A 112,123-nucleotide genomic window follows, 5' to 3' on the forward strand; every position below is an offset into this window, starting at 1 on the left:
GTTTGTGTAGATTGGCGTTTTCGTACAGAGGATGCAAGAGTTAAGCTTTCAAAGATTTATCCAACCCATCAAAATTAATGGGACAGACCACTAGGTTTCACTTTCTTAATTTTGAATTTTGAATTTTGAATTTTGAATTGGTATGAGGTAGCATTGTTCGGTCATAGTTACTCTCCTGAAGTTATTTATACTGATTCAATCAACTGGCAGTTGGTGGAAACCATCGACCGAGCCATTCTGTCAGTGCTGGTAAAGCATTCTGATTGCCAGCAAAGCCGAGATACGAGTCGGGTCTAACGAGGAAAAGGCTCTGAATACTGCCAAAGGCGCTGTCAAATTGCATCTTTGCTTCCCTACTGGTTGTACAGCTAAGGCTTCTTCAGTTAGTCCTTTGGCGGATCTATCTCCTGAAATCGCACAGGAAGATAACGCTATTCCGGTTGTGGTTGCTCCGATTCCTTTGATAAAGTCTCGTCGAGTCCAGTTATTATCACCCATTTTTATCGCTCCATTGGTGATTAATTACTCATTCCCCAGTCGCAGAGTTAATGAGTTATGGTGTCTTGGCAAGAAAAAGTTTAATCAGTTAGAAGCTGTAGGACGGCGAGTTACTAATTCTTGGATTTTGCCTACAGCGTAATCAAGAATTAATCCAGTTAAGCCAATTATGAACACAGCTAAAAATACTGAACTTAAGTTTAAGCGACTCCATTCATCCCAGACAAAAAAGCCGATACCAATACCGCCTGTGAGCATTTCCACGGCAACGATAACCAGCCAAGCTATCCCTAAACTAATTCGTAAGCCCGTAAAAATATACGGTAAACTTGCAGGCAAAATTATTTTTGTAATCCGTCGCCAACGCGGCATTTCCAAAACTCGTGCCACATCTAAATAATCTTGGGGAACGCTAGAAACTCCTAAGGCTGTATTAATAATTGTCGGCTATAAGGAAGTTATGAATATAACAAAAATGGCGGAAGGATCTGCTAAGTTGAAAATTGCTAAGGCAATGGGTAGCCAAGCTAGAGGCGATACTGGTTTAAAAATTTGAATGATCGGATTAAACGCTAGCATTGCCCGTCTGGACATACCAATTAGAAACCCTAGAGGAATCGCTACTACCGCACCTAACAAAAAACCCAATAATACCCGACGCAGACTTGCTATCAACAACCAACCTATTCCTAAGTTACCTGGGCCTCGCTGGTAGAAGGGATTTAAGATGTAGTCTAGATTCGCGATTAGCGCTTCTGGTGGAGTGGGCATCAATTCATGATTGGCAAGTGCAATAATCCACCACAGTATAATTATTCCCAAGAAGCCCAATGCAGGTAGAATAAAGACATCTTTGAAGATGACAGGTTTTGCTTTTTTCCAAGTTGCTTGTCCAGCGATCACTGCGATCGCTGCTAAATTTAGTTGAAATATCATCTACGACCTCAACAGACTTAAGTGCAGGTACAAAAAAATCGAGCAGTACCAGCCTTGGACACCGATGAGATCGGAACATTATAAAAATGCCATCTCTTCAGTCTCCTCTCAATGCCTACGAAGTTAGCTGACGGGCTAGGGCTGAGAGATGCCCTTCTAAAAAAAGTTATAAGTTATGAGTTGAATATTTACTAAAGTAACTTCTAACTCCTGACTTTCTCTAAGATACGCCCCACAATTTGGTTCCTCCGCTCCAACATCACGCACTCTGATCTGTTAGATTAGGCTGACTTACTCTAAGTAAATACTAAGTTATGTACATTTTAACATTGAAATACATAACATAGATGATACCTCAGTGAAAGTATCTGTCTGCTGATAGTTGTTGTTTATTTTGTTATTTCGGTCGTCTAGCTAACCTCACTTTTCGCTAATCCAGAAAATTGATCATTTTAATTATCTTGTGAATCAAATTCTTGCACAGTGAGCTAAATAATTTTATTAAGTCAAGTTACAAGGCTGTTAACTGCTAGACTAAGATTGAGAAGACTAAGATATATATTATACTTTTTGATTTTTATGTATGAGTATTAATGCTCATCAACAACCGAATCCTGTAAAATCTATTTCTTTTGGTAGGTTAAAAAGATTACTAATTGTGGTAATGCAGCACTCTAGTCGCTAAACTATTTGGATATGGAAGTTTACTCATCTATCTTTTAGGTGAATTTAACATAATGGATTTTAGTCAAGTACTGGCTGAAAAAACGGATACTATCCTTGATAAATGGATTTTAGCGGTTCGTAGGGATAGACGGATTGAAAGTGCTGATGACCTATCTTATACAGCGGTAAAAGATCACATTCCTGATGTTTTGAAAGCTATGGTGACGGTGCTTTCAAAATCTCAAGAGAATGATATTCAATCAATGGTTACTGCCAGTTTTCAGCATGGAACGATTCGGGCCGAACAAGGTTTTGATCCAGCAGAAATTGCTAGAGAATATCATCTGCTGCGAACAGTAATATTTGATGCTTTACAACCAGATTTATTAAAGGGAAACCCGTCAGAGATAATTCGTTCCATGCGTTTGATTGACGCTATTATAGACGAAGCGATCGCTCAATGTTTCAAGAGTTATGTTGAGGAACGCTTACGGGAATTACAGAAGTTGCAAGCATCACTAACGCTCCATAATGATGAACTCACACGGCTAATTAGCGCTAATCAAGAGCATCTTTCCCAACTAGCCCATGAATTGAAACATCCCCTAACTTCCATTATTGGTTATTCGGATCTATTTTTACGCCAACAACGACGAAAGACCGATATCAAAGACAGCTTTAGCAATTTAGAACATATTGAGCGGGTATTACGTAATGGTAAGCAATTACTTCATCTAATTAATGATGTACTAGAACTTTCGCGCTATGACGCCGGACAGATAAAACTCCAATCAGCACCTACCGATGTGCGTGAATTAATCGATAATGTGTGTGAAATGTTGCAACCTTTAGCTACGGGAAAAAATTTACAAATCGTAGTCGATTGCGATCACATTCCCAAAAAATTAATTACAGATTCTTTTCAATTGCAACAGATTGTTACAAATCTTATTAGTAATGCGATTCGTTATACAGAGTTGGGGACTATTATTATCATGTGTCAGGTGTTGGAGAACCAGAAATGGGCGATCGCAATTTCTGACACTGGAGTTGGCATTGCACCCGAAAACCAAGCCCAGATATTTGAACCCTACTTTCGCGTAAGTTATAGCGATCGTCCCTATCTACCTGATAGTACCGGATTGGGGTTAGCGATCGTCTCGCGTTTAGTAAAACTATTGCAAGGTCAAATTAACCTAGCCTCGCAGGTAGGCGTTGGTTCTACTTTTACCGTAATTTTTCCTTTAGAAGTGGGATTTTAAAAGCGACTAGAAGTCGCGGCTTAGGGATAATGTCTACCATCCCCATTTTCTATCTTTCGATTTCATCTACAGCTTTGGGAACCCCAGCAGTTAAAACCTCATGTCCCCCAGGTGTAACTAACACATCGTCTTCAATACGAATACCAATCCCAACCCATCGAGGATCAGTCTCTGGCTGGTCTTCTGCTAGTTTGGTATCTGGCACAATATATAGTCCTGGCTCTACTGTCAAAATTTGACCTGGTTGTAAAATTTGAGGCTTGTCTTCACCATGCTGATAAACACCGACATCATGGACATCTAAACCTAACCAATGACTGGTGCGGTGCATATAATATGGTTTATATTTTTCTTCTTCAATTAACTTATCAATTTCACCTTTGAGAATGCCAAGTTCGACTAAACCTTCTGTGAGAACGCGCACTGCTGTATCATGAACTAATTTGAAGGGATTACCTGGTTGGACTTGAGCGATCGCTTGTTTTTGCGCCTCCAAAACGATTTCATACAGCGTCTTTTGTTCTGGCGTAAACTTACCCCCCACAGGAAATGTCCGGGTAATATCGGAGTTGTAATAACCGTAAGCACAACCAGCATCGATTAGCAGTAATTCTCCATCCTGCATTTGACGATTATTTTCAATGTAGTGCAGTACACAAGCATTTACACCAGAAGCCACAATCGAAGGATAAGCAGGCCCTAAGCCACCCCGGACTCGAAAGATCCGTTCCATCTCCGCCTGGATTTCGTACTCATAACGTCCCGGTGCGGCAATTTCTTGAGCATAATTGTGTGCTTCCGTGGCGATCGCTGCTGCTTGACGCATCAGTTCCAACTCAGCTTCGCTTTTAATCAATCTCATGCTGTTGAGGACAGGACCAGTATCTTCAATAGCGATCGGTCCTGTACCGCGCTTCGGATAAGTCCGCAATAAACTTTGATAATGTCTGAGAATTTGGTTGTTAAAATTGCGATCGCGTCCTAAGTGATAGTAAATCCGGCTAGCTTTTTCCAAATATTGTGGCAACTTTTCATCTAACTCGTTAATGGGGTAGGCTTCATCAGCACCATAAATTTCTTTTGCTGCATCTACCCCACAAAGATAACCAGTCCATACTTCCTTTTCGCGATCCTTTGGTTGGACAAACAGCACAAACCGATGTTCTGAATGATGCGGCGCTAATACTGCTACTGCTTGTGGTTCATTAAATCCAGTTAAGTAAAAAAAATCACTATCTTGACGATAAACATACTCGACATCATTGTGCATTACTGCCATTGGCGCACTGCGAAAAATGGCTGTACCATCACCAATTTTTGCCATTAACTGCTCGCGACGCTGCTGATATTCTGCTTGCATAGTTGATGTACTTATATAAATACTGTATTATTTGACACTTTTAGCAAATAGCAGATGCACAGATTATGCCTCTTAATAATTGCTAATCTAAGTTATTCTAACCAATATTTGTTTCCACTCAACTTATAAATCTTTAGAGAAAAATTAATTATCTCGAAATACTTAGATTTTCTAGTTTTTAAATAACTGGAAAATCTTATTTTATCAAATGATTTGGGATATTCATGAAATAATTTATAACTCCAGTAAAAAATATGTTTACTCAACCTATAACAAAAAAGGCGATCGCTTACGTAATCAACAAAGATAAATTAATGGTGTTTACACATACTGAGTTTCCTGAAGCTGGCGTGCAAGTACCTGTTGGTACAGTAAAAAAAAGTGAGGAGCCATCTAAAACTGTACTGCAAGAAATTTATAAATAATCAGGTGTGAAAGGAGTTCGTATTATTGAGTTATTGGGTATTTATCAATACAATATGACTCCTTATCGGAATGAAATTCAAGAACGTTATGTTTATCATCTCGAATTGACTCAGCCTACACCATCTACTTAGCGGCATTGGGAAATACATTCAAGTACGAGCAAAAACTCTATATCTTTTGATTTTTATTGGGTTAGATTTGATGGCTCAGATTTAGTTATAACTGGTGGTCAATGTTATTTTTTATCTAAGCTTATTCACAAAATAAAAATAGTGAGGATTCAGACAATACTTGAGATTAAGCGCCTAACGTACCGTCAAATAATATGGTGCGTTAGGCTAAAGCTGTAATACAAGCTATTAGCATGGCAAGGCTAAATTGTTGCAAAATTTTAGGAGTTCCTCTCAAATCATTTCTCCGCGCTCTCTGCACCCTTTGTGGTTATTTTTACGTTACCTGTGCGTAAGTACTACATTTAAATGTCAAAGAAAATAAATAAAATAATCAAACTTTATCTATAAAGCATCATATATAATAAAATACAAAATAATATTTTGTATTTGCTTGTATAGAACTTAAATAGCTGAGAATAATAATTTAAAATCAACAAATATTTATCTTCAAAAAATGACATTAATAAAGAAAACATAGTTATAAAGAAAAATTGAAACCCTAACAAATGTTATTTCGTTACAGAAAGAGATTACAAAAAAAAGTTAAAAGAATATAACAGCCAATAATAAAAATACACCATGCCTGCAAATTCAAATTCCTCACCCTTAGCTTTGAATACATCTCGATTGTTATCAGATTCTTTTGCAAAATCAGAAATCTTGACAACTTCTCTTAAAAGTTTAAATTATGATTTGGGGTTTGGAAGTATTGGAAGTAAGAGTTCTTCACTAGCACTAGAAAGTGAATCGGTGACTGCGCCTGTTAAAACATCAGCAAATCCCAATCCTAATCCTTACTTAACTAGTGCGGCGATTACTCCTGACTTTAACGGTGATGGCAAAACGGACAAAGTTTGGGCTGATTCTCAAACCGGTGAGATTATCATTCGGTTGATGGATGGCACAAAAGTTTTGGAACAGGGTTCTCTAGGTAAATTCGACCTATCCGCCTATGATTACAAAATTGCTGACTTCAATGGTGATGGCAAAACCGACTTCTTATTACGTAATAAGACAACCGGTGAAAATAGCGTTGTCCTGATGGATGGAACCAAAGTTGCTAATTCGGCTTCTCTAACTAGCGTTGATCCAGCCTGGACTCCTCAGATTGGCGATTTCAATGGCGATCGCAAAACAGATATCTTCTGGCATAACAATACAACCGGTGAGAACGCTATTTGGGAGATGGATGGTACAAACGTTCTGAATGCAACTGTTTTAGACACTACAGACGCAGCACTAACTCCTACCATTGTTGATTTCGACGGGAATGGCAAGAGTGATATTTTCTGGCGCAATCCAACAACCGGCGATAACACAGCTTGGTTTATGGATGGTACGCAAAAGACTGAATTGGCACTGCAATCACAAGATCCTGCCTGGACTCCTACCCTTGGTGATTTCAACGGTGACTATAAGACTGATATTCTGTGGAGAAACCCTCAAACCGGTGAGAACAAGGTTTGGACAATGAGTGGCATCTTAGTCACAGAAGGTGCTTTAAAGACACTTGACCCAGCCTGGACTTCCAAAATTGGTGACTTTAATGGCGATGGCAAGACTGATATCTTCTGGCACAATGGAACCACAGGTGAGAACACCGCTTGGTTGATGGATGGCACAACAGTTGCGACTGAAGCTTTCTTACCAGCTAATAACGCAGCCTTGACACCATCACTTGGCGATTTCAACGGCGATGGTAAAACCGACATCTACTGGCGCGATCAGACAGCCGGTACAGACACTATTTGGACTATAGATGGAACGACGGCCGTTGATAACCCCATCAGCGATGCCGATAAACTTGGCCCAGAGTGGTATACATTCTAAAATCAGAATTCAGAATTCTGAATTGAGGAAGTAGGAGGCAGGAGTCATTATTCTCCCCCTGCTTCCCCTGCTTCTTTCCCAGTCCCTAGTCCTCAGTCTCCAATCCCCTTTATTCAAAATTTGTAACTTAAAACCTGAATCATAGTATTTTCCGGCAAATCCTTAGGGTTAATGGAAATAGTATCTCCATTGCTACGTCGCACTGTCATCCCTTGCATCAAGGTCAGAAAATTATCCAGTGGCGAAAGATCGCACTTAGCAGCATCAGCCGCTTGTGTGCGGTAATGAGTCGGAATCACCAACTTGGGATTTAACACTTGAACAGCCTGCTTTGCTTCCTCAGCATTGTAGGCTTTTGTACTGCCTCCCACTGGAATAAACGCTACATCAGGACGCCCCATCAAGATTTTTTGCTCAATGGAAATAGGTGCAGCAGCTCCGCCTAAGTGTAGGATATTAATTCCGCCTTGCTTCCAACTCCAAGCAGTATTTGACCCAAACTGCTTACCGCCTTTGCGATCGTGGTCTATGGCAATTCCTTGGAATTTAATGCCTTTAAACTCATAAACTCCTGGTTCGTAGATGAGTTTTGCATTTCCCGATAGTACATCCACAGCACCTTCATCTAGCAGTTGGCTGCTAATCAGTACCAAATCTGCTGCAACTTTTGGGGGACGATACCCAGCTGTACAGCCGATTGACCGAAATGGATTGACGAGAACTTTCGCACCACCACCAGTAAAAAGAAAGCAAGTATGACCCAACCACTGAACTGATAAACCGCTAGATTGTGCGTCAGCTTGAGATTCAGAACCCAAGGTAGTAACTAAAGCTGTTACCAACCCCGCCCCAGCATAGCCCATCAACTGTCGTCGTTTCATTAATTATGCTCTTGACTATAACTGTTCCAAAAAATTTCGCAATAACTGTTTTCCTGAAGATGTCAGGACACTCTCTGGGTGAAACTGGACGCCCTGAATGTGAGGATAGTTCCGGTGTCGTACTCCCATAATCGTGTTATCTTCAACCCAAGCGGTGATTTCTAACACATCTGGGCAAGTCTCACGTTCGATTACCAAACTGTGATACCTGGTGGCGGTTAAAGGATTTTCTAATCCCCGGAAAACCCCCACTCCAGTGTGAGACACTTGAGAGGTTTTGCCATGCATCAACTCTGGAGCAGAAATTATTTTACCACCGAACACTTGACCAATGCTTTGATGTCCCAAACAGACACCCAAAATTGGTAACTCTTGTCCTAGCTGTTCAATCAATTCTAAAGAAATACCGGCATCTTCCGGGCGACCAGGCCCAGGAGAAATAACTACGGCTTCCGGCTTTAATGCCTGAATCTCATCTATAGATATTTTGTCGTTACGAAAAACTTTAATATCATTTGCCACTGGGAACTCTAAAGCCAATTCTCCCAGGTACTGCACCAAGTTATATGTAAAACTATCGTAATTATCGATAACTATAATCAAAGTTTATAACTCCTAACTTCTATCACTTATCAGTTGCAACAGCATAGACAAACATCTCATACTAAGTGAGTGGGCGTGAATAATTAAAGGTTTGTAGTAAGTGACTTTAGCCCTTAAAATAGAATTAGAGTCGGTTACTATGAACTAATTTAATTAATTTCACATTGCATAATATAGTTTGATTTATTTTTGCCTACTTATTTATTTGTTCGCTAGATGTAAAAATAACGCTAAAGTAGACACGTAAATATGAAGCGGCTACTCTATGATAAGCCACTTGTTCAATTCTAAATTGCTTATAATGTGTTCTCCAGGGGATCGGACATGTGATCCTCTTATTGGCTCACTTGGCGATGCCTGCGGTGGTCACTGAGCTTTGTCGTACCACTTGCCTACGGCACGCTACGCGAACGTAAAAGCAAGCTAGCAAGAGCGTCTGGTAGAGAAGTGCGGGCTACGTTGGAGCAAATCACCTCTACAAAGTCGATATAATTAACCTTACCAGGGGAGGGAGCAATAGCGTACCCGCTACTAACATTGCTACGAAAGCCGAGACAAGTACTGCACCAGCCGCACAATCTTTAGCAATTTTTGCCAAATCATGGTATGTCTGCTTAACGGTTAAGTCCACAACAGACTCAAGCGCTGTATTTAGTAACTCTAATGCCAAAACTAAACCACTAGTTACACCAATTACCGCAATTTCTACCGCTTGCAGATGCAAAAAAACGCTCAAAGCGATCGCTAAAGCACAAACACTTACGTGGATGCGAAAATTACGTTGAGTTTGAAAACTATAGCTGATTCCAGCCCAGGCATATTTAAAACTAATAAATAAATTAGAGGCTACTTTCCAGGAGAATTCCCGTTCGTTAGACACTAGTGTTTGTAACGAGGTAGGCGTTGGTGAGGGAGAAATTTTTTGGGACATACACTTAAAAACACAAGAACAGAGTTGCTACAGTGGGAATATTCGCCGATCTTAATGGCAGAATTAACTTTGAGGCAATCTTTAGGCAATTTTCCACAGAAGTATTATAAAAGTATTACCTAAAATTGACATTAAGAGATACATCAGCTACTGCTATTCCATGTCAATAGCAATACCTATTGCATTCAGCAATCTCACTTGCTGTCTTAACATTCCTTCTAAACTTTTTTCATCAGGATGATCCCAGCCCAGCAGGTGCAATAAACCGTGAGCAGCTAACCAGGCTAGCTCGGTTGGTAAGCTATGTTCCTGTTGTTGAGCTTGGCGTTGTGCTGTATCTACAGACACAATAATATCACCTAAATATAATGGTACAAAGGCAAGCATTTCTTTGCTTTGAGGAAAATCTACCTCCAAGGCAGCAAAAGCTAAAACGTCTGTCGGCTTATTTTGCTGACGATATTGAGCATTCAGTTCTTGAATTTGCAAGTCATCTGTCAAACGCAACCCGATTTCATAACTTGGCGCTGGTGGAATCTGAGGCTGAAGTATTTCCAACCAGTGATTAAACCAGTTTTCCCAAGTTTCAGGAGTAATTTGGGCATTAGTCTCGTCAATCTTTACAGATGAGGACAACTCATAAAAAGACTCCTCCACATATAGTTCAACTCTCAGGGGCACATAGTCTCCTTGTCTGAGGTTTACGATTTGTCGCTAGTGAGTGAGGTAAGCAAGACCAACAAGCAGAGCTAAAAGCCCTACAGCAGTCAACGCAAAATGCTTTAGGGAAGTTCCACCCTTCCGCACCATGTTTCGCATGGCGAGTTTGACGTAGCTAGGTTGAGGTTCTGTTGAAGGAGAGTTGCTCATAGTTATATTGTCTATAGACTCTTTTATAACTGTAACAGTTGGTCTAGGATAGAATTGCGATCGCCCATATATTGCTAAGGCGTTTCACTGAGAAACGCCTTAGCAACTGGGATGTTATGTCACAACTGCCTCTATACCGGAGTGTTTTCTACTAGTTTATTTTCTTGGCGCAGATAAGCTTGGATGAATGTATCAAGTTCGCCATTCATCACATCAATAATCGCTGTTGTTTCCGTGTTTGTACGCAAATCTTTTACCATTTGATAAGGGTGAAATACATAGTTACGGATTTGGTTTCCCCAAGAGGCTTCCACCATATCACCACGAATTTCGGCAATTTCTTGGGCACGTTGCTCTCTAGCTATAACCAAGAGTTTTGCTTTGAGGCGATTTAGGGCTTTTTCTTTATTTTGCAGCTGCGATCGCTCTTCTGTACAGCGCACGGCAAGACCTGTAGGAAGGTGAACAATCCGTACCGCAGTTTCTACTTTGTTAACATTTTGCCCACCTTTACCACCAGAGCGAGTTGTGGTGATTTCCAAATCTTTGTCTGGAATATCCAACTGCACAGAGTTATCTATCTGTGGCATTACTTCCACCCCGGCAAAACTGGTTTGTCGCTTACCGTTAGCATTAAAAGGTGAAATTCGCACTAAACGATGTGTACCCATTTCTGAACGCAAGTAACCATAAGCATAGCGACCAGTAATTTCTAGAGTTACCGATTTAATTCCGGCTTCATCACCTTTTGACTCCTCAGCTAAAGTTACCTTATAGCCGTGAGCTTCGCCCCAACGAATGTACATCCGCATCAGCAAAAATGCCCAGTCTTGAGCATCTGTGCCACCAGCACCAGCAGTAATTGTCAGTACAGCACCTTCAGCATCATAGGGACCAGAAAGTAACTGTAGTAACTCCCACTGGTCAAGGTCACGATTGAGTTTGGTGATGGTAGATTCGGCTTCTTGGAGTAGCGCCTCATCGGTTTCTAACTCCAATAATTCCACAACTGCCTTAGTATCTTCTAGATTGGCGTGCCAGCGATCGTATTGCTGGAGGTGCGCTTTGAGATCGTTGAGTTCTTGTAGCGTTTGTTGGGCTTGAGTTTGCTCATTCCAAAATTCTGGTTGAGCGGATATTTTTTCGAGGTCTTGAATTTTGGCTGTCAGTGCAGGTACGTCAAAGATAGTCCTGGGTTTTACCCAGGCGGCTAGACAACGTTTCGATTTCGCGTTTGAGTTCTAGGACATCCATAATGCTTGCTGAATGATAGATAGAGCGCTTTTGATCGGAAAATTGCTCTTTTTATGTTTCTTGATTTTAGCTGTAGTTGAGCAGATTCTTTATGCACAACTTGTATAGGTTACAAAAGTTACTTGAAATTATCAAGCACTTCTTTACCTACTGAAGTAGTGTGATTTAGCTGTTGCAGATAGGCTTTGATAAACAAATCAATTTTACCGTCTAATATAGCGGTTCTCATTTGAATCATATACATGTTCAAAAAATAAATGTAGAGACGCGAAATTTCGCGTCTCTACACCGCGTATTGCACGCAACCGAGAAGCGCTATATTTCTGTCGCAGCAGGTGTTTCTACATTGGTACGTAAATCTTTCACCTTAGTGTAAGGATGCAAGATATATTCACGGATGAGCTTGTTGGATAGAGATTTGATCTGCCGGGGTTGAATTTGGTCAATTTGCTCGACACTTTGGGCTAGTGCGTAGGCGTAGCCCGTCGTAGACATTGCCAACAGTTTACTCTTAAGAATAGCTAAAGCTTTCTCTTTGTTTTGCATCTGATTGCGCTGTTGGTTACAAAATACACTAATCCCGCTAGGAATGTGAACCACCTTTACCCATGTTTCGGAGTAATTAATATTCCTGCTATTGCACTGCCACCTAGTTATTTGCAAATCCTTCTCTAGAATCTCCCACTCAACGGACTCATCCAATATTGGAATAACTTCCACACTAGCTAAACTCGTCCGCAAGCTGTTAATAACATCGAAGGGGGATATCTGCTGTAATTGATGTATGCCTGTTTCTGATTTGAGGTAGCCGTATGCATAACTTGCTGTAATTTCTAAGGTTGCATATTTAACTTTGCTCTCACTTCCCTCAGAAATCTCTACTACATCCAATTGATAATTGTGTCTTTTTCCCCAACGCCAGTACATTTGCAGCAACATATATGCCCAGTACTGACTGTCTGCATTATCAACCTCAGCAGTAATAGTGAGTAATGCACCTTTTTTGTCGTGGGGGTCAGACAATAATTGTCGTATTTCTGCTGTTTCGAGTTCTTGTTGGAGTTGGGTAAGGTTGGTTTGCACCTCTTGCCACAATTGCTCATCGGCTGATAATTCCAACAATTCCAATGCAGCCTTGATATCTTCTAGAATCGAACACCAGCGCTGATATTGCTGATGCTTGTAGAATATGGAATATTCAATTTCTTGAAGTGTCTCATAAGCAAGGGTTGGATTATTCCAAAAATCAGGTTGAGCAATTACTTGATCTAAATATTGAATTCTTGCAGTCAAATATTGGAGGTCAAAGACAGTCTTCGGTCTTGCTCAAGATATTAGACAACCTTTCTACTTCGATTTTGATATTTAAGAATTCAAGCATAGTTTTGCTCACTTGAGGCTGAACTTATCTACATATTCTACTGTTAAACAAATGAAAAAACCGTGGTCGCTAAAAATTTAACCACGGTTTTTATTTTATAAAACTTGACTTTTATTAGCGCCTACAGACAATTAATCGCGGCCATTTATGGCAATTAGCAACCGCAAGATAAAGACGAACAAGTTGATGTAAGTTAAGTACATCGACAAAGCAGCAGGCAGATATTGGTCATCGCTGTAAGTGCGGGGCAAGATGTAGAAATCGACAACAGAAACCCCAACAAACAGAAACACCCCCAAACCGGAGATGGCAATTTCTAACCAATTTGGCGTGTAAACATCAAACATGGCAAACCCAAATTGGGCTAGACACACAACCACCAAGGCAATGACACCGAGATTGATGGTTTTCGTCAAAGCCATGCCGTCTTGTTCAGAGAGATTTGAACCTATTTGACGGGCAACAATAAAGGTAACGCCACAACCAAGGGCTGCCAACCCAATCCCTTGAATACCAACACCTTGGGATCTCAAAGCGACAAAAACTAAGCCGCTGAGAGTATATCCAGACAAGAGGCTGTAGGTTGCTAACAGAGGTAGTGCAAGTCCCCTATTACCTTTTTGGGCAACATTTTGGGCAACAAAGAACAAAATTAACTCCAAAATCACCGCACCAATAAAGGTGGGAAAGAATATTTCGGGGTTAGCACGGATAATTCCCAAACCGCCGTAGGTTCCTAATGCCGTTAGCACTAATCCACCACCGACGTAGGGGAGGGCGTTGGCAATCACGTTTGGGCCAACGAGGGCGTGAGATTTAGCCTCACGGAAAGCTTCACGAAAATTACTGGTATTGCTCATATTGAAAAACTGTTTTTTAGGAAAACGTTCTGCTTATTCCTATTCTTACCAATCTTTGGGGTTAACAGCCAAGGATTTAATAGATTGCAAAATCTGAAGGGCGGCTCTGTTATTAAAAATCAACGTGAGTTCGACGAACCTAAAAAGCCGCAAGCTGAAACTTTTTCAGATACTGTCTAGTTTTTCCAGTGGCTAGTCCACGCGGCGATCGCTGATTGTTTAGCTTGATTGCTTGTTTTCTGTTTCCTCTAGAGTGATATTGATTAACCACCATGCCTACATTTAGAATGAAACAGCCCCAGTTTATTCACCTTTATTAAATATGCTGGAGTCTCTAGAATTTATCTTCCCAACTCCTTCACTTGTTAAAATACATCGTATTGGAATCTACGAAAAACCCGTCATCAGTTAAATTCATGTAATTTTGTCACAATTTTGACATGACTTTTTCATAGTTGTGTCAAGACAAAATGCAATATTCAATCAATACCTTCACCAATTTGCGAGGATTGAAATAGAAAAAATCTAGATAAACGCATGATTTTATTGGCTCAGCTTTTTGTCATCCGAAAAAAAAAAGCGTGTAAAATCTCAGGTTTGTTCTATATCAAGGCTCGTAAATTGTCGAAGGTATTGATTTTTGTAAAAGTAATTTATACTGTCCTGCCACATTAAATGGGGTTTGGCTTTTGCCTAAAAATATAGTTAAGCTTGTTTTTAACTATTTTATCAAAAGTTAAACGAACCCTTATTTTTGGCAAAGATATTGAATTGTATAAATGCATTTTTAACTAACCTTATAGTTTGGAGTTTTAGCTTCGTGAATCCTAAAGTCTCAGTCATTATCCCTGCTTACAATACTGAAGCTTATATTGCGAAAGCAATAGAGTCAGCTTTAGAGCAAACGCTCGATGATATTGAAGTTATCATCATAGATGATGGTTCAAGTGATAAAACTCTAGAAATCGCTAAAAGTTTTACTGATCAACGTCTCAAAGTAATGGTTAATCAACAAAACTTTGGGGTTTCTGCTGCACGTAATAGTGCTATCAGAGCAGCCCAAGGAGAATGGATTGCTGTACTTGATTCAGATGATTGGTATGTTCCCGAAAGATTGAACAATCTTGTTTCTCTAGCAGATGAAGTAAATGCAGACATGATTGCTGATGATCTTTATCTCATCAGAGATGGTTCAACATATCCTTGGAGTACATTGATTCAAGAAAGTGGAGAAAGTATAGATAAAATTATCCCAATTGACATTGTTTATTTTGTAGAAACTGATGTCTATGGAAAACCAGGGTTACATCTTGGTTTAAGCAAACCTCTATTCAAACGAGAATTTATGGTTAAGCACGGCATTTTGTACGATGAAACCCTCAGCATAGCTGAGGACTTTTGGCTTGATATGAAATTTTTGATTAATGGTGCTCGCTTTTTTCTTGTACCAAAACCCTATTATTTTTACCGTTCACGTCCTATTTCTCTTGTACGCCAAAATAAATTGTCATCTCTAAATCAACGCTTGAGCGCTACTAATTCTTTTATGGAACAAGAAGTTGTGAAAACAAATCCAGCTTTAATCCGTGCTCTGTCTTATAACCTTGCGATCTATAATAAAAATTTAGCTTATTATCAAGTAGTAATGCCTATAAAAGAAGGTAAGTTGCTAACAGTATTAATAGAATTAATAAACAATCCATACTTTGTTTTTGATTTTGTTTTTCGACTTAAAAATATTATTAAGCGTCGAATTCAATACTATGTAATGGGTAACAAATCAGCTTTTGATATTTGCTATAACCTACACATAAAAAGAAGATATATTAATTAGTACTATTAAGCTTCCATTAATTTTATAAGATAATAATCTAAAATTTATAAATAATAAAGTTTTTTTCTAAACATTGATTTCAGTGATTTTTGTTAGAAAATAAACCCTTAACTTTTTCTAAATAGGTGCAAGTGCACATCCTGAAGTTTTGGTTCTAGTTGTTTGCACACAATTATATCTCTGCAAAAAGTCTTCATTTTCATCTGAAAAAACTACAAAGGTTTCTGTTCTATCACACCGATAGTGCACTTTTCGCAAACGCTCCTCATTAATGAATACCCAGCAAACTTTGCGGACAATGTTTAGCAGTTTTCATTGTTATAAACTGTTTTTATATTTCCATTCAATATTGCTAAAGTTTTCACTCTAGCAATATTGAATGGAAATGTCCATAAATACCTAACTAAGTACAAATCTCCATAGTAATGAGTTGGAATTCTATTTTTTGTAGTTTAGGTTTTGTTCATCAACCCAACTTTCAATTTGGATTTTCGACCTTTATTAATGACGGTGCGTACTAAGAGACAAAATTACCTAGTCTCTTTTGCGATTAATTCAGTAGCGATTCACGTTGCTCTCAGTATGACAGATGGCTATTAGGTCAGTTATGCATTTTTCAGCATAAATAGCTAATTTTTGTTGCAAAAGCTAAAGATTATTTACTATTTAACAGTTATATAAAAAGCAAAAATCACCTGTAACAGAGAAGTTCACAAAGTTATGCGTACAAATACTGAATTGTGGAGTTCGACCCCTGATAAGTTCAGTAAAACGACGATGGCTTATTCTGCCTTGACTAACGAAAATAATGACAGCTTAGAAGAAAATATACGCAACTCCATTTTATTAGAAATAGGAGTTACAACAAAGGAATGTATATGGCAGCAAGTGAGTCCTCTTTACGAACTGATGGTATAGAATTATTACACTTGTACCACCAGAATCCTTCTATTAAACTTCGTAATAAACTTGTACAGTTACATACTGGCTTAGTGCGGAAGATGGCTCATAAATTTAGCCATCAATGTAATGAACCTTATGAAGATTTAGAGCAAATTGGGTATTTTGGTTTGATTAGGGCTATTGAGCGTTTCGATCCTAGCCAAGGATATGCTTTTAGTTCCTTTGCAGTGCCATATATTCGCGGTGAGATGCTGCACTTTTTGCGCGATCGCAGTACTTTATTAAAAATTCCTCGTCGTTGGCAAGAATTATATAATGAAGGACAAAAGATTCGCAAGGACTTATCAATATCTTTAGGTCGCCCGCCCAAGGATGCTGAAATTGCCAGCCACCTTCGGGTATCTGTACAAGAGTGGCAAGAAACCAAATTAGCTGCTCAAAACCGGATGCCTTTGAGTTTAGATGCAACCGCAGTTAACTATGTTGATTGCCAAATAACCTTGGGTGAGGCACTTCCTTGTCCTCGTTCTCATGTGTTTCTGCAACAAGAAGAAGAACGCCAACAACTGCAAGGCGCAATAAATATGTTAGAAGAAAAGCCCCGTATGGCAGTTGAAATGGTATTCTTGAAGGAACTTTCTCGCAAGGATGCTGCTAAAAATATTGGTACTAGTCCAATGACAGTAACGCGCTATCTGCAAAAGGGAATTCAAGATTTGATTTGTTATTTACAACCACAGGTAATGCCCACTGGATCGTAGTTGTGCTGAGTCAAAAATCCAATGACCAATGACTAATTATCTAGATTTTAAATCAGCGATCGCACCTTTGGTCATGGCAGCAATAGCTTGGTCTGTTGCTTTCGGCAAATGATAATATTTACCGCCTGCTGTTTGCGATAATTCCTTAGCAAAACCAGTGGATACAAATTTACTTTCTGTATCAATTACTAATAGTTGCATACCCAAAGCCCGGATTCTCGCAGCAATTTCTAATAATTCTCCTTTGATATCTGGCTTTTCTCCTGGTTCTAGCTCTTCACCCAAAGAACGCGCTAAGGGAATATTACCTCGCCCATCGGTGATTGCTACAAGGACAACTTGCCCAATATCTCCACTCATCTGAGCATTTAAGCCGACGCGCACAGCTTGGGTTAAACCATGCGCTAAGGGCGAACCCCCACCACAAGGCAACCTTTCCAAACGGTTACGCGCCAAAGCAATAGAACGTGTTGGAGGTAATAATACCTCTGCCTGTTCTCCTCGGAAGGGAATTAATGCTATTTGGTCGCGGTTTTGATAAGCTTCTGTCAACAGTTGCATCACCGCACCTTTAGCCGATTGCATTCGATTCAAGGCCATTGAGCCAGAAGCATCTACCACAAATACTACCAACGCCCCTGCTTTGCGTACTAGGCGTTTCGAGCGAATATCAGGCTGTTTGACAATAACTTTTCTATCTGGGTGTCTTTCTCTTCGTGCTTTTTGATAAGGAGCCGCTGCTCTAAGGGTGGCATCTACTGCAATGCGTCGCACTTTCCCCTTGGGTAACATCGGCTTAATGTAGCGTCCCCTGTCATCAGAAAAGATGACACTGCGACTACCAGATTTACCTTGCCGCTTCGCCATTTGAGTAAAGTAAAGCACGCTGTCATCAAGAATTACCCCTTCCGGATCAAAGATAAACTCTTCCGGGATACTTGGGGGTTCTTGCTCTTGATTTTGTTCCTGTTCTTCTTGTTCTTCTTCCTCTTCTGATTCGTCTGGTGGTTCTTCTTGATTCTGTGGTGGAGGCGGAGGCGGAGGTGGTGCTTGTTGTTCTGGTGGTGGTGTCTGCACAATTGTGGCGCGTGGTACAATCACTAATTCCACAGCACGGCGCAAATCTTCGGCATTCACTGTTGTTCGTCCCTCCAAAGCCGCCGCCGCCTTGGCAACCCGCGTGGCGAATAACTCGGCGCGATGTCCCTGAACTCCGCCACGAATTGCCTCATCTACCAGATAAACAATTTGCTCATGGGTGATAGTTACTTCTTTCAACCATTCCCGCGCTAAGATGATTTGGGTTTTGAGAGCGTCTAAATCTTCGTTGTACTGCTCAAGAAAATCTTGGGGAGATTTAGAATAAGCGATCGCTTGATCAACTGCTGCTACTCTTTGATCTAAGCCGAGTACACCGTCAGCAGAAAGTGCGATCGCAATTCTATCTAGCAAATGCTCCCGTAATCCGCCTTCTTCTGGATTGTAGGTAGCAATAAATAGGGATTTACACGGATGCTGAAAACTAATTCCTTCCCGTTCAATCTGGTTGCGTCCCTCAGATAATACTGTTAAAAGCTGATTTGATATTTGGTCATCTAATAAATTAATTTCATCTACGTACAGTACACCCCGGTTTGCTGTAGCGAGTAAACCGGGTTGAAAAATAGTATCACCTTGTTTTACCGACTTTTCCACATCCACGGAACCGAGGAGTCGGTCTTCGGTGATACCTAGAGGAATTTGCAAAAAAGGCGCGGGAATGATTTCGACAGGCACATCTTGAATATCTTTGTGTGCGTACTCCGCCAAAAGTTGATCATCCCAATCATCTGGGTAGTTGGGGTCACAATTACTGATTGAACCTTTGACAACTTCAATCGGCGGTAGTAGAGCGTGGATAGCACGAGCCATTACAGATTTTGCCGTACCGCGACGACCTGCGATCGCTACTCCTCCCAAACCAGGATCGACTGCTGCTAACAACAAGGCTAATTTTATTGCTTCTTGACCGACTACGGCTGTCAAGGGAAAAGCACTGATGGTGGGATTGATAGTAGGCGCAGGCATTGTTTGCTTTCATAGCGAGTCTCGGCCTTTAGCATACCAATTTCTGACACATTTAGAATATAAGTGCGATCGCCTCTGGTGGGCGGTTATCACGATCATATTTCCCTTGGGAGGAAGATTTATGAATATTGCCCAGGCTAAACGCTTCACACTAGCTGAATACCACAGGCTTATTGAATTGGGCTTTTTCCATGAAGATGACCACATTGAATTAATCAGCGGGGAAATTATGGAAATGGCATCCAAAGGTACAGCCCATGAAACTTGTTTGCGGAACTTGTTGCGCGAACTTCCGAAAATTGTAGGTGATAGGGCAACCTTGCAATCTCAAGCTCCGATTGCTTTGCCACCGAATAGTGAACCTGAACCTGATTTTGCTATTCTTCAAAATCGAGATGATAATTATCTGCCTGGTCATCCTCAACCTGATGATGTGTTATTAGTGATGGAGGTTTCAGATTCTTCTCTAGATTATGACCAACTTGTGAAAATACCTCTTTATGCTCAAGCAGGTATTACTGATTATTGGATATTCAATTTATTTGATAATTATTTGGAAGCTTACAGTGAAGTCTATCAGAATATTCAAGGTAAATATGGTTATTTAAATAAGCGAATTATTTTATCGAATCAAGTAATAAATTTTCCTTGCTTTCCAGATTTATCTCTTGATTTAGTGAGGGTGTTTCCGCCCAAACTGAATTTTTAAGCTTTGCTATAGCAATGAGATAAGATTCAGTCATAAGACCAGGGAGTAAGTTTTATGGCTTATAGTGATTTCAAACTTATTGAGATTATTGATTATTTTGGGTTAGTTATCCACGAGTCATCTGGACTATTTGCGACTGTGCAGGAGCAAGAAAGCAGTGATTTATTATCTACTATACTTAAAGAAAATGTTGATTTAGCGGTAGCAATAAGTTCGGAGAAAGCTCGAAGTGAAATGATAATAAGTCCGATTTTATTAGAAATTAGACGTAAATTTAATTATGAAATAAGTTTGTTTTCTGGAATTGATTTTACTGTTGATAGCCAGCGAGGATTAAACGGATTTTGTGATTTTATTTTGAGTCTTTCTTCGGAACAGTTGCTTGTACGTAGTCCGGTAGTTGTCCTAGTAGAAAGTAAGAATGAGAACTTGAGGTCTGGTTTAGCGCAATGTATTGCTGAAATGGTAGCTGCTCAATTATTTAACGAGAGAGGTGGAAATCAAATCAAAGCTATATATGGTGCTGTTACTATCGGTACAATCTGGCAATTTCTCAAGCTTGAAGGTAATGTAGTTTCAATTGATTTGAGTGAATATTATATTAAGGATATTAAGAAAATTTTAGGTATTTTGTATAGTGCGATCGCCCAAAGTCAACTGTAAACTATTTATTAAGTAAAAAATGGTGATTTTGAAAAAATACCATAAATGATTCTTAAAGTTGATGGATAACAGGCGATGTCTTACGACAAGCCGCTATGCGTTTATGCTTTTACGAAATCTTCATAAGTAATCATATTGACAATGCGGCATCAGATATGAAATTATGTACTTAAGACAGCAAAATAACCGCACTCTAAAGCGCAGGTTTTTGGTGTTGTCTCAGCAGCAGAATTCCTAGTTTCCTGCCGAGCTTCGTGTTGTTCCTTCGGCTGAATATTGAGTCCAATGTCAGGTCAACTGATTGACTGGACTTTCAATGGGAAGACAAGATGTTTGGATGAATATTCAGGGGAAGGTATGACGCGAAACTTGCTAGGAAACTGGGAGTTCTACTGCTGAGACTTAAACCAAACGAAAGCGACGGTAGCAATTTTTTCATAGAGGAAGATTCATTTTTGATAATTTTCCTCAAGAGAAACTTGTTAATGTTAGATACGTGATATTCCAATGCTGTTGCATACGAAAGCAAAATGGAAAATCAAGCAAATGAATTCTAAACAGAAGCGCAAGAAGAAACAGCAACTTATTAATTTGTACGGTAATTCCTGTTGGTGGTGTCGTCAATATTTAGCACAAACAAATCTGACGTTTGATCACCTTTTACCTCAGAGTCGTGGTGGTTCTGATTCTTTTGAAAACTTACGGCTTTCTTGCTTTCCATGTAACAATTCTCGTGGAAACAGTCTGTATCCCCCCTGTAATCAAAAAGCTTAACTATTTCTAGTTATTGCTTCAATTGTACTAGGCTTTTATTTTGTAAGGTGGGCATCTTGCCTACCTTTTCCATTTAAATATCACAGAAAGTAGACATTAAAATGCACAAACTTATAATATTTCATGATGAAAAACTTCTACGCCGTGCGCTTACCCACCGTTCTTATGTCCATGAAAACCCCGGAGAAGGCGAACACAATGAACGCCTAGAGTTTCTTGGTGACGCTTTGCTAAATTTCTTAAGTGGCGAATATCTCTATGGTCGTCATCCAGAAATGGGAGAAGATGAATTAACCCGACGGCGTTCGGCGCTTGTAGATGAAAAGCAATTAGCAAAGTTTGCTGAAGAGGTAGGTTTAGACTTTAGGATGCGGCTAGGAAAAGGCGCAATTCGAGATGGAGGCTACCAAAATCCTAATTTGCTCAGTAGCACCTTTGAAGCAGTTCTTGGTGCTTACTATTTGGATAATCAGTCCAATATTGAAATAGTTCGCGCAATTATAGAACCACTATTTGATTCTGTAGATCCTAAGCATATAATTGTACCTCGTTCTAATGTAGATTCAAAAAATCGCTTTCAAGAATGGGTGCAACGCAATGTTACTCCAAATCCTCCCAAATATTTCACAGACCAAATAGGAGGCCCTTCTCATGCACCAGAATTCATAGCTAAAGTATTGGTGGATGAAAAAATTTATGGAGAAGGTAAGGGACGCAATAAAAAAGATGCAGAAAAAGCTGCTGCGGAAGATGCGCTAGCTAAGTTGAAAAAACAAGGTTGGTTGTAGAGTTTATGGGTTTATAAATTTTGAGAATTTTAAAATTAGAATCTTCCTAACACTAAAAAATTGCAAAAAAATGAGGATGCCGTATACCATCCTCATTTTACTTCTTGTTACTTCACTCTTTTCCTGATAGTATCCAGAAAAGAGTCAACTATTACAGTTGCGGTACGTACTGTTGCTTCTCAGGTACTTCAGCGTACTCAGCTACAATCTGGCGGAATTCTTCGCCGTCAATGGTTTCCTTTTCAATGAGCAAATCTACTAAGCGATCAGTGACAGTACGATGGTCACGGATGATCTTCTTAGCATTGTCGTAGCAGTGCTCAACAATTTCCCTAACTTGTCCATCAATGCGGGAAGCAATGGATTCGGAATACTCAGATCGGGTTGTCCAGTCACGACCCAAGAATACTTCTCCCTGCTGGCTTTCTAACGACAGTGGGCCTAAGTCAGACATCCCGAAACGAGTCACCATCTGCCGGGCCATTCCCGATAGTTGCTGTAAGTCGCCACCAGCGCCAGTTGTAACTTCCGCAGCCCCAAAAATCACCTCTTCAGCGGCGCGACCACCCAAAGCACCAGTAATCCTGGCTTTCAACTGAGAACGGGAAATTAACCCCTGTTCTTCGTCGGGTGTAAACCAAGTTAAACCCTGTGCTTGTCCCCGTGGAATTAAGGTAACTTTTTGCACTGCGTCATGGTCTTTTAACAAAGTCCCAACTAAAGCATGTCCGATTTCGTGGTAAGCAATTAGGCGCTTGCTCTTGCTATCTACCAAAGGAGTGCCTTCCATCCCAGCTACTACCCGATCCACCGCATCATCAATTTCACGAAGGGTGATCGCTTCTTTACGTCTTCTAGCAGTGAGAATTGCTGCTTCGTTGAGTAAGTTGGCTAAATCAGCACCAGTAAATCCAGGAGTGCGGCGAGCGATCGCATCCAAAGATACACTAGTGTCTAATTTCTTATTCCGCGCATGCACTTGCAAGATTTCCAAACGCCCTTTGATATCGGGTGCATCAACTGTTACTTGGCGGTCAAAGCGACCAGGACGCAATAAGGCTGAGTCTAGTACGTCGGGACGGTTGGTAGCAGCAATAATAATGATGCCTGTGTTACCTTCAAACCCGTCCATTTCGGTGAGCAATTGGTTGAGGGTTTGCTCTCTCTCGTCGTTACCGCCGCCGATACCAGCACCCCGTTGCCGTCCTACGGCGTCGATTTCATCGATGAAGATGATACAAGGGGCATTATCTTTAGCTTTCTTGAATAAGTCGCGGACGCGGGATGCACCCACACCAACGAACATTTCTACAAATTCCGAACCGGAAATACTGAAGAAAGGTACGCCTGCTTCGCCAGCGATCGCTTTTGCTAATAAAGTTTTACCAGTTCCAGGAGGCCCAACTAACAGCACTCCCTTGGGAATCCGTGCGCCCACAGCCGTAAATCTTTCTGGCTGCTTGAGGAAGGTGACGACTTCTTGTAGTTCTTCCTTAGCTTCTTCGATTCCGGCTACATCATCAAATTTGACGCCGGTTTTTGCCTCCATTTGGAAACGTGCTTTGGATTTGCCGAAGTTCATTGCTTGACCTGGGCCGCCGGGGAGGTTACTAGAACGTCGGAACAAAAAGAACAGCCCAGTAATCAATAAAACTGGAAAGATGAGATTGCCCAACAATCCCCAAATTGCGCCATCATTCCGCATGGGGTGAGCATCAAAACTAATGGCTTTCTCTTTGAGCTTGCTAATTAACTCAGGAGCGTTAACAGGCAAATCCACACGCCACCTTTGGACACGATTTTCCAGGTCTGGATCGCGGGCTTCTATAATTGCTGTCCTACCGCCTTCATATAGATCCACACTGCTGACGCGATCGCTGTTCAAGTATTCTAGAAAGCGACCGTAAGTCATGCGGGTATTGGCTGCATTCTTACTCATGTCGGCAGGCGCGCTTGCAAACGCCCCTTGCCAAAAGAAAAAGCCAATTACCAAAGCCGGCAACGTCCAGAGTGCTGCGACTTTCCAAGAGAATTTCATTTTAATTTGCCTCTAGATGCCTATACAACTTGTTAGCTTTAGTAACCTAAGTTCATCACTTCGTCACTTTAAGCCGTTAAACGGATGTTTATAAATCCATTTTGTTTAATTTGATCTCTTATATGCACTGCCATAAGGCAATTAGAGCATTATGGCGATGCCAACAAGAATCTTAATCAAAGTTAACTTAATTTTAATACAATATCGCACGAGAAAAGGGAACGCAACGAGATGCAAAGACACAGAGAATTTCTCCAAAATGCTCCTCGTATCGTTTAAGCCGCTCTCAATAATGATTGTGGAGACTGGGGACTGTGGACTTGAGACTAGGGAGACAAGGGAGCAGGGGAGCAGGGGAGCAGAGGAGCAAGGGAGACAAGGTGACAAGGTGACAAGAGGTGAGAACTTGCAACAAGTTTTTCCTCCGTCCCTTGCGCGTCTCCCTTAGGAGAAGTTCTGATGCCTACAGCAGGCTGCACCAACGCTGGAAGCCAGTGCTCAGACTTCTCAAGAGTCTCCAATTCTCAAGAGTCCCCTTGTCCTCTTCTCCATGCCCAATGCCCTACTTTACTTCTGTAATTTTTAGAGTGTAAGGAAGATACTTGCCTTTTTCGTAAGAACCAACCCAAATTTGGTAACTTCCAGGTAGCCATTCACCAACAATGCCAGCATTTTTGCCATCAAAATCGTCATTGCACCAAGTACCACCAGGCCCTTTGATAATCATAGTGGTGTCTTCGGGACTTTGCACTTGCAACTTCAGGTAGTCAAATTTACTTGTTAACGCTAATGTGTGGTCTGGTGTTTCATCCACAAATCCGGTACAAGGGCCAGTGGCTGTTTCGCTTCTCCCACCTACTTGACTTCCAGATATTGAGCCACCACTCATCCCGCGAACTGTCAGGGGGTCTGGTGAAAACTGAGGGCTAATGGTGAGATCTCCAAATATCGTTGGCGCTTCCTGAGCATCAACCGCAGCATTGACTGTCGATGTGATAAAGAGCGTAACTATCATGAACGATAATCTCATCCCTCTATTGAGCGCTTTTGTCGGCATTGTAATTATGTTCGCTTCTAAGTGTTTTTGAAGACATGAATTTTACACACCAAGTTCCCAACATGAGGAGAATTGACTAACTATTTTAGATATGAAATTGAGAATAATTCATTAGTAATTAGTCAATGATTTCTTGTTTCCATAATTGCTTTACCTTATGAATAGGGGCACACATTTGTGCGCCCCGAAAATCTAAAATATTTCTAAAATCTGGAAGTAATCGCTACTTAGCTTCCGTTATAGCTCGACTCAAGCGCGGCTTATCTAAACCAATCTGATTTAGTAGTAACCAAGATTGGATTAAGTCGGGGCCATGAACATCTCCAGTTAAAGCTGCTCTAAGCGATCGCATTACTAAGCCTTTTTTGACTTTTTGCTCTTTCACCACTTGTTTAATAATGTCCTGGGCGGCGGCTTCTGACAATTGCGGCTGATTTTCTAAAGCTGTGACAATCCCTTCAAGGACAGCAGTAGAACCTTCTTGCTTAAGTTGTGTACTGCCTTCATCGCTAAATTCAACTGTATCGCTAAAAAACAGTTGGCTTTGAGCGACTCCATCTACCAGGCGAGTTAAACTCTGGCTAATTAGAGTTACTAGTTGTTCTAACCAGGGGCGTTCTCTTCCCCCATCAAATTTATAGCCAGCCGCTTCCCAAAAGGGTATGAGTAAATCTGTGAGTTTGTCTACTGGCGTGTTGTGGATATACTGACTGTTCAACCAATCCAGTTTGTCCCAGTCAAACTTTGCCCCAGCTTTATTTACACGCTCAAAACCAAATTCTTTAGCTGCTGTTTCTAAAGTAAATATTTCTTGCGTCGAGTCTGGTGGCGACCAACCCAGCAATGTCATGTAATTTACCAAGCCTTCAGCAGTAAAGCCCATTTGCTTAAAGTCAGAAATGGAAGTTACGCCATCTCGCTTAGAAAGCTTGCGCCCTTCCATATTCAAAATCAATGGCGTATGGGCAAACTCTGGAATTTTTGCACCCATTGCTTCATACAGCAGAATTTGCTTGGCGGTGTTGGCGATGTGGTCTTCTCCACGAATGACATGGGTGATTTGCATATCGATGTCATCTACTACAACGACAAAGTTGTATAAAGGTTGACCGCTACCTTCTTCTGAGGCGCGGGCAATGACCATATCACCACCTAAATCGCTGCCTCGCCAAGACATCTTTCCCCTTACTAGATCATTCCAGACAATTTCTTGCCCATCTTCGATTTTGAAGCGAATCACAGAGGAGCGACCTTCTGCTTCAAAGGCGGCGCGTTGTTCTGGCGTGAGGTTGCGGTGACGGTTGTCATAGCGAGGTGCTTCGCCTCTAGCTTTTTGGGCTTCTCGGAGAGCTTCTAGTTCTTCGGAAGTGGTGTAGCACCGATAGGCTAATCCTTGATCTAGCAGTTTTTTTACTGCTTCTTTATAAAGATCCAGGCGTTGGGATTGAAAAAATGGCCCTTCATCCCAGTTAAGTCCTAGCCAACGCAATCCTTCAAGAATATTGTCGGTGTATTCGGGACGCGATCGCTCTAAATCTGTATCTTCTACTCGCAGTATAAACTTCCCGCCGTGGTGACGGGCAAATAACCAGTTGAATACAGCCGTTCTAGCTGTACCAATATGTAAATTTCCAGTTGGACTCGGCGCAATACGGACTCTAACAGTCACAGTTTATTCTCTCTTTCGCAAAGCATGATAAATGTAGCTTATATTTAGACTCTCAATTAGCCTCTTTGGCTAATTCAAAATTAAATATCATCTAAGTTCGGTGATATGCTACTTCTAAATTTAGAACGGGACTGACGGGGCTCGAACCCGCAACTTCCGCCGTGACAGGGCGGTGCTCTAACCAATTGAACTACAGTCCCTTGTTATGGCAACTTTTCTATTATCACAATTTTTCTTCTACTTGTCAAGTGTTTTGGAGTTAAGAATTAGGAATTGTTTTTGCTCTCTATCTCCCAGGTACGAATTATTTGTTAAAAAGACTGTGATAATACAACCTGTGGCTCTGATTCCAAATGTTGCAATATTCGAGATTGGATTTGTTTATACTGTTGTTTCAATAGTTGTTTGCTCAATTGGGGTTGAGAAGCGGGTGGTAGACTATGGCTCTGTTGCACCCAGGTTTTCAACATTTGCCGCTGAGTTGACTCAATGCGACTGCTAAGAACCTTGATGCAGGAATGTGGTGCTTCCAAAGTAAAGAAAATCAAAGGATATTGTTCATTTTCAGCCAGGAAACTTACCATCCTCAGATTTTGGGGGTTTTGCATATCTAAGTAGCACGGTAGCCACTTAGGAGCGAATTGTCGATTATAGAGTGCAGTTACCCACAACAACATTGGGTGAGGGGATGTCACAAAGACAAACTGGTTATAACGGGTAGAAACCGCATAGTTTTTGATTTCTTGTTTAGACAACATCAACCATAGCGCTGTTATAGATCCTTTTGGAGTGTCTAGAAGCTGGGGAAAAACAATTTCTTGAATTGGTTTATTTTGAGGCCACAAAAGCTGCCGATAGCTTTGTTCTACAGTGATTGGTAATGCAGAATTTAAGGGACTGCCAAGGATGGAGTTAGAGGTGAAATTTGTAGGAAAACTAGCACAATTAGACTGTTCTAAACTATTTAAAACTTGTAAAACTTCAGCAATATTTTGAGGGCGATCGCTGGCTTTTTTAGCCAGACAAGCCATAATTAAATTACTTAGCTTGTGAGGTATTTTAAGAGTAGGTTTAACATCTGTGATCGTTTTTGGTGTTTCAAAGTGATGTGCTTTATACCAAGCACCAAAGTAATCAGTTTCTGGTTGCCAAGGTTTTTTGTCTGTAAGCATCTCAAACATCATCACACCCAGGCTATAAATATCAGAGCGACTATCTAGTTTTTCCCCATCCAGCTGTTCTGGAGAACAGTAGGGTAAAGTGCCATTAAATCCGCTACTTGTACTAGCAGTTGATGCATAATTCAAAAATCTAGCAATACCAAAATCAAGAATTTTAACTAACTGGCCCAATATCGGATCGGGAATAACTAATATATTGGCAGGCTTGATATCTCGATGAACCAATGGACAAATTTTGCCATCAATGTTAATACCTTGATGGGCACACTGTAAGCCCAAACAAATTTGACGAGAGAGAGTCAAAAACATGGACAGAGGTAGCGGAATTAAATCCTTTAAATTCTTGCCACATAGATATTCCATAACGTAGTATGGTTTTCCTTTCTCATTCACACCATAATCATACGCCCGCACTATATGTACGCTTTTTTGACTTAAGGCTGCACTCATTAAAGCTTCACGAGCAAAGTCTTGTTGCATCTTGGTATTAACAACAGTTTGAGTCAAAAACTTGATAGCAACTGGTATACCTCCTAACAAAATATCATTTGCTAAAAAAACTTCACCCATGCCACCGCTGCCAATTAATTGCTTGAGTTGATAACGATTGGCAAGCAAGCCCGTACTACTTGGAGATGTAAATAAGCTCTGATTCACTTTGTTCACCTCTGATGCTGAGTCCATTTAAAGTTAGCAATAAATATATAAAAATATTATGAGGTAATGGTGACAAGTATTTTGATTTTGATAGCAGACTTTCAACGACGTAATAGCAGTTTTAAAAATATTTCCAAGAATTTAGTCATCCAAGTTTTTAAACCGTCTGTCTCAGATTTTGGATGTGTGGCTAAGTTTTGTAATATGTTTGACTTCAGCTTTTCGTACTCTGTTTTTAGAAGATCTTTGGCTTGACTAGGTAAAATTAATTCATTTGACTGTTGACTCATATCTAACCAATCTACAAGTTGTTGACGCTGTTTAGCCGTAATATTTAAAGTCGTTACATGAGAGCAATGAGTTGGATCTTCTAAGGGGAAAAATAGTAAATGATAATAGCCTACTTCTGCTAAACTACGCGCTATTTTTTTACCCTTATTATCTTTTAGATCCAGAAAATAAGGTAACCACTTAGTCGTAGAAGGTTGAACATCATATAGTACTGTTACCCACAGTAGCATTGGGTATACATTCATTTTACTAATAAATTCAGTACCATGTATTTTATCTAAAAATTTTGCAATCTCTTGTTTAGGCAACATTGCCCAAAAAGTTGGTATAGGTCTTTGAAGAGTTTGTAGTAAATGAGGAAATCCAATTGGCGCAATTGGTTTATTTTTAGGCCAACTTTTGTGCAAACACTCTTTTTCTGATAATAAAGTTGCGGGTACTAATTGAACTGGAAGTGAGACTTTAAGAATGTCATTGCTATTACTAGGAATAACATCATTAACTTGAGCGTTAACTTTGTCTAAATCTTCTAATATTTGGTTGATGTTCTGAGGGCGATCGCTTACTTCTTTAGCTAAACAACTCATCAATATTTTTTCTAATATTTCCGGTATTTTAACTTGCGGATTTACTTCTTCAACTGTAGGTGGCATTTGAAAGCGATGGGCTTGATACCAAGTACCAAAAGAGTTATTTTTTGTTTGAAATGGATGTTTCCCTGTCAGCATCTCAAACATTAGTACTCCCAAACTATAAATATCAGACCGGACGTCTAGCAGTTTACGCCCTTCCATGTGTTCTGGAGAACAGTAAGGCAAACTGCCAATAAAAGAATCTGTTAGGGTCATCCCACTTCGCTCTGTTAAAAACTTGGCAATACCAAAATCTAGTATTTTAACAATTTCACCTTTTTTACTATCTTCAGCAAGAAATATATTTTCTGGTTTAATATCTCTGTGAACAATAGGATAAATCTCTCCTTTAAGGCTGATACCTTGGTGGGCACATTGTAAGCCTAAACAAATTTGATTACAAATTTCTAAAAACTTCGATATTGTTAAAGGCTGAATTTTCAGAATTTGTTTGAGGTTTTTTCCTTGGAGGCATTCCATTACATAAAATGGAGTTTTATCCTCAGTAACTCCATAACTTAAAATGCGAACAATATGTTTACTTTTGCGACCCAATTGAGCGCCAATAAAAATCTCTCTGGCAAAACGTTGACACATTTGTTGATTTGACAAACTAAGTGACAAGATTTTGATTGCGATCTGCATACCGCCTTTAGCAGTATCTTCCGCTAGATAAACTTTACCCATCCCCCCTTTGCCAATCAAATCTCTGATTAAATAGCGATTGTTTAAAAATTGCCCGATATAATCATCTAATTCTGCTTTTTGCCCTACCATATTCTCAATTTTATTTTCTGACATAAAAATCATTTATAAAAATTTTTATTGGCAAAATACTTTAATTAAGTCTACTTAATTATTAAATTCAAATCTAAGAAATATCCGAATTTTGAGAAAATTAATTATATGCTGTAAATATGGTTAAGCTCTCTGCAAAAGCTACTAAACATTGTGTAACATATTTATTAATAAGTACGGTTGAGAAATTACACGTAAACTATAAATAAGCTAGATAAAGTTACTTAGTAGATTCCGTGAATACACAGGAATAATCAGAAATAACTAAACAGTAGTCAAGCCGCGATGTCTACAACGGGCTACGCCTATGCACCTTTATCTCTATACGGTTAAAGGTTAATATTCGGGAGTAAACGGCGTAATAATTTAATTAGTGGAGTTTCAATTTTAATTTGAAAGGCTAGTATCTGGGTGCGTTGCAGGGAGTTAAAATTATTATCACTGATGAGAATTAATGATTGTTGACCATTCGGCAGTTTTGGGCCAAAAGTTAAGCCTTCGATGTTGTCTAGCAGTATATCTAGTTTTCTCAAATCTAACAGCAGTTTTTTCTTAACTGGTTTAATATTTTTAAAGTCAACTGCTAAAAGACTATCAATATTATGAATATCATCGGCTCCTTCTAAAGAAACCTGAAACAGGGAAATAGCAAATCCTAAACCAGTAAAAGACCTTTCTAAACTTAAGAAGTGTCCTTGATTATCAAGAGCAAGTAAATCGGGTAATCCACTAGCGAATTTGCCAATTAGATTCAAAAATGGTGTAACTGGTTCAGTTTCGTAAAGAAATTCCTTTTCTGGTTGATTGTTGAGCAAGTTGTATTGCAAAATTCGGCAAGGACTACCTATATTAGGTTTAGCTGCGACACCGTCTTGAATTAGAGCATTTTCGGTGGCTGTGAATAAATGTTTGTTATCGGGTGTGATGGTGAGGCTTTCAAAAGCTAAATTGTTGCGGATACCTTTTTGATTAGTTTTATCTGGTAAAAATTTGTTTGGGAGGGGAAGTGTGAAAATTTCTTTGCCAGAAGATAGTGAGAACTCTTTAATAAAAGGATTAATTAATTTTGCAGCGTCGCCTTCAGAAGAAATAAATATAGTTAGTTTATTAGTTAATGCAATATCTTCTGTATCAGTTTCACCAGGGCGAAATATTTGACCATTTTTATTTAATAATGTGGTAACACTGACTGGAATAATTCCATCTTTTTTTAGTAAACCTTTGCTCAGGTCGATTTTCAAGGTGTAGAAACGAACGGCAGCTTTTTGACCACGATCGTCGGTAATAGCGTAATAAAGGTTATTTTTGGCATTATATGCAATTCCAGATAAACCTCCGACTTTAGTTTTTTGAAAGATTAAACCTTTCGGGAGGGTGGCTTCTCCAATAAATTTTATACTACTGATTTCAACACTGTTTGAAGGGAAGTTTGTGAATACAAGGTTAATAATTATAATTGGAATCAAAAAGTAAATGATTCGTGGAAATGCAAAATGTTTTTTAATTATATACATAAGTTTTTTTAATATTAAAGTTTATATAAATACCCATTTAGACGCTCCTAAAAATAATATTAATTAAATAAAAAATAATTTAACAGATACAAGCCTGAAAATCCCGCTCAATCATGCTTTTTTAACTTTATGGTAAGTCTGAACAGATGTTTCCCTTACTTAGACTTTCCCAAACGTATTTTTAATTTGAAAACCTTTAAAAAATAATAAATTACTTAAGCTAATCGTAAATCATATTCATCTTGGAAAAAGTTGACAAGCCAATCTTTTACTTTGCGAGTGGCGCGGCAGTCATCTTCGTTGTAGCGTTGGATAATTTCTAGTAAGGTGCGATCGCCTGTTTCTAACCATTGATCGTACCAGTAAATACATTTAGCACCACTGGCTTCTTGATCGCGCCACTCAAATCCTATCCAACGAGCGATCGCTTTCAAGGCATAGCTTTCTACGGGCAATGCTACACTTTGGGTTAATTGTTCATACACATCCACAAATCGATTCAGTACAGGACGCACTAAGGAATGTGGAGTGCCGTAAAGTTTTGCCAACCGTTTGACTGTATCAAACTCGTAGACACAAAAATGATAAATTGGCGCTTCGGGATATTGCCAAACCAAATCCAAAAATTGCTGCCAAACTAATTCTTCGTCTTCTGGTTTGTCTGCTAAAAAGGAATAAAATTGTTCTGTATTAGCTTGTCTATTAACAACCAAAACTCCTAAGAGATAATCTAAATCTAAGTCTGGCTGGGCTTCAATATCAAAATAAAGCTCTATGGGCGCTGTGAATGTAATATCTTCTGTTGGTAGCGGGTAGGGTAAAATAAACGGTCGTTTTTCTAGTGCAGATTGAGCTTGCACTACCAATTTTGGCGCTACTTGGCTGTCAAAACCAAGTAGGTTTTCTAAGCTGCTGGGACTGGTATTAGCAAGAGATTCCAGTGTGGTAATGTTTAAAGCTTGGAGTTGAGTGTAGCGAAGGGGTGTTACACCTGGTAGCAGTGAGAGATGTTTTTCAGATTGAGCGATCGCATAACATTCACTATACCAATGGCAAAAATTGCACTTTTGGCGAGAGATAAACACCTCTGGCGGATTCGGTAACTCTAAAACTTGAATAAACTCATCCAAAATCTGCTGCATTCGTGGTGTCCATTTGCACAGATCCACTGCATAATTCGTATTTTTGGTTCGCAATATCAGCAAAGCTGTTTCAGGTGCAACTCCCTGCACTGCTGTCAACACTTGGGCATGAAATGCAGCGACAACCTGATACTCTTGCTTAGGGCGCTTACCCAGTTCAATACTAGCCGGAACGTAGATCCAATCTCCAAAATTGGATTTTCCCGGTTGTTTGACGAGTAAATCTGGACGACTTAGCAGAGTGTCTGCTTCAGAATAATTTGCTAACAGTACTCCTTTGTAGATGTACTCAACCCCACGCTGCATCAATTCTAAAGTTGCTTTCTCTCCCTTTTCCCAGTTTCCATAAGGATAATCTGGTTGATGATAAGTCCATTGTGCTATAGCACTCAACTGATGAGCGATTTTGTCCTGTTGCAATTTCTGTAGCAACTCATTAGGAGCATCGCGCTGACTTTTGTCACCGTGGATATCTAGAAAAGGTCGGCGTTTACAGCGTTGGTATTGCAGTAGGAGTTCAGCATTGATTAGCATCCTTTTAAGTTAACAAGAATTAGCACAATCTGGGAGTAAATCTGACAATTAAAATCTGGAAGTGGCGATACCTTCGGTGGGCTACGCCAACGCGTTTACGTTTAATTTGTCGTTTATTTTATACTGTCAACAGCTAGCTATTGACGTAAACAGCACAAGCGTTTGCTTTTGCCCCAAATTACAACTAAAAGAGAGTGATAAAAAACCACAGTTTGTCCATTATTACAAGGTTAGATGACAAAACAACATGAGCCGTGTCTTATCTGTAAGTGTGTCACACTCTGGAGAAAGGGTTAGAATCCCTACTTGATCTACAAATTCCAGCATTCAATCTTTGTGATTGGGATCGTCTGAATATCAATAGCCTGCAAACAGCAGATATCTCTTGTGAATTATGACTAGTATTTCTGCATCACCAATCAAGCTGCATCACCATCGAGAGCAATTTCCCGCTTTGGGGAATAAGGCTTATTTTAACTATGGGGGACAAGGGCCGATGCCCCAAGGGGCAATGGATGCGATCGCCCAAACTCAAGCTTATGTTCAGCAAATAGGCCCCTTTGGTAATGAGGCGTATCGCTGGATAGCACCGCAGACTCAAGCCGCAAGAGAAGCGATCGCTTTGGAGTTAAATGCACCAAGCCAAACAATTACTCTTACGCAGAATGTCACTATTGGCTGTAATATTGCCATGTGGGGCATAGAGTGGCGTGCTGGCGACCATCTACTGCTCTCAGACTGCGAACATCCAGGCGTAATTGCTACAGCTGGGGAAATCTCGCGGAGATTTGCTGTGGAAGTTACCACTTGTCCCCTAAAAGCAACTTTAAATGAGGGCGACCCTGTAAACATCATTGCCCAGCATTTGCGCTCCAATACCCGCCTAGTAATATTGAGTCATGTTTTCTGGAATACTGGTCAAGTTTTACCTCTTGACAAAATTGCAGAAGTATGTAGAAATAATCATTCTGCACTATTAATAGATGCTGCCCAATCTGCTGGTTTATTACCTTTAAACTTAACTGAATTGGGAGTAGATTTTTATGCTTTCACTGGTCACAAATGGTTATGTGGCCCAACAGGTGCTGGTGGTTTGTATGTCCGACCAGAAGCACGAGAAAGCCTGAAACCTACGTTTATTGGTTTGAATGGCATTGTTGTGGATAGTCAATCTCAGCCTGTAAATTGGCTTCCAGATGGGCGACGATACGAAGTATCTACATTAGCTTATCCGTTGTATCTTGGGTTAAAAGAAGCGATCGCAATTCATCAGCAATGGGGAACGTCACAGGAACGTTACGAGCAAATTTGCCATAACAGTGAGTACCTTTGGCGACAATTGACGGCGTTATCCGATATTAAATGTTTGCGAACTTCCCCACCCGAAAGCGGTATAGTCTCCTTCCAGCTTGCAAATAATCAGCCTCAAGCTCATTTGAAGTTGGTACAATTTTTAGACTCACAAAGGATATTAACTCGGACAATTGCCGCTCCTAGCTGTATACGCACTAGCGTTCATTACTTTACTTTAGAATCGGAAATCGACCTATTGGTTGAGACGATTCAAAATTTTTGCAAAAATAGTTAAAAATTAGGAGTTATAAGTTATCAGTCTGGGAATTATGATTTTAAATCTTAACTCCTAACTCCTAACTTGAAAATGGAACGCCCAATCTTATATTTAGCCATCACAAACCACGGCTTTGGTCACGCTACCCGCACGGCATCTATAGCCGCAACTATTCAAAAATTATGTCCAGAAGTTCTGCTAATTCTGGTGAGTACTGCCCCACGCTGGCTGCTAGAGTGCTATATAGAAGGCGATTTTATTTATCGTCCCCGTGCATTTGATTTGGGTGTGGTGCAAACAGATAGTTTGACAATGGATAAAGCAGCGACTTTAGAAAAGTTGCTAGATATTAAGAAGCATCAAAATTCGCTGATTGCCTCAGAAGTGAATTTTATCCGCCAAAATCGCGTTAATCTTATCTTGGCAGATATTCCTTTCCTTGCTCCTGGGTTTGCCAAAGCTGCAAATATTCCCTGCTGGATGATAAGTAACTTTGGTTGGGACTTTATTTACCGAGATTGGGGAGGTGAATTTACCGCAGTTGCAGATTGGATTAGTGATTGGTATTCAAAGTGCGATCGCCTATTTCGTCTCCCTTTCCACGAAGCAATGCCAGCTTTTAACAATATCACAGATGTCGGCTTAACAGGCGGTTCTCCCCGTTACTGTGCTGATAATTTACGTTCTCTTTGGAGAATAACTGCACCAGTCGAAAAAACTATTTTGTTGACCTTTGGCGGGTTGGGTTTACAGCAAATTCCTTATGAGAACATACAGCGATTTCCAGATTGGCAATTTATCGTATTCGATCAATCTGCCCCTAATTTACCTAATTTAGTGAAAATTAATGACCACAAATACCGCCCTGTAGATTTTATGCCTATTTGTGGGCGAGTCATCTCTAAACCTGGTTACAGTACTTTTTCTGAAGCCACGATACTAGGAGTACCAATTGTCACCATACCACGTGAAGACTTTGCCGAAGCAACTATTATCCTAAAAGGTATAACCGATTATAATCAGCATCAAATTATTACCCCATCTGAATTTTTTCAAGGTACTTGGAATTTTCTTTATGAGTTACCCCAACTACCAAAGCAATCTCAATCAATTGCTAAGGATGGTAATGAAGCGATCGCTCAAGCTGTTATCAATTATTGCCAGACTAAAGATAGTAAATAATATTCCTCAGAATAGATGAGATTGGTGAATTACTAACAGGACTTACCCCCAGGGCAAACACATCTTATTTACTAATAAAAACTAAAAAAGATTTCAAAATAATATAGATAATCCTAAAAGTTGCTATAATCTGTATTTAGATGCGTTCGTCCTGGCTTTTACCTGAATCGCCTACTTCTCGATTCTTGACTTCAATTTCCAAAACTACTGCTATATCTATTTTCTACACTTTCACTCTTTTGTTAAGAAAGATGTGATTAATGCGTAGCCATTCGTCATTATTTAGATGCGTTTACCCTGAGCATTGAACAAATTTCACAAATTGCTGTGTTTGCAGATTTTGGACAAAACAATTATTTGTTAACGTTTCTGGTAAATATGAAACTTTGACAGGAAAAAGTTTTTGCCAAGTTTTTTATTTCCTTCTATACCAATTTGTTCAAATCCAGACTCTTCCATCAATTGTTTTGTTTGATTGCTATCAAGAATTAAATAATCAGCAATTGTATCACTAATTATTTCACCATTGTTTTCCCTGATCACTGTATACTGCCTCTTAATGCCTGTATCTGTTTTTGAAACTTTGACCTGATAGATTATGTCTCCTGGCAATTTGTTTACATTATCTGTATGCATACCTTGAGCACTCAGAACCAATAGACCATTCATTTTGAGATGTTCAGCAATACGCCTTAATGCTATTACATTATTCTCAATACTATTAATATGACTACATAGTAAGTATTCATTGTCAGTATCATTGTCAGTATTTGTATCTAGAAAATACCAAACACCGCTATTTGAATAAGCTAGATCAAAACTCTCTTCTAGTTGCATATCAAGAACATCAGATTCGACTAATTTAATTTTATTTCCTAGTCGCTTTTTTGCTAAATCTAACATTTGTTTAGAAATGTCAATTCCTGTAAAGTTACAATTCGGTTTTAGTTTTAAGACTCTTTCTGCTACTAGACCTGTGCCTACTCCTATCTCTAGTATGTTATTAGAATCTCTAATTATAGGAAACAGAGATTTAACGACCTCATCGTGGTAGTCAGTGCAAATATATTGAAATAATAAATCATAATAGTTTGCTCTGTCGGCATCGTATATATCCATAGAAACCTCGTCAAAGTCGGCACTTAAAGCGAATAAATATTATAAGTAGATATTAATTATACTGGACTTTAGACTAAAGTCAATCACATTCAGTACAGTGCTGTCATTAAAAGATAGTAGATAATATTCCTCAGAATAGATGAGATTGGTGAATTACTAACAGGACTTACCCCAGGGCAAACACATCTTATTTACTAATAAAAACTAAAAAAGATTTCAAAATAATATAGATAATCCTAAAAGTTGCTATAATCTATATTTAGATACGTTCGCCTTGGCTTTTACCCGAATCGCCAACTTCTCGATTCTTGACTTCAATTTCCAAAACTACTGCTATATCCACTTTCTACACTTCACTCTTTTGTTAAGAAAGATATGACTAATGTGTAGCAATTCGTCATTATTTAGATGCGTTTACCCTGAGCATTGAACAAATTTCACAAATTGCTGTATTTGCAGGTTTTGGACAAAACAATTATTTATTAACGTTTCTGGTAAATATGAAACTTTGACAGTAAAAAGTTTTTGATAAGTTTTTTATTCCCTTCTATGCCAATCTGTTTAAATCCAGACTCTTCCATCAATTGTTTTGTTTGATTGCTATCAAGAATTAACAAATCAACAGTTTTATCGCTGATTATTTCACCATTGCTTTCCCTAATCCACATATACTGCTTCTTAACGCCTGTATCTGTTTTTGAAACTTTGATTTGACGGATTATGTCTCCTGGCAATTTGTCTATCTTATCTATATGCATACCTTGAGCACTCAGAACCAATAAACCATTCATTTTGAGATGTTCAGCAACACGTCTTAATGCTATTATATTATTCTCAATGCTATTAATAGAACTACATAGTAAGTATTCATTGTCAGTATTTGTATCTAGAAAAAACCAAACGCCGCTATTTGAATAAGCTAGATCAAAACTCTCTTCCAGTTGCATATTAAGAACATCACATTCGACTAATTTAATTTTATTTTCTAGTCGTTTTTTTGCTGTATTTAACATTGGTTGAGAAATATCAATTCCTGTAAAGTTACAATTCGGTTTTAGTTTTAAAACTCTTTCTGCAACTAAACCTGTACCTATTCCTATCTCTAGTATGTTATTAAAGTCTTTAATTATAGGAAACAGAGATCTAACAACCTCATCGTGGTAGTCAGTGTAAATATATTGAAATAATAAATCATAATAGTCTGGTATGTCGGCGTGTATATTCATAAAAACCTCGTCAAAGTCGGCACTTGAAGCGATGAAATCTTATAGGTAGATATTAATTATACTGGACTTTAGACTAAAGTCAATCACATTCAGTACAGTGCTGTCATTAAAGGGTAGTAGGCAATTGACGCTGTTTTCGTAGTGGCAGAATGCAATGATGCCTATTTGTGGGCGAGTCGTTTCTAAGCCTGGTTACAGTACTTTTTTTGAAGCCACACTATTAGGAGTGCCGATTGTTACCATCCCATCCCGCGCCAGGAGTTTGCCGAAGCAACTTTTCTACTAGAAGGCATAACTAATTATAACCAGCATCAAATCATCACTCCATCTAAGTTTTTTCAAGGGACTTGGAATTTTCTAGGTGAGTTACCTCAACCACCAAAGCAATATGAACCAATTGCTGAGGATGGTAATGAAGCGATCGCTCAAGCTGTTATCAATTATTGCCAGACTAAAGATAGTAGATAATATTCCTCAAAATAGATGATGAGATGGGCGAATTACTAATAGGAGTTACCCCCACAAACGCAATCTTATTTACTAATAAAAACTAAAAAATATTTCAAGATAATCAAGATAATATAGATAATTCTAAAAGTTACTATAATCTATATTTAGATGCGTTCACCCTGGATTGCGCGAACGTGAGCTTAATTTCATAAATACTCAAAAATTAGTAATTTACTGCAATATTGAGAAGACTATAAATAACGTTATTTGCAAAAGTTTCCATAGTTTCCCTACTTATACATGGTTCAATATATGGAAAATTTAAAATCATTGTTCCTTGAAAAGTTGAAACTGCTACTAAACTAGTTACTAATTTAATTGTTGGAATAAAACTAATTTCTTCTAGTTCAAAATGTCCATAAATTTTAGGGATAGATACTTGACCAATATTAGTTACATTTACGCTTGTGCTGTTTGATATTTTTTTATTTTCTATTAAAAAATTATAATGTTTATCAAGTATAAAAAGTTTATTGAAAATATCATCTTTTTTTAAATCTATATCTAGTTTTTGCTTAATTTCTCTTGCTAATTCCCAAAAATTTGTATTTTTATTTATATTATGAAATGTCTTAATAGTAGAAGTAAATACACCTAGAACTTCATCTCTAATTACTGGTTGAATACGTTTACGTAAATCAATTGTTGATTGGCATTTTAGTTGTATATTCATTTCTGTAGAAATAACTAGTTTTCTGGCAGACGCAAGCAGCATTGCTGCACATATAGCATTATGTACTGTTGTATTATTGCTTTTACAAAGCTTTTTTAGCTGTGTAGTTTTCTCATTGTTAAGTCTTTTTTGAATCATTCCACAAGAACGTTCCTTTAAAGGAACGTATTTTTCCATCTCAAATACCTGTGGTTTATATTTAATTGATTCCAATTGATATTTAAATAAAAATATAAAAAGTTTTAACTTGCTTCTAAATCTCTGCATTCTTGCTGATAATAACTCGGTAAATGGTGGAAGTGGAGGGCGGATATTAATTTCATCAATGATTTCACCTGATGCAAGTCTTTGACAGTATTTAAATATTTGTGAATGCAAACTCATACATGATAATCCATCTGAAATAGCATGATGAGTAGTTGTGATTAGATAACTTAAATGTTTATCCTTACTAATTTTAACTAATACAGTTCTTATTAAGATTTGAGCGCTTTGCATTTTTTGGTTCAATTCTTGTGAAACAACTTCTTGGTATTGTTCAGCATATTCTTTCTCTTCAATCCGCAAAGGAATTTTGCTTGTTCCTGTTTCAAAGGAAAGATTGTCCAAATCGCCGACGATTCGAGAGTTTAGCCAAGGATGCTCGTGTTGAATAATATCAAGAACTTGTCTAAGAATTTCCGCAGTGAAAAGTCCTTTAATGCGACTAATTGTTACTATATTTGATGAGTCAGCACAGCGATTTAGAATCTCAAAAGCTTTTTCGTTAGATGAGAGTTTTCTGTCGTAAAGCATAGGTTTTTTGAGTGAGAGATTGGATGTGAGGATAAGTTAAGTTCCACTTAACGGACACTACATGAACGAAACTAATAAAAGCTTGTTGCTGTTTTTACGTCAGTCCTGAATAATTAAAATCCCAGTAGGTATTTACTATCCTCTTTACTAATTAGAGTTGTTCCTCTTTGTGAACTGTAGGCAACTTCTGAAATATAAAGATTTGGATCGTGGAGTTCGGCAATGATGTGACGTGCTAATTGTTCAGCATTAATATCAGGACTCAGACCAATTGCTCGACAAAATACATTTTCACATTCCAATTTCAAACTTTTAGTTAATCCAAATAAGCTACTACCGATGACATTGAAGTTACCTTGACCTGAAAGTCTAAAGGCTCCATCAAGACTAGCTACAGTACAGAAACAACTGAGTCCGTAATTTGCCACATCTTTGAAAGATTTTTTCAGATGTTTTGCTATTAGGAATATATGTTTAACAATTGCCTTTTCTTCTTTCAAGAAGGTCATTTGATCGTTATCACCTGATACAAGCATAGGATGGATATGAATAAAAGTGCCAACTGATATGCATTAGTCACATCTTTCTTAACAAAAGATTGAAAGTGTATGAACCAATTCGCAATTCGCAATTCGCAATTAAATTAAGCCATTAGAAATCTTAGCGGCACATACCAACAGCACAGTAGAATGGATAAAAGGCCAGGGCAAACGCATCTCAATGTAGTACATGTACACTAAAGCAGTAAAAAGATAGCGATCGCGGATGACATTATGTCAAGCTAATGCAATAATTATTGATAATTTATTGAGGATATAATAACCAATTAGATTTTCAGTAACTAGTAACTCTAATAATTACGGTTTACTTTGCTGAAAATCATTAATTTTGATCAGAACAATTAGTTTTTTACGAATTTAATAAATATATTTTTGTAACATTTTTAGTAAACATTCTCCAGGGACACGATATTTGGATCAGATCCTAATTTCGGTAATGGTTGAGTAGTGTGGCGATCGCAAGAACAATTTGTTTAATATGCTTATAATACCTCAATTTCATTATTCCACATGACTCACTACCAAAAGTTACTCAGAATTTCTACTACTGGCAAATCTTTTCAAAATATCACCGCAAAAATTGAAGCTATAGTTGCAGAATCGGGAGTAGAAACTGGCCTTTGTACTTTATTTTTGCGCCACACTTCAGCTAGTTTAGTCATCCAAGAAAATGCTGATCCTGATGTACTTGTAGATTTAGCTAACTTTATGGCAAAGCTTGTGCCAGAATCAGGCAAATACATTCATGATGCCGAAGGTTCCGATGATATGCCGGCACACATTTGTACTGCACTTACCCATACTTCTGAACATATACCTATTAATCGTGGTCATTTGGCGTTGGGAACTTGGCAGGGAATTTATATTTGGGAACATCGTCAACGCAGTCATTCTAGAGAACTAGTTGTCCACATTTCTGCATAGCAAATTTCTTAAATATAGAAACCGTAGTTAAATTTTATTAGCACTTACGCAAGTGTCCTATTTTTTTGTGCAGTTTGTTCAAAGTTAATAATCAATAGTCCCCTTAACTTTTGTGAGACTATACTAAGTATTTTTACACTCTTGGGATGGGAAAATTCCTTTATTGATAATTAACTAGACATATACTGAGCATCTCATGTCAGTTTGTAAACTTAAAAGTTAAGTTTATTTATATAAGTTTAATAGTTTATTTATTCTAATATAAAATAACACTTAATGTAACCTGCTTGGGCAATGTCAATTACTATGAAGCAAGACCTGAAACCAAATCACACTTTCCAATTTATTGACAAAATTCTTGCCCAGCAGTCTGTTAACCTGTTATCACTTAATCCTCAAAAGACTTTGATTACTAGCTTTGCAGAGTTAGGAAGTGTGATTGCCGAAAAAAATGACAACATTCAAATTATCGCAACTATTCAGGAAACATTAGAATCTATTGTTTATGCTCAGTTGCAAAACTTTCCAGAAAACATCTTCTGGGATTTTGATTTTATGGTAAGCAGTATGCTAAGACAGGCTTTAGTCGCAGAAGAAGGTACTATTACTTTTTTAAACCTTTTTGGCGCAAAGATGGTGTCTCTGACGGAAATGTTCGGAATTAAAACAGAAATTCGCTTCCGCTACGTTCACGATTTTATGTATGGGTTTGAGTGGGCAAGATGGGTACAAAAAGAGCCACATAATCGCGCACACATAGAGCCGTTCAGTCCAGTTTTTTTGGATTATTTACTTGCTAAAGGTAAGGAACTTTTACAACGTATTAATCACGGTCAGGTAGTATGTTATAAACTGTGTGATACAGGTTATCGCAATCCCTTCAGTTTTTCCCGTGAACCAGAAGATGAATACCGTCTGTTCACTTATTTGGCACAAGAACAACTTATACCAGTAGCAGTGTGGAATTGGAATGCCAGCCCTGTATGGAACAAACCTTTCCAGGAAATGCGCCAGCAATTAGCATTAAAATTAAATATTCAACCACAGAGACACTGAAAGCAAATTCAAAATTTAAAAATATACAACTTACTGCAAACAAAATAATTGCTGAAAAATATTGTTATGAAAATTATTGATTTAATCACTTGGTTTGAAAAATGGGCGAATCCCGCCTGGTGTGAAAGCTGGGATAATTGTGGCTGGCAAATTGAGCCAGGTATTTTGCAGGAAAAAACACGGGTTTTGGTGTGTTTGACACCGACTTTGGCGGTAATGCAAGAAGCGATCGCTCTAAATGCTAATCTGATATTTGCCCATCATCCATTGATTTTTAATCCTCTCAAATCTTTACGCACTGGTGAAGCGATCGCCGAAATGGTACGGTTAGCCTTTACCCACAATATTGGTATTTACACTGCTCACACGAATTTTGATCAAGTGCAAGATGGGACTGCTGACGTGTTAGCTCAGATTTTAGAACTCAAAGAAGTTACTCCTATAGAACTTACACAAGCAGGATTAGGATATGGTCGTGTTGGTTTGCTAGAGCCATTTCTGACATTACAGGAATTACTTGCAACTATTCAAACCCGACTTTCTCCTCCTAATTTGATTTTTTCTCCAAGTGCTGATTTACAGGAAACAATTTCACGAGTTGCTGTTTTGGGTGGTTCGGGGGCTAGTTACATTTCAGCCGTCGCCAAAACAGGTGCCCAAGCTTATCTGACTTCTGATTGTAAATTCCATCAGTTTCAAGAAAGCCGCGATGCCTACGGCGGGCTGGGCCTACGCAATCTCATTTTAATCGATGCTGGACATTATGCTACCGAACGTCCGGCTTGCGATCGCTTGGTGCAAAAATTCCAATCTTTAAACTTAGACTGGGTGCAATTAAGTCAAAAAGATGAAGATTTCCGCCAGTTTTTTGCTTGATTGCTGATGTTTCATTATATTTTGTCGATGCTTTTGGAAAAAATTATTGTATTTTAATTTTATTAAGGTATCAGCTTTTCAACATTGATGCATTGATGCTAAAAATTCCTGTGCCCTTTTATCTGTGTATATTAGAGTATCGAAAACTCATATTGTGATATAAATCACTGATTGAGCGTAATACTAATCACACAGTATTAATGTTTCATATCAATTAGCAAGAGAGGAAAATGTTCCACACTAGACCTAATAATTTGCTCACTCTGCCCTAATCAAGATGATTCGCACAATTATTGCATCTGCTTTCCAAACTGGATATCTTAGTGTTGAATCTGAAGGTTTACTCCAGCAGGTGCTAGCCACTAAATGCTATCAGTCAGAGGATTTGCCAGACCTTGCAGCCCTATACGATGCAGTTCGCGCTGGAAAAATTAAACGAGAAGCATCCTCATCGAACGTGCTTATAGAATTTCCTTTACCACATAAATCCTCCTGAGACTTATGGAGTAGAATTTTCTCATGGTCTTTTCCTTCTACCTCTTCCCTTATGTTGCCTTTTTTCAGGCAAAAACCTGAAAAACTCAAAACTTTTGGGTGTTGTTGTTGAAAAGTATCAAGGTCAGCAAGAGAATGAGTTAAGATCAGATACAAGTGGGTAAAAGTAAAGCCAAGTCCCCGGACTTCCCAGTAATGCCAATGATTAAAAGTAGGCAAGTTAAACAACCACAATCAACGATTGTTTTCGAGTATTCTTTATTACATAATGATAAGAATGACTCACCAACAAATATAAACCTGGTTAGGACAGGTACCGAATTGTTTGACTTCTATTGAAGCAGACATTCCCTAGAATAAGCCGGAGGGAGATTGAATTCATTGTTAGAGCATCTGATTTATGACCCAATATTATCCTGATATTTTGACAACTAAAAGCAAATTTTGGGATTGGGTAATGAAGCATACTTGTTCTGAAAGTGAAATTAACCTCTTAAAGGTGTAATGTAATGGGGTAGAACCCAGATTTTGACAGGTTTAACTACGTTGTTTAAAAAGGCAGAAACAATACATGCTACACCGCAAGATTTATCAACTGTGTTGCGATGGGCGCGAGGTATGTGTTTTCTTGCGGGACCAGCAACGCTGGATTGAACGCGCCCGCATCATAGACATAGAGGGAGATTTAGTGACCCTACGCTATGAAACAGAAGAAGAGGACGAAGTTTGCTCTTGGGAAGAAATGGTTCGCCTAGAGAGCATTGGTGCTGTAACGCAAAAATTGGCTTCAGTACCACGCGGTAATATAGAACCTCTGATGACTGAAGATTGTCCCGAAGCAGAGCGCATTCACAACCGTTACAATGACTCGAATCCAGAATAAATAATCAGTGCTGAGTGCTGAGTATCGAGTGCTGAGTCATAAATCCTAACTCAGGACTCAGAGCTCAGGACTCAGGACTAGATAAACCTTCAAAGGCAGGACAGTAACCTTCGAGAGTTACCTTAAAGTTATACAATGGGGAAGCTGGGTTCCAACACCGCTGCCCCCTTTGATGTCGGCAAGTACCACAACAGTCTACATCTGCCCATGTGTAGCGATCGCTGTTTTGGTTGAGCAGTTCTCGTTGAGACAATCCCCTTAATACTAATTCTTCCCCTTGCCAACGAGCTTCGATTAAACCAGTATCGGCAAATTGCCGCCAACGCTGATCGGCAGTAATCACATTCGGTAGGGTGATTGTGATTACTGTTCCTAACTCTGTCAGTTCGCCTTCATAGTTAGTCTCTGGTGCTGCCGGTTGTAAAAATGTGTCGCCAATAGGCAGTTCTACTAAGGTATTGGCCGCCGGAGAATGCACGTGGTAGCGGTTTTGCAACTCCTCTAAACTAGTCAGGTCTGCCAAGTAGGCAGGGGAACCGTGGACAAAAATCACGTGCTGCGGTCGCAAATTATGAATTAGCTGCGTAGTACCAGGGCCATCGCTATGTTGAGCTAAGAGATAAGTTTCAAGAGTGGTGGGCGCTAAATATTCTTTGTTAACTTTTATATCAATTTTTTCTGGTAGGAGAATTAGCCAAGGCCCGGTGTTTAATTGGCAGTGTTCGCCTAAATCAGATGTCGAGTCGGTGAGGACAATACAAGGTGACTTACCTACACTGGGACGATGTTCTGGTTGTAGACGACGCACGCGGGGACGTACCCGTTCATCCCAAAACAAAGGTTGATGGCGGGCGAAGTTCTGCACTGATGGGGGGAGATGGGGTAAGAGTTCAAGATATGCATCACATCCAGTGGCGACAGCACCATCTACCCAAATATCTAAATCTCGTCCAGTGAAGTGGTGATGCGATCGCAAGAGCATTAATAATTCTTGACCTAATCCTAAAGCTGGGGTAGGAAGAATTACAGAACAATTGTCAGTGATCGCTCGATTAATTCGCTCGGCTAATTGATTTTCTTGGTTACGGCGATGGGGATGACGGGATGTGCCATAACTACCTTCAATGATTAGCACATCCAAGTCTAAACCCCGCAGTTCCTCTAAACGCAAACCTTCTACTAGTCGGGAGTTTGATAAGAAAAAGTCCCCTGTATACAGTAGCTTGTAAGTCCGCTGCTGGGTGGTGTATGTTAGGAGAATTGCCACTGCTCCTGGTAAATGCCCAGCGGGAAATAATTCTGCCACCAAACCATCTTGGAATTCCACAGGCGATCGCAATGGCAAGGCATGACAAAATTGGGAAATTTCCTTCGGGTCTTCGTCTACCCAATTCAGTGGTAGTAACTTGCTAGTTACCTCACTACCATAAATAGGTAACTTTGGAAAAGCTTTATGCAGCGCCAGTAAGCCTTTAGCGTGATCTGGGTGGGCATGACTAATCAAAACTAAATCTGCTGGTAGGAGCGAACTACTTCCACGTACCGACTTATTAAGCCCCTTAGCCAGCGATGAGATATCCTCTAAACCACAGTCTAAGAGAACGCGGTGTGGCCCCATTTTCACCAATAAACACACGCCCTCATTGTCATGCTGGACACTATAGGGCAAACATTCTAATTCACTACCCGCTTCCGCAGCATCTACGCGAGAGGATGCCGATAGATTATCCCTCATGCTCTCCTCCCCTCAAACCTCATCATCATGGACATATCTCAAAAGCCAAAAGTTACACAAATTTTGCTTTTGTGACTTAGGGGTAAGTTTTATCGTGCGCCCCTACACCCTGAGAATACGGATTTTTGATTGGGGAGGACGCCTGCACCGAACCCGCACTGTTCGGAAAGGTGGGCTAACGAGAAGCTATCAAACTAGTAACTCAAGGAATTTGCCTCTGGTTTCTTTTTCCTTTACAAGTTTTGAGCGCTCTTAGCTAACTCACCCTCCGGGAAGTCGATCGAGCGTCTACAGATTTATCTCAATGTGCGGAGCCATTGCCATGATAGTTATCTGAATCATAGAATCCATTCTTCGTGCCAAAAAATAAGCACGAAAGCGTAAATATAACTGTTAATCCAGCTAGAATCAACTTTACATCCATTTGTTTGCTGCCCTTTACTCAAAGACTTTCCTATATTAATGTTAGTGCTTCCGCAATCAAACGGAATCACTAGAAAATCTTTACTATGCTTATATGGATTGGGCAATAGGTAAATTCACCACAATCAGTCAGATTGTAAAACCTTTCGGTCAAGCTGTCTATCCATCTAGATGTAAAGTAAAGCAATATGACAACGAGCAATCGTCTACAGCCGACGTTGTTGCATGAATAAGGAAAAAGACATTGCATTTTAGGTGTGTAATCTGTCTTAAGCTTCTTCAGCAAAACTACTGCTATTTTCGGTAAAATCAAGTTCTAAAGAATGTGGATTTGGGAGAAATTTGGGGTGCCTACACTTGGCGTTAACATTGACCACATCGCCACCATCCGGCAAGCGCGGCGGACGGTGGAACCAGATCCAGTAGCGGCAGCGGTACTGGCAGAATTAGCGGGTGCAGATGGAATTACGGTGCATCTGCGCGAAGATCGGCGGCATATTCAAGATCGGGATGTACTACTGTTGCGGCAAACAGTGCGATCGCATCTGAATTTAGAAATGGCAGCTACAGATGAAATGCTAGCGATCGCTCTCGATATCAAACCAGATTACGTTACCTTAGTCCCCGAAAAGCGCGAAGAAGTGACAACAGAAGGCGGACTAGATATTGTCGGGCAAATTGCTAGAATAGGCGAAATAGTCGATAAATTGCAAAGCGCTAGCATTCCAGTTAGTTTATTTATCGATGCCGAATCAGCACAAATTGAAGCATCTGTCAAGGTACAGGCGCAGTTTATTGAATTACACACCGGACAATATGCTGAGGCTAAAGATGAAACAAATCGCCAGCGAGAATTAGCCATATTAGCTAAAGGTTGTGAGCAAGCGATTCAAGCTGGATTGCGAGTCAATGCTGGTCACGGACTCACCTACTGGAACGTCTATCCGGTGGCTGCGCTTCCAGGTATGGAAGAACTGAACATTGGTCATACCATCATTAGCCGGGCAGCATTAGTAGGTATGGAAAGAGCAGTCAGGGAAATGAAACAAGCTATAAGGGGGAATGGGGGATAGGGAATGGGGCATTGGGCAGAGGGGAAAAACTTACTGCAACTTCTCCCCTGCTCCCCCAGTCCCCAACATTTAAAGGGGTTGTCACTGCGAAATCTAGAAATTGGGATCAAATCTTCAGCAAAAACTTCTATGAGCGCAACACAATCTAACAACCTGCCGCTTTGGGTACAGGATAGAGATAAGGTGATAGCAGAAAGCACTGATGTCGAGTGGCGCTATCAGACACCGCCTGATTATTCCCGTTCAAAAGAGAATCTTGCTAAAGAAAGTACCTACAATCATCTTGAAGGAACACTGGAAGCGATCGTACAAAACTTGGTGAGAACCTTCGAGATGGAGGTATCCTTCAAAGCTAACCCGCAAGAGTGGTTATCTATTGTTAATGAACAGTTTCGGGTTAGTACCAATGGTGGAGTAGAGTACACAGCAGCAGATGTATCAGCCCAAGGTACTTACAATCTATTTATGGCTGATTCAGAAGATTACAAGGCTTCAGAAGAAAGCTTTGAATCATCCGCAAAAGTCTTCCACACAACATTTCCTCAAGGATTTCCTTGGGAAGTGCTGGAAGTTTTCTCAGGACCACCGAATGTAACATTTAAATGGCGCCATTGGGGACATTTTAACGGAGAATACAAAGACCATACACCTACTGGAGAGACGCTAGAAATTATCGGCATGAGCATTGCAAAAGTTACCGATGACTTGAAGATTATTTCTTTAGAACACTACTTTGACAATAATCTGTTTTTGGAAAAGCTAACATCTGGTGGCAAACAGACAAAATCTGAAAACCAAAAAAGTGCTTGTCCGTTCAGTTCTTGGTTCAAGAAATCTCACAAAAGTTAGTTTATAAGGGTACAGAGTTACTATGCCCTGAAATTATTCACATAGCAACCAAAGGATGAAAATGCAAACATACTATTACGTTTTGGCAAGTCAACGCTTTCTTCTCCAAGAAGAACCGATACACGAAGTTCTCAAAGAACGCACCCGAAACTACCACGAACAAGAAAAACAAATAGATTTTTGGTTGGTTGAGCAACCAGCTTTCTTGGAAACACCGCAGTTTAAAGAGCTAAAGACAAAGTGTCCCCAACCAGCAGTAGCAATTATTTCTACAAATCCTCAATTTATTACTTGGTTAAAACTGCGTTTAGAGTACGTTATCACTGGAGAATTTCAGGCTCCTTCTGAGGCAATACCAGATGCTTTAGCATCGTTAGCTACCGTATCTTAGTCCATAGTAAATAAGCACAAGAGGCAGAGCAGAAGATACTACAACTTCTCCTCTGCTTCCCTGCTTTTTCCCCATTCCTGATTCGGTTGATCGATGTAGTTTTTTACTGACAGTACTAGGAATAAGAGACTTCTAGAAAATAAATTATCCAATTTACTTAGATAGATGATTTAAAAAAGCATATCTTACCATAATATCACCAAAAATACCAACAGCCACATCAATTTCTCAGTCACAGTTTCCCAAAATGGCGATTGTCAATCAATTACTACGTATAGACTAGTGCTATATTATTTTGGGGGAACAAAATATTTTTTTATAAAATCTTCTAAGACACCTTAATTTACATAATCTAACTTTTGTGCGTAGATTTCAGACTTTACCAAGTGTTTTAGGATTAGCGATGTCTGCGACGAGCTTCGCTTACGCAGGGTTGATTGGTGGCATGAGTTTTGTACTTGCTCAAAAAACCATTCCCTCTTGTCAACCACCAAATGCAGGTGAGTATCTTTTATTAGTAGTCAGTCCCACAGCAAATAATCAAAAGCAGTTACGTAGCGCCTTACCACCTGAACTTAAAACTATCACCTGTAAATATCTCAACGAAACCGTGACACGAGTCGGGGGCTTTAACAAAATTGACGATGCCAATCGTTGGGCAAGATATGTCAGCAATATTGTTGGCTTGTCTGCCATCATTACCACTCGACCAACAACAACGGCAGATGTACAGCCACAGTCACAGCCAAAACCACCCCAGCAGACAGTCAGCTATAATCCTCAAGCATTAGGAGAAGGTTATGCAGTACTGGTAGATTATTACAACCGTCCAGAACTAGTAAATAGTGTGCAGCAAGTAGTCGGAGGTAACGTCGGTTTTGTTTCGTATGGACAACGCCCTTACTTGCTAGCAGTTTATACCACTAACCAAAGTGAAGCTTATAACACATTGCAAAAACTAAACAATGGCGGTTTCGTTGCCAGCCTAGTAGATAGTCGTAAAGTGATTCTGCTGCGCTCGACTGTGCGGTTTTAGTGATATTGAGTTCACTGGCATCTTGATGCAACCTACCAGATTGGTAATTTGTCAATTGACAGAATTTTAGATTTTAAATTTTGGATTTTAAATTCAAAATTTAAAAAGGTTTTAAGCGAATATATTTATTTATATTCGCTCTGTGAGAAACAAGTTATTTGGAATAAATCCTTTCACCTTTAATCCCCTGAATTTATTCACGGGGTAAATCTAAAATCCAAAATTCAAATTTGATTGACAAATTACCAGTTACTAATTATCAATAGCTGCTCAAACAAAGATTTATTGCCCTAGTTCAATAAGCAGACCTAGCTAACCAATAAATGGTTATACCCAAAGCCGACCCAGCGATTACCTGAACAGGTGTATGTCCGAGTAACTCTTTGAGACGGTCTTGGCTAAAATCTGGTTTCTCATGAAATAATTCATCAATCATTTGATTGAGAATACGAGCTTGTTTACCAGCTGCTTGACGAACTCCGGCTGCATCATACATGACAATGATGGCAAAAACGATCGCAACGGCAAAATCAGGAGATGCCCAACCCAGTGTTTGCCCTACACCAGCGGCTAGAGCCGTAACCAGAGCCGAATGGGCACTGGGCATACCTCCGGTTGTCACCAAAACACGCACATTCAGTTTGCGATTTTTGACGATCTCAACCACGAGCTTTAATGCTTGAGCAATTAAACAAGCTACCAGAGCAACCAGCAGCACCCGGTTGTCTAAAATGTTGCCTATGTCCTGCATGGTATTTTGGTTAAGTTAATAAATATTAGCAGCAGTTGTTGGTTGAGGAAACATTTAGATTCAACCCAAAATTCCCAAATTAATCTATCACGTTGGAAAAAGACCAAGGATTCAAAATAATCTAAAAGCTTATTTGATCAGCTTTTATAATTTTGAATCAGTGAATTTTTAATTTTGCTGGGCAGTAGTAGTACAGTATGGTGTAAATAAGATACTACAGTACGGCGTAAATAAACCACCCCTTCGGGTTCGGCAGTTCCTCATGGGGGAAACCCCCTATAAAAGCGGACTGCCTCACCATTCCAAATCAACGAAACGCTTATGCTGTATTCATTTTGAATTTTGAATTTTGAATTTTGAATTCCGCCTTGCGATACTACCCATTCTCAATCAATGAAACGCTTATGGTATAGGAATTACGAATTATCCAAAGCGTTATTAGTTATTACGGCTAGTAATAAAATGAGCAAGCGCTTGGAGTGGTTTGGCTTTGTCTCCAAATGGTTCTAATTCCACACAAGCTGCTTTAACTAGCTCTTGAGCTTTTGAGCGCGATTCTTCAATTCCCCAAAGGCTAGGATAGGTGACTTTCTGGGCTTTTTGGTCTTTGCCAGCTGTTTTACCTAATTGCTCTTGGGTAGAAGTGATATCCAAAATATCATCAATGATTTGGAATGCTAGGCCAATATTTTGAGCATAACGGGTTAGGCGCTGCACATCTTCAGGTGATGCATTAGTTATCAGCCCGCCACAAACTACGCAAGCTTCCAAAAGGGCGGCTGTTTTGTGTTTATGAATGAAATTTAGGGTTTCTAAGGAAATATCAGATTTACCTTCCGACTCCAAATCTACAATTTGACCGCCGACCAAACCACTTGCCCCCAATGCTCGACCAAGACGAGCAATGACTTGCAAGACTATCTCTCTTTTTACGCTTTGGGGAGTTTGAATGGCAACAGATTCAAAAGCAAGAGCCAACAAGCCATCTCCAGCCAAAATCGCTACATCTTCGCCATAGACTTTATGATTCGTCAGCTTGCCACGACGATAATCGTCATTATCCATCGCTGGGAGGTCGTCATGAATCAACGACATTGTGTGGATCATCTCCACAGCACAAGCTGTTGGCATGGCCATCTCAATGGTTCCACCCATCATTTCACAGGTGGCAAGGCAAAGAATGGGACGTACACGCTTACCTCCAGCTAATAACGAGTAACGCATCGCCTCATAAATCTTTTCTGGATAAATGACCTGGATAGACCGATCTAAAGCATTATCACAAAGCTTTTGTCGCTCTTTTAAATAGGCTGCTAAGTTAAATGTGGCTTCCTCTGGTGGTGTCTTTTGCACGTTATCAGTTGCTACCATTCTTTAATTCCTGACATTTTGCGATTTTTGCCTTATACGTCACAATTTTAAGGTGCTGTGGCGCTCAAAAAAATGAAAAGTTAGGAGCACAGATGCGATTAATCACATCTTTAGAGGATTTAGGAGTTAAGAGTTATTAAGAATAACTTTTAACTGTTCACTTTCTTTCTTCTTTTGCCGCTCTGGAATAGCTAGCAAATGTATTTTCCAACAATATGGCAACAGTCATCGGGCCAACACCACCAGGAACTGGGGTGATAAATCCTGCTACATCAGCGGTTGATTCAAAATGGACATCGCCAATCAGGCGACTTTTGCCATTAGCATCGGTGACACGATTCATCCCCACATCTACCACAACAGCGCCCGGTTTCACCATATCAGCACAGATCAATCCGGGACGACCTACTGCTGCAATTAGAATATCAGCATTTTGGGTGATGGTTTTCAGGTCATGCGATCGCGAGTGAGCGATCGTGACTGTAGCATCAGCTTCTAATAGCATCAGCGCCATCGGTTTACCCACCAAAATACTGCGCCCCACTACTACTGCCTGTTTTCCCTGCAAAGGAATCTCATATTCTTGTAAAAGCCGCATCACACCAGCTGGGGTGCAGCTACGTAAACCGCTTTCTCCCCGTACTAGTCGCCCCAAGTTAACTGGGTGCAGTCCATCAGCATCTTTATTGGGATCAATTTGATGTAGCAGAGTTACAGCATCCAGGTGGTTAGGTAAGGGCAACTGTACAAGAATGCCATCCACTCTTTCATCGTGGTTGAGTGCAGCAATTACCTCTTCTAACTCCCCAAGGGTAGTTTGGGCAGGAAAATGCTTACCAAAAGAAGCGATCCCAACTTGAGCGCAGGCTTTTTCTTTATTGCGTACATAAGCGGCTGACGCTGGGTTATCACCAACCATCAACACTGCTAAACCAGGTGGTCGTCCAATTTTTGATTGTAATTGTCTAATAGCAACAGAAAGTTCTTGCTGAATTTTTGCAGCTAAAGCTTTCCCATCAAGGAGTTTGGCAGTTTTTGTTTCCATGAAAATTCCCAGCTATGTTCGCTTGTTGTCCAAAGTCCAAAATGAAAATATTGATTCTTGAATCTTGACTTTCGACTATTATTATGTTGCTGTTTGATGTCGTAGCGTTTCTCTCACAGTAAATCCATAATATTTATTTTCTCAGATTAACGGCATCATCTGAAGAATAAAGAATTGGGAGAATGGGAAGTAGGGGAAACGGAAAGACAAGGGGGACAAGGGGACAAGGGGGAATTATTGAACAAGTCTCTCCTTTATCTCCCCCCTCTTCCTTGTCTACCTTGTCTCTTCTCAATGCTCAGTGCCCCATGCCCAAAATAAATAAATCAGTGGCTTTTATGCAACAAATTAGAAATTTATCCCTTTTATTCTTCTACGGACACAGTATTGTTCCTTACCGTTTGGGGTTGACTTTTTTTCTGATAGCAGGACTTTGTAGTTGTGGTAACTTGACATTGCCTGGCTTGCGTGGGGCTGGCTTGAAAATTGGGACAAATGTCACTCCAATTGGACAAATTAAACCAAAACAAGACAATCAGGCTATAGTTTACATCCAAGGCCAGGTAGAAAAACAAGCTCCCCTGATCAAACAGTGGGCTTATAAAATTAAGGACTCAACGGGCAAAATTTGGGTTGTCACCAATCAAAAAAATCTGGGTGAAGGTTCAGAAGTTGTGATTAAGGGTAAAGTTCGCTACCGAAGTATTCCCTTAGCTGGCAAAGAATTGGGGGAAGTTTATTTAGAAGAAGAATAATCAGCAATTAAAAATGAAGATATGAACAATCAACAGGTGCACGTTGCGATCGCAATTCTTTACCAGAAAAACAAGTTTCTCATGCAACTGCGTGACAACATCCCTGGTATTCTCTACCCTGGTTACTGGGCGCTGTTCGGCGGTCACATCGAACCTGGTGAAACGCCAGATGTCGCGGTAAAACGAGAAATTTTAGAAGAAATCGGCTATAATTCACCACCCTTTGTTGAATTTGGCTGTTATTTCAACGAAAGAGTTGTCCGCCATGTCTTTCATGCACCACTCTTGGTGGAATTAAATCAACTGGTTCTGAATGAGGGCTGGGATATGGCGTTATTTACGCTAAAAGAGATTCGCCAAGGTAACTGTTATTCACAAAATGCTGGTGAAGTGCGACCTTTAGGGGCAATGCATCAGAAAATTATGTTGGATTTTATTAAGAAAAATCCAACATAATTTGGGCATTGAGCATAGTTATAATCTTGTCCTCCCTTATTCCCTATTCTTCACATCCCTAGAAAGCCAAAATAAAGTTAGAACGAACTCTTATGAGGTCATCACTAATGCAATCAGCAAACAAACTGCCGCGATGGTTAACTATAGGATTGGCCTTTCCCATTGCGATTCTCAACGGCTGGTTATTGCTCCAGGTTATACAGTATTTTCAACCCTTAGTTAACATTATTGCTGCCGCCATCCTGCTAGCTTTTGTTTTGAACTATCCAATCCAGTTTCTCCAAGAACAAGGGGTGAAACGCAACTTAGCGATCGGGGGAGTGTTACTTTTGACTGTGGTGATTTTAGTAGCTTTAGGCATCACCTTGGTTCCGTTGATTATTCAACAGCTCGTTGAACTGGCTAATATTTTGCCCAGTTGGATTGATTCTGGTACTCAGCAGCTGCAAGCTTTTCAGGATTGGGCGTTAAGTCAACAGCAACTTCCGATTAATTTAAGTGGTTTATTTACCCAAGTTCTGGAACAATTATCTAACCAACTTCAGTCCTTCACTGGTAGAATTCTTAGTTTTGCTGTCGATACGATTGGTAGTGTCCTCAATGTGTTGCTGGCAGTAGTGTTGACTATCTACCTAATATTGAATGGTGAACGTCTTTGGGACGGAATTTTTCAGTGGTTTCCCCCTAATATTGGGTCAAGAGTACGGGAATTACTGCAAGAGGATTTCCACAATTACTTCATCGGTCAAGCAACATTGGGAGCGGTGTTAGGGGTGACAATTACATTAGTGTTTTTAGCCCTGCAAGTTCCCCTAGCTTTACTTTTTGGCATCGGTATTGGCTTATTTTCACTCTTTCCCTTTGGTACGGGAGTCGGTATTGCCATAGTAAGTTTGTTAGTAGCGCTACAAAATTTTTGGTTAGGAGTGGAAGTCTTGGGTGTAGCTGTTGCGATCGACCAAGTTAATTCTAATATCATTGCACCTCGAATTCTTGGTAATTTGACTGGCTTAAATCCTGTGTGGGTAGTGATTTCTTTATTGCTGGGTGCAAAGTTGGGAGGAGTACTGGGTTTATTAATTGCGATTCCTATAGCTAGTTTCATCAAAGATATAACAGATAGCTGGCAGGCTGGAGAGTTTAATAAGATTGAGGATATAGAGTCAGAACCTGTGACAGTAAAAAGTGAGAGAGCAGGAACTTATAGCTAAAGTTTTATCATTGAGATTAACTGAAAGATTGGCACGATAGTCCATAAATAAACTGTAAAATCCTAATTTAAGATGCCAACAAACAAGAAGCTATTACTTTGTGGATCAATAATTTTTCAGAAAAAATAATGGTAAAAAGCTAAAGTGTAGGGTTAGTCTGCCGTAGACATCGCTATTTACATTTAAGCAAAAATCTGGTGAAACATTAATCAATGATAAACCCATACAAAAGTATCATAAAATTCCTTCTCGTCAAGGTAATAATGGAATACAATGCTTGCAAAAAATGACTGCGAAATTCTACGCCAGAAAACCTAAGCAGTCAGTATTTTGAAAAAATGAAAAGTTGTTTAAAACTTACCTTTAAGAATGGCCAAACAGCATTAGCTACTCAAGTTGAACAGCCAGAAGAATTGCCTTATGCTCTTGAGACAATAGGGCTGTGCGGTTCGCGTCCTGTTTTAGTAGTAGTGGGGGGTGCAAGTAACATTAGTGAAGCTGACTTTCTCCGTATTCAACGGTTGTTTGTGGAAGTTTTAGCCCCCATCGCCGAAACTTTGGGGGCTTATGTTGTGGATGGAGGTACGGATGCAGGAATTATGCGAATGATGGGTACAGCTCGTACCCAAATAGGTGCTAAGTTCGCTTTAGTTGGTGTGACACCTGAAGGCAAAGTGGCTTTACCTAATCATTCGGAAACTGCTACTGATTTAACACCGTTAGAGCCAAACCATACTCATTTTGTACTAGTTCCTGGGAAGAATTGGGGCGACGAGTCTCCTTGGATATCTTGTGTTGCCACTATGTTGGCTAATGATGCACCTTCGATGACAGTACTCTTGAACGGTGGTGAAATTACCTTTAAGGATGCCTTTTCTAGCGTTAATAGCAGCAGGGTAGTTCTTGTGATTGCTGGTAGTGGTAGAACTGCAGATATACTTGTAGATGCTTTGCGTGGAAAAGCTACTGATGAACGAGCCAAAAAGCTAGCTAAATCTGGTACATTACAATACATCGATTTAATCGACATAGAGAAAGGAGTTGAGAATTTAGGCAAAGTAATTAAGGGGTTACTTTCTCATTAGGAGTAAAAAATGCCAAAAAAAGATAGTTATCACGAATTTTTAAAAGAAGATTTTAACAAGTTATTTGCAGGTATTAACTTAGGTGATGTACAAAAACATTTTTTGCGATCGCGCTGGTTAGACCAAGTACTCTGGATGGAAGGTAAAGCAAATTTATCGCGAGATCGCCATTATTTTTTACGGATAACAACTATTATTGGTGGTGTAGTTCTCCCGGCATTGGTAAGTCTAAATATTAATACTAATTTCAAACCTAACAATAGAGATATCATTGTGTGGTCAACTTTTGGTTTGAGCCAAATAGTTGCTATTAGTGCTGCCATTGAAGAGTTTTTTCACTATGGAGAACGCTGGCGACACTATCGCCGAACAGTTGAATCTTTGAAAACCCAAGGGTGGCAATTCTCGCAGTTAACAGGCCCTTATCGTATTTATCCAAGTCATCAACAGGCATTTAATCTATTTGCAAGTCATGTAGAAGATATTATTCAGCGAGATGTAGAAATATATGCTACTCAAGTTGTACAAGAGAAGAAAGAAGAAAAACAAAATTATGAAGACCATACCCTTATGCAAAATACAAAGATAGCCAATTTAGAAGAGAAGAAAGACAAAAAATAAAATTGATTAAATAAAGTCTCTCCTGCTAGATAAAAACATAATAATTAGAAACAAGGTTCAGTAGAGTAATCGGGCTACTTAAGTTTTGATTATTTATGGACTTTATTTCAATAAATAAAAAAGCTGAGACTTAAATAAACGTGAGTTCGACAAACCTCACCCTCCCAACCTCCCTCTCTTAAAAGGCTATCCATTACCCGGATCTTTTTCAACATTTGTGAGAGTATTCACTCACGTTTTTTCTAACCCTTATGATTTCGTCGTTAATTCTCAATAAAAACGTAGTTTTATCGAGAAGAATAAGGGTACATTTGTCAAGTATGCCTAAGACATCAGTGCAACAAGAAAAGACCCAGCAGGGCTGAGTTGAGTAAAACAAGCTTTAAACATGCATGACACCTACTTTTCGCTAATTCCACGATTCTAGCAAAATCCCTTGTTTACAGAGTTTTTGAATTAACTCAACATAAATTTGTTTAAATTTTTCTGGAATATTAGTAAGATTATGAAAAAATGCAGCTTCTCTTACAAGGTTCTCTATTGATATAGGTGACTCAGCTTTGTTAACAAGAAATTGAATAGCTGGCGATAAATGACAAACATTCACCAACTGGATATCCAAAAGGATGAAAGCAAAGATACTAGGTTCAGTTTGTAGTTCGTTGATATTTATACCTTTATATAAAGCCGGAATATTATAATTAAACTCTTCAATAAAAACTGATGGGGACTTAGTAACAAGTAGAGAGTCTATGTTTCCAATAAGGTTAGCTGGATTGCTAGCTATTTGCATTTTTATTTCATCGGATTTTTGATATTGCAAAGCTAGCAGAGGAGCTTTACAAGCTATTAAGTCATACCTTACAACCTCTTTGAAGCATTTAAGAATGGGTTCTTCGGATTTATCAGAAAATTTATAAAGAAGATTAGCAAAATAGTCAAAAGTTTGTATATCACTTCTGCTTTTAAAATCATAACAATATTTGATGCTGGTTATTACCTCTTCTTTTAAAAAGTCAAAAAAAGTACTTACTGTTCTAAAGCCATCCCATAAACTATAAAACTTTTTGTTCAGTAAATAATCATTGAATTCTTTTAATTGAAGCTGATTTGACTCTTGAGCAACAGCTAACTGAGTTAAAGCACTGACTTCAATTTCGCTTAGTTCATAACCTTGCAAGCTTTTATTAAAGTTCATTCTTAAAGTTGTGCGGAATGATGGACTCGTATATATTTTTAAGAGTATACGTTGGAATTCAACTAATGACATTGCTTCACCATTTAAGCGTACTAATAAGTTATGTAGTATTTTACAAAAAATACAAACCTTAAGACAACTCGTGGTTGATTACTGGCTTACGAGCTCGTTCAACTTCCGTTATAATTTCGATTATGGGTGGAAAATTAAACTCTCTCTCTATAATTACATAGTCAGGAGTACAAACCGATATAGCGTAGTCATAAATCTCCCAGATTTCAGGTGTAATAGCACTTGAGTGAGTATCTGTAAAAAAGCCATTTTTTTCTAAGTAGCCAGCAACGTGAAGCTGCTTGATTGATGACTTAGGGAGTCTACTTATAAATGCTTTTGGGTCAGTGCCAAAGTTTTTTGAATCAATATAAATGTTGGTAACATCCAGCAAAATACCGCAATTCGTTTCATGACATACAGATGCTATAAAATCTTCTTGAGATATGGTGCTAAAAGGTATATTAAACGGATGAGCAATATTTTCTAGGATAAGGGGTAGTCCTAAAAAACGTTGAATACTTGTTACATTTGTAATGACAACATCTAATAATTCATCTGTGTACCAGAGCGGAGATAGAGTATCAATATTTTTTTCTGTTGTTTGTGTAAATGCAAAGTGTTCGCTATAGTATGTAGGCTGTGTGATCTCTAATAAACGAGCAATAGTATCAAAATATGACTGTGGCGGACGTTCTACAGAACCGATTGATAAGCTGAGTCCATGAGGAATTAGTGTAAATAAATTAGACAAGTTGCGAAGTTCTTTTAACTGAGGGTCAGAGAGAGCAGAATATGATTCTACTAAGAACTCAAGGCAGTCAAATGAATCTTGGAAATCAAGAATTTGAGACTTGTTGATATGACGCCGAAACGCTAAACCTGTCTTAGGCATAAAATCTCACTTACTTTGCAAAAATTTTCTGGAGAATCTTTCGGAGAAACTATCTATTCTTTCGCCCTGATTTTAATAAAAAGGTTATATCTTAGAGAACTTTACAAACTAAAACTTAAGCTAACTAGCAAGTTTCTTTTGGGGAAGTAAACTGCTATAGCAATCTTAAATAAAATCAAACTTAACAGTACCTTAGTACTATATTAAGATTCTTTATCAATCAACAAGAATTTGATTTTCCTAAGTTGCATCACTATGAAGCCTGTTCGGATCTCAAATAGGATTGCTATAGCTAGTAGAAAAATTACCAAAAAGATAAGCGAAAGTGCTTACCAGATCAATTAACAATGCTGTGGGACTTGTGTGAGATATCGAACCACTCTAAGTGATGAAAGGGCACACAAGTTTATCCATGACAATAGGATGGTCAGCTTTTGATAGGTGTATGATGAAGGGGTATTGAGTTGCCCACATCGATCGAACTGCCCTCTCCCTACATCGAATATCTTATGTACAAATCCCACAAGCAGCGGTGCAACTGCCGTCAACATCCATGATTACAGCATCCATGCTTACCATGCCTCCAATCACCAAAGTCATCTCTTCTTTAGTAAGCTCATTTAGCTCACTAAAAAAGCTTTTGAAGTTGGTAGAGGATTGATTGCCAGATGAATTCAGGTCAGAAGGAATTGTAAGTTGATTAATTGTAATTTTAGCCATTTTAAATGTTACCCAAGTGTAGTTTTTTGCGGCTGTGATTAGACTTTTAATTGCCTGTATCACTTTTACTAGTATTTATCTATTTATTTAAAAATACAATACCTTACTTGTTAAATAAAAAGTCAAAAATAATGCAAATATGTCCTTTAAATTTATAAACTATAGCAAGGGAAGCAAAGCTTAGGACAAAATAATCCTTAAGAAAAGGGACTTAAGCCCATTGCTAACGTCCTAACCTATAGTTCGACCGCTATATCTATAGACAAAAAGCTCATAATATCTATTAAACCCAAACTTCTGCTTAAGCAGTTAATAAGGAAAAATTAGCTCTACATCTACTTTTGAGGTTATCTAAATGACAGTTTTTACAAAGTTTCACGAACTTAATAGTTAGTAATAGTCAGCAAAAAATTCAGCCTTTGAGACTACTAAATTTGGTGACACAACTGGAACAATTATGTCCGTATATCTACTTTTATTAATCATTTTGGGAACGTTGTAGCGCGATCTAGTACAGGTCGGCGGAAATAAACTTTCATCTTCCGCCATTGGATGCTTGTTCTTACAGGCATCTCTTCATTTTTCCCACTGCCACTGCCCAATGATCGCTTGCTTTAGTCTAAAGTCCAAAATTTAGCGCAGCCTCACAAAGAAATGGTATTAGGTATTGACAGACACTATGGTATTTTGACTTGATTTGATACAAGAATTCTGTGACATAGATGATTTCTATACCATCTGAAAACTAATGTGTCAGAAAAAGCCCCAACTGTCGTTTTTTGAGTTCACCGAACTCATATTAAATTAACCCTCTACAATTTTGATTTCATCAAGTTGATTAATCACTATATCCGCACCTCGGACATGATCTGACTTACCTACCCAAGTGATACCAATACAACCTGCGGCTTTAGCATTACGCGCCATTTGCATATCACCAACTGAATCACCTACCATTAATGTAGCGTTCGGTTCAACTCCCAAAGCTTGGCAAGCTTGCAAAAATAGCACTGGATCTGGTTTACTTGGCCCTTCATCTACGCCCATTTCTAACTGGATATAATCACTTAACTGGTGATTGGCTACAAAATTTCGTACTTCTTCAGTTGTCGCAGCTGAGAGGATACCAAGTTTTAGACCACCCTCCCGCAGGTATTTCAAAATTTCTAAGCTACCTACAAACAGTGGTGAAGCAGTTTGTCCAATGTATTTTTCCGCTTCATCCAAAGATTGACGGGCTATTTTTAAGCACTCAAACCATCCTCTTCCTGTTTCGGCAATATATGCCGCAGTAGCAACTTCTGTTTCACGGCGGCTTGCTACTGATATTAAACCTGCGGGATCTAGAAGATTGCCATTGATGCCAAATGCCATTAATAGAGGTTCCCCAGTTCCAGGAATTTGAGCATCTATTAATCTTGCTGCCTTTTGTGCCAGCGATCGCAAATATGTTTCTGAATCTTCTAGAGTACCGTTTTTGTCAAATAAAATTGCCTGGATATTATCAAAAGTGATATTTCTACATTTAATGGTTGCCATAATATTTAAACTTCCAACTACTCCCAACTCCTGTACAGACAAGGGTTAATCGCGTCTCTCCAAACTATTCTCGATTCTCCACATAAAAAAAGAGGGTTTTTCCCTCTTTATAAAATGATTTAATACCCTTACTTAAAGATAAGTAAAACTATAAAAAATCTATTACTCTTCAATAGCTGCTGGAATTTCCTCTTCAATTTCCGGCGCTGCTGGAATCTCTGTTTCAATTGCCGCAACTACTGGAATATCTTCATCAAGTTCCGTTGCTGGTGGAATATCTTCGTCTGCAAGAACTTCCGCAGGTGAAGCCGCAGCAGTAGCACCTTGCTGCTTGGCTAATAGCTGTTCGCGGTACCTAGCAGCCATTTCTTCCGCCTTATCGTAAACCAAATCCCGGTTTTTAATCATGTCACCGGGTTCGGGTTCTAGCTGCTTGGTAGATAGTGAAATGCGACCCCTTTCTGCGTCCAAGTCAATGATCATAACTTTTACTTCATCATTGACATTGAACACGCTATGAGGTGTATCAATATGTTCGTGAGAAATCTCAGAAATATGCAGTAAACCGCTGACGCCGCCAATGTCAATGAAAGCACCGTAGGGTTTGATTCCACGAACAGTACCAATTACTACTTCGCCGACTTCTAGGCGGTTCATCTTGCGCTCAACCAGCGCCCGACGGTGAGATAGAACAAGGCGATTACGTTCTTCATCCACCTCTAGGAATTTCAACGGCAGATCCTCGCCGACCAATTCTTCTTTAGGTTTGCGGGTACTGATGTGAGAGCCTGGGATAAAGCCACGTAATCCCTCAATCCTTACCAATGCTCCACCGCGATTGGTTGCAAACACACCAGAACGTACAGTAGCATCTTCTGCTTGCAACTGTCGCACGCGTTCCCAAGCCCGCATATATTCAATACGGCGAATGGAAAGGGTTAATTGACCATCTTCGTTTTCATCGGTAAGGATGAAAAATTCGCGCGTTTCGTTTGACTGTAATACTTCTTCCGGGCTATCCACCCGGTTAATAGACATTTCTTGTATAGGTATATATGCTGCGGTTTTAGCACCAATGTCAATCAGAGCGCCGCGCGGCTCTATACTGAAAACTGTTCCTGGCACAACATCGCCAGGGCTAAAATGATAATCGTATTTGTCAAGTAGAGCAGCGAAATCTTCGTGAGTGAATCCAATTTCTGTAGCGGTTAAATTCTGATTGACCATGCTGATTTGTTCCTGGTTTTAGTCTCCGTAAAGGTGGTGTGACAAGCGCGATGTGCTATGTAGACAGTTCTATGGCAGCTTACACAAAACATCTTTTTTTATCCTAGCGCAGAAAAGCTAGCATTAACACATATTTACTCCCAAGATTGGGAATTATATCACAATATTTAGTTATTGGTCATTGGTCAATAGTGAGAAACAACATAAAAGACAAATGACATAAACGCGTCAGCGGCTTCCCGCAGGGTAGGACAAAGGACAAACATAATAATATCCGTTGCCACCATGCTTAGTAGCAACGGATATTAAAATTAAATCCGCTTAAAAGTCTGGGAATAGGATCTACTTATCTTTTGGTTTCTCAAAGCGAGGGGGTTCGCGAAATGCGATCGCAAAGAAGAGAGTACCTATACACAGAGTAAAAATCAAGATGTACGCAACGCTTTCCATATTACGATTTCCTCTTTATCCAGCCAGTAGCTAAAGTTTTTAATGCTGAGTCATCTGAGTACTGAGTCAGAGCCTTAACTCAGAACTCAGCACTTCTTTACTCAGCACTGAAATTAAAGGGCTTCTTTCCGGCGGGTTGACTTGTCACCCACTTTCTGGAACAGACCCCACTCAACTTGCTCTTCAAGATCCGCGTCAACACCAGCAAATACGTCTCGATAAATTGTTCGAGCGCCATGCCAGAGATGACCAAAGAAGAACAACAGAGCAAATACAGCGTGTCCAAAGGTAAACCAACCTCTGGGACTGGTGCGGAATACACCATCAGATTTCAAGGTTTCTCGGTCAAATTCAAAGATTTCACCGCCTTGAGCTTTACGGGCATACCTCTTCACATCAGCTGGCTCTGTAAAGGTCTGACCATTAAGATCGCCACCGTAGAAACTAACGGTAACACCAGATTGCTCGAAGCTATACTTAGATTCTGCCCGACGGAAGGGAATGTCAGCGCGGACAATTCCATCTGCATCAGTCAAAACCACTGGGAAAGTTTCAAAGAAGTTGGGGAGACGACGTACAGTCAATTCTCGTCCTTCAGAATCTTTGAATACGGCGTGACCTAGCCAAGACTGGGCAATGCCATCACCTTTCACCATCGGCCCTGTACGGAATAAACCGCCTTTAGCGGGGCTATTACCGACATAATCATAGAAAGCCAATTTTTCAGGAATCTGCGACCAAGCTTGCTCAAGGGTTGCACCTTGGGCAACGTTTGTTTGGACGCGGCGCTGAATTTCTTGACGGAAGTAGTTTTGATCCCATTGATAGCGGGTAGGACCAAACAATTCGATGGGAGTGGCGGCGTTACCGTACCACATAGTACCAGCAACCACGAAAGCAGCAAAGAAAACTGCTGCAATACTGCTAGAAAGTACTGTTTCAATGTTCCCCATCCGTAAGGCTTTGTAGAGCCGTTCCGGGGGTCTAACTGTCAGGTGGAATAAGCCTGCAATAATACCAACAACACCAGCGGCAATGTGGTGAGCCGCAATGCCACCAGGGTTATAGGGGTTAAAACCATCTGGGCCCCATTCTGGTGCTACTGCCTGGGCAGCACCAGTTACACCATAAGCGTCAGAAACCCATATCCCCGGCCCAAATAGTCCGGTGACGTGAAAAGCACCAAATCCAAAACAAAGTAGACCAGATAAGAACAAGTGAATGCCAAACATTTTTGGCAAGTCTAGAGCGGGTTCACCAGTGCGGGGATCTCTAAAAAGTTCCAAATCCCAGTAAACCCAGTGCCATACGGCGGCTAGAAATAGTAGACCGGAAAGAACAATATGAGCGGCAGCAACGCCTTCAAATGACCAGAAGCCAGGATCAGTTGCTGGTCCACCAGTAACGTTCCAACCACCCCAAGATTGAGTGACGCCCAAACGTGACATGAACGGCAAGACATACATTCCTTGACGCCACATCGGATTGAGAACTGGATCGCTAGGGTCAAAAATAGCCAGTTCGTAGAGTGCCATCGAACCAGCCCAGCCTGATACTAAGGCTGTGTGCATTAGGTGTACAGAAATCAGTCGTCCTGGATCATTCAGAACGACTGTATGTACTCGGTACCAGGGTAGTCCCATCGACTACGCTCCTCCTCGATGAGTTAGTTTACAAAGCAATTTTCTTACTGAGGTTCTAAGAGACGAAAATCGCCACTTAGAAAACTCTCTCTTGTTTTTTTTATTGCCAGAGCTAGAGTACTACCGCAGCTTAGTCTTAATAAATCAGACAGCGTGGGTGCTTTGGCAATGCTTACTCGCTTCAGGAGGTTTACCTATATAGGTTAGCCATCGTTAAGCAAAAATGAGAATGTTTTAAAAAGTGTAACTATTGATGGAATTGTTTGCAAGCGTGTAAATTGATGCGATCGCGTAGCATATCCAAGTTTTTTCGCTACCAATACGCGTCGAGGATTAAATTTGCTTATCTTTTCTTTACGAGGAGTGGGGAGAAGGGGAGCAGAGGGGACAAGGGGGACAATGAGGACAAGGTGAATAAAGTTAGAACTTGCAACAAGTCTTTCCCTTCCCCTTGTCCCCAAGTCTCTTCCCAATGCCCTGTTTGGCCAATCTTTACTGAACCACCAACTGGATATTTTGCAGTTGACACTTCGCCTCAGCTGTACTTAGGCGTTCAATTACCTGTTCAGCGCTCATCAGACGCTTGAGTACTACTTGACCGATAGTCTGGCTAGCAATTACTGATGTTGTTGGCTTAACTTCCACGGTTAAAACGGCTTCTTCTACTCGATAAAGCCAGAGCAATTCATTTTCTTCGACTAAACAAATATTCATTCGCTGAATATCTGGTTGGCGTCGCCATGCGGTTATTTGCCAGAGTCCATCAGATGCCCAGACTCTTGCAACTGCCCATCCCTCAGATAGAAAGAAATACTTCACGGTCTTAGTCTCACTATTAGACTTTCAATCTGCTGTTAACGATATCGCGATCGCCTTAGTAGCTGATGTTCAAACACTCTTCTTTTTGAGAAGAGAGCGGATTTTGACGATAAAACGCTTTATCGATGTCTGTTCCCAAGCAGCAAGAGCTAAAATCTCAACGTACACTACTTAGGCTAAGTGTCAAAGCTTAACAAGACCTATTTTCCTAGTAACTATGAATTTACGACCAATTTAACCAATGTTTGGTTGAAAATTTTAATTAAATAAAAACTTTTTAATACTTAACAAATCTTAAATATCAAATCCTGTATTTTATTAATGATTTTTTGTAACAAAATAGTGTTCGTGCGTAGCCCGTCGTAAGCATCATACAGTAACAATAAACTTATTATGAAGTTGAGTATCCGCCACAAATTTTTGATTTCAATGGCTAGGGAGTGTTCCATCGAAATAAGAACTACTATAAATTGTGAAGATTCAGCATAAGAGTCACAAATGTAGTAAAATTGCTGACCGCTGATATTAAATATATTATTGCTATGACCTGGTTTTCCTTGTTCGTGAAACGGTGGGGTCTGATTATACAGTTCCTATCTTTGTTCTATTTATGTTTATTTTTGGTTATTAGTTGTGCTCCTCGTCCGCAGTCAACTACGCCGCCATCTGGTTCTGTAAATACCCCTACAGGTGATGCTCGTATTACGATAGGTACAACAGCCAGGCCAAGAACCCTTGATCCGGCTGATGCCTATGAGTTAGCATCTTTAGGTTTGGTGTTTAATATGAGCGATCGCCTCTACAACTACGAACCAGGAAGCACCGAAATTAAGCCTCAACTAGCTACAGCATTACCCAAAGTCAGTCAAGACGGCTTAACTTATACCATCCCCTTACGTCAGGGAGTAGTTTTTCACGATGGGACTCCCTTCAACGCTCAAGCAATGGCCTTTACCATCCAGCGCTTTATTGAAAATAAAGGAAAACCCTCATTCTTACTAGCTGATTTAGTAGATTCGATAAAACCTACAAGCGAGTATGAGTTGACAATCAAGCTGAAAAAGTCCTTTGCAGCTTTTCCCTCACTGTTGGCATTTCCTGGAGTATGTGCCGTTTCACCAAAAGTTTACGAAGTCGGCGCTGGTAGATTCAAGCCGAATATTTTTGTGGGAACTGGCCCTTATAAATTAGGACAGTATGGTACTGATTCTATCAGATTTGATGTGTTTGATAAATACTGGGGAGAAAAACCAGCTAACAAAGGTGTTAATCTCCAAATTCAAACTAGTGCGGTTAATTTGTTTAATGCTTTCCGCACAGGTGCAATCGATGTAGCTTATCTGTCGTTACAGCCAGATCAAAATCGGAGCTTGGAAGAAGGTGGCAAAAAAGGAGATTGGCAAGCGATCGCTGCTGAGGGTAGTGTAGTAAGTTATCTAGTATTAAACCGAAATCAAAAGCCTTTAGATAAATTAGAGGTAAGACAAGCGATCGCCTCCATAATTGACCGTCCACTTTTAAACGAGCGAGTATTACTTGGTCAAGCAGATCCGCTTTATAGCATGATTCCCACAACGTTTAAAGTTTCTTTGCCATTATTCAAAGATAAATATGGTGATGCTAACTTCGATCAAGCTAAAAAATTATTAACTACTGCTGGTTTCTCCAAAGAAAATCCTGCAAAAGTGCAAGTTTGGTATCCTTCTAGTTCACCTACTCGTAGTTTGGCAGCACAGACACTCAAATCCCTTGTGGATGTCAAAATGGATGGAATACTGCAATTTGAAGTTGCCCAAGCGGAAGGGCCTGCCTTCTTTAAAGATATTGCCAAGGGTTTGTATCCGGCAGCTTTACTTGATTGGTATCCAGACTTTTTAGATCCAGATAATTACGTCCAACCATTTTTGTCTTGTGACAAAGGTTCAACTGCTAAAGGATGCGAAGATGGAGGTAGTCAAACTCAGGGTTCGTTCTACTATAACGAAGCCATAAATAAACTGATTGATGGGCAACGCAAAGAACTAAACCCCGAAGCGCGTCAGAAAATTTTTAACGAAATTCAAACGCAAGTTACTACTGATGTACCTTACGTTCCCTTATGGCAAAACAAAGACTATGTATTTGCCCGAAATGGTGTTAATGGCGTAGAACTTAATCCTACTCAAATTTTGGTTTACCAGACACTTAAAAATTAGCTATTGGGCATGGGGCATAATTCACAAATGACAAATGACAAATGACAAATAATTAAAATTATGTCTCGTTCTAAAGCTTTACAATATTACATTGTTTCTCGGTTACTTCTTGCGCCACTTCAGCTATTAACTATCATTACCATTGTATTTCTCTTACTAAGAGCAACACCAGGAGATCCAGCAGATGCAATTCTCGGTGGACGTGCGCCAGAAGCTGCTAAAGAAGAATTGCGAAAACAACTCGGTTTAAATCTTCCCCTGTGGCTACAGTACCTAAATTATTTGGGAAGCATACTGCGCTTTGACTTGGGAACCTCTTTAATGAGTCGCGGAGAGAATGTTTGGGACATAATTGGGCAATATTTCCCGGCGACGGTGGAGTTAGCAGTATGTAGTATGGCGGTTGCTCTCATCGTCGGAATTGCGGTTGGAACTCTTTCGGCTTCTCGTCCTGGAACATATTTTGATGTTGGTGGGCGCTTATTTGGTATCATCACTTACGCACTTCCGATGTTTTGGGCGGGAATGCTTTTACAGTTGATTTTCTCAGTCCAACTGGGTTGGTTTCCTAATTCCAACCGCTTTCCGTCTAATCTGCCGGCTCCCACTCCTGTGACTGGATTGTATACAATTGATAGCCTACTCGGTGGAAATTTCACCCAGTTTTTCGCATCTTTGCACCATCTTGCTCTACCAAGTCTCACATTAGGAATTTTGCTTAGTGGAATTTTTGAGCGAATCGTGCGAGTGAATTTAAAGCAAACCTTGCAAGCAGATTATGTAGAAGCAGCTAGAGCTAGAGGTATTGGTGAAAATAAAATTTTAGCTTCCCATGCTTTAAAAAATGCGCTAATTCCAGTGATTACAGTCTTAGGATTAACCTTTGCGTCTCTGTTGGGTGGGGCGATTTTGACAGAGGTAACATTTTCTTGGCCTGGGTTAGCTAATCGATTGTATCAAGCGATCGCCGATCGCGATTATCCCACAGTCCAGGGAGTACTCGTATTTTTTGGTGCGATCATTGTCAGCGCCAGCATTTTGATTGATATTTTAAACGCTTATGTAGATCCGCGAATTCGGTATTAAATTTCTTGAGAAATACCACTGGCTAAAATACCAAGAATTTTATTCACATCTTTAAGATAATATTCGCTTAAATCAATGGTCAATGTTTGTTGTTGTAATTTGAGGAATTGCCAAATACTGCCCGTTGTGACTGCTCCATAAATTGTTTTAATTTCAGTTGCAGCTTGCTGATTAAAAATTTGGGCTGCTACCATTTCGGCTGCACACTGACCCAAACCCGCATTAATATTTTCTTTTTTAGCTTCTACAACTGTAATTACTGGTGCAGTCAAAATTAGTATTTCTGGAGATTTAGTAATAATAAAATCGCAAGTGCCATTTAATCCTTTGGCATTATCAACAGTAAAATCTACCCCAGAAAATAAACTAACTTGCTCGTGTAATTGTCGGCGCAAGTCAACTAGAATGGGAGCAATGATAAATTCAGAGCGCGCTTTTTCACTATTACTAGCTAAAGCGATCGCCAGATTATAATTGAGTGTTTCTACAAGTAAATTACTCGCTGCTAATTCAGGAACAGCAACGAAAATATCGCGTTTTTCTAAGGTGGTTAAACTAAACTCTCGTTTTGCTTTAGCCAAACTAAACTCGCTGTAAGCCATAAAACTATTACTCACTTTCGCTTTTAAACAGAAGACTGAAATTACTCTCCAACATCCAAGTTAAAGTAGAAACTACCGTCAACAATTCTGTTGCTACCAACATACTTGATAATGGGTATGCTGACTTGGTGCTGTCCTGGTTCAAGCTTCCAAGTTTTTTGGAAGTTACCAATATTATGGCAAGCAGCATAAATCGGGAAGTTACTAGGAGTGAAAAGTCCATTTTTATAACTCTCAACTCCATGTTTAAATAAATATCCTTTGACTTCTACTTTATTGAGTAGAGTTTGAGATGGTATGCAATAATAGACGTTTGATAATCTTAGAGTATCTCCAGATTTGAGAAAGAGGCGATCGCGATTTTTCACTTGCTGAAGTTCGTTGCTATTAACCTGCACTGTAAGATTAGCGACACAGACTTTATCGACAATAACTTTGTCACATATTGCAGAGGTGGCGGTGACAAAAGGCTTTGGTTCTGAAAAAGATTTTTTATCCTGCTCAATTAATGCAGGCGCTACTGTAGCTAGTATGGCGCTGGTAGCAGCGATGAGAGCAAGTACAAGCTGTTGTCTAAAAGTTGTCATTTTTCAAACTCCTCAACTTTTTTTGGTATGACACCATCATCACTTGAGACATAAGCTCTATAGGTAGCCGCTAGTAAGGAGTTTGAGTGATTAAATTGTTGTAAGGTAAAGTAGGCAAATGTAGGTTTGTAAGGTAAAGTTATTACACTACTGACTGATTTTAACTTTGCTCTGCCAATTCCCTTACACCTAATGGACTCACAAAAAGCATTAATATTCATTAATAAGCTACTTGCAAACGATAAGCAAGTCTTAAATGACTTAGAACAAAAGCTCTTTTTAGGGATGTGGGAAGGGAAGAAGTATAAAGATATTGTTAATCATAGCTATAGTGCAGAATATGTCAGAGAGGTGGGTGCAAAGTTATGCACAAAGATTACAGAACTTTTAGGAATACAAGTTAAAAAAAGAATTTTTAAAAATTCAATAATAGCAGGATATCAAAAGTCTTTAGAACAAGCTTCACTTTCCCAAGAACCAATTGTAGAACCAACTAATCCACCACTAAGAGATGAATCACACTCAGCTAATCTATTGCTGCAAAATCATAATCCTTTTATTCTCCAACACGGCAGAATAGAAGACCCACAACAGTTTTTTGGCAGGAAACACGAAATATCACGGGTATTTGAAGTACTTAACAATAATAGTAGTGTCGCGCTCATAGGAGAAGAAGGAATCGGCAAGTCATCTTTGTTATGGGTGATTTGCCAACAGGCAGAAAATTATTTACAGTTACCACGTGAGCCAGTTTTTTTAGATTTAAATAATGGAGTTCATGATGAAGGTGAATTCTACTTTGCTTTGTGCGATAAAATTGGTATTCCTGAAAGCAAAGGCTATAGACTAACTCGCAATTTGCAAAAGAAAAAAGTGCTATTAGCTATAGATAATTTAGGAAGGTTAATCGAAAACGGCTTTACTCGCCAAGTTAGGGATCAATTGCGAGGTTTAGCTGAAGGGCGTGATGCTTCTTTGCGGTTGATTTTAGCTGCTAGCGAACCTCTGGACAGGCTATTTAACGACAGTCAGGATAATGGCAAAACATCTCCACTAGCAGGTATTTGCCAAGAAGAACACATTCATCCTTGGGATGAAGGTACTATGCGTGCTTTTATTACCAACCGTTTGGCTAACACTTCAGTGAGTTTTACTGAAGAAGAAATCATCCAACTCATCCAAGAAAGTGGCGGACATCCTCGCAAACTGATGCAACTGTGCTATAGAATTTATTCGCAGTATGTGGAGAGTGGGCGATGAGTGATACCTCTTTGACCTCTCCCTCAACCCCTTCCTTACAAGGGAAGCAAGATTACTCCTACTCTCGCTTACTTTATAGGAAGGTAGCTGGGAAGGTTAGGTTCTTCACGGTTAATGATGGAGGCTGAATTGACCCCTGTACCCCGCCTAGACTTAGCACCCAAGTTAAAGCGTCCTCTCTCTCTATGGAACCCGCTGGATTATCTGCGCCTTTTGTACTGGGTGTTTTTCTTCCCCCAGGCTTTGCGGTGGTATGTGGATATGTTCGGGGGTGGGTATATTCCTAGACAAGAAATGAATTGGCGAAAGGGATGGGAGTTATTACGTCAAAATGCTATCCAACGCCATTTACTTTTCCAAGGATTATTTTTAACAGTAGTTACACCTCTAGCTGTAGGTCTAATTTTTCAGGCAGTAAACATTCCCGTTAACTGGTTCGGCGTGGCGTTCGGCGTGGCGTTCGGCGTGGCGGTAGGCGTGACGGGAGGTGTAGCGGGAGATGTGGCGGGAGGTGTGGTAGGGAGCGTGACGGGAGGTGTGGCGGTATGCGTGGCGTTCGCTGTGGCGTTTGGCGTGGCGGTAGGCGTGGCGTTTGGCGTGGCGGTAGGCGTGGCGTTTGGCGTGGCGGTAGGCGTGGCGTTTGGCGTGGCGGTAGGCGTGGCGTTCGCCGTGGCGTTTGGCGTGGCGTTTGGCGTGGCGGTGGGTATGGCGTTTGGCGTGGCGTTCGCCGTGGCGATAGGCGTGGCGTTCGCCGTGGCGTTTGGTGTGGCGTTTGGCGTGGCGGTAGGTATGGCGTTTGGCGTGGTATGCGTGGCGTTCGGCGTGGCGTTCGCCGTGGCGTTCGGTGTGGCGGTACTGCGTCCAGTAACCTGGCTTATTGGCTCACCTTTAAACTTGCAAATCATCCAAAACGGTAGTTGGCTACTCCCTCGCATCACTCCGCTTCCCCTTCCTAATCTTGTTTGGCGCTTGCAAAATTGGTTGCAAAATGATTGGGAAACTGGTTTACATAATATTAATGAACTGCTGGCATATACCCTACAATTCATTCCTGTTGTCCAAGCAGTCAATAGAGTACTTGCCAAAATCCCCTTAGAGCAACTTATTTGGACTGTCTCTCGACTGGCGGCAAATCCTTTTGATTGGAATATAGTACGTTTTGCTTCAGCTTCTTTAGATGAAACCATAAAATCAACGTTTATCAAAGGTTTCTTCTCTTTCCCCTTGTTCTTTTTCTTGCCTCGTTCTTGGCGAGAAGGTTTACAGGCTCGTTTTAACACAGACACTCGCTTAGATACTCCTGCCCGTGCTGCTGCTGCTGGTTTCTGGCATCTGCATGAAAAAGAACCAGTCAGAGCAATAGAAGCTTTTGCTGTAGTGCGTTCTCTTCTCTATGGCGAGGAAATGTTTACCCTTGCCCAAACTCTAGCGCTGTTTCACAAAGCTAAAAAACCAGCCTCTATTGTTGCTATCCAAATTCCTCTTTTTCCACAGGAACCGCTTTTACGTCCAGTTTCTTGGAAAGTTCTTGCTAATTTACGTCAAGTTGTTGAGGATGTCCAGTTTATTGAACGCAGCGTCTCACGTTCAGCCAGGTCTTTAGCTCTGAATCGAGCATTAGGCAAACTGACAAAAATCCTAAATCAAGCCGACACATTACCACAAGCAGAGCAAGGGTTAATCATAGATATCGCTCAAACTTGGCAAAAAAGCCTTTTACAAATTGCTGGTGAAGTGGGAGAAATTTCCATTACCAAGCCTGTGGTTAATCCTTATGTTATAGGCGACCCCGTTCAAGGTCATCTCTTCGTTGGGCGAGAAGATGTCATCAGACAGTTAGAAGAACTCTGGGTGATGGGTAATCAACTCCAGTCTATAGTTCTCTACGGTCACAGGCGCATGGGCAAAACTTCTATTCTGGTTAATGCTGCTCAATGTCTAGGCTCACAAATACAGCTAGCTTATGTCAACTTGCTACGTTTGGGAGATAGCCCTCAAGGTGTGGGTGAGGTGCTAATGGCAATTTGTGATGAAATTTCTCAAACTGTAAAACTTTCACCCCCAACTGATGCTGATTTACTAAATCTCCCCTACCGGACTTTTGAACGCTATTTAAAACAGGTTGAAGCAAACCTAGACGGTGGGTTAATCATTGCCTTAGACGAATTTGAGAAAATTGAAGATTTAATTGAAGCAAAAAAAATCCCTATCGACTTTATGGGTTTTTTGCGCGGTTTAGTGCAAATGAGTTCTAAAATTGCCTTTGCATTTGCTGGTTTGCACACCTTGGAGGAGATGACAGCAGATTATTTTCAACCCTTCTTTGCCAGCGTCATTCCTATTCATGTAGGCTTTCAAGAACGTGCAGCTACCCGCCAAATTCTTGCTAACCCAGGTAATGAAGACTTCCCCCTCGACTACATCCCGGAAGCTTTAGATGAAATTTATGCTTTGACACACGGTCAACCATATTTAGTGCAACTGCTGGGTTTTCAGCTAGTACGCCGCTACAACGACTTTGTTTTTGAGCAAGGGCGATCGCGTGACCCAGTTTTCACAGTAGAAGACGTGGAAGCAGTTGTCAATAACCCTGAGTTTTTCAGGCGGGGACGCTACTACTTTGATGGGGTTTGGGGTCAGGCGGCGCGGGGTACTGAGGGTCAACAAGCAATTGTACAAGTGCTTGCACCTTACCTAGAGGGGCTAAGTCTGGATGCCTTAGCTCAATCTACAGGTATGAACGACACCAATTTACAGGAAGCGCTGAATACTCTGAAGCGTCATGATGTCGTTGAGGAAACTCAGGGAAGCTGGCGGATTATGGTAGAACTGTTTCGCCGTTGGGTTTTACAGCAGTAGAGTACGAGCGATGCCTATGGCTGGCTACGCCTACGCATTTGTTACTTCGGAGTTCGCATTTGTTAATTCGGAGTTCGCATTTGTTAATTCGGCGTACGCATTTGTTACTTCGGAGTTCGCATTTGTTACTTCGGCGTTCGCATTTGTTACTTCGGCGTTCGCATTTGTTACTTCGGCGTTCGCATTTGTTACTTCGGCGTTCGCATTTGTTACTTCGGCGTTCGCATTTGTTATTTCGGCGTTCGCAATTGTTATTTCGGAGTTCGCATTTGTTACTTCGGCGTTCGCATTTGTTAATTCGGAGTTCGCATTTGTTATTTCGGAGTTTGCATTTGTTATTTTGGCGACAGCATTTGCTATTTCAACGACAACATTTGCTATTCTGACACCTTATTTCTGTAAACTAAGCGGGTCGGTGCATCTCGCAAGCCATCACCGAGTAAGTTGAATCCTAGCATTGTGAGGATAATTAACACAGCGGACGGCCAAATTAACCTCAGTTTTTTATTTCACTGCTACCTTTACGCCTACCTTCGACACGAACCCGCTATAGCATATTCAGTATCAACTAACACTCCTTGTCGGCCATCAGATGCGGGTTTTAATTTCCAGTTACGTGCTTGTCTCAAAGTTTCTTCATCCAAGTTGCGGTTTCCACTAGAGCGAATAAGGCGGACATTGGTGACATTGCCTTGAGCATCAGTATCTACAGCTATTTCTACTCTGCCTTCTATGCCTCTTCTTGCTGACTCAGCAAGGTTATTAGACGGGACTGCACTACCAGTAACACCACTGCTCTGACGTGCTCTAGAATCTCTTATCCTTCTCAAACATTGTGTTAATTTTTGACTATCAGGTTCTATAGTCTGAAACTGTGGAGAATTAGTTTGAGATGGTTTCAGTTGTTTAACTGGCTCAAGCTTCTTTGTTGCTTTTATCAGTTCATATTTTTCAGAAGACAGTTGAAAAAAATTACTTACTGCTGGTAATACTACGGTAGTGTCTAACGCTCGCGAACCAATCAGACTGTAAGCCAGAAAAACACTGACAGCAATACTAGAAAAGCTCATAATCTATGCCACCAAACTATTTAGTGTAAGTTGCTAGTTAAGTCACATTCTACCTGTCCTGTTTTCATAAACCTATCTTCTTAAACTACGAGGATCAAGGGCATCTCTTAGCCCATCACCAAGTAAGTTGAATGCCAATACTGTGAGAATAATCAGCACAGCCGGCGGCCAGATTAACCAAGGTTGCAGTACCAAAATTGAAGCATTGCTAGCCAGAGATAACATATTGCCCCAAGAGGGGTCTGGTTGTTGAATTCCTAAACCGATGAGACTTAGTATCGCCTCTGCACCAATAAAGCTGGGAATTGCAAGGGTAGCTGAAATAACTACATAACTAGCCGTTTGTGGCAAAACGTGACGGATAATTATATAAATTGGGTTCCCGCCCATCGCACGCGCTGCTTGGACAAATTCTCGCTCTTTAATTGATAGTACCTGTCCTCGAATCACCCGTGCTAAACCAGCCCAGCTAATAACCGAAGTAATAACCACAATCAGCAAAAAGCGCTGGGTACTACTTAAACCCGCTGGTAAGACTGCACCCAATGTTACCAAAAGATAAATACTAGGGAAAGTCATTAGCACTTCTGCCAAGCGCATAATGATGCTATCAGTCACACCGCCGAAATAGCCGGAAATTCCACCAATAAGCAAACCGAGGGGATAGGTAATGATAATGCCAAAAATCCCAATAAACATACTGATACGACCGCCATGCAGCAAGCGACTAAATTGGTCGCGGCCTTGGTCATCAGTGCCGAAAATATTGACTTTTGCGCCACTTGTTGTGCCAAATAAATGCCAATTTAAGGGGATACCAGGAAAAATTGTGACTTCATCCCACGTAGGCGGTAGTGGCAAACTCATCTCCAACAATCTGTATTTTGCCCCTAAGACAAATAGACGCAAGGGTGAAGGCTTTTTCAAGTCTACAATGAGTTCGCGATCGCCTGTATCTAAATTGGTATCTCCCTGAGTCGTCGGATAAACGTAAGGCCCAGTAAATTGCCCTGATTGAGAAACCCAGTGTATCTTAGTTGGTGGCAGCAGAGAACCATTAGGCTGTGAAGCATAGGGGTCATAAGGAGCTACGAAATCAGCTGCAATTACTCCTATATAGAAAATTAACAGCAAAATTGTCCCAAAGCGTGCCAAAGGATTTTTCTTAAGTCGTCGCCACCAATCCATAGTAGTTAGGAGTTATCAGTTAGGAGTTATGAGTTATTAAGCTTTTATCTTAATTCATAACTCATGATTAATAATTTTCAACTCCCAACTCCTGTACAGACAAGGGTTAATCGCGTCTTTCCTAAGGGACTTCCAAATAAAAAAATAATCAATCGTTTTGGTAAGCAGGGGGAGCAGGGGAGGCAGGGGGAGAAATTGGATAGTGGCGTTGGATGGAGGAATTGAATAATTTAATTCTTGGATGTCCCTAACTCCCAACTGCTAATTTCTCTAAATACCGCTGCTGTTCTTCCTGTTGTTTTTGATGTTCCACAACAAATACGTTTGAGTAGAGATTAGCAAGAATTTGTTTTCCCTGTTGCGTCAATGATAGGTAATGCAGTCCTTCTTGGATATAAGGGTAGACGCCATTCCAGTAAAACTTAGCGTAGTTGTTACGCAAATCGGCAGGAGTTTTATAGCCCAAAACTTTATTTACACCAGTTTCTTCAAATTCGTAAAATAAAGAAGTAATTTTCTTCAGGTAACGCGGGTCGCTTAGTTGACCAATCAAATCAGCAGCACGCACTAATCCTGCAAAGCACTTCGTATCTTGATGATCTTCTGCCGCAGGCACGGGAAATCGAGTCAATTCAATATTGCTTTTAATTGCCTCAGCATCTATTAACTTGTGACCTCCAAAACGCTCATCAATAAACAGCTTGGCTCTATCAACATGATACGGTGTCAGACTGGCATCAGAAGCGCCAGCAGCCACAGAAATCATTTTGCCATTTTTACCTGTGGCATATAAGTTTGCTGTTTCTCGGTCTTGTCGGCAAACTCCCTTAACATAACCAATATCATGACTGACTAAAGAAATAATACAATGCAACCAGTCTTCACTAGAAACACCGCCTTCCCTGATGTGTTTGCCACGTAAAATTTCTTGTCCTACCAGGGTAACTAAAACAGTGTGTTCAACATTGTGGTAAAGGGCATCGCTATTGGCAATGTTTTCCAAAGCCATGTTACCTGCCCAGGCGATAATGTCCTGATAATCATTTTTAAAGCAGCCATAAGTGCGGCGATAGCCCTCTCGAATTTCATTTACGAAGGCATCAATTAAAATTTCAGTGGCATTGAACATATCTGCTTACTCTGGTAAATATCAATTTTTTATTGATTTGATTGATTTCAAAATTCCATAATCAAGGCTACCTTGCTGGAATTCCTTTGTAACTCACGTGTAGCTGTAGACGCTAGCTTTATCCATGTTTGGATACACGGCTTCCTGACAACACAAAGGCTTTTGATTGATTACGTATAAAAATAGTTTCCTGGTGTACCAAGGTACATAAATACTTTCGATTCTAATTAGATAAATCTAAATGAACTATATCAGTTTTTCATATTTAAGCATTGGTTGACAGTGATCTAAATACAAATGGTATGTGACATAGAGTATCTCTATAAGATGAGAGAATTTTTTTATCATAATCTACATAAAATTTATTATCATTTTTTTAGTAATTTCTCTGAGGGATAAAGTTATATTATATACTATTGCAGATAAAAGACATTTACTATGAAATGCGTCATAGTTGATATCGAAGTAAATAAACTTCAAGTTTTCTTAAGAAAATACCAAGATTTGGTATGCAAAGACAGAAAGTAGAGGTGAAACTGTGAGCGATGAAAGTCTTTCAGAAGTTGAGGTGGAAGAAGCTATAACCTCTGAAGATAGAAATTTTTTGAGCATATCAGATCAAAAACAAACTAGGGCATGGTTGAAGCCATTATTTTTGGGTACTGGTTTAGGAATTGCGATCGCTTTACTTGCAATGAGTGTATTAAATCGTTTTCCATCCCGTCAAAAAAGTCCGGTAGTGGATAAAAAAGTTAACCCAGCGATGACAGTCACTATCGCCACAGTAGAAACTGCTCGTGTTGTCCGTACACTCAAAACTACCGGGACTGTTGCTGCGAGTGATTTAATTCCGGTGCTACCGCAAACAAACGGTTTACAAATTAAAAGTATCCTGGCAAATGTGAAAGAAGGAGCTTTAGTCAAACAAGGTCAAGTGTTGGCAGTGTTAGATGGTTCCATACTGCAAAGCCAAATTAGCCAAGCAAAAGCAGATGTGGAATCGAAACAAGCAGATGTAGCATCCAAACAAGCCGATTTTGCATCCAAGCAGGCAGATTTGGCATCAAATAGAGCAATAGTCCAGCAAAAACAAGCTGATTTAGCTCAAGCTAAGGCGAGGTTAGAGGAAGCAGCCAAAAATTATCAACGCTATCAACAACTTGCTGACTCTGGGACGATTAGCAAACAAGAACTTGATACTCGTTCTTACAATGTGAAAACTGCCATTGAAGTTGTGAACCTGTCCCAAGAAAATATACGTAGCGCTCAGGCTAATATCCGCAGTGCCCAAGCCAATATTAATAATGCTCAAGCGATCGTCAACAAAGCCAAAGCCGATGTCAAGAGCAGTGCTGCTAAAGTACAACAACTACAAACTCAGCTGGGACAAACTGTGGTACGTGCGCCGGTTTCAGGAGTAATCGTCGAGAAGCTGGCTAGAGTCGGTGATGTCACTGGTGTACCGCCGCAAACTCAGGTGGGAACGGTGATTGGTGGCACACAAAAGCTATTTTCGATTATCCGAGATGAAAAGCTAGAACTTCAGGCGAAAGTGCCCGAAACTCAAATAACTCAGGTGAAAATTGGTGCATCGGTGCAAGTTACTTCTGATGCCGATCGGCGGGTGCGATCGCAGGGACGAGTCAGGGATATACAACCACAACTCAACGATCAAAGACGTGAGGCGACAGTGAAAATTGACTTGCCGCCAACAACTTTACTAAAACCAGGAATGTTTGCGAGTGCTGCAATTACAACTGACTCAGGGATGAAAATGGTAGTGCCACAAAAAGCAGTACAGTCCCAAGCTGACGCAAGTGTAATTGTATTCATCTTATCGGGTGAAAATACAGTCAGTAGCCAGAAAGTCGAGTTAGGAGATCCTGGTAATAACGACACAGTGGAAATCAAGAGTGGGTTACAGCTAGGCGATCGCGTTGTACTTGATGGTGCAGGCTATCTCAAAGATGGCGATCTGGTTCGAGTTGTAGATTGAAAGGAATGGGAATAAAGAATCGGGAATGGGGAAAAATAACCAATGACCAATGACCAATCCAAAATCTCAAATCTAAAATTTCCCGATGTCTTTTAATATCTCAGCCTGGTCGATTAAAAAACCTGTTCCGACGATAGTTTTATTTTTAATTTTGACAGTAATGGGTTGGTTCTCCTTCATATCCTTGGGGATTGATACTAACCCAAATATTGATGTGCCAACAGTTTCGATCAAAGTCACCCAACCAGGTGCAGGTCCAGCAGAACTAGAATCCCAAGTGACGAAAAAAATTGAAGATGCCGTTGCAGGGTTGGGCAATATCGATTACATGATTTCCACCGTCAGCGATGGGAGTTCTCAGACAACAATCAATTTTGTTTTGGGTACAGATAGCGATCGCGCCACTAATGATGTCCGCAATGCGATCGCTCAAATTCGCCAAGATTTACCCCAAGATATTAACGATCCAATTGTGGAACGCTTAGAATTTTCTGGCGGCCCAGTGATTACTTACGCAGTTAAATCAGATCGGCGTTCTGTAGAAGAATTAAGCAATCTCGTAGACCAAACTATTAGCCGTGCCTTGTTGGGAGTTCGTGGTGTAGCACAAATTCAGCGCGTGGGTGGTGTTGACCGAGAAATTCGCATTAATCTTAATCCAGACCGCTTACAAGCTTTAGCGATCACCGCCACTCAGGTAAACGACCAAATCCGCGCTTTGAACATTAACTTACCTGGCGGACGTGCCGAAGTTGGTGGTAGCGAACAAAGTATCCGTACTTTAGGAAGTGCCACCAGCATTGATATTTTGAAAACCTACGAAATCGTCTTACCACAAAGTGGTTCCGTACCATTATCTAGCTTGGGAACTATAGAAGATAAATTTGGTGACGTGCGCCAAGCTGCCCGCTTGAATAATCAACCTGTGGTAGCTTTTCAAGTCTTGCGTAGTACTGGCAGCGTTCTAGTGACTGTGGAAGAAGGAGTGAAAGCAGCAGTCAAACAACTGGAAAAAACCCTTCCTCCAGATGTGAAGCTGGATTTAATTTTTACTAGAGCCGATATTGTCCGCCAATCTTACCAAAGCACCATTGATGAATTGATTCAAGCTTCGGTGCTGGCGGTCATCGTTATTTTAGTGTTTTTGCGGGACTGGCGAGCAACATTAATTACCGCCATCACCTTACCACTATCAATAATTCCCACCTTCGCAGTGCAGCAAGCTCTTGGTTACACCCTCAACAACATGACTTTGTTGGCATTAGCCTTGGCGGTGGGCAATTTGGTCGATGATGCCGTTGTCGAAATTGAAAACATGGAACGCCATATCGCTATGGGCAAGTCAGCTTGGGAAGCTGCTTTTGACTCTTCCGACGAAGTAGGATTAGCGGTAATCGCAAGTTCAGCAACGATTATTGCAGTATTTCTGCCCGTTGCCTTTATGGGTGGGATTCCAGGGCAATTTTTTCAACCATTTGGCGTTACCGTTGCCGTTTCCACGATTTTCTCAACTCTTGTAGCGCGGATGGTTACGCCGATGATGGGGGCGTATCTTTTAAAGGAGGAGAGTAGAGGGGCAGGGGGGGCAGGGGGAGTAATAAAATTCTTTAACTTTAAATTTACACTTCCAGGTAGGAACTGGGGAAACAAAAAACTTAGAATTGAAAAGCGTCCTGGCTTTCAACCTTATAGATCGCTTTTACAGTGGGCGTTACGCCATAGATTGACAACAATGGCGATCGCTTTCGCTTTTTTTATTGCCAGTCTGATGCTAGTTCCTCTAATTCCCAAGGGTTTCGTTGATGATGGTGATTTCGGAATTTCTAACGTATCTATAGAATTACCTCCTGGTTCCACTTTGTCAGATGTTAACAAGGTAGTCACACAAACAACTGATATCATCCGGCAAAACCCAGTAGTTGAACGTGTACTAGCAACCGAAGAAATCAATTCTGCCAGTCTTGCGATTAATCTTAAACCCAGAAAGGAACGAAATATTTCTCAAAAACAGTTTGAGGAACAAGTGCGTCCTAACTTTGAACAAATACCAGGAGCGAGAATTAGTTTTCAAAGTCAGTCACCGGGTGATAGTCGTAAAGCTTTATCAATTGTCCTCAGAAGTGAAAATCCCGAAGCATTGAATCAAGCTGCTGATGCCTTAGAAAAGCAGATGCGATCCATAGCTGGATTGGTAGAAGTAGCTTCTACTGCAAGTTTGGTAAAACCAGAGATTTTGATAATCCCGAACCTGCAACGGGCAGCAGATTTAGGAGTGACAGTGCAAGCGATCGCTCGGACTGCTTCCCTTGCCACCATCGGCGATAATGAGGCGAACTTAGCGAAATTTAATTTAAGCGATCGCCAAATCCCGATTCGCGTCCAAATCGATCCGCAAGCGCGGGCTGATATCAACACAATCACAAATCTGCAAGTCCCCAGTCAAAATGGTAGATTAGTTTCCCTGGTAGCAGTGGCAGATATCCGCTTTGGTAGCGGCCCTGCTACTATCAACCGTTACGATCGCGCCCGTCAAGTAGCTGTAGAAGCCAACTTACAAGGGATTTCTTTAGGAGAGGCAGTCCAGACAATCAATAAACTACCTGTGATGCAAAACTTACCGCCAGGAGTAGTACAGCAACCATCAGGTAGTGCCAAAATTATGCAAGACATTTTCGGGCGCTTTGGCGGTGCGTTGGGGCTGGCATTAATGTGCATCTATGCAATTCTGGTGCTGCTATATAACAACTTCCTCCATCCACTATCGATTATGGCAGCATTACCCTTTTGTTTAGGCGGCGCATTAGTAGCGTTGATGGTTGCTCAAAAAGCCTTAGGAATATATGCCCTGATTGGTATCGTGTTGCTATTGGGGATTGTTACCAAAAACTCGATTCTGTTAGTTGACTATACAATCATCAACATCCAGTCAGGTAAAACTCAGCGTCAGGCACTCGTAGAATCGGGTGTGTCACGTCTGCGCCCAATTTTAATGACTTCTCTAGCAACGATCGCCGGGATTCTGCCCTTAGCATTAGGAATCGGCGCGGGTTCTGAAATTCGCCAACCAATGGGAATTGCCATTATGGGCGGTTTTACAACTTCCACTCTATTGACATTGGTAGTAGTGCCAGTGATATTTAGCTATATTGATAACTTCCAAACTTGGATTATGGATACATTGCGCTATGGCTTTGGCAAAAAACCATCGCGCCAATAATTGTAGAGACAGCGATTTATCGCGTCTCCTTAACCGAATCGTATTGCTTTTGCCCCTGTACCTATTGTGCGATCGCATTTACCTAACCAACAAAAATTACTACTCATTGAAATGGCGATCGCAAAACTTACTATTGTTATCAATTGTGGTGTTTCTGTCTATTAGTATTAGTATCACAGCCATAACTAGTTACAAAATTGTTAAGGGGTTGTTGCTTGATAGCCTTAAAGAGCAAGTACTGTTAAAAACACACCAAAGTCAGGATGATATTGATAACTGGTTAGCCATTCGGAAGACAGAAATTAAGACTTTAGCAAATTCTGTTATGGTGCGATCGCTATGTTAAATACGGGATGCGATCACTATTTTGAAATATAAAAATGAGTAAGTGCGATCATTACTATGAAACATTCCAACAAACCGCTATTTTGAAACATCACAACAACAAGTGTGATCGCCAGCATTTAACCAGTTTCTGTTACTTCTATATTTAATTAGAATTGCACTGTTTGTCTCAAAAAGTGCATACCTTAGTCAAATTGAAGAAGGCAGCTATGCTGTTCTTGCTGGAGGCAGAAGGTTTTTTTTCAGAAGGGGATTCAAACCCCTCACGCCAGATGCTCCATTTGGGGAAACCCCAAGACCGCACTGGCTCCTGAAAAGGAGCCACCAAATTGAAAATTTGGTGCGGTGTTTCACCTTGTTCTGACGGTACGAGCAGGAGTTAGGAGTCAGTTTTCCTCCAGCAAGAACTGCCTCCTAACTCCTGCCTTCATTGATAAAAGTGCAGGAAAAACATTACTTTGAATGAATTGGAAAGCCTACACTGTACCATCAGGTCAGTATAGGTGATTCAGATCATGTCAGGTTAATTAAAACAAGTCCAAATCTGTCACAGCACCAATACTGCTAGAAGATACTAATTTGGCATATTTCGCCAACACGCCTTTAGTGTAACGTGGAGCGGGGGGTTGCCAGTTAGCACGACGACGGGCCAATTCTTCTTCAGATATATTCAACTCCAATAAACGAGCGGGTGCATCAATAGTAATACTATCGCCTTCTTCAACAAGCGCGATCGCCCCACCAACTGCCGCTTCTGGAGCAACATGACCAACGACCATGCCGTAAGTACCGCCAGAAAAACGTCCGTCGGTAATTAATCCTACAGCATCACCCAAACCTGCACCGATAATTGCTGAGGTGGGAGCCAACATTTCTCGCATTCCAGGGCCGCCTTTAGGTCCTTCGTAGCGGATGACGAGAATATCACCTGCTTGAATTTTACTCGCCAAAATTGCATCTAAAGAAGCTTCTTCCGATTCAAATACCCTTGCAGGCCCAGTAATTACTGGCTTTTTCACCCCGGTAATTTTGGCGACAGCCCCTTCCGTTGCCAGATTACCTCTGAGAATCGCTAAATGCCCTTGAGGATACATCGGGTTATTCCAAGGACGAATCACATCTTGATTGGCAGATGGTTCTTCCGGGATGTCTGCTAATATCTCTGCAATGGTTTGACCGCTGATGGTAAGACTATCCCCATGTAATAAATCATGCACAAGTAACATCTTCATTACTTGCGGAATACCACCAGCTTTGTGCAAATCTGTAGCGACATATTTACCACTTGGTTTCAAATCACACAAAACGGGAACGCGGGCGCGGATAGTTTCAAAGTCGTCTATAGTTAACTCTACATCAGCGGCGTGGGCGATCGCTAAAAAGTGCAGTACTGCATTGGTCGAACCACCGACTGCCATAATCACAGAGATGGCATTCTCTATAGATTTGCGAGTGATAATTTGGCGGGGTAAGATTTGTTTCTTGATGGCTTCGACTAACACAAATGCTGATTTTTCCGTACTGTCGGCTTTTTCGGCATCTTCTGCCGCCATTGTCGAGGAATAGGGTAAACTCATCCCCAGCGCTTCAAATGCTGAAGACATGGTATTAGCTGTGTACATACCACCGCAGGAACCTGCACCAGGACAAGCGCGACTCTCAACTTCTAGTAATTCTTTGTCGTCAATTTTTCCAGCACTGTATTGACCAACAGCTTCAAAAGAACTGACAACAGTTAAATCGCGTCCATTATAGTGACCGGGTTTAATTGTGCCACCGTAAACAAAGATAGCAGGGATATTCATCCGGGCGATCGCCAGCATTGCCCCTGGCATATTTTTATCACAACCGCCAATGGCCAGCACACCATCCATACTTTGTCCAGTACAAGCGGTTTCAATGGAATCGGCAATCACTTCCCGCGACACTAGGGAATATTTCATCCCTTCAGTTCCCATCGAAATTCCATCGCTAATGGTAATTGTGCCGAACACTTGCGGCATCGCTCCGGCGGTTTTAATCCCAACCTCTGCCCTTTGCGCCAGTTGATTTATCCCCATATTACAGGGAGTGATCGTGCTGTAACCATTGGCAATGCCCACAATGGCTTTATTGAAATCTTCATCTTTAAAACCAACTGCACGCAGCATAGCCCGATTAGGCGATCGCTGCACCCCTTGCGTTACAATTTGGCTTCTTAAATTCTCCGACATCTTTTTTCCTTCCGTGCCATCATCGCAACTGTTGCGATTGTATTACCTGATTTTCTCATGCCTGGGCGATGCGATCGAATATAAGTAATTCTCTATGTTTCACCGTGTCTTTTGGTCAGCCTTAATTAAAATAAATCTTCATCTAAGCGTTTGTATAAAATAGGCATGATTATTGTGTGTTAGACATCTAGAGTGCCGGAAATACTAGGGATAACAATACGAATTTAAATATGAAAAAAAGCCATTGCCGCAAATTGAGGCTCTGACTTTCTACGTTTATAGCTCAGTATATTGATATTGATTTCGGTGCAAAGCTGGAGACACTCTAACTTTGCACCAGAGTTTTTCTTCCAAATTACAGCAAATTGCAGGTAAGTGAGGTACAACCAGGGCTGATTCATCAAGTATAAAGAGTTTCTACCTCCTGACTTCTGCCTCCTGCCTTAAAACCCGTAACTTTGTACCTCATGCAAATGAAAACTGCTGTATATCTGCCTTGAAAATAGTGACTAGGGATTGAGGGCTGGAAAGAAATATTTTCATTCTCTAGTGCCTTCTGCTTTCTGCCTCCTGACTTGAAAATAAGGCAAGAATATTAAATTAAAGGATGAGGTCACTTGACACTAATTGTGGTGCTCCTATAAGCCTAATTTCAAAATTAGCTGACAGATTTCCATCAGTGTTACTTTGCAGAATACCTTCAGAATAACGGATTTGACCGGGTGCGGAGAATTGACCACTGCCAATGAAAGTGAAAGCTTGGTTGCCCTCAAGAGTGGAGTTGGCATCGATAGTAGATAGATCGATTTGATCACCTGGCAAACTATCGTTTCCAAGAAAGTCAGCGATTAAGTCACGTGACGAAAGTAGACTCTCAGAAGTTGAGTTGTACTTGAAAATATCATTACCCGATCCTCCAATGAGAATATCTTTGCCAGTACCGCCAGTGAGTATGTCGTTGCCACGACCGCCTTTAATAGTATCGTTGCCACTACGGCCGTCAATAGTATCGTTGCCAGTACCGCCAGCGTTAATAGTATCGTTGCCACTACTGCCTTTAATAGTACGGTTGAAATTGTCGTTAGCACCAATGTCAACAAAACCGCCGTCTTCACCAGAGCTAGTACTAACGTCGCCAATCCCCAAACCGCCATCACTAGTTGTGCCATCTGTGCTGGTACTGATACCCTCATCGCTATCATTAAAAGTACCAGAAAGGATAATGTCGCTTGCCACTAGTTGTGGCGCTCCTGTAAGCTGAATCTCAAAGTCAGCCGACAGATTACCATCAGTGTTAGCTTGGAGAATACCTCCTGAATAACGAACCTGACCGGGTGCAGAGAATGCGCTAGCCCCAATGAAAGTGAAGGCTTGGTTGCCCGCTATAGTGGAATTGGCGTCAATGGTAGATAGATCGATTTGATCGCCTCCAAAGATGCCGTTTCCAACTCCAGCAAAGTCAGTTATAACATCTTGTAAAACACCAGGTTGACTCTCAGAAACTGAGTTGAACTTGAAAACATCGTTACCCAATCCTCCAGTGAGGCGATCGGTTCCAGTACCGCCAATGAGGATATCGTTGCCCGCTCTGCCGTCAATCGTATCGTTGCCTGCTCCGCCGTCAATCGTATCATTAGCAATGAATGTGTCTCCGCCGTTAATACTATCGTTGCCATCAAATCCGTTGATAATATCACCGAAATTAAAAAAATCATCTCTACCGGACAGATTGTCAGGACTATTAGTACCGTTAATGGTTGACATAGCAAGTTTCTCCTAAACTTAGAGGATAAAAAAATTACCTCGTCACTTCCCTATCAGAAAACAGCATTGCTAATTAAGAGGATGAATTTCCTTTTCCCCCAAAGGAGCAAAGGAAACTGTTTCAAATATTGAATTTTGAAATTTCACATTTTTATTCAGCAACGCTGAGAAAACAAGGTGGAGAAATAACGAGTGGGAAGATACAGTAGATTGCAAGTTAATGAAGTACAAAAATACCCCACCCTAACCCTTCCCGTATGTATTGGGGAGGGAACAAAATTTCTTATTTCCCCCTTTATAAGGGGAGCCACTGCGTTGGGCGGCTCTGCCGACTTGTTCGCTCTTAGCGTTCCCGTTCGCGCAGCGTCTCCGTCAGGAGAAGGGTAGCAAGTGGCGTGGGATTAAAGGATGTAAGGATGTACTTCATTTAGATGCAAAATGCTGTATAACAAATTAGACCTGTTCTAATCAGGTCTTTGCTGTTAAACCTGAAGATTTGAGAAGCACTGGATGTATTAATGATGTTGGCATCAAAATTGATTGTGCCAAGAGTCATTTTATGTCTTTGTGCTTTATATCTTTACAGTTTCTAGTGGTAGGCTGCTAGAGAACAAGCAGATCATCTCCTACGGAATTGCATAGGTTTTAGGACATTTTTACTTTATCTATAATCACAATAGTTATAATACTACCTTCAAGCGAGCTTTTTTCTTTTTATAACAAATAATAATAAACTCTCTTTTATTACTCTCGACAGAACCTGTCTGAACAAAGGTTTCAAATAGTGTCGGTTTTGCCTATTGAGATTTGTTTAGTGGTTTCTGTCGTTAATGTATAATCAAGTAATTAACTAATAACTTAAAAGCCTTCTTGAGTGATGTGATCGCTGCACCCCTTGCGTTACAATTTGGCTTCTCAAATTATCCGACATCTTTTTTCCTTCCGTGCCATCATCGCAACAGTTGCGATTATATTACCTGATCTTCTCATGTCTGGGCGGTGTGATCAAATATGAGTAATTCTCTATGTTTCACAGCCCTAATTGAAATAAATCTTCATATAAGCGTTTGTATAAAATAGGGATGATTATTGTGTGTTAGACATCTAGAGTGCTGGAAATACTAGGATAGCAATACGAATTTAAATATGAAAAAAAGCCATTGCCGCAAGTTGAGGCTCTGACTTTCTACGTTTATAGCTCAGTATTCAGTATATTGATATTAATTCCGGTGCAAAGTTGGAGACACTCTAGCTTTACACTAGAGTTCTTCTTCCAAATTATATCTGCCTTGAAAATAGTGACTAGGGACTGAGGGCTGGAAAGAGATATTTTCATTCTCTAGTGCCTTCTGCCTTCTGCCTCCTGCCTTATTTTCAAGGCAGGAATATTAAATTAAAGGATGAGGTCACTTGACACTACTTGTGGTGCTCCTATAAGCCTAATTTCAAAATTAGCTGACAGATTCCCATCTGTGTTACCTTGCAGAATACCTTCAGAATAACGGATTTGACCGGGTGCGGAGAATTGACCACTGCCAATGAAACTGAAAGCTTGGTTGCCCCCAATAGTGGAGTTGGCATCGATAGTAGATAGATCGATTCGATCGCCTGGCAAACTACCGTTTCCACGAAAGTCAGTGATTAAGTCACGTGACGAAAGTGGACTATCAGAAGTTGAGCTGTACTTGAAAATATCATTACCCGATCCTCCAGTGAGAATATCTTTGCCAGTACTGCCAGCCAGGGTATCATCCCCATCACCGCCGATGAGAATATCATTACCCGATCCTCCATTAAGAATATCTTTGCCAGTACCACCATTCAGGCTATCGTTGCCACTACCACCGTTAAGAATATCGTTGCCAGCATTACCAACGAGGTTATCGTTGCCACTACCAGCATTAAGAATATCGTTGCCAGCATTACCAAAGAGTTTATCGTTGCCACTACCAGCGTTAAGGATACTGTTGCCACTACCACCTATAAGGGTATTGTTGCCACCACCAACGTTAATGATATCGCTCTGACCATTATTGTTACTACTGCTCTGACTATTAGATCCGACACTAATACTGCCGCTACCGGAGGAGATTGATATTGCAGTTGCCATTGATGAGTTTCTCCTAAACTTAGAGGAAAAAAATTACGTCTTTACTTCCCCATTATAAAACGGCATTACTGAATTAAGAGTATAAATTTGGTTTCCTTTCAAAGCATAAAATAAACAATTTAAAACATAGAAGTTGGGAATTTCACACTTTCATTTAGCAATGCCGACAAAAAAAGGTTAAAAGCTTGCAATTAGCAATATATTATTGAACCAAACCTGATTGGAACAGGTCTTGATTATTAAGTTTGAATATTTGAGAATATTTGAGAATATTTAAGAAGTAATGGATGTTTTTGAGGATGTTTAGATCAAAATTTCACTAAAACTCCTTTGATGTCCTAATAACTTATGTTTTCATTCATTACATCTGGAAAGTACTAATGAATAAGTAGACTTTAGCCTACGTAATTATATAGATTTGAACAAAATATTCCTGTATTAAGAATAACAACACTATAGTACTACCTTCAGCATAATTTTTCTTTGATAAAAAATAATAGTTAACTTTCTTTTATCCTCTCACCATAATAAAATCGAAAACTTTTGTTCGGATAGGGTTAATTTTGCATATTAATATTTGTTTAGTGGTTTTTATAATTAGATATAACAAATAATTGCCAATAAGTTAAAAGCTTTGTTAGACGCATGACCCTAAGAAAAGCCAAAGATTTGTGTAACTTGAATTCGTTCCCAGTCTTAAGACTGGAAATGTATTTCCAGAGGGCTGCTGCCTATGGTAAAGTCACTGGAGGTGAAGCCTCCCAGGATCAGAGCTGTATTTTAACTTAGTGCTATTCCCTTGTTAGATCAGTGCGTAGGCGTAGCCCGTCGTAGACATCGCTGCACCCCTGGCGTTACAATTTGGCTATTGTGGTATCATCACAACTGTTGCGATTGTATTAACTGATTTTCTCATGCATACGCGGCACGATCAAACCTTGGCAAGCATTGTTAATTTTCTATTTTTTAAATGTGCTTCTGTTAGGTGCAGCTAATATGAGCGGCTTTGTTAATATTTAACTGTGCTTGATTATAGCAATATCATTTTTGACAAGTTAAAGCCGAGTACATTTTCTCACAGTTGGAGGATATTTGGCTTTGCCGCTGAATTATTCTTCAATATTAGATTTCTTGCATAAATCATAAATAAGAACTCTACTTCTAAGCGCTTGCTCTTAGAAGTAGAGTGTGAAGCGCTTTTGCAAGAGGTCTATTAGATTAGAAGATGATATCGCTTGCGCTACTAGTGGTGGTGCTTTTGTCAGTTTAATTTCAAACTCAGCCGACAGATCCCCATCAATGTTAGCTTGAAGAATACCTCCTGAATAACGTTTTGATTTTATTCAGAATCACAACACTATAGTATTACTTTCAAGCCTACTTTTTTCTATCTATAAGAAAGAGTAATTAACTTTATTTTATTTCTCTCGCTAAAACAAAATCTGAAACCTTTGTTCAGATAGGGTTGGTTTTGCTTTTTGAGATTTATTTGGTGATTTATCTAGTTATGTATAAAAAATTATCTCTCTTTGCAACTATTCAATTATCAAAATTATGCATTCTGTCTTATTTTCAAGGCAGATAATATTAAATTAAAGGATAATGTCGCTTTCCACTAGTTGTAGCGCTCCTGCAAGCCGAATTTCAAACTCAGCCAGACAGATCACCATCATTACTAGCTTGGAGAATACCTCCTGAATAACGGATTTGACCGATTGTAGAGAATGCGCGACTGCCGATAAAAGTGAAGGCTTGGTTGCCCTCTTTAATGGAGTTGGCGTCAATGGTAGATAAATCGATTCGATCCCCTATGAGGATACCGTTTCCAACAAAATCAGCGATCGCATCCTGTAATAAACCAGGTTGAGTCTTTAAAACGAAGTTGAAATCGAAAACATCGTTACCCGATCCTCCAGTGAGAACATCAGTTCCACCAACACCAGTGAGGATACCACCGTTACCAAAATCACCGCTAATCGTATCATTGCCAGATCCACCAATAAGGCTATCGTTGCCAAATCCCCCTACAAGGCTATCGTCACCAGAACCGCCGTCAATCTTATCGTCGCCAGAACCGCCGTTAATCGTATCGTTCTGTTTTATTACTCTTGCCATAACGAAACATGAAATCTTTGTTTAAAAAGGTTTTTTTCATAAATATCGGAATAACAAGGTCATGGTAGTACAGACGATAGTACTTATTTTTATAAATAAAAAAAGTGGCATTCATTTATAAAGACTGAATACCACTTTGTATTTCTCTAAATTCCTGATAATGATATTTTAGCCAGGTAAAGTTATCCCAGTCACAGCGATCGCACCTGCAATCGCACTGGCGCAAAGGGAAGTAATCGCTGTCCCAAATATCCACCACGCAGCATTTGCAACGGTTTTCTTGGTTTCTTCAGCTTGCTTTTTAGATTGCTCTTGAATCGCTTTCAAGCGTTTTTGAGTTTCTTTTTGGATGCGTTCGGCTCGTTGCAATACGCCATCTCGCGCCGCTTCTATTTGGCTAATTATGCGGTTAGCATCCGCCTCGGAAATATCTTTACGAGAACTCAATACAGCAACTAAGGTGTCACGATCAAATTGACTAAGGCGATCGCGCAATGCTTCAAATCCGGCTTGCGGATCGTCGAACACTTTCGCAAAGTCTTGCTTAATTCCTTCATAGTTGAGTTCAAAACGATCCAGGGAGTTGAGATAGTTGCGAACTTTCGCAAAAACTCCATCTAACACTGATTGCACTCTTTGCTGAATCTGCTGGAATTGTTCGACAATCGAGCTGCGAACAGAATCAATTTGATCCACAATTCGGTTAGCTTCCTCTTCTGAGATATCCTCACGTTGGGATAATAGCGCCACAATTGTCGAACGGTCAAATTTCGCGGCGCGATCAGTTAAATTGCCAATTCCAGCACGAGGGGAAGACAGCAGCAATTGTAAATCGCGTTTGATTCCTTCAGGATTGAGTTCTTCTTTGTTGGTATTACGCAGATATTCTTCGAGATTGGCTTCAAAATCTAAAGCTTGTTGAGTGGTACGCTTGGCTAAACGTCGTGGCGCTCTCAGGATATCACCAATGGCATCTTGAGCGCGATCAATGATCTGATTAACCTGCTCTTGGCTCAAGTCTCCGCGTTGACTGATGAGTTTAACTAAGGTTTCTCGATCAACATTAGACAAGCGATCGCGCAGTGCTAAGGCTCCAGCTTGAGGATCGTCGAGTAATTTTTCCAAATCGGCTCTGATACCTTCTGGATTAAGTTCTTCCAAGTTGGTATTGCGGAGATATTCAGCGATCGCTTTTGTAGTTTTTTCGTACTGTTCCTTTGCTTGTTGCGGTACTTGTAAAATACTATCTCTGACTGCTTCGAGCTGATCGAGAATTTGGTTTACCTGTTCTTCGCTCAAATCTTGACGCTGACTGAGCAATTGTACTAGGGTATCGCGGTCAAATTGTGATAGGCGCGATCGCAAAAGGCTAATTCCGGCTTGGGGATCGTCTAGTAAAACTTTAAACTCGCGTTTGATAGCTTCGGGATTGAGTTCATCTTTATTAGTATTCCGCAGATAGTCTTCAACTCTTTGACGCAGTTCATCGGCTTTTGCTTTTGCTTGTTCTTGCAATTCTCTAGCACGATTCAAGAGATTATCGCGGTTGCGTTCGAGTTGACTAACAATATTATTAGCTTCCTCTTCGCTGATATCTTGACGCTGACTGAGTAATTGGACAAAAGTATCGCGGTCAAATTGCTCAAAGCGGCTACTTAAATCTTCAAAACCAGCTTGTGGATCGTCTAGCAACTTGCCAAAATCCCGTTCAATACCTTCGGGATTGAGTTCGTCTTTACCTGTCGAACGCAGATAATCTTCGATACGGCTGCGGAAATCTTGCCCTTTTTCTCGTGTTTGGGCCTGTTTAACAGTTTCTAAAACTTCCAGGCGATCGCTTTCCATTTGTTCAGAAATTTCTTTCACTCTGGCTTCACTAATATCACCCCGCTGCTTTAGTAAGTTGATGAAATATTCTTGATTAATTTCTTCCAACTCCCGTCTCACAGTTGTTGGATCTGCATTTACGTCATAGATGACTTCTTTAAATTCATCTACTAGGGTCATTCGGTTAAAGTGCCAAGGGAACGAATGCAATATGTAGTCTTCTACATCTGCCTTAATCGTGTTTTCCAATGATATTGGCAATTTTGCAGATACTTGCTCAGTTGCTTCCTCTTTAAACTTTTGAAGTTGTTCTGTGATTTGCTCGACATCGACATCTTGAACTTTTTCTTTCAGTTTTTGCAACTGAGTTGTAATTTTGTTCACATCGATATCAGAAAGGTTTACTCGTTCCAGAACTGCTGGTGCAACTGCACTCAAACCATACTTAATAGCTTGCTTGATTACACCATTGCCATTACCGCCTCCGATTGTAACCAGTTGTTGAAGCCGTTCGCCCAATTGCTCAGAATTAAGTTCTTCAGGAGTAGCAGACTTGAGTAAATTAATTACTTGTTCTGTAGGATTTTGACGATTTAAAGCTTGTTGCCATGCACCTTCAAATTGATCAGCAATGCTATTGATATCTTCTTTAGATAAATCACCACGGCTGCTGATTAAATCAACAAATGTTTGGCGATTAATGTTTTGTAAAAGGTCGCTGTTAGCAACAGATTGCAAATTTGTATCCTTTAGAAGTTGGTCTAATTGACTCCGAATTTCTTTAATATCAAATTTGGGCAATTCCAGAGAGCTTAAAGAACTTTGGAGCGTATTTTTAATACCTTCAGAATCAAAACCTGAAGTTAATTCCCGTCGGACTGCGGCTGTAATATCTTCAGCAGTAGAAACTAATTGTTTTTTTGCACTATTAGTACCGATGCCAGCAGTTGCCGTGCCCATCAAAGTTTGAAAACCAGAAGTGACAGTATTAGATATAGAACCAATTAAAGAGCCTACCGCCGACGAACCCAACCAAATTACTAGTGAAAAATAGGTAGACCAAATGACTACACCAATAATTGCTCCTAAAAATGCGCTTTCGATTAGGCTCAGTTTTACTGCTAAAAAACAAGCAATAAATAATGCGATGCTAACAGTTATTAACGCCCAAGTACCAACTTTAGCTTGACCTTTACGAATTGTCTTACCCAAACTATCATCAGAATCTGAGTCAATTTCCCAAGATGAAATTCCGACAGCAACTGAAAAGTTTGTCAATAACAATTGAAAAGCAAATGCCATCAAAACCCCAGCTAGCAGTGCCACTAACAATTTAGGCCCAGAAAAAACTACTGATGTTTCTTCTGGAGTTAGTAGTTCCTGAGCTAAAGTTATTGGTGCTAATCCTAAAGGTAGCCAATTCCATCCCCAAATAGTTAAAACACCTTGAAACATAGGATTTTCTCACTTTTACTTAATCAAATACCCATTTATAAAATGGCTTGTTTATCAGCTTAATTATCGTTTATGTCAGCTGGCACTTTCTTAGGTAATAGGTTAGTTGTCCAAAAGTCGTATTTAAAAATATAAATAAATATTTTCTTATATATTCTTAAATAAAATTTATTATTTATTTAATATTTTATCAAAAAAAATTTGTTAGGTAAAAGTAAATTTAATAAAACTGTATCTATAGATATAGCAGGTTTTGGGTGGGTGAGTTACAGTAGCAAATGCTAGAAAAGAGGTGCTTCTTAGTATCAATTTTATTGAGTAAACCGAAAGCACAGAATAATTGTTATATAAACTTAATAAAAGAAAATAATTTTCTAATTGAATTTAGTTACTAACTTTAGATAAAATCACCTATATCTAATGATAGAGACAAAAATTCTTCCAAGCGATTGATGAAAAATAAATAGAAACATGTATTAATAAGGCTAATTAGGAGCTATAAATTAGTAAATAATTGATTTTGGCTGAGGAGCAAAGAATAATGGTTGTAGGTGTAAATAAACGTGCTGTAGGTGTATTTTCTCATCGTCGAGATGTTGAACATGCCCTACATGAATTAAAAAAAGTTGGCTTTGATATGAACAGAGTTTCTGTCATTACACAAGATGGAGACAGAGACGATATTGCTGGTGCGGATGTGAGTGATCGCGTTGGCGATCAATCTGATGAAGGTGCTAAAGTTGGAGCCGCTACAGGTGGTGCTTTGGGCGGCTTGGCTGGCTTATTAGTCGGTCTTGGCACTTTAGCAATTCCTGGAATTGGGCCAATTATGTTGGCTGGAGCCGCAGCAACTACCCTAGCTACAACTCTTGCTGGCGCTGGTATTGGTGCAGTAGCTGGTAGTTTGCTTGGTGCGTTAATTGGTTTAGGAATTCCTGAAGAACGAGCTAGAGTTTACGACGAGCGTGTTAGACGAGGACACTATTTAGTCATTCTCGATGGTACAGATGCAGAAATCCTAAGAGCAGAAGCAATTTTAAATAATCAGGGTGTGGAAGAGTTTGGTATTTACGACCATCCAGATGCGACAAATGCAGCCACTGGTTATGTGACTCCAGCTGCAACTGCGGGTTATACAACTGCGGGTTATAGTGGTGTTGCCAAACGTGCGATCGGGGTATTTTCTCATCGTCGAGATGTTGAAGTAGCAATTACAGAATTGCGAGATGCAGGTTTTTCTTTGAATCAAGTCTCCATCATTGCTAAAGATACAAACGGTCATGGGATCGGTGGTGTAGATGTAGACAGAAGTGTTGGTAGTGGCAATAAAGCAGATGATGGTGCAAAAGCTGGAGCCGCTACAGGTGGTGTTCTAGGCGGCTTGACTGGCTTATTAGTTGGACTTGGAACTTTAGCAATTCCTGGGATTGGGCCCGTAATTGCAGGTGGCGCAGTTGCAACAACTTTAGCGACAACATTAGCTGGTGGTGCGATTGGTGCAGCCGCCGGAAGTATTGTAGGCGCACTGGTTGGCTTGGGAATTCCTGAAGATAGGGCGCGAGTATATAGCGATCGCTTCCAAAGAGGCGACTACTTAGTAATTCTTGATGGTACGGAAGCTGAAATCCACCAAGCTGAAGCGATTCTCAAGCATCGAGGTATTGAAGAATTTGCAATCTATGATGCCACAGAGATTAGTGAATATCGCCCAGGTTCCGACCGAGTAAGCGATCGTGATGCAGCAGTAGTCGATCCCATTCGCCCCAATTACTCAACAGACACTAATAGAAACGATCCTTCTGTAATTATTGTCGATCGTCGTGATGAAGTACTTTAACCGAAAGTAGTTTTCACTTACACTAATTAGACAAAATTGCAGGAGCAATAATTTGAAAACTTTGCTCCTGAATAAAAAACTTGCTCCTCATTTTTGCCGTAAATATCAACAGATTTCACTTTCGGATTCAAAATTAAACCAATGAAAAAGCTAACTCCCTTTGTAATTAGTTGCCTTTTAGTGTTTGGTGTTGCTGCTTGTGACAACACTTCTAAAACAAGTGTATCTGCTCCCAATAATCCTAATGAAACTCCCCAAACACCAAGTGCAAAAACAACAGAAGCTTCTCAAAAAGACGCGCAAAGTGAAGTTCGTAGAAGACAGTTAAATGAGGATATTCGCGCCCGTGAACAGCGCAATAATACCACTGGTGGCGATACAAAAAGAGCTAAAGCTGACTTAGAAAGTGAAGTTCGTTCTAAATTGGAGGCTAATATACCCAAGAGTCAACTAACAGTTAATGCCGCAAACGGTGGTGTTGTCACAGTCGCCGGAACTGTCACCAATCAGCAGGAGTTGGCTAAAATTGAAAAATTAGCTAAGGAAATTAAAGGTGTTACTAGTGTAGTTGTGAAAGCAACTGTTGCCGCACCAACTAAAACTAATTAGGGCAGCTAACAATAAATTTAATTGAGCAGGTAGGTATAAACAGATTTAAATGCTCCTGCTAAACTTGAGTGGTCAGTAATAAGTTTAACTGACCACTAATATTTAACAACTGACGACCCTAATAACTATAATTTATTGATGCTCAGTTCAGTTATACAAAATCTTGTAGTATACCAAACATAAAAACTATGGAAACCGAACAACAGCAACGTGAATCCATCAATGCTTCCTTATCACAAAATACGCTAGCACTTGAAGGTGCTGATGCTGCAAACTTACCAAAGTTACCACCAGCATCCGAACCTGAATCTCAATGGCAGCAAATTAGCAGACAAATTTCTCAATTTTTAGAGCAACTGCCCCAATACCTAAGTGAATTTTTTCAGAACTATAAGCAGCCTCTAATAACTGTTGCTTTAATTTTGGCGGCGATTGTTACAGCTAGGCTAGTACTAGCATTACTAGCTGCAATTCATGATATTCCACTACTATCACCACTTTTTGAGTTAGTTGGAATTAGTTACACCAGTTGGTTTATTTTCCGTTATCTATTGAAAGCTTCAACTCGGCAAGAATTAGCCGATGAAATTCAATTACTGAAAAACCAATTTGTGGGCGAGTAAATTTAATCACTATTAAAATAGGATTGACACGGGCAACTAGAATTCGCAGCTACACAAACTCTCGTCCGTCTCTGCGGGCTTGGGTAAAACTTTGTATAGTTGCAGTTTCTAATTGCCCTTTTAATGTTAAGTTGCCTTCAACTAAAACCTTGTTATACCAAAAAATGTAAATTCACAGTATTTAACCGGACTCAATTTTATTCTTTTGGATACATCAAAAGATAGAGAATATAACATTATTTTTAAATTTAAGTCACTTCTCAAGATAGTAGCTCGGAGAAAAAAAACAGCCTAATCTGGTTTTTGAAGTTATTTAATAGATTCTTTAACGAGGACATAAATTATGGCTAATGAAGCAGTTAAGAGAGATACAGATTCATCCGATAGAGCGGAAGTTGATAATTATGATCGCGGCATCATCCCAGCTGAAACTGCTGCTCGAATGGAAAGAGAAGGAGATAAGTACAAAACACTCCCCACAGAAGAACAGGAAGCAGATGCACCTACGGATGACCAAACCGATCCAGAAAGTATACGCACCACTGACGGCTATACCGTGGACAGAGAAGGTTTGTCTAATAACTATGCAATTGAACCGGAAATGTATTACGAAGAACCGGGTGATGCAAGCCAACAAGCGGCAGAAGATAAGGAAGAACGTATTGAAGAACTTGGAGAAATCAATCAGGACGAGGAAGGCAAGTTGACAGATAGGGGTGACAGCCGAGGTAGAGGCCCAGGAGTAATTTAATTAACAACTTGCTTTTACTGGGTGCAATTACACGTAAGAAGGCTAAATAAGTGGTTTCTAGAGACGCAATAATTGCGTCTCTAATTTTATGGGCAAATAAAGCACAACCTGACATATCAAAATTAAGCAAATAAAAATACCGTATAATGCATTGACTATGTAGTGAATTTTTGTAATGATATTCCTCTACACAGATAGTGTATTGAGCATCGGCTTGTACGGGTTGTCCATCAATGCTCAAAGATTCAAGCTGATTTTGGGAATTACTATAAATTGCCTGAATACCTTTGCTGACCTGAAAATAACAACTTTCACCGGGTATTTTGTTTTCTGCGTGGGAGAATCGCCGCTGACAAAAGATGAAATTACATTTTTACGCGATCACACAGGAGGGCAACTATTGACTTGGAATCAATTTATTGAAGCGATACTAGTGATTTAAAGAGCGATGTCTACGACGGGCTACGCCTACGCAGCTTGAGCATCTTTCGACAGAACAACTCAATATGTTGAATTTTATTATTATAGAGATCTTTTATGTAGCATCTTATACCAATTAAAAATTCAAAATGACGCTCGCGGACTCGCTAACGCTGCGCTAACAAAATTCATGCATTAAGAAAGCCAGACAGAACAAAGGTATGTCCGTATGTATCTGTCGTATTCTTTTTTCAAATTGGTATTAGCTCTGAATTGTTGACATTTTATTTTATTCCTCATGGTCATTGCTATCTTTGGAAACCCAGTTTAGTTTCGCTACACGTTATCTCTGATGGACTCATTGCCCTATCTTATTACTTTATTCCCATTACACTCTTCTACTTCGTTAGCAAGCGTAAGGATTTGCCTTTTAATTGGATTTTTCTACTAGTAAATTAAGCGATCGCATCCTCGATAGTAGGAAACTAGGTTGAAATTGATTGTTTTTATGTAGTATAAACGTTCACCTTGAAAGGGCTAATCCTATAGGGTTTACATCCTATTCTTGCACCACTGCACAGAGTCAAAGTTAATGCTGTCTTTGCCATACATCGTTGGTAATTTGAGGAGTATTGGCTGACCTGTTTGCCGACAATCACAGGTAATACCAGCATCTATGCTGATTGTAATTGCCAATTTGGTTCACCTGCAAAAATTATCAATACTCTGTTTACAGACATTAGCTTACATACTCTAACTGATGTTCCATTCCAAACCTGGTTGCTTTTATTCATGGGGTGCTATTGCAGTGGCGATAGTTATGAAGAGTTCTGGCAAGTTGACGGTGCGATCGCCAATACTTTATTCCCTGCTACCATCAGCTAAGTTAGTTGATTAACAACTAAAAGGGACTGGGGACTGAACTCCAGTTAGGACTCACCGTGGCTTTAGCCACGGTGAGGATGGCAAGATAGCATATTGATCAGCGTTTTTGCTTTTCTTATTGCCATTCGGCCGACAAACACACAAAGCCCGAACGCCAACCTTTGTTCGCTGGAGCGCATTGTTAAGCGGTGCGATCAAACGGACTTCTTCGCGAATGCTGGATACGGCGCGAGCGGTAAGATCTGGTAGTCAGCGTAATCAATCTTGATCAGCGGAAAGCTGTCGATCATCTTTTGCAGATGCTCTGGTGACTCCGCTTCAAAGAGAACAGCTGCGCCGCGGTTTTTTGTGTCTAGCGCCCACACTTGACGCAGACCTCCCTCTCCGTAAAGCACTTGCGCTTGTGCCTCCTCTTCGAGTTCCCGTTTTTGGAAGTCAGAGGGCATTCCGTCAGTCTCGAATTTCTGTTTAGGCGTGAAGATGACAAGATATTGCATAGGACACTTCTGTTTAGCTTGCTTGATTGTGAAAACCGGACAGGAAAGGAGGCATACTGCATGGGAAAAGCAGATGCCAAGCCTCAACGAACACGCTGCTGACCGCAAAAAGAGAGCGTGTCCGAAGAGTTCTTAGCTATTTGCGATAGTAACGGCTTGATGGAGGTATTCGTTGTTGTCAAGCTGGACAAGCATAAAGGCAGCCAGGTCAGCACGTGTAATTTTATGGGCTTTCTCGCCCGTTTCGGTATCAAAGACTCGAACGTTTCCCTTGGCAGGGTCGTCGTTGAGGATGGCTGGGCGAAGAATTACCCAGTCCAGACCGCTCGATTCAACAGCGGACTCCATTGCTGCTTTATCCTTGTCCGCGCCGCGCAACAAGGTCGAAACAAGTAAGCGCTCATACAGGGTGGCATTTGCCTCACTCTCCCCTTCGCCAATCATGGAAGTTACCACGAGACGGCGCACGCCGTTTCGCTTCATGGCAGCGATGATTGTGTTGGCTGCACTCGATTCGAGCGTAGTTTCCTTGTAAGGCGTTTTGCCACCAATCGTGTCAACAACAGCGTCTTGACCGACTGCTGCTGCGTCCATCGTGGCACTGTCGGTAGCGTCACCTTCAATAACGCGAACGTCTGAGACCTCGTATTCATCAGCTTTGTGAACGAATGCCGTGACCTGATGTCCAGCGGCCACAGCCTGTTCAACTACAGCTCTACCGGTCTTGCCAGCAGCTCCTATGACTAAGACTTTCATGTTTTAACGCTCCTATGTTGTAACACTTAGTGAGTTTTCCGATTAGAGAAATGCGGCTTTGATTAAGACTGTCTCCCTATTTTTGACATCCCTAGTATGATTTATCAATTCATGCAGATAAAGATAGTTTTTATGAATTGATTGTTTATAATGCTGGACAATAGCAGAGTTTTGATAATATCAACGCAGTGAGTGCAAGATATGGATGACGTGAACGCTGTTTTAATATTTCTCAAAGTCGCCCAACTGGGAGGATTTGTCGCAGCAGCACGATCGCTAGACTTGCCTAAATCTACCGTCAGTGTGAAGGTCAATGCGCTAGAGCAACGGTTAGGAGTCCGATTATTTCATCGCACAACGCGGCGGGTTTCTCTAACTGAAGAAGGACGACTGTATTACGAAAACTGTTTACCCATTGTCGATGCCTTACATGACGGTGATAATGCGATCGCTAGCTTGCAAGGGCATCCGCAAGGGACTGTGCGAGTGACAACCACCGTGTTGTTTATGCAGTCTATTCTCGCACCCAATTTGCCGGAGTTTCTGCTGATTTACCCCGATATTCAAGTAATTCTCCATGCAACGACTGAATACAAAGATATTGTCAAAGAAGGGTACGATCTAGCGATTCGGATTGGAGAATTGGACGATTCATCCCTAATCGTGCGGCGGATTAGTACAGATCGCATGAAACTCTTTGCCAGCGCGACCTATCTCAAAACTGCTGGCGAACCAAGGGCGATCGCTGATTTGACCAGTCATACGCTGCTTTGTATGGCTCATCGTCAGAACGATGTGACCTGGACATTGCACAATGAACAGCAGGAAACAGTAACGCTCTCCTTTCGTCCACGACTACTCAGCAATCACGTTGCCCCCATTTATCAAGCAATCGTTGCTGGAGTAGGAATTGGGCTGCTGCCGGAATTTCTGTTTCAACAAGAGTTACAGAGTGGGAATATAGTAAACGTCTTGCCTCAATGGTCACTGGCTCCAGTCCCAATTAACGCACTTTATCCTAGCCGAAAATATATTCCCATGAAAGTCAAGGTTTTTGTAGAGTTCCTTGAGCAAAAGATGCGCTCACATGACTTCCAGAAAATAAACTGATATAGCAGGAGGCAGGAGGTAGAACTATTACTATTCCTAGCATTCACGCTTGTCCAGAACTTACACAACTGGCACAGGCGATCGCTAAATTTTAGTACATGTGTATTTGCAGGACTGATGCAACTGGTACAGGGTGATTGTGCTGCGCGCACAGCTGGAAGCAATCGCAATTTTATAGTACATTTGTATGCTTAAAAGGAGTTTCAGTAATCGACTCAAGTTTGAATTAATAATACTAATCAATTTTTGGCGAGTTGGCGTTGGGATCCTTCTTGGTGGTTGTAGGCATCCACTACTCTTTGCCGCAGGTCGGTGGAGTAAGCTTTCATCGCGATAAGTTCTGCATTTCTTTGACTGTATCTCACTCAGATGAGAATTGTTATAATAGGGGCGTGGCAAGCAAAAGCAAGAAAACAGGGAACGGAAAAACAGGACGACCGATCAGCTTCGATAAGGACGCAGCCTTAGAAGCCGCAATGCTGCTCTTTTGGGAGCGGGGTTTTGAAGGCACTTCCATGGCCGACCTTACCCAGGCGATGGGACTCAATCCCTCAAGCATCTATGCAGCCTTCGGTGACAAGTACGCCTTGTTTTCACTTGCAGTGAAGCGCTATTTGGAAAGTCGGGCGCAGTACGCAACGGAGGCGTTGGCGGAGCCGACTCTCGAAAAGGTAATCCGTGCGCTCTTCGACAATACGGTTGCGTTCCTCACTACGCCCGGCCATCCGCCGACCTGTATGACGCTGGCGGGGGCGATGGGCTGCAGCGTAGACGCTGCCCCCGCCAGAGATCTGATGACGGAAATACGGAGACAGAACGAAGTCGCCATCAAGGAGCGCCTTCTCGAAGCTCGAAAAAGCGGAGAGTTGTCGAAGGAGATTAATGTGGACGACTACACTCGGTATCTCTCAACGATACTCGCCGGCCTCTCTATTCAAGCGGCGAACGGTTCGACGAAGGCTGAACTGAAGCGGACCTCTCAGATGGCCCTTCGGTATCTGGGTTACTGAGACTTGTGGTCTGCTACTGGACGGGCTGGAGAGACGAACTAATCAGATGCAGAAACCTAGACAGCCAAACCACAGAAATTGTCAGAACTGAGTATTCAAATCTTGTCTCTTTTTCAGAAATAAGATGAAACGCTCTCACGTCCAAGCGCGTTTATGAGGAGTTAGACAAACGAAAGCCCATCGGGAGCAGTACACCCGATGGGTCATTGGTTCTATTCGAATTTGCCTTGTACGAAGTGTTTGAGAAAGTTCGGTTGTCCGTTGGACGCATGGACTCCACCGTCGACCGACAGGATTGCTCCATTGACGAAGATGGCGTCATCGCTTGCGAGAAAGGCGATCACACCCGCAATCTCGTCGGGCGTAGCGGCCCTGCCGATCGGGACGCGGTCAAGAAAATCGGCCGTCGCGGCTTTACCCATCTCGAGACCGGCGGTAGCTTCGGTAGAGGTGAAACTAGGTGCCACGGCGTTGATGCGCACGCCACGCGAGCCATACTCGAGCGCCAGGGCGCGCGTGAAATTCGTGACGCCGCCCTTCGCTGCGTTATATGCACTCATTCCCCAATCTCCGCCCAGACCCGACGTGGAGGTGAGATTGATGATGGACCCCTTGGTCTTCAACAGATGAGGTAACGCTTCGCGGGCACCGAAAAAGACGCCGTCAAGATCAGTTGCCATTGTCTTCCGCCAGACCTCCGTAGTGATCTGCTCGAAAGGACCAAAGATTGCGAATCCCGCGTTGTTGACCAGCACATCCAGCTTTCCAAATCTGGTGACCGTGTCTTCCACAAGGCGCTTCACGTACGCCTCATCAGACACATCTCCGGGATGAACAAGCGCCTTCGCTGCGTCGAATCCCACAAGGGTCTCGCGCAGCTTATGTTCACGCCGTCCATTGAGCACGACGAATGCACCTTCCTGTAGAAAGCGGCGCGCTGTGCCAGCACCGATACCGGAGCCGGCCCCCGTGACGATAACCACTTTACCTTCGAATCTATTCATGATTGCTTTAACACCTCCCATGTGATTAATTGCTATCTCGGTTGGACTTGCGAAAGAGCATGCACTTGAACTGACTGCTGCAATCAGCCCAGCTAGCCAGGTTCAACCTATAGCATACCGTTGTTGTTTTTCCATTCCTCTTGAGGCGGCATCTTTTCGGGGAATCCCCAGTGCTCAACGATCTTCTCGTCTTCAACTCGGTACAGGTCGATGTAGACGCAAGGCTCGCCCTCAACCGTTCCCACGGCAGCTATGAAAACAAAGTCTCTCTCTCCCAGCAGGAACTTTACGTCGTCTATGGTTCTGTGTTGCGTGAGTATTCCCAGGTCATGGATGAACGCCCCGACTCCATCCCGGACGCCGGGTTCGTGGCGGATGCAATGATCTCCAGAAAAGTATTGCAGAATCTTGCTGTGGTCTCCGGAGATATGGACGGTCTCGTAGTACTCCCGCATCATCGCCTTGTTCTTCTCTGTGTCCTCTGAGGATTTTGCCTGAGTTGGCCCGTCGACCTGAGTGTGCCCGCTCTCATTGGGAGGGGCTGCTTTTGCCGAAAAGACCCAGTGTTCAACAATCAGGTCGTCCTCAAATCTGAAGACATCGAAGAAGGTGTTCTGACCGAGGATGAGTCCGTCTTCCTGAGTGAAGACGTAGTGGCCGTCCTGGAAGGCTCGCACCACCTTCAGATGATTTTTTTCCTTCGAAAATTGACTGATGTACTTCCTCAACCCGTTAACGCCGTCGGCGGAGTGCGGGTTGTGTTCTATGTATTTCTTCGGGTTAATGTACTTGGTAGCAAGGTCTGGGTCTCCTGAACCGATGCCCTGAAGCACAGTCAGTACTTTCTCGATACCACTCTTTGCCATTGACTTATCTCCTTGGGGCAGTTTGGGGGCTAATTTACGTGATTAAACATTTCTTATTCCCCTTTCTTGAAAAGATCCTGAAAAATCAGCAAAGCCCAGGTGTTTCCCCGCGCCTGGATGAGTAAACCTCCCTCTGCAAGCCTTCCCAGTCCGACTGGCGCGAAGCCGAGTTGTTCAATCAAGGCCGCCACTCGAGCAGCAGCACTTTCGTCGTCGCTTGATAGGAATAGAACACGCCGCCCGCCCTTGACGTTGGGGTCTTCGGCCAAGGTCTTTGCAGCTAAATGGTTGAAGGCCTTCACCAGTTTTGCGCCAGGTAGAGCCTGGGATATCACAACGGAGGAAGGAAGATTGCCCAATTCTTCCGGAGCGACACCGTAAGCGTTTGTCACGTCGATCACGATCTTGCCCTGCCAGCTCTTTGCAGCCTTTGCGACGTCTTTATGCGTCTCAAAGGGAATAGCCAAAAGGACGATCTCGGCTTTAACCGCATCCTGCAATGACTTGGGGATGATCGTTGGCCCGATCGCCTTTGCGACCGGCGCGAGCGCTTCGGGCGGCCGCCTGCTTGCTAATGCCACTTCGATTTCCTTGCGTGCGAACGCTCTGGCGAGCGCCTGGCCGACTTTGCCGGCACCTATAATTGCGTAGCTCATAAAATTCTTTCGTGTCAGTGTTGAAGTTGAAATTAAACTGTCGATTTGCCGTGGTCTAGCACGAAGTTTAGTCGCTGGCTTGGGCGTTCACCGATCGGCTGTTTCTCCCGTGCGAGAGCCATCGCGTTCGGTTGCGACTTTAGCGAGCGCATTCAGGAGTTTCTCGTGTGTGCACTAAAAACCGTCGGGAGCTTTTTAGCCAATTCGATCCAGTGCGGTCCCTGCCTAGTGGGAGAGTTGGCCAGACTTCGATTGTGCTGGGAGCACCTTTGTTGTCTGACGCCTTCATTTTTGTCCCTCCTTTAATCTTGGCTGGGGACATTGATCATCCCTATTCTACATTATATATGGAACACTCATTACAGATTAGTACGAGGCGGATGTGATGACAGCTACCTTCCCTTCAAGTGCACCCATTGACTTCTCCTTTGATCATCCCTGTTCTACATTATATATGTAACACTCACTACAGATGTAGTGCGAGGCGGAACAGATTCACGATTTTGGACTCTAATAACGGTTCTCAATCGGAAGCAATACAGTAGCAGCAGTGAGTAAACCAGCCAGTAATGTCCTGGATGGTGACGGCATCAAGAGCATCAGTGATTGCTTGATCGAGCTGTGCATAAGTTCGAGCTGCTCTGGAGCGCAGAAACTCCTTCACCTTTGACCAACAGTTCTCAATCGGGTTGAAGTCTGGTGAGTAGGGCGATAGATAGACCAACTATGCCCCTACAGCTTCAAGCGCTTTTGAGTTGCATAGTTCAAATTGCTAGAAAGACGCAAAGATGTAATTTCAGTAGACCGAAAAATTTTCCATAAGCTTTACCAATCCTTCATTTCCACTTGGGAATACAAGGAGCCGAAATCAGCCTGTCCATCGGCGCACATAATATTACAGTAAGTTTTTCCGCTTTGCCCCTTTTGCCTAATACTTCTCTATAAAACGTACTCGCGTTAGCTCAGTACAAGTGCCCAATTTCCAATGCCCATTGCTTAAATGATTAGTGGCTCAAGTTCACGATTATGCCATTGCCGCTGATACCATTCGGCAACCAAAGGACGCACAATAAATTTGGGCTGTCCATCGCCTTTAACATCAATACGTAAACCCGAATAAGGTCGTCGCTTTTGAAAACCTTGACCGTTGCGACCGATGAAAAAATGTGATCGCGCCACTAATTTTTTCTCTTCCATCAAATCTGCTCCCTCAATCCGCTGGCGTCGCAAACTAAACCCGCTACCGCCACAAACAATCCAGTGAATATGAGAATCAGCGTGTCCCGTATCCATTGTTTCCAAGTGTTCCAAGCAGTGCGCGTGACCGTTTAATACCAAATCGACCAAAGGACGTCCCTGAGTCAGGGAACTGATTTCTTTCGCTACCGCATCCAACACACCACGCAGACGATCGCGAACGATCAGAGTTTGTGCTTGTTGCCACTTTGTCGCTTCAGTTACATAAGGTGGATGATGAAAATAAATCACCCTTCCCCGAACTTCACTATTATTCCAAGATTTAATTAATCTTTGTTTGAGCCATTCTAGTTGTTCGATATCCGTCAGCGTTGTTTTATTCGTGGCTAGTTGCTTATCGATATCAACAATAAGTTCTTCAATTTGTGATAGCTTGGCGTGGAAATCATCTAATTGATCGGCTTCATGAGGATTTTCAGGACGAAGCTTTGATGAATTTTCAATGATTTCTAGCTTTTCTTGCTCGAAATCTTCACGGCGTTTTTCTAAGAGTTTGCGATCGGCATCACCTTTTTTTGTTTTCGGTAGCGGTGGTGGATCGTTAAATGTATTAGAATCCAAAGCAAAGAAATCAATACCGCCATAACGAAAAGTGTAATAGCGATTGGGAAGACGGGTAAAGTTTCCAGGTTGATAAGAAAGACAACGACCTGTATCTGTCTTGGCTGTATAGTACCGATCTAAGTGACTGGCTAATTCTCCTGGAAGCTGAAACGCCTTCAAATAGTCGAGAAATGCCTTTGCGTAAGCATCACCGCATCCTGAGCCATGCAAGCCCACATCTAAGTCTAACCGCGATCGCAACAGGTGACGAATGGGTAATGTTGTTAGGGATGCCAAGCTCAATAAAATCGGCAAGTTATAGTAATCGTGATTTCCCAGCACTGGTAAAATGGGCAGCTTAAAAACCATTTGGTCAAAAGCAATCCGTTTAGGATGCTCTGTACCCAAGATAAACTCTCGGTAAGGCTGGATGAAGTTTTGCTGGTAGTATTCACTCGATCCCACTAAATAAATCACATCCCCTGTATGCAGCATAAACCGGGATTCTTTGTGATGGGGCAGCATGAGTTCAGCTACCTGTCGCTGGGGATTGTGTCCCCGGTGCGCGCCGGAACCACTATCACCGACAACTAAAAATGAGAACTCAGAATTGTCTGTTTGACCATCTTCCAAAACCAGCCGAGTTTGGTCAATATCCTGTTCCATAATCAACGGATCTTGCCACCGTACCCGCTGATTCATTTTCCGAATTTTGTTAGCGATCGTTGGATCAGATACAAGTTTCAATGCAACCTACTCCTGAGTTTTCAATTTAAGGGGAGCAGGGGAGAAATCAATTCAAAATTCAAAATTCAAAATTCAAAATTGAAGATTCAATCCCAATGCCCCCTGCCCTTATTCTCCTGCTGTATCTTTCATCTCAATAATCAGATTAGGAAGTCCCTCTAGTTTTTCTGTAGGCTCAACTTCTTCTACTAATGGCACAAAAATTCTTAGACCTGCTGGTACACACTTAATTTCTACAGGTGTTGTGCCTACTATTTCACCATCTAGAACAACTTTTTGTGGTGGCTCAGTCGTAATTTTAAATTGTTTGGCTCGCAGGAAGCCAATATCATCTCGTTCTACGGCATTACCTGTAGAAGCCGTTTGAAATAGATGAAATGTGGCGGCGATCGCTCCTGCCTTGTTAGTTGGAGCGACAATTGTTAAATCTAGTAACCCATCATCATAAATCAGACCTGCTGGGCCTTGAGCCAAAACTGAAGTGGGAGGCGCGGCATTTGCTACTGTTACTGCACTGGCACTAGTTTTAATTATCCTATCTTCAGTTTCAATTTCAACATCAAAGTTTTTTAAATTTCTTAATTGCTGGATTCCTGCCAAAACGTAGGCCATTATCCCGAAGCGATTTTTGGCATCTCGGTCTGCCAATTCTACAGTTTCAGCTTCAAAGCCAATACCTGCTAAGAGTACCATTGGCCGCTCGTTGCAATAGGCTACGTCTACATGGGTGGTTGCTCTCTGCAAAATTGTGTTACACGCACCTGCGATCGTGTCAGGAATTCCTAAAGCTGTGGCAAAAGCGTTTGCTGTTCCTCTGGAAATGATCCCAAATGGGATATCAGTTCCCACTACCGCCGCCGCCGCTATTGAGAGAGTACCATCCCCCCCGGAAGCAATGATTGCCTCTACTCCTCGCTCTATGGCTTGATATGCCAGCTGGTCAGCATCGATTTCTTCAGTTGTAAAATAAATATCTAGATCGATATCTGGCTCTAATATTGCCCGAATTTCTGCTAGCTCTGTATCTGGGTCGCCCTGACCCGCAACAGGATTAAAGATGAGACAGGCGGAACGATTCATAAGGCATAATAACTAAGCTTGGATAACTAATGAAGATAGCAAATTATTTTTAGCATTCCTGTAAATTTTCAACTTCCCGTTTGGGGCTGAGTTTTTTAGATACAGCAGTTTTCATTTACATGAAGTGCAAAGTTACGAGTTTTTAGGCAGAAGGCAGGAGGGAAGAAGGTTTTAGCCATGATTTCATCCGCTAGATTTAATTTATCGAGTCGCCCTTAATCAAACATTTAAAATTTTTGCTTGATTATTTGAGACAGTAAGAATAGCTGCTTTAATCTTCTGTTGCATTCCAAGTGAATCAACTGACCAAGCCAAAGCGTAGCTCATATCGCTATTGACCCTTGGAACAGCTATTTGAAAATGAGGATCACAAACATTAAATCTAACTCCTTGCCAAACAGGCATAGCTCCAGGTATTGAATAGTTTTTAGAATACAAATTTACAACAAATGCTATATCACCTATCTGTAAAGTTTGCTCTGATTGGAATATAAAATCACCGCTGTTGATAACTGTAAGCTTTTTATCGAAAAAGAAACGCACTATGTAGTACATAGCTGGAGCTAGAGATTCATTTGTTATAACTGTATACAAGGTAATTGGTTTTGATAATTCTTTATCTTCTTCATATTCAATATTAACTGTATTACTTTCAAAGAAAAATTGAAGTGATAAGTCAGGACCATCAGTACGATTCGCAACATCTCGAACTTCATACTCCTCCATTGGCATTGACTGATAGTTGAATCTCTTGTAGAAAATATGATCTTCTGCCATGTGAGGGGCACGCTTACTTTGTGGAATACTTACTACATAAATAACGTGGTCAGAGTTACTTTTCTTAAGCTCAATTTGTTTGATTCTGACATCATCAATACGACGTTGGATACTTGAATTAATAATCTGTTCAAGCCATTCTCTTGTTATATCTTTGGGATCATAACCACTATCAATCCCAGTCGGAAGGTGATTAGTCTCAATCACGCCATATACAATTACACCCCCAGCCGAGTTTGCGAACGCTGACACATCTTTACTCAAATCTTTCTTGCGATTAGGGTTGCGTTTATCTAGGGATTCACATCTTTTATACTCTAGAGTAAGGCTTTCTTGCACCCCGTTTTGGATAAGTAACTCAATATCCTCCTCTTCCCAATCCCAAGCATCTTTCATACTAAATACTTTCGTAAGGATTCAAATTCACTTAACCTGGATTTCTCACAATATCTGAGAAAAGAGGGGTCAACAACTGCCAAAATGTATGTTGCATAAGAATTCCAGCAGTTTGAAGTATGACC

The 112,123-nt window shown here is 40.8% G+C and carries 93 protein-coding genes, 1 tRNA gene, 6 pseudogenes and 1 riboswitch; of the genes and pseudogenes, 44 read left to right on the forward strand and 56 right to left on the reverse strand.

The features are described from left to right. Positions 1–354: 354 nt before the first annotated feature. Positions 355–498, reverse strand: a pseudogene (locus tag V7K56_RS09895) (twin-arginine translocation signal domain-containing protein); the annotation flags it as partial. Between the two features lie 84 nt (positions 499–582). Continuing rightward, positions 583–1,434, reverse strand: a pseudogene (gene ntrB / locus V7K56_RS09900) (nitrate ABC transporter permease). 97 nt (positions 1,435–1,531) lie between these two features. Further along, positions 1,532–1,732: riboswitch (cyclic di-AMP (ydaO/yuaA leader) on the reverse strand. Positions 1,733–2,171: 439 nt separating this feature from the next. Between ntrB and V7K56_RS09905 the strand changes: the two are divergent. Next, a complete protein-coding gene (locus V7K56_RS09905) occupies positions 2,172–3,362 on the forward strand; it encodes a sensor histidine kinase (RefSeq protein WP_334909964.1) in 1,191 nt (396 codons plus the stop codon). A gap of 49 nt (positions 3,363–3,411) precedes the next feature. Here the strand turns inward: V7K56_RS09905 and V7K56_RS09910 are convergent, their stop codons facing one another. Beyond that, a complete protein-coding gene (locus V7K56_RS09910) occupies positions 3,412–4,722 on the reverse strand; it encodes an aminopeptidase P N-terminal domain-containing protein (RefSeq protein ID WP_334909966.1) in 1,311 nt (436 codons plus the stop codon). Positions 4,723–4,976: 254 nt separating this feature from the next. Between V7K56_RS09910 and V7K56_RS09915 the strand changes: the two genes are divergently transcribed. The 3 genes from V7K56_RS09915 (at position 4,977) to V7K56_RS09925 (ending at position 7,151) form a co-directional block, all read left to right on the forward strand. After that, a complete protein-coding gene (locus V7K56_RS09915; protein WP_334909968.1) occupies positions 4,977–5,147 on the forward strand; it encodes a hypothetical protein in 171 nt (56 codons plus the stop codon). A gap of 6 nt (positions 5,148–5,153) precedes the next feature. Further along, a complete protein-coding gene (locus V7K56_RS09920) occupies positions 5,154–5,279 on the forward strand; it encodes a hypothetical protein (protein WP_334909970.1) in 126 nt (41 codons plus the stop codon). A 621-nt stretch (positions 5,280–5,900) separates the two neighbouring features. Next, the gene (locus tag V7K56_RS09925) at positions 5,901–7,151 is read left to right on the forward strand and encodes an FG-GAP repeat domain-containing protein (RefSeq protein WP_334909972.1); all 1,251 of its coding nucleotides are present in this window, start codon (positions 5,901–5,903) and stop codon (positions 7,149–7,151) included. A 113-nt stretch (positions 7,152–7,264) separates the two neighbouring features. On the opposite strand, the gene V7K56_RS09930 is transcribed toward V7K56_RS09925, so the two are convergent. From V7K56_RS09930 to V7K56_RS09970, 9 genes are all read right to left on the reverse strand, one after another. Further along, a complete protein-coding gene (locus V7K56_RS09930) occupies positions 7,265–8,032 on the reverse strand; it encodes an MBL fold metallo-hydrolase (RefSeq protein WP_334909974.1) in 768 nt (255 codons plus the stop codon). A gap of 15 nt (positions 8,033–8,047) precedes the next feature. Next, complete coding sequence (locus V7K56_RS09935) at positions 8,048–8,635, reverse strand: anthranilate synthase component II (protein ID WP_334909976.1); 588 nt, start codon at positions 8,633–8,635, stop codon at positions 8,048–8,050. Positions 8,636–9,110: 475 nt separating this feature from the next. Next, the gene (locus V7K56_RS09940; protein ID WP_334909978.1) at positions 9,111–9,566 is read right to left on the reverse strand and encodes a diacylglycerol kinase family protein; all 456 of its coding nucleotides are present in this window, start codon (positions 9,564–9,566) and stop codon (positions 9,111–9,113) included. A 153-nt stretch (positions 9,567–9,719) separates the two neighbouring features. Next, a complete protein-coding gene (ybeY, locus tag V7K56_RS09945) occupies positions 9,720–10,241 on the reverse strand; it encodes an rRNA maturation RNase YbeY (protein ID WP_334910132.1) in 522 nt (173 codons plus the stop codon). Positions 10,242–10,280: 39 nt separating this feature from the next. After that, on the reverse strand, positions 10,281–10,436 hold the full coding sequence (locus V7K56_RS09950; RefSeq protein ID WP_104904774.1) for a DUF3285 domain-containing protein: 156 nt from the start codon (positions 10,434–10,436) through the stop codon (positions 10,281–10,283). A gap of 131 nt (positions 10,437–10,567) precedes the next feature. Continuing rightward, a protein-coding gene (gene prfB / locus V7K56_RS09955; protein WP_334909979.1) for a peptide chain release factor 2 occupies positions 10,568–11,690 on the reverse strand; the annotation gives its coding sequence in 2 pieces (ribosomal slippage) (positions 10,568–11,617 and positions 11,619–11,690; 1,122 coding nt in all). 315 nt (positions 11,691–12,005) lie between these two features. Then, positions 12,006–12,983 carry a PCRF domain-containing protein gene (locus V7K56_RS09960; RefSeq protein ID WP_334909981.1) on the reverse strand — a complete coding sequence of 326 codons (978 nt, stop codon included), beginning with the start codon at positions 12,981–12,983 and terminating at the stop codon, positions 12,006–12,008. Between the two features lie 219 nt (positions 12,984–13,202). Then, on the reverse strand, positions 13,203–13,931 hold the full coding sequence (locus tag V7K56_RS09965; protein ID WP_334909983.1) for a Bax inhibitor-1/YccA family protein: 729 nt from the start codon (positions 13,929–13,931) through the stop codon (positions 13,203–13,205). Between the two features lie 139 nt (positions 13,932–14,070). After that, on the reverse strand, positions 14,071–14,205 hold the full coding sequence (locus V7K56_RS09970) for a hypothetical protein (RefSeq protein WP_334909985.1): 135 nt from the start codon (positions 14,203–14,205) through the stop codon (positions 14,071–14,073). A gap of 546 nt (positions 14,206–14,751) precedes the next feature. On the opposite strand from V7K56_RS09970, the gene V7K56_RS09975 reads away from it, so the two are divergent. The 3 genes from V7K56_RS09975 (at position 14,752) to V7K56_RS09985 (ending at position 17,429) form a co-directional block, all read left to right on the forward strand. Beyond that, the gene (locus V7K56_RS09975) at positions 14,752–15,765 is read left to right on the forward strand and encodes a glycosyltransferase family 2 protein (RefSeq protein WP_334909987.1); all 1,014 of its coding nucleotides are present in this window, start codon (positions 14,752–14,754) and stop codon (positions 15,763–15,765) included. A 720-nt stretch (positions 15,766–16,485) separates the two neighbouring features. Further along, positions 16,486–16,683, forward strand: coding sequence for a hypothetical protein (locus tag V7K56_RS09980; RefSeq protein ID WP_334909989.1), 198 nt, complete (start codon positions 16,486–16,488; stop codon positions 16,681–16,683). Next, complete coding sequence (locus tag V7K56_RS09985) at positions 16,644–17,429, forward strand: RNA polymerase sigma factor SigF (RefSeq protein ID WP_334909991.1); 786 nt, start codon at positions 16,644–16,646, stop codon at positions 17,427–17,429. The genes V7K56_RS09980 and V7K56_RS09985 overlap by 40 nt, the downstream gene beginning before the upstream one ends. Before the next feature lie 36 nt (positions 17,430–17,465). Here the strand turns inward: V7K56_RS09985 and bchD are convergent, their stop codons facing one another. After that, on the reverse strand, positions 17,466–19,496 hold the full coding sequence (gene bchD, locus V7K56_RS09990; protein ID WP_334909993.1) for a magnesium chelatase ATPase subunit D: 2,031 nt from the start codon (positions 19,494–19,496) through the stop codon (positions 17,466–17,468). 121 nt (positions 19,497–19,617) lie between these two features. On the opposite strand from bchD, the gene V7K56_RS09995 reads away from it, so the two are divergent. From V7K56_RS09995 to rnc, 4 genes are all read left to right on the forward strand, one after another. Next, on the forward strand, positions 19,618–20,205 hold the full coding sequence (locus tag V7K56_RS09995) for a Uma2 family endonuclease (RefSeq protein ID WP_334910134.1): 588 nt from the start codon (positions 19,618–19,620) through the stop codon (positions 20,203–20,205). A 54-nt stretch (positions 20,206–20,259) separates the two neighbouring features. Next, on the forward strand, positions 20,260–20,868 hold the full coding sequence (locus V7K56_RS10000) for a hypothetical protein (RefSeq protein WP_334909995.1): 609 nt from the start codon (positions 20,260–20,262) through the stop codon (positions 20,866–20,868). Between the two features lie 546 nt (positions 20,869–21,414). Further along, on the forward strand, positions 21,415–21,642 hold the full coding sequence (locus V7K56_RS10005) for an HNH endonuclease (protein WP_334909997.1): 228 nt from the start codon (positions 21,415–21,417) through the stop codon (positions 21,640–21,642). A 101-nt stretch (positions 21,643–21,743) separates the two neighbouring features. Continuing rightward, positions 21,744–22,430, forward strand: a complete 687-nt coding sequence (gene rnc, locus V7K56_RS10010; protein ID WP_334909999.1) for a ribonuclease III — start codon at positions 21,744–21,746, stop codon at positions 22,428–22,430. Between the two features lie 151 nt (positions 22,431–22,581). Here the strand turns inward: rnc and ftsH2 are convergent, their stop codons facing one another. From ftsH2 to V7K56_RS10050, 8 genes are all read right to left on the reverse strand, one after another. Continuing rightward, complete coding sequence (ftsH2, locus tag V7K56_RS10015; protein ID WP_334910001.1) at positions 22,582–24,468, reverse strand: ATP-dependent zinc metalloprotease FtsH2; 1,887 nt, start codon at positions 24,466–24,468, stop codon at positions 22,582–22,584. A gap of 562 nt (positions 24,469–25,030) precedes the next feature. After that, positions 25,031–25,525: a hypothetical protein gene (locus V7K56_RS10020; RefSeq protein ID WP_334910003.1), complete on the reverse strand. Its 495-nt coding sequence runs from the start codon at positions 25,523–25,525 to the stop codon at positions 25,031–25,033. Between the two features lie 223 nt (positions 25,526–25,748). Then, positions 25,749–27,194: a glutamate--tRNA ligase gene (gltX, locus tag V7K56_RS10025; protein WP_334910005.1), complete on the reverse strand. Its 1,446-nt coding sequence runs from the start codon at positions 27,192–27,194 to the stop codon at positions 25,749–25,751. Positions 27,195–27,320: 126 nt separating this feature from the next. Further along, positions 27,321–27,394 (reverse strand) — tRNA-Asp (locus V7K56_RS10030). Between the two features lie 111 nt (positions 27,395–27,505). Further along, positions 27,506–29,032 carry a serine/threonine protein kinase gene (locus V7K56_RS10035; protein WP_334910007.1) on the reverse strand — a complete coding sequence of 509 codons (1,527 nt, stop codon included), beginning with the start codon at positions 29,030–29,032 and terminating at the stop codon, positions 27,506–27,508. Between the two features lie 101 nt (positions 29,033–29,133). Further along, positions 29,134–30,756, reverse strand: coding sequence for a serine/threonine protein kinase (locus tag V7K56_RS10040; RefSeq protein ID WP_334910009.1), 1,623 nt, complete (start codon positions 30,754–30,756; stop codon positions 29,134–29,136). Between the two features lie 326 nt (positions 30,757–31,082). Continuing rightward, the gene (locus tag V7K56_RS10045) at positions 31,083–32,267 is read right to left on the reverse strand and encodes an esterase-like activity of phytase family protein (protein ID WP_334910011.1); all 1,185 of its coding nucleotides are present in this window, start codon (positions 32,265–32,267) and stop codon (positions 31,083–31,085) included. Between the two features lie 215 nt (positions 32,268–32,482). Next, entirely contained in the window at positions 32,483–33,943 is a 1,461-nt protein-coding gene (locus tag V7K56_RS10050) for a TM0106 family RecB-like putative nuclease (protein WP_334910013.1), read from the reverse strand. A 394-nt stretch (positions 33,944–34,337) separates the two neighbouring features. Here V7K56_RS10050 and V7K56_RS10055 point away from each other — a divergent pair, with 394 nt between their 5' ends. Beyond that, positions 34,338–35,531 carry an aminotransferase class V-fold PLP-dependent enzyme gene (locus V7K56_RS10055; RefSeq protein ID WP_334910015.1) on the forward strand — a complete coding sequence of 398 codons (1,194 nt, stop codon included), beginning with the start codon at positions 34,338–34,340 and terminating at the stop codon, positions 35,529–35,531. Between the two features lie 72 nt (positions 35,532–35,603). Continuing rightward, positions 35,604–36,695, forward strand: a complete 1,092-nt coding sequence (locus V7K56_RS10060) for a glycosyl transferase (protein ID WP_334910017.1) — start codon at positions 35,604–35,606, stop codon at positions 36,693–36,695. A gap of 360 nt (positions 36,696–37,055) precedes the next feature. Here V7K56_RS10060 and V7K56_RS10065 read toward each other — a convergent pair whose 3' ends face one another. Then, on the reverse strand, positions 37,056–37,814 hold the full coding sequence (locus V7K56_RS10065; RefSeq protein WP_334910019.1) for a class I SAM-dependent methyltransferase: 759 nt from the start codon (positions 37,812–37,814) through the stop codon (positions 37,056–37,058). A gap of 482 nt (positions 37,815–38,296) precedes the next feature. Beyond that, entirely contained in the window at positions 38,297–39,040 is a 744-nt protein-coding gene (locus tag V7K56_RS10070; protein WP_334910021.1) for a class I SAM-dependent methyltransferase, read from the reverse strand. 157 nt (positions 39,041–39,197) lie between these two features. Here V7K56_RS10070 and V7K56_RS10075 point away from each other — a divergent pair. Further along, positions 39,198–39,508: pseudogene (locus tag V7K56_RS10075) on the forward strand (glycosyl transferase); the annotation flags it as partial. Between the two features lie 205 nt (positions 39,509–39,713). Here the strand turns inward: V7K56_RS10075 and V7K56_RS10080 are convergent. Beyond that, entirely contained in the window at positions 39,714–41,018 is a 1,305-nt protein-coding gene (locus tag V7K56_RS10080; protein ID WP_334910022.1) for a phthiocerol/phthiodiolone dimycocerosyl transferase family protein, read from the reverse strand. 113 nt (positions 41,019–41,131) lie between these two features. Next, positions 41,132–41,527, reverse strand: coding sequence for a hypothetical protein (locus V7K56_RS10085; protein WP_334910024.1), 396 nt, complete (start codon positions 41,525–41,527; stop codon positions 41,132–41,134). A gap of 561 nt (positions 41,528–42,088) precedes the next feature. Between V7K56_RS10085 and V7K56_RS10090 the strand changes: the two genes are divergently transcribed. The 5 genes from V7K56_RS10090 to V7K56_RS10110 all read left to right on the forward strand — a co-directional run bounded on the left by V7K56_RS10090 (position 42,089) and on the right by V7K56_RS10110 (position 45,812). Further along, the gene (locus tag V7K56_RS10090) at positions 42,089–42,502 is read left to right on the forward strand and encodes a secondary thiamine-phosphate synthase enzyme YjbQ (protein WP_334910026.1); all 414 of its coding nucleotides are present in this window, start codon (positions 42,089–42,091) and stop codon (positions 42,500–42,502) included. 306 nt (positions 42,503–42,808) lie between these two features. After that, positions 42,809–43,558 carry a hypothetical protein gene (locus V7K56_RS10095; RefSeq protein WP_334910028.1) on the forward strand — a complete coding sequence of 250 codons (750 nt, stop codon included), beginning with the start codon at positions 42,809–42,811 and terminating at the stop codon, positions 43,556–43,558. Positions 43,559–43,624: 66 nt separating this feature from the next. Beyond that, positions 43,625–44,434, forward strand: a complete 810-nt coding sequence (locus tag V7K56_RS10100; protein ID WP_334910030.1) for a Nif3-like dinuclear metal center hexameric protein — start codon at positions 43,625–43,627, stop codon at positions 44,432–44,434. A gap of 277 nt (positions 44,435–44,711) precedes the next feature. Further along, on the forward strand, positions 44,712–44,930 hold the full coding sequence (locus tag V7K56_RS10105; protein ID WP_104904795.1) for a hypothetical protein: 219 nt from the start codon (positions 44,712–44,714) through the stop codon (positions 44,928–44,930). A 570-nt stretch (positions 44,931–45,500) separates the two neighbouring features. Beyond that, on the forward strand, positions 45,501–45,812 hold the full coding sequence (locus V7K56_RS10110; RefSeq protein WP_334910032.1) for a DUF6679 family protein: 312 nt from the start codon (positions 45,501–45,503) through the stop codon (positions 45,810–45,812). A 64-nt stretch (positions 45,813–45,876) separates the two neighbouring features. On the opposite strand, the gene V7K56_RS10115 is transcribed toward V7K56_RS10110, so the two are convergent. Continuing rightward, positions 45,877–47,547 (reverse strand): MBL fold metallo-hydrolase, encoded by a 1,671-nt coding sequence (locus V7K56_RS10115; RefSeq protein ID WP_334910034.1) that lies wholly within the window; start codon positions 47,545–47,547, stop codon positions 45,877–45,879. Positions 47,548–48,317: 770 nt separating this feature from the next. Between V7K56_RS10115 and V7K56_RS10120 the strand changes: the two genes are divergently transcribed. The 4 genes from V7K56_RS10120 (at position 48,318) to V7K56_RS10135 (ending at position 51,319) form a co-directional block, all read left to right on the forward strand. Continuing rightward, a complete protein-coding gene (locus V7K56_RS10120; protein ID WP_334910036.1) occupies positions 48,318–49,043 on the forward strand; it encodes a pyridoxine 5'-phosphate synthase in 726 nt (241 codons plus the stop codon). A 129-nt stretch (positions 49,044–49,172) separates the two neighbouring features. Continuing rightward, positions 49,173–49,892 carry a SnoaL-like polyketide cyclase gene (locus V7K56_RS10125; protein ID WP_334910038.1) on the forward strand — a complete coding sequence of 240 codons (720 nt, stop codon included), beginning with the start codon at positions 49,173–49,175 and terminating at the stop codon, positions 49,890–49,892. A 61-nt stretch (positions 49,893–49,953) separates the two neighbouring features. Continuing rightward, on the forward strand, positions 49,954–50,283 hold the full coding sequence (locus V7K56_RS10130; protein WP_334910040.1) for an MgPME-cyclase complex family protein: 330 nt from the start codon (positions 49,954–49,956) through the stop codon (positions 50,281–50,283). Between the two features lie 403 nt (positions 50,284–50,686). Further along, positions 50,687–51,319: a hypothetical protein gene (locus tag V7K56_RS10135; RefSeq protein WP_334910042.1), complete on the forward strand. Its 633-nt coding sequence runs from the start codon at positions 50,687–50,689 to the stop codon at positions 51,317–51,319. Between the two features lie 295 nt (positions 51,320–51,614). Here the strand turns inward: V7K56_RS10135 and V7K56_RS10140 are convergent, their stop codons facing one another. From V7K56_RS10140 to folD, 3 genes are all read right to left on the reverse strand, one after another. After that, positions 51,615–52,070, reverse strand: a complete 456-nt coding sequence (locus V7K56_RS10140; protein ID WP_190939008.1) for a divergent PAP2 family protein — start codon at positions 52,068–52,070, stop codon at positions 51,615–51,617. A 438-nt stretch (positions 52,071–52,508) separates the two neighbouring features. Continuing rightward, positions 52,509–53,441, reverse strand: coding sequence for a geranylgeranyl diphosphate synthase CrtE (crtE, locus tag V7K56_RS10145; RefSeq protein WP_334910044.1), 933 nt, complete (start codon positions 53,439–53,441; stop codon positions 52,509–52,511). Between the two features lie 157 nt (positions 53,442–53,598). Next, on the reverse strand, positions 53,599–54,486 hold the full coding sequence (gene folD, locus V7K56_RS10150; RefSeq protein ID WP_334910046.1) for a bifunctional methylenetetrahydrofolate dehydrogenase/methenyltetrahydrofolate cyclohydrolase FolD: 888 nt from the start codon (positions 54,484–54,486) through the stop codon (positions 53,599–53,601). Positions 54,487–54,824: 338 nt separating this feature from the next. On the opposite strand from folD, the gene V7K56_RS10155 reads away from it, so the two are divergent. The 5 genes from V7K56_RS10155 to V7K56_RS10175 all read left to right on the forward strand — a co-directional run bounded on the left by V7K56_RS10155 (position 54,825) and on the right by V7K56_RS10175 (position 58,614). Next, on the forward strand, positions 54,825–55,241 hold the full coding sequence (locus tag V7K56_RS10155) for a hypothetical protein (protein ID WP_334910048.1): 417 nt from the start codon (positions 54,825–54,827) through the stop codon (positions 55,239–55,241). A gap of 21 nt (positions 55,242–55,262) precedes the next feature. Next, positions 55,263–55,697 (forward strand): NUDIX hydrolase, encoded by a 435-nt coding sequence (locus V7K56_RS10160; protein WP_334910050.1) that lies wholly within the window; start codon positions 55,263–55,265, stop codon positions 55,695–55,697. A gap of 107 nt (positions 55,698–55,804) precedes the next feature. Then, positions 55,805–56,908 (forward strand): AI-2E family transporter, encoded by a 1,104-nt coding sequence (locus V7K56_RS10165; RefSeq protein ID WP_334910052.1) that lies wholly within the window; start codon positions 55,805–55,807, stop codon positions 56,906–56,908. A 338-nt stretch (positions 56,909–57,246) separates the two neighbouring features. Continuing rightward, the gene (locus V7K56_RS10170; protein ID WP_334910054.1) at positions 57,247–57,993 is read left to right on the forward strand and encodes a hypothetical protein; all 747 of its coding nucleotides are present in this window, start codon (positions 57,247–57,249) and stop codon (positions 57,991–57,993) included. A 9-nt stretch (positions 57,994–58,002) separates the two neighbouring features. Then, the gene (locus V7K56_RS10175; RefSeq protein ID WP_334910056.1) at positions 58,003–58,614 is read left to right on the forward strand and encodes a DUF4231 domain-containing protein; all 612 of its coding nucleotides are present in this window, start codon (positions 58,003–58,005) and stop codon (positions 58,612–58,614) included. A 409-nt stretch (positions 58,615–59,023) separates the two neighbouring features. Here V7K56_RS10175 and V7K56_RS10180 read toward each other — a convergent pair whose 3' ends face one another. The 8 genes from V7K56_RS10180 to V7K56_RS10215 all read right to left on the reverse strand — a co-directional run bounded on the left by V7K56_RS10180 (position 59,024) and on the right by V7K56_RS10215 (position 67,156). Continuing rightward, the gene (locus tag V7K56_RS10180) at positions 59,024–59,884 is read right to left on the reverse strand and encodes a hypothetical protein (protein WP_334910058.1); all 861 of its coding nucleotides are present in this window, start codon (positions 59,882–59,884) and stop codon (positions 59,024–59,026) included. Positions 59,885–59,942: 58 nt separating this feature from the next. Then, positions 59,943–60,758, reverse strand: a complete 816-nt coding sequence (locus tag V7K56_RS10185) for a DUF692 domain-containing protein (protein ID WP_334910060.1) — start codon at positions 60,756–60,758, stop codon at positions 59,943–59,945. 507 nt (positions 60,759–61,265) lie between these two features. Continuing rightward, positions 61,266–61,478 (reverse strand): hypothetical protein, encoded by a 213-nt coding sequence (locus V7K56_RS10190; protein ID WP_334910062.1) that lies wholly within the window; start codon positions 61,476–61,478, stop codon positions 61,266–61,268. Between the two features lie 804 nt (positions 61,479–62,282). Continuing rightward, positions 62,283–63,017 carry an HAD family hydrolase gene (locus tag V7K56_RS10195; RefSeq protein WP_334910064.1) on the reverse strand — a complete coding sequence of 245 codons (735 nt, stop codon included), beginning with the start codon at positions 63,015–63,017 and terminating at the stop codon, positions 62,283–62,285. 162 nt (positions 63,018–63,179) lie between these two features. Continuing rightward, a complete protein-coding gene (locus tag V7K56_RS10200; RefSeq protein ID WP_334910066.1) occupies positions 63,180–64,244 on the reverse strand; it encodes a 30S ribosomal protein S1 in 1,065 nt (354 codons plus the stop codon). A 342-nt stretch (positions 64,245–64,586) separates the two neighbouring features. Further along, positions 64,587–64,694 (reverse strand): photosystem II reaction center protein T, encoded by a 108-nt coding sequence (locus V7K56_RS10205; protein WP_084227385.1) that lies wholly within the window; start codon positions 64,692–64,694, stop codon positions 64,587–64,589. A 113-nt stretch (positions 64,695–64,807) separates the two neighbouring features. Next, complete coding sequence (psbB, locus tag V7K56_RS10210; protein ID WP_334910068.1) at positions 64,808–66,337, reverse strand: photosystem II chlorophyll-binding protein CP47; 1,530 nt, start codon at positions 66,335–66,337, stop codon at positions 64,808–64,810. Between the two features lie 492 nt (positions 66,338–66,829). Further along, positions 66,830–67,156: a hypothetical protein gene (locus V7K56_RS10215; RefSeq protein ID WP_334910070.1), complete on the reverse strand. Its 327-nt coding sequence runs from the start codon at positions 67,154–67,156 to the stop codon at positions 66,830–66,832. A 542-nt stretch (positions 67,157–67,698) separates the two neighbouring features. On the opposite strand from V7K56_RS10215, the gene V7K56_RS10220 reads away from it, so the two are divergent. Together V7K56_RS10220 and V7K56_RS10225 are read left to right on the forward strand one after the other, a co-directional pair. Then, on the forward strand, positions 67,699–69,351 hold the full coding sequence (locus tag V7K56_RS10220) for an ABC transporter substrate-binding protein (protein ID WP_334910072.1): 1,653 nt from the start codon (positions 67,699–67,701) through the stop codon (positions 69,349–69,351). 60 nt (positions 69,352–69,411) lie between these two features. Then, complete coding sequence (locus V7K56_RS10225; protein WP_334910074.1) at positions 69,412–70,437, forward strand: ABC transporter permease; 1,026 nt, start codon at positions 69,412–69,414, stop codon at positions 70,435–70,437. On the opposite strand, the gene V7K56_RS10230 is transcribed toward V7K56_RS10225, so the two are convergent. Together V7K56_RS10230 and V7K56_RS10235 are read right to left on the reverse strand one after the other, a co-directional pair. Continuing rightward, entirely contained in the window at positions 70,434–71,039 is a 606-nt protein-coding gene (locus V7K56_RS10230; RefSeq protein ID WP_334910076.1) for a hypothetical protein, read from the reverse strand. The genes V7K56_RS10225 and V7K56_RS10230 overlap by 4 nt on opposite strands. 41 nt (positions 71,040–71,080) lie before the next feature. Next, positions 71,081–71,626, reverse strand: coding sequence for a hypothetical protein (locus tag V7K56_RS10235; protein WP_334910078.1), 546 nt, complete (start codon positions 71,624–71,626; stop codon positions 71,081–71,083). 192 nt (positions 71,627–71,818) lie between these two features. Between V7K56_RS10235 and V7K56_RS10240 the strand changes: the two genes are divergently transcribed. Together V7K56_RS10240 and V7K56_RS10245 are read left to right on the forward strand one after the other, a co-directional pair. Then, the gene (locus V7K56_RS10240) at positions 71,819–72,886 is read left to right on the forward strand and encodes an ATP-binding protein (protein ID WP_334910080.1); all 1,068 of its coding nucleotides are present in this window, start codon (positions 71,819–71,821) and stop codon (positions 72,884–72,886) included. 129 nt (positions 72,887–73,015) lie between these two features. Next, a complete protein-coding gene (locus V7K56_RS10245; RefSeq protein ID WP_334910082.1) occupies positions 73,016–75,745 on the forward strand; it encodes an AAA family ATPase in 2,730 nt (909 codons plus the stop codon). Positions 75,746–76,278: 533 nt separating this feature from the next. On the opposite strand, the pseudogene V7K56_RS10250 reads toward V7K56_RS10245, so the two are convergent. The 3 genes and pseudogenes from V7K56_RS10250 to V7K56_RS10260 all read right to left on the reverse strand — a co-directional run. Beyond that, positions 76,279–76,491, reverse strand: a pseudogene (locus tag V7K56_RS10250) (energy transducer TonB); the annotation flags it as partial. A 396-nt stretch (positions 76,492–76,887) separates the two neighbouring features. Beyond that, on the reverse strand, positions 76,888–78,003 hold the full coding sequence (locus tag V7K56_RS10255) for an ABC transporter permease (protein ID WP_334910085.1): 1,116 nt from the start codon (positions 78,001–78,003) through the stop codon (positions 76,888–76,890). Between the two features lie 247 nt (positions 78,004–78,250). After that, the gene (locus V7K56_RS10260; protein WP_334910087.1) at positions 78,251–79,132 is read right to left on the reverse strand and encodes an Npun_R2479 family HD domain-containing metalloprotein; all 882 of its coding nucleotides are present in this window, start codon (positions 79,130–79,132) and stop codon (positions 78,251–78,253) included. Positions 79,133–79,670: 538 nt separating this feature from the next. Between V7K56_RS10260 and V7K56_RS10265 the strand changes: the two genes are divergently transcribed. The 3 genes from V7K56_RS10265 (at position 79,671) to V7K56_RS10275 (ending at position 84,691) form a co-directional block, all read left to right on the forward strand. Next, positions 79,671–81,128, forward strand: coding sequence for an efflux RND transporter periplasmic adaptor subunit (locus tag V7K56_RS10265; RefSeq protein ID WP_334910089.1), 1,458 nt, complete (start codon positions 79,671–79,673; stop codon positions 81,126–81,128). A gap of 85 nt (positions 81,129–81,213) precedes the next feature. Next, entirely contained in the window at positions 81,214–84,345 is a 3,132-nt protein-coding gene (locus V7K56_RS10270) for an efflux RND transporter permease subunit (RefSeq protein ID WP_334910091.1), read from the forward strand. Then, a complete protein-coding gene (locus tag V7K56_RS10275; RefSeq protein WP_334910093.1) occupies positions 84,314–84,691 on the forward strand; it encodes a hypothetical protein in 378 nt (125 codons plus the stop codon). The genes V7K56_RS10270 and V7K56_RS10275 overlap by 32 nt, the downstream gene beginning before the upstream one ends. Positions 84,692–85,217: 526 nt before the next feature. Here V7K56_RS10275 and ilvD read toward each other — a convergent pair. From ilvD to V7K56_RS10300, 5 genes are all read right to left on the reverse strand, one after another. Continuing rightward, positions 85,218–86,903, reverse strand: a complete 1,686-nt coding sequence (ilvD, locus tag V7K56_RS10280; protein WP_334910095.1) for a dihydroxy-acid dehydratase — start codon at positions 86,901–86,903, stop codon at positions 85,218–85,220. A 600-nt stretch (positions 86,904–87,503) separates the two neighbouring features. Further along, positions 87,504–88,667: a calcium-binding protein gene (locus tag V7K56_RS10285; RefSeq protein ID WP_334910097.1), complete on the reverse strand. Its 1,164-nt coding sequence runs from the start codon at positions 88,665–88,667 to the stop codon at positions 87,504–87,506. A 1,393-nt stretch (positions 88,668–90,060) separates the two neighbouring features. Further along, positions 90,061–90,777 (reverse strand): calcium-binding protein, encoded by a 717-nt coding sequence (locus tag V7K56_RS10290; RefSeq protein WP_334910099.1) that lies wholly within the window; start codon positions 90,775–90,777, stop codon positions 90,061–90,063. Between the two features lie 1,650 nt (positions 90,778–92,427). Continuing rightward, on the reverse strand, positions 92,428–92,892 hold the full coding sequence (locus V7K56_RS10295) for a calcium-binding protein (RefSeq protein WP_334910101.1): 465 nt from the start codon (positions 92,890–92,892) through the stop codon (positions 92,428–92,430). Positions 92,893–93,060: 168 nt separating this feature from the next. Beyond that, positions 93,061–96,174, reverse strand: coding sequence for an MFS transporter (locus V7K56_RS10300; protein ID WP_334910103.1), 3,114 nt, complete (start codon positions 96,172–96,174; stop codon positions 93,061–93,063). 541 nt (positions 96,175–96,715) lie between these two features. Between V7K56_RS10300 and V7K56_RS10305 the strand changes: the two genes are divergently transcribed. From V7K56_RS10305 to V7K56_RS10330, 7 genes and pseudogenes are all read left to right on the forward strand, one after another. Next, complete coding sequence (locus V7K56_RS10305) at positions 96,716–98,011, forward strand: histidine kinase (RefSeq protein ID WP_334910105.1); 1,296 nt, start codon at positions 96,716–96,718, stop codon at positions 98,009–98,011. A 141-nt stretch (positions 98,012–98,152) separates the two neighbouring features. After that, positions 98,153–98,620: a BON domain-containing protein gene (locus V7K56_RS10310; protein ID WP_334910107.1), complete on the forward strand. Its 468-nt coding sequence runs from the start codon at positions 98,153–98,155 to the stop codon at positions 98,618–98,620. 188 nt (positions 98,621–98,808) lie between these two features. Further along, positions 98,809–99,243 carry a CAAD domain-containing protein gene (locus tag V7K56_RS10315; protein WP_334910109.1) on the forward strand — a complete coding sequence of 145 codons (435 nt, stop codon included), beginning with the start codon at positions 98,809–98,811 and terminating at the stop codon, positions 99,241–99,243. A gap of 343 nt (positions 99,244–99,586) precedes the next feature. After that, a complete protein-coding gene (locus tag V7K56_RS10320) occupies positions 99,587–99,994 on the forward strand; it encodes a hypothetical protein (protein WP_334910111.1) in 408 nt (135 codons plus the stop codon). A gap of 175 nt (positions 99,995–100,169) precedes the next feature. Next, entirely contained in the window at positions 100,170–100,436 is a 267-nt protein-coding gene (locus V7K56_RS10325) for a hypothetical protein (protein ID WP_334910113.1), read from the forward strand. A gap of 233 nt (positions 100,437–100,669) precedes the next feature. Next, positions 100,670–100,864: pseudogene (locus V7K56_RS37030) on the forward strand (hypothetical protein); the annotation flags it as partial. A gap of 195 nt (positions 100,865–101,059) precedes the next feature. Next, positions 101,060–101,299 carry a hypothetical protein gene (locus tag V7K56_RS10330; RefSeq protein WP_334910115.1) on the forward strand — a complete coding sequence of 80 codons (240 nt, stop codon included), beginning with the start codon at positions 101,060–101,062 and terminating at the stop codon, positions 101,297–101,299. 194 nt (positions 101,300–101,493) lie between these two features. Here V7K56_RS10330 and V7K56_RS10335 read toward each other — a convergent pair whose 3' ends face one another. Together V7K56_RS10335 and V7K56_RS10340 are read right to left on the reverse strand one after the other, a co-directional pair. Continuing rightward, a complete protein-coding gene (locus V7K56_RS10335; RefSeq protein WP_334910117.1) occupies positions 101,494–101,796 on the reverse strand; it encodes a muconolactone Delta-isomerase family protein in 303 nt (100 codons plus the stop codon). A 132-nt stretch (positions 101,797–101,928) separates the two neighbouring features. Beyond that, positions 101,929–102,552 carry an NAD(P)-dependent oxidoreductase gene (locus tag V7K56_RS10340; RefSeq protein ID WP_334910119.1) on the reverse strand — a complete coding sequence of 208 codons (624 nt, stop codon included), beginning with the start codon at positions 102,550–102,552 and terminating at the stop codon, positions 101,929–101,931. A gap of 201 nt (positions 102,553–102,753) precedes the next feature. Between V7K56_RS10340 and V7K56_RS10345 the strand changes: the two genes are divergently transcribed. Both V7K56_RS10345 and V7K56_RS10350 read left to right on the forward strand, forming a co-directional pair. After that, positions 102,754–103,662, forward strand: coding sequence for a LysR family transcriptional regulator (locus V7K56_RS10345; protein ID WP_334910121.1), 909 nt, complete (start codon positions 102,754–102,756; stop codon positions 103,660–103,662). 275 nt (positions 103,663–103,937) lie between these two features. After that, the gene (locus V7K56_RS10350) at positions 103,938–104,672 is read left to right on the forward strand and encodes a TetR/AcrR family transcriptional regulator (protein WP_334910136.1); all 735 of its coding nucleotides are present in this window, start codon (positions 103,938–103,940) and stop codon (positions 104,670–104,672) included. Positions 104,673–104,884: 212 nt separating this feature from the next. On the opposite strand, the gene V7K56_RS10355 is transcribed toward V7K56_RS10350, so the two are convergent. The 7 genes and pseudogenes from V7K56_RS10355 to V7K56_RS10385 form a co-directional block, all read right to left on the reverse strand. Then, complete coding sequence (locus V7K56_RS10355) at positions 104,885–105,676, reverse strand: SDR family NAD(P)-dependent oxidoreductase (RefSeq protein WP_334910123.1); 792 nt, start codon at positions 105,674–105,676, stop codon at positions 104,885–104,887. A gap of 107 nt (positions 105,677–105,783) precedes the next feature. Beyond that, entirely contained in the window at positions 105,784–106,542 is a 759-nt protein-coding gene (locus tag V7K56_RS10360) for a nuclear transport factor 2 family protein (protein ID WP_334910125.1), read from the reverse strand. A gap of 53 nt (positions 106,543–106,595) precedes the next feature. Next, complete coding sequence (locus V7K56_RS10365; RefSeq protein WP_334910138.1) at positions 106,596–107,243, reverse strand: NADPH-dependent F420 reductase; 648 nt, start codon at positions 107,241–107,243, stop codon at positions 106,596–106,598. Between the two features lie 478 nt (positions 107,244–107,721). Then, a pseudogene (locus V7K56_RS10370) lies at positions 107,722–107,922 on the reverse strand (transposase); the annotation flags it as partial. Between the two features lie 272 nt (positions 107,923–108,194). Further along, positions 108,195–109,745: a metallophosphoesterase family protein gene (locus V7K56_RS10375; RefSeq protein ID WP_334910127.1), complete on the reverse strand. Its 1,551-nt coding sequence runs from the start codon at positions 109,743–109,745 to the stop codon at positions 108,195–108,197. Between the two features lie 108 nt (positions 109,746–109,853). Continuing rightward, entirely contained in the window at positions 109,854–110,825 is a 972-nt protein-coding gene (locus V7K56_RS10380) for a YegS/Rv2252/BmrU family lipid kinase (RefSeq protein ID WP_334910128.1), read from the reverse strand. A 219-nt stretch (positions 110,826–111,044) separates the two neighbouring features. Further along, positions 111,045–111,998 carry an AlbA family DNA-binding domain-containing protein gene (locus tag V7K56_RS10385; protein WP_334910130.1) on the reverse strand — a complete coding sequence of 318 codons (954 nt, stop codon included), beginning with the start codon at positions 111,996–111,998 and terminating at the stop codon, positions 111,045–111,047. Between the last annotated feature and the right edge of the window lie 125 nt (positions 111,999–112,123).

It is taken from the genome of Nostoc sp. (assembly GCF_036917535.1).
Lineage (GTDB): Bacteria > Cyanobacteriota > Cyanobacteriia > Cyanobacteriales > Nostocaceae > Nostoc.

Bases quoted from the DNA above. Each gene is read 5' to 3' on its own strand.
- V7K56_RS09905 (WP_334909964.1), top strand. From the start codon at position 2,172: ATGGATTTTAGTCAAGTACTGGCTGAAAAAACGGATACTATCCTTGAT.
- V7K56_RS09910 (WP_334909966.1), bottom strand. From the start codon at position 4,722: ATGCAAGCAGAATATCAGCAGCGTCGCGAGCAGTTAATGGCAAAAATT.
- V7K56_RS09915 (WP_334909968.1), top strand. From the start codon at position 4,977: ATGTTTACTCAACCTATAACAAAAAAGGCGATCGCTTACGTAATCAAC.
- V7K56_RS09925 (WP_334909972.1), top strand. From the start codon at position 5,901: ATGCCTGCAAATTCAAATTCCTCACCCTTAGCTTTGAATACATCTCGA.
- V7K56_RS09930 (WP_334909974.1), bottom strand. From the start codon at position 8,032: ATGAAACGACGACAGTTGATGGGCTATGCTGGGGCGGGGTTGGTAACA.
- V7K56_RS09940 (WP_334909978.1), bottom strand. From the start codon at position 9,566: ATGTCCCAAAAAATTTCTCCCTCACCAACGCCTACCTCGTTACAAACA.
- V7K56_RS09950 (WP_104904774.1), bottom strand. From the start codon at position 10,436: ATGAGCAACTCTCCTTCAACAGAACCTCAACCTAGCTACGTCAAACTC.
- V7K56_RS09965 (WP_334909983.1), bottom strand. From the start codon at position 13,931: ATGAGCAATACCAGTAATTTTCGTGAAGCTTTCCGTGAGGCTAAATCT.
- V7K56_RS09970 (WP_334909985.1), bottom strand. From the start codon at position 14,205: ATGGTGGTTAATCAATATCACTCTAGAGGAAACAGAAAACAAGCAATC.
- V7K56_RS09980 (WP_334909989.1), top strand. From the start codon at position 16,486: ATGCGTACAAATACTGAATTGTGGAGTTCGACCCCTGATAAGTTCAGT.
- V7K56_RS09985 (WP_334909991.1), top strand. From the start codon at position 16,644: ATGGCAGCAAGTGAGTCCTCTTTACGAACTGATGGTATAGAATTATTA.
- bchD (WP_334909993.1), bottom strand. From the start codon at position 19,496: ATGCCTGCGCCTACTATCAATCCCACCATCAGTGCTTTTCCCTTGACA.
- V7K56_RS09995 (WP_334910134.1), top strand. From the start codon at position 19,618: ATGAATATTGCCCAGGCTAAACGCTTCACACTAGCTGAATACCACAGG.
- V7K56_RS10000 (WP_334909995.1), top strand. From the start codon at position 20,260: ATGGCTTATAGTGATTTCAAACTTATTGAGATTATTGATTATTTTGGG.
- V7K56_RS10005 (WP_334909997.1), top strand. From the start codon at position 21,415: ATGAATTCTAAACAGAAGCGCAAGAAGAAACAGCAACTTATTAATTTG.
- rnc (WP_334909999.1), top strand. From the start codon at position 21,744: ATGCACAAACTTATAATATTTCATGATGAAAAACTTCTACGCCGTGCG.
- ftsH2 (WP_334910001.1), bottom strand. From the start codon at position 24,468: ATGAAATTCTCTTGGAAAGTCGCAGCACTCTGGACGTTGCCGGCTTTG.
- V7K56_RS10020 (WP_334910003.1), bottom strand. From the start codon at position 25,525: ATGCCGACAAAAGCGCTCAATAGAGGGATGAGATTATCGTTCATGATA.
- V7K56_RS10040 (WP_334910009.1), bottom strand. From the start codon at position 30,756: ATGTCAGAAAATAAAATTGAGAATATGGTAGGGCAAAAAGCAGAATTA.
- V7K56_RS10045 (WP_334910011.1), bottom strand. From the start codon at position 32,267: ATGTATATAATTAAAAAACATTTTGCATTTCCACGAATCATTTACTTT.
- V7K56_RS10050 (WP_334910013.1), bottom strand. From the start codon at position 33,943: ATGCTAATCAATGCTGAACTCCTACTGCAATACCAACGCTGTAAACGC.
- V7K56_RS10055 (WP_334910015.1), top strand. From the start codon at position 34,338: ATGACTAGTATTTCTGCATCACCAATCAAGCTGCATCACCATCGAGAG.
- V7K56_RS10060 (WP_334910017.1), top strand. From the start codon at position 35,604: ATGGAACGCCCAATCTTATATTTAGCCATCACAAACCACGGCTTTGGT.
- V7K56_RS10065 (WP_334910019.1), bottom strand. From the start codon at position 37,814: ATGGATATATACGATGCCGACAGAGCAAACTATTATGATTTATTATTT.
- V7K56_RS10070 (WP_334910021.1), bottom strand. From the start codon at position 39,040: ATGAATATACACGCCGACATACCAGACTATTATGATTTATTATTTCAA.
- V7K56_RS10080 (WP_334910022.1), bottom strand. From the start codon at position 41,018: ATGCTTTACGACAGAAAACTCTCATCTAACGAAAAAGCTTTTGAGATT.
- V7K56_RS10085 (WP_334910024.1), bottom strand. From the start codon at position 41,527: ATGACCTTCTTGAAAGAAGAAAAGGCAATTGTTAAACATATATTCCTA.
- V7K56_RS10090 (WP_334910026.1), top strand. From the start codon at position 42,089: ATGACTCACTACCAAAAGTTACTCAGAATTTCTACTACTGGCAAATCT.
- V7K56_RS10095 (WP_334910028.1), top strand. From the start codon at position 42,809: ATGAAGCAAGACCTGAAACCAAATCACACTTTCCAATTTATTGACAAA.
- V7K56_RS10100 (WP_334910030.1), top strand. From the start codon at position 43,625: ATGAAAATTATTGATTTAATCACTTGGTTTGAAAAATGGGCGAATCCC.
- V7K56_RS10105 (WP_104904795.1), top strand. From the start codon at position 44,712: ATGATTCGCACAATTATTGCATCTGCTTTCCAAACTGGATATCTTAGT.
- V7K56_RS10110 (WP_334910032.1), top strand. From the start codon at position 45,501: ATGCTACACCGCAAGATTTATCAACTGTGTTGCGATGGGCGCGAGGTA.
- V7K56_RS10115 (WP_334910034.1), bottom strand. From the start codon at position 47,547: ATGAGGGATAATCTATCGGCATCCTCTCGCGTAGATGCTGCGGAAGCG.
- V7K56_RS10125 (WP_334910038.1), top strand. From the start codon at position 49,173: ATGAGCGCAACACAATCTAACAACCTGCCGCTTTGGGTACAGGATAGA.
- V7K56_RS10130 (WP_334910040.1), top strand. From the start codon at position 49,954: ATGCAAACATACTATTACGTTTTGGCAAGTCAACGCTTTCTTCTCCAA.
- V7K56_RS10135 (WP_334910042.1), top strand. From the start codon at position 50,687: ATGTCTGCGACGAGCTTCGCTTACGCAGGGTTGATTGGTGGCATGAGT.
- V7K56_RS10140 (WP_190939008.1), bottom strand. From the start codon at position 52,070: ATGCAGGACATAGGCAACATTTTAGACAACCGGGTGCTGCTGGTTGCT.
- crtE (WP_334910044.1), bottom strand. From the start codon at position 53,441: ATGGTAGCAACTGATAACGTGCAAAAGACACCACCAGAGGAAGCCACA.
- folD (WP_334910046.1), bottom strand. From the start codon at position 54,486: ATGGAAACAAAAACTGCCAAACTCCTTGATGGGAAAGCTTTAGCTGCA.
- V7K56_RS10155 (WP_334910048.1), top strand. From the start codon at position 54,825: ATGCAACAAATTAGAAATTTATCCCTTTTATTCTTCTACGGACACAGT.
- V7K56_RS10160 (WP_334910050.1), top strand. From the start codon at position 55,263: ATGAACAATCAACAGGTGCACGTTGCGATCGCAATTCTTTACCAGAAA.
- V7K56_RS10165 (WP_334910052.1), top strand. From the start codon at position 55,805: ATGCAATCAGCAAACAAACTGCCGCGATGGTTAACTATAGGATTGGCC.
- V7K56_RS10170 (WP_334910054.1), top strand. From the start codon at position 57,247: ATGAAAAGTTGTTTAAAACTTACCTTTAAGAATGGCCAAACAGCATTA.
- V7K56_RS10175 (WP_334910056.1), top strand. From the start codon at position 58,003: ATGCCAAAAAAAGATAGTTATCACGAATTTTTAAAAGAAGATTTTAAC.
- V7K56_RS10180 (WP_334910058.1), bottom strand. From the start codon at position 59,884: ATGTCATTAGTTGAATTCCAACGTATACTCTTAAAAATATATACGAGT.
- V7K56_RS10185 (WP_334910060.1), bottom strand. From the start codon at position 60,758: ATGCCTAAGACAGGTTTAGCGTTTCGGCGTCATATCAACAAGTCTCAA.
- V7K56_RS10190 (WP_334910062.1), bottom strand. From the start codon at position 61,478: ATGGCTAAAATTACAATTAATCAACTTACAATTCCTTCTGACCTGAAT.
- V7K56_RS10195 (WP_334910064.1), bottom strand. From the start codon at position 63,017: ATGGCAACCATTAAATGTAGAAATATCACTTTTGATAATATCCAGGCA.
- V7K56_RS10200 (WP_334910066.1), bottom strand. From the start codon at position 64,244: ATGGTCAATCAGAATTTAACCGCTACAGAAATTGGATTCACTCACGAA.
- V7K56_RS10205 (WP_084227385.1), bottom strand. From the start codon at position 64,694: ATGGAAAGCGTTGCGTACATCTTGATTTTTACTCTGTGTATAGGTACT.
- psbB (WP_334910068.1), bottom strand. From the start codon at position 66,337: ATGGGACTACCCTGGTACCGAGTACATACAGTCGTTCTGAATGATCCA.
- V7K56_RS10220 (WP_334910072.1), top strand. From the start codon at position 67,699: ATGACCTGGTTTTCCTTGTTCGTGAAACGGTGGGGTCTGATTATACAG.
- V7K56_RS10225 (WP_334910074.1), top strand. From the start codon at position 69,412: ATGTCTCGTTCTAAAGCTTTACAATATTACATTGTTTCTCGGTTACTT.
- V7K56_RS10230 (WP_334910076.1), bottom strand. From the start codon at position 71,039: ATGGCTTACAGCGAGTTTAGTTTGGCTAAAGCAAAACGAGAGTTTAGT.
- V7K56_RS10235 (WP_334910078.1), bottom strand. From the start codon at position 71,626: ATGACAACTTTTAGACAACAGCTTGTACTTGCTCTCATCGCTGCTACC.
- V7K56_RS10240 (WP_334910080.1), top strand. From the start codon at position 71,819: ATGGACTCACAAAAAGCATTAATATTCATTAATAAGCTACTTGCAAAC.
- V7K56_RS10255 (WP_334910085.1), bottom strand. From the start codon at position 78,003: ATGGATTGGTGGCGACGACTTAAGAAAAATCCTTTGGCACGCTTTGGG.
- V7K56_RS10260 (WP_334910087.1), bottom strand. From the start codon at position 79,132: ATGTTCAATGCCACTGAAATTTTAATTGATGCCTTCGTAAATGAAATT.
- V7K56_RS10270 (WP_334910091.1), top strand. From the start codon at position 81,214: ATGTCTTTTAATATCTCAGCCTGGTCGATTAAAAAACCTGTTCCGACG.
- V7K56_RS10275 (WP_334910093.1), top strand. From the start codon at position 84,314: ATGGCTTTGGCAAAAAACCATCGCGCCAATAATTGTAGAGACAGCGAT.
- ilvD (WP_334910095.1), bottom strand. From the start codon at position 86,903: ATGTCGGAGAATTTAAGAAGCCAAATTGTAACGCAAGGGGTGCAGCGA.
- V7K56_RS10285 (WP_334910097.1), bottom strand. From the start codon at position 88,667: ATGTCAACCATTAACGGTACTAATAGTCCTGACAATCTGTCCGGTAGA.
- V7K56_RS10290 (WP_334910099.1), bottom strand. From the start codon at position 90,777: ATGGCAACTGCAATATCAATCTCCTCCGGTAGCGGCAGTATTAGTGTC.
- V7K56_RS10295 (WP_334910101.1), bottom strand. From the start codon at position 92,892: ATGGCAAGAGTAATAAAACAGAACGATACGATTAACGGCGGTTCTGGC.
- V7K56_RS10300 (WP_334910103.1), bottom strand. From the start codon at position 96,174: ATGTTTCAAGGTGTTTTAACTATTTGGGGATGGAATTGGCTACCTTTA.
- V7K56_RS10305 (WP_334910105.1), top strand. From the start codon at position 96,716: ATGGTTGTAGGTGTAAATAAACGTGCTGTAGGTGTATTTTCTCATCGT.
- V7K56_RS10310 (WP_334910107.1), top strand. From the start codon at position 98,153: ATGAAAAAGCTAACTCCCTTTGTAATTAGTTGCCTTTTAGTGTTTGGT.
- V7K56_RS10315 (WP_334910109.1), top strand. From the start codon at position 98,809: ATGGAAACCGAACAACAGCAACGTGAATCCATCAATGCTTCCTTATCA.
- V7K56_RS10320 (WP_334910111.1), top strand. From the start codon at position 99,587: ATGGCTAATGAAGCAGTTAAGAGAGATACAGATTCATCCGATAGAGCG.
- V7K56_RS10325 (WP_334910113.1), top strand. From the start codon at position 100,170: ATGATATTCCTCTACACAGATAGTGTATTGAGCATCGGCTTGTACGGG.
- V7K56_RS10335 (WP_334910117.1), bottom strand. From the start codon at position 101,796: ATGCAATATCTTGTCATCTTCACGCCTAAACAGAAATTCGAGACTGAC.
- V7K56_RS10340 (WP_334910119.1), bottom strand. From the start codon at position 102,552: ATGAAAGTCTTAGTCATAGGAGCTGCTGGCAAGACCGGTAGAGCTGTA.
- V7K56_RS10345 (WP_334910121.1), top strand. From the start codon at position 102,754: ATGGATGACGTGAACGCTGTTTTAATATTTCTCAAAGTCGCCCAACTG.
- V7K56_RS10355 (WP_334910123.1), bottom strand. From the start codon at position 105,676: ATGAATAGATTCGAAGGTAAAGTGGTTATCGTCACGGGGGCCGGCTCC.
- V7K56_RS10360 (WP_334910125.1), bottom strand. From the start codon at position 106,542: ATGGCAAAGAGTGGTATCGAGAAAGTACTGACTGTGCTTCAGGGCATC.
- V7K56_RS10380 (WP_334910128.1), bottom strand. From the start codon at position 110,825: ATGAATCGTTCCGCCTGTCTCATCTTTAATCCTGTTGCGGGTCAGGGC.
- V7K56_RS10385 (WP_334910130.1), bottom strand. From the start codon at position 111,998: ATGAAAGATGCTTGGGATTGGGAAGAGGAGGATATTGAGTTACTTATC.